Below are 112,034 nucleotides of genomic sequence, written 5' to 3' on the forward strand. Positions count from 1 at the left end.
CGCCCGGCCTGGACCTCCCCGCCCCCTCCGCGCTGCTCGACCTCGCGAGCGGGCGCCCGCCGCAGGCCTCGGCCGTGCCCGCGGATCTCACCACCGGCTGCTTCTCCCTCGTGCCCCTCGGCTGCTCCGGCCGCGTGCACCACGGCGACCTCAACAAGGACAACGGCCTGATCGACCCCGCCACGGGCGCGGCCACCGGCCCCGGCACGCCGCGCGGCCGCACCGCCGGCAACTTCGAGCGCGCCGTTCGGGCCGCCGTCGCCGACACCCGACGCCAGTGGGCCGGCTTCCGCGCCGCGCTCGTCACCCGCTACGGCAAGGAGCGCGGCGAGCGCGCGGCATGCGCCCTGACGCACGACGACCCCGTACGGGCCTGCGCGCCCGTGGGCGGAACGACGTGACGACGGGGGAGCCGCGCCCGGACGCCCGAAGAGGCCAAGGTCACAGCAGTTGGCACTGCTGCAGGACGGCCCGGCTCCCCTAGCCTTCCCCCCATGACGGTCCTGCCTGACGAAGGCTTCTCCCTGGCCGCCGAGTTCCCGGACCCCACCCGCGAGCAGTGGCAGCGCCTGGTGGAGGGCGTACTGCGCAAAGCGGGCGCGGCTGACGCATCCGGCCCGGCTGCCGAGGCGGCGCTCGCCACCGAACTCCAGGACGGGCTCGTAACCGGCCCGCTCTACACCGCGGACGACGCCCCCGGCCTGCCCGGCTACCCGGGCTTCGCCCCGTTCGTCCGCGGCGGGCGCCCCGAGGGGACGGCCGCGGCCGGCTGGGACGTGCGCCAGCGCCACGCCCACCCGGACCCCCGGCGGACCAACGAGGCCGTACTCGCCGACCTGGAGAACGGCGTCACCTCCCTCTGGCTGACCGTCGGCCCCGCCGGCATCCCCGCCGAGGGCATCGCCACCGCCCTCGACGGCGTCTACCTCGACCTCGCCCCCGTCGTCCTCGACGCGGGCGCGGACTTCGAGCCGGCCGCCCGGGAACTGCTGCGCCTGCACGACGAGCGCGGCATCGCCCCGCACGCCGCCCTGGGCAACCTCGGCGCCGACCCGCTCGGCACCCTGGCCCGCACCGGCGACGGCGACCCCGACGGGCCGCTGGCCGCCGCGGCCGGCCTCGCCGCCCTGTGCGCCGGCGGCCGGCCCGGCCTGCGCGCCCTGACCGTCGACGCCCTGCCCTACCACGAGGCCGGCGGGTCCGCGGCCGAGGAGCTCGGCTGCTCGCTCGCCACCGGCGTCGCCTACCTCCGGGCGCTCACCGGCGCCGGGCTGACGGTCAATCAGGCCTGCGCCCAGCTGGAGTTCCGGTACGCGGCGACCGCCGACCAGTTCCTCACCATCGCCAAACTCCGTGCCGCCCGCCGGCTGTGGGCCCGCGTCGCCGAGGTCTGCGGCGCCGGCGGCGCGAGCGCCGCCCAGCGCCAGCACGCCGTCACCTCCACGGTGATGATGACCCGCCGGGACCCGTGGGTGAACATGCTCCGGACCACCGTCGCCTGCCTCGGCGCGGGCGTCGGCGGCGCGGACGCCGTCACCGTCCTGCCCTTCGACGACGCCATCGGCCTGCCCGACGCCTTCGCCCGCCGCATCGCCCGCAACACCTCCTCGGTGCTGCTGGAGGAGTCCCACCTGGCCCGGGTCATCGACCCCGCCGGCGGCTCCTGGTACGTCGAGAGCCTCACCGACGAGCTCGCGCACGCCGCCTGGGCCTTCTTCCAGGAGCTGGAGCGCGCCGGCGGCCAGGCCGCGGCGCTGCGCTCCGGCCTGGTGGCCGAACGGCTCGCCGCGACCTGGGCCCGCCGCTCCGCCGACCTGGCCACCCGCCGCGAACCCGTCACCGGCGTCAGCGAGTTCCCGCACCTGGCCGAGCAGCCGGTGCAGCGCGAGCCCGCCCCCGCGGCCCCCGGCGGCGGCCTGCCCCGGGTCCGGCGCGACGAGGCCTACGAGGCCCTGCGCGCCCGCTCCGACGCCCACCTCGCCGCGACCGGGGCCCGCCCGCGCGTCTTCCTCGCCGCGCTCGGCCCCGCCGCCGCCCACACCGGGCGGGCCACGTTCGCGGCCAACCTCTTCCAGGCGGGCGGCATCGAGCCCGTGCACGAGCCCGCCACGGTCGACGCGGCCTCCGCCGCCGAGGCGTTCGCGCGCAGCGGCGCTTCCGTTGCCTGCCTGTGCTCCAGCGACAAGCTCTACGCCGAGCAGGCCGAAGCCGTCGCCGCCGCCCTGAAGTCCGCGGGCGCCCGGCGGGTGTTCCTCGCCGGCAAGCCGGGCGGCGAGCAGCGGGAGGCGTATACGGCGGCCGGGGTGGACGAGTTCGTCTTCGCCGGCGCGGACGCCGTCGCCGTCCTGTCCTCCGTCCTCGACAGCATGGGAGTCGCGTGATGCCGTCCTCTCCGGTCCCCGACTTCTCCGGCATCGGCCTGGGCCCGGCGCACACCGCCCCCGCCGACCCGGGCCAGTGGCGCGCCGCCCTGAAGGAGGCCACCGGCAAGAGCGTCGAGGACCTCGTGTGGGAGACCCCCGAGGGCATCGGCGTCAAGCCCCTCTACACCGCCGACGACCTGCACGGGCTCGACTTCCTCGGCACGTACCCCGGCATCGCGCCGTACCTGCGCGGCCCGTACCCGACGATGTACGTCAACCAGCCCTGGACGATCCGGCAGTACGCGGGCTTCTCCACCGCCGAGGAGTCCAACGCCTTCTACCGGCGCAACCTGGCGGCCGGTCAGAAGGGCCTGTCCGTCGCCTTCGACCTGCCGACCCACCGCGGCTACGACAGCGACCACCCGCGCGTGACCGGCGACGTGGGCATGGCGGGCGTCGCCATCGACTCCATCTACGACATGCGGCAGCTCTTCGACGGCATCCCGCTGGACCGGATGAGCGTGTCGATGACGATGAACGGCGCCGTGCTGCCCGTCCTCGCGCTCTACATCGTCGCCGCGGAGGAACAGGGCGTACCGCCCGAGAAGCTGGCCGGGACCATCCAGAACGACATCCTCAAGGAGTTCATGGTCCGCAACACCTACATCTACCCGCCCCGGCCCTCGATGCGGATCATCTCCGACATCTTCGCGTACACCTCGCAGAAGATGCCGCGCTACAACTCCATCTCCATCTCGGGCTACCACATCCAGGAGGCCGGGGCCACGGCCGACCTGGAGCTCGCCTACACCCTCGCCGACGGCGTGGAGTACCTCAAGGCGGGCATCGGGGCGGGCCTGGACGTCGACGCGTTCGCGCCCCGGCTCTCCTTCTTCTGGGCGATCGGCATGAACTTCTTCATGGAGATCGCCAAGCTGCGCGCCGCCCGCCTGCTGTGGGCCCGGCTCGTCAAGCGCTTCGAGCCGCAGAACACCAAGTCGCTGTCGCTGCGCACCCACTCGCAGACCTCGGGCTGGTCGCTGACCGCCCAGGACGTCTTCAACAACGTGGCCCGCACCTGCGTCGAGGCCATGGCGGCGACCCAGGGCCACACCCAGTCGCTGCACACCAACGCCCTGGACGAGGCGCTCGCCCTGCCCACCGACTTCTCCGCGCGCATCGCCCGCAACACCCAGCTGCTGCTGCAGCAGGAGTCCGGGACCTGCCGGGTCATCGACCCGTGGGGCGGCAGCGCCTACGTCGAGCGGCTCACCCACGACCTCGCGCGCCGCGCCTGGCAGCACATCGAGGAGGTGGAGGCCGCCGGCGGCATGGCCCAGGCCATCGACGCGGGCATCCCCAAGCTGCGCGTGGAGGAGGCCGCGGCCCGCACCCAGGCCCGCATCGACTCCGGCCGGCAGCCGGTCATCGGCGTCAACAAGTACCGGGTCGAGAGCGACGAGCAGATCGAGGTCCTCAAGGTCGACAACTCCTCCGTGCGCGCCCAGCAGATCGAGAAGCTGCGGCGGCTGCGGGAGGAGCGCGACGAGACCGCCTGCCGGGACGCCCTGCACGCGCTCACCCGGGCCGCGGAGGCCGGCGGCGGGCAGGGCCTCGACGGCAACCTGCTGGCCCTCGCCGTGAACGCCGCCCGCGCCAAGGCGACCGTCGGTGAGATCTCCGACGCACTGGAGAAGGTCTACGGCCGGCACGCCGGGCAGATCCGTACGATCTCCGGTGTGTACCGCGAAGAAGCAGGGCCGTCGTCCGGTGTGGAGCGCACCCGCACCCTGGTCGGGGCGTTCGAGCGGGAGGAGGGCCGCCGCCCCCGCATCCTCGTCGCCAAGATGGGCCAGGACGGCCACGACCGCGGCCAGAAGGTCATCGCCACGGCCTTCGCCGACCTCGGCTTCGACGTCGACGTCGGCCCGCTCTTCCAGACGCCCGAGGAGGTCGCCCGGCAGGCCGTCGAGGCCGACGTGCACATCGTCGGCGTGTCCTCGCTCGCGGCCGGCCACCTCACGCTCGTCCCCGCGCTGCGCGAGCAACTGGCGGAGCAGGGACGGGAGGACATCATGATCGTCGTCGGGGGCGTCATCCCGCCGCAGGACGTGCCCACGCTGCTGGACATGGGCGCCGCCGCGGTCTTCCCGCCCGGCACGGTCATCCCGGACGCCGCCCACGACCTGCTGAAGACCCTCGCCGGGGTCCTCGGCCACGAGCTGTGAGCAAGGGCTCCTGACGATGGCACGGACGATCGACATCGACGCCTACGTGAAGGGCGTGCTCGACGGCAAGCGCGCGGTCGTCGCCCGCGCCATCACGCTCGTCGAGTCCACCCGGCCCGACCACCGGGCCCTCGCCCAGCGGATGCTGACCGAGCTGCTCCCGCACGCGGGGGCGGCCCGGCGGATCGGCATCACCGGCGTGCCGGGCGTCGGCAAGTCCACCTTCATCGACGCCTTCGGCACCATGCTGACCGGGCTCGGGCACCGCGTCGCGGTCCTCGCCGTCGACCCGTCCTCCAGCAGGACCGGCGGCAGCATCCTGGGCGACAAGACCCGCATGGAGCGCCTCGCCACCGACCCCGCCGCCTTCGTCCGGCCCTCGCCCACCGCCGGCACCCTCGGCGGCGTCGCGCGGGCCACCCGCGAGACCATCGTGGTCATGGAGGCCGCCGGCTACGACGTGGTGCTCGTGGAGACCGTCGGCGTCGGCCAGTCCGAGACCGCCGTGGCCGGCATGGTCGACAGCTTCCTCATGCTCACCCTCGCCCGCACCGGCGACCAGCTCCAGGGCATCAAGAAGGGCGTCCTCGAACTCGCCGACCTCGTCGCCGTCAACAAGGCCGACGGCCCGCACGAGCGCGACGCCAAGGCCGCCGCCCGCGAACTCGCCGGCGCGCTGCGCCTGCTGCAGCCGCCGGACGCCGCCTGGAACCCGCCCGTGCTCACCTGCAGCGCCCGCGAGGGCACCGGCCTGGACACGGTGTGGGAGCGGCTGGAGCAGCACCGCAGCGTCATGGACGGCACGGGCGCGCTGGCCGCCCGCCGGCGCGAGCAGCAGGTCGACTGGGTCTGGACGATGGTCCGCGAACAGCTCATGGACGAACTGCGCGACCACCCGGCCGTACGGGCGGCGGGCCCGGGCATCGAACAGCGGGTGCGGGAGGGCACGCTGCCCGCGGGGCTGGCGGCCGAGCGGCTGCTGGAGGCGTTCCGCCACGGCCCCGCCGGGGGCTGAGGGAACCTCCCCGGCGGGCCGCACGTTTTCCCCCGCACCGGCCGGAACGCGGCCGGAACCGGAGGAGCAGCGATGAACGACCTCGCGGCCGGAGGCAACGCACCGTTGCCCGACGGTGCGCTCTCCCTCCGCGTGACCGGCCCCTTCGACCTGTCGGTCATCGTCACCGGTGAGAGCGGAAAGGTCGCCGGAGACGGCGACTTCGTCTTCTACAACCAGCCGGCCGCCCCCGGCGCCCGGCTCGCCGGCGACACCGTCACCGTCGACCCGCGGCGGCTGCGGCACGGCGCCGCGCGCGTCACGGTCGTGGTCAGCCCGGAGCAGCCCGGCACGCGGCTCGGGGCGCTGCCCGTACCGGTCCTGACCGTCGCCGGCAGCGGGGGCGGGGTCCTGGCCCGGTTCGTGCCGCCGCGCCCCGGGCCGGAGACCGTGCTGCTGCTCGCCGAGCTCTACCGGCGCGGCACCGGCTGGAAGATACGGGCCCTGGGCCAGGGGTACGCGGACGGACTCGCGGGCGTCGCCAGGGACTTCGGCGTGGACGTCGCGGACGACGGCGCGGGGACCGGGACGCCGGGACGGAGCCCCGCTCCTGCGGCCGGCGGAGCGTACGGTGCGCCCGGCACCGCCGACGCCTTCACCGCGCTGGTGAACGCCGAGCGGGCCGCCGCCGGAGCACCGCCCGTGACCGCCGACCACCGGCTCGCCGCCGCGGCCCGCGCGCACGCCGCGGACATGGCCGCGCACGGCCGCCTCGCCGCCGAGAGCCCGGACGGCACCTCGCTCTTCCACCGGGTCGCCGCGTCCGGCTACCGCTGCCTGACGGTGGCCGAGCACCTCGTGTCGGGGCCGCGCACGCCCGCCGAGTTCGCGGCGTACTGCCTCGCGGACCCCGCACGGGCCCGGCCCTTCCGCGACCCGGCCGTCGTCCACATCGGTGCGGCCCACGCCAGCGGCCCCGGCGGGGACGTGTACTGGACCGCGCTGTGGGCCGCACCCATGACTCCCGGGGGCCTGGCCCGGCTCACCGAGGAGGTCACCGCGCTCACCAACGCCGAGCGCGCCGCGGCCGCGCTGCGCCCGCTGGCGGCCGACCACCGGCTGGCCGCCGCCGCGCAGGCGCACAGCGACGACATGGTCGCCCGTGACTTCTACTCCCACACCTCGCCCGAAGGCAGCGAGCCCTGGGACCGGGCGCGTGCCGCGGGCGCCCCGCACCCGGGGATCGGCGAGAACATAGCGTGCGGGCAGCGCAGCGCGGCGGAGGTCGTCCGGGGCTGGATGAACAGCCCCGGCCACCGCGCCAACATCCTCAAGCCGGACTTCGCGTACATCGGCGTCGGCTACGCCACCGGCAGCCGCGCGGGCACCTACTGGACGCAGCTGTTCGGCACGTAGCGGGCGGGGCCGCGACGGGGGCGGCCAGGGCGGCTACAGGGCGAGACCGAGCCCGTGCCCGGGCGTCGCCGCGAAGTGCCGCGCGACGTCCGCGTCCGTCACGTCCTCCAGCTTCGCCGGTTGCCACCGCGGCCTGCGGTCCTTGTCCACGACCTGTGCGCGGATGCCCTCCAGCAGGTCGGGGTCGGCCAGCGAGGCGCACATCACGCGGTACTCCTGCTCCAGCACGTCGGCCAGCTCGGGCAGCAGGCGGGCGCGGCGCAAAGCGCTGAGCGTGACCTTCAGCGCCGTCGGCGACTTGCCCAGGATCGCCTCCGCCGCCTTCGCGGCCCCGGGCGCGCCGCTGTCCGCCAGCCGGCCGAGGATCTCCTCTACGGTGCCGGCGGCGTAGCAGTGGTCGATCCAGTCCCGGTCCTCGGCGAGGCCGGAGGCGGGGGCCGGGGCGGCGAAGGCCCGTACGGCTTCGGCCGGTCCGGCCTCCGCCAGGGCGGCCGTGAACTCCGCGAGCCGCCCGGCCGGCACGAAGTGGTCGGCGAACCCGGCGTGCAGGGCGTCGCCCGGGCCCATGCGGGCGGTGGTCAGCGCGAGGTGCGTGCCGAGCTCGCCGGGGGCCCGGGAGAGGAGGAACGTGCCGCCGACGTCGGGCGCGAAGCCGATGCCCGTCTCCGGCATGGCCACCGACGAGCGCTCGGTGACGACCCGTACGCCGCCGTGCGCCGACAGGCCGACCCCGCCGCCCATCACCAGCCCGTCCATGAGGGCGACGTAGGGCTTGGGGTAGGAGGCGATGCGGGCGTTGAGGCGGTACTCGTCGCGCCAGAACTCCCGGGCCGCGGCGCCGCCGCCGGCCCGGACGTCGTCGTGCACGGCCCGTACGTCGCCGCCCGCGCACAGGCCGCGCTCGCCCGCGCCGTCGAGCAGCACGGTCGTTACCGCGGCGTCGTGCTCCCACGCGTCCAGGGCGCCGGCGATGCGGCGGACCATGGCGTGGGTGAGGGCGTTGAGGGCCCGGGGCCGGTTGAGCGTGATGCGGCCCACGCGGCCTTCCCGGCGCAGGAGCACGGCGTCGTCGGCGGCTGCCGGAGGAGCCATCGTGGCCCCGTTCACCGGGCGGCGGCGGGGGTGGTGCCGGCCGCGTCGGTGATGCCGCGGATCGGGCAGCGCGGGCCGGTCGCGCGCAGCAGCCGCAGGTCGGCCGTCACGAGCGTCGCCCCCAGCTCCTCGGCGACGGCGACGTAAGCCGCGTCGTCGGGCGTGAGGTTGTCCTTGAGCTGCCACATCCGCCCGAGCAGCGGCTCGACGGGCACCTTCCGCAGGGTCAGCCCCGGCAGCCGCCCGGCGACTTCCGCCACCCGCTCGGCGGTCACCTGCCCCGCCAGGTACATGCCGCGCAGCGACTGCATCACTTCCACGAGGATGTGCTCGGGGGCGGCCCAGTCGGCGTCCGCCGCGAGCGCGGCGCGGGCGCTCTCGCCCCGCGCCCCGTCGTCGGCGAGGGCGAGCACGAGGGCGGAGGCGTCGACGACGATCAAAGTGACTCCCAACGCAGTGCGTTCCGGCGGCCGTGACGAACGCGCCGGTTGCGGTCATCGCACGTTCCGCCGGACCCACGCCGTCGGGCTTCTCGCCGTTCCGGCGGGAAAGAATGGCCCGCCGCAACGGCGCGTCACCACGGTGGTGCGGGCCGGCGGTGTCCGCACGGTGCCGAAGCCGCCACTCTAGCCAGGCGCCGGGGGCCGGGGGCCGCCCGGGTGGATCAACGGACCGTCGTGCTTCGTCAGCCGCACGCGCCGGTTGCGGTGGCCGCGCGTTCCGCCGGACCCTCGCCGCGGGGCTTGCTCGCCGCGGCGGGCTCATCCTTCCCGGATGAGGCCGTCTCAACGGTGCGCAACCACCAACGCGGCTGCCCGGCGGTGCCGGACGTGCCGCGGCCACCACCCTGGCGGGGCGCGCGAGGAGTGGATCAAGGGATCCTGCTTCGGCTCAGCGCGGGCGCCACGTGCCCGCGACCCGAGCCACGCGCGTGGCGAGTGGACCACGGGCCGTCCCGCTTCGGCAGCCGCACGCGTGCTGCGCGGATCAGCGGAACGTCCTGCTGCGGCTCGGCGCCCGGCGTCAGTGGGCCGGGCCCGTCCAGTGGGCCGTTTCGCGGTCCTGGCCGAAGCCGGGGCGGACGGCGACGTTCAGCCGGCCGAGGCCGCCCGGCGGCACGTCGAAGGCGAGCGTGGCCTTGCCGGACCGCTCCGGCTCCAGGGCGCCGGTGAACGGCGTGCCGACGCCGCTCGCGCTGTCGAAGACCTGCCGGGCCCGGTCGGCCTTGTCGCCGGACTCCAGGGTGACCAGCACGCCCGCGGTGTCGAGGGGCTTCTTGCCGCCGTTCGTGAGGGCGACCGTCAACTTGACGGCCTGGTTGCCCGCTTCGTGGCCGAGGGCGGTGCCGCTCGGGGTGAACTTCACCGGCTGGGACACCGTCACCCTGAGGCCGTCGGGGTAGGCGTAGGTGTCCCCGAAGGAGGCCGTGCGCGACTTCGGGGAGGCCGACGGGCCGCCCGGGAGCGTGATGGTCGTGCCGGCCTTGCCGGAGCTTCCGCAGGCCGCGGCCGCCGTCGCCACCGCGGCCGCGGCCGCGCAGGCCACGGCCGCCCGCAGCGGCAGTCTCGTGCCCATGTGCACAGCCTGCGCCGGGCGGCCGTGCCGCGCATCCGGAGGGCGGGCGTCAGCCGCCCAGCGCCTTCTTGACCTGAGCCGCCTGCGGCCCGGAGTCCTGGGCGGGGATCTGCCAGCGGAAGGTCTTGCCCTCGCCGTCCGTGTAGGTGAGGACGCCGCCGCGCTGCGCCGCCGTGATGTCGAACGTGCGCGCCCGCAGCTGGGTCGCGCCGGCCCGGATCGGGCCGCCCGCGTCCAGGCCGGGCAGGAAGACGTTCGGCTCGCTGCTGACGGCCTGGCCGTCGCCGGCTATCCACTGCCAGCCGCCCTTCTCGGTCGGCGTGGTCTCCGCGGCCGCGGTGTCCGTGAGCGGCCGCTCCTGCACGGCGACCACGGCGTACAGGCCGTGCGAGGGCTTGTCGGTCGCGGTCTTGGCCGCGTACACGACGCTCACCGGCGTGATGCCGAGCTTGCCGCCGCCGCCCGCACCGACGGTCTCCGTGCCCTTGCCCAGGGCCAGCGGCTCCGCCGACGGCCCCGCCGGGGCGGCCGAGGGCGACGAGCCGGCCGGCTTCACGGTCTCGGCCTTCGATTCGTCGCTGCAGGCGGAGAGTGACAGGGCGGCGGCGAGGCTGAAGGCGGCGACGGTGACGGCAGTGGTGCGCATGCATCCCCCGGAGGTTCGGGTTACGTGAGGTGTGAAACGACCGGGGAACCGTACCCTCGGTAACAACCCCTCGAACGCCGGTCTGCATCAATCGTGACCCGCCCGCTACCGTCCCGGTATTGCCGTGGGGCACCTCATCCCCCTAAGGCGCCCCGAAAGGGTACGAGCCGGACTTGCGCGGCCCGCGCCCGCTTGTCGGCTCCCGCCCCTCGCCCGGCCCCGGGCACCGGACGGCCCGTCAGGCCTGGCCCGTCTCGAACCGGGTCACCTTCCCGCCGTCCACGGTGAAGTACCACTTCGTACGCATCTCGCCCCATGTGTCGTTGCGGTAGCGGGCGACGAGGGACAGGCCGTCGTCGCTCTCGGACTCGACGTCCATGTGGCCGTTGGACGTGAAGATCTCGCGGTCGGCCCACTGGGTGAGGTTGCGGTCGGTGCCGTCGTCCGCCATCGTCGCGCCCGGCGCGAGGGATTCGTGGAAGGCGGTGCGGTCGCCCGCGTTGAGGGCGCTCACCAGCGTCCGTACGGCGGGGTCGGAGAGCTGTTCGACGGGGATCACGGGACGGCTCCTTTCGGTGGTGTCCAGGCCAGGACAGCACCCCGGCGGCACCCGCGCGCGCCGGTCCGCCCGGATGGCGGACGGCCGGGCGGCCACCGTGCAGGCGGCCCGGAGAGCAGCACGCTACGAGCGGGACAGCCGCCGCGTCAGGCCCTTCTTCCGCCACGCCACGACCACCGCCGCCAGCCCGGTCACCGCGATGAACGCCGTCGCCCCGAGGAAGGCGGGCGACGTCGGCGCCGTGGCGTGGCTGCCGGCGATCACGTACGCGGCCGTGGCGGGCGCGCTGCCCAGGGCGGTCGCCAGCAGGAACGGCGCCCACCGCACCCGGGACACGGCGGCGCAGTAGTTGGCGGCGGCGAAGGGCACACCCGGGAAGAGCCGGACGGCCATCATCGAGCGGAAGCCGTGCCGGCTCAGCTGCCGGTCCGCCGCCCGCAGCCACTTCCCGCGCAGCAGCGGGCGCAGTGCGTCCTGCCCCAGCAGCCTGCCCAGCCCGAAGGACGCGGCCGAGCCCAGGACCGTGCCCGCGACGGCCGCGGCCGTCCCCGCGGGGGCGCCGAAGAGCGCGCCCGCCGCGATGTTGAGGATCGGGCGCGGCACGAACGCCGCCGTGCACACCCCGTACGCCGCGGAGAACAGCACGACGGCCGCGCCCCCCGACAGCTGCGGCCAGCCCTGGGCGAGCAGCCGCTCCGGATGCAGGGCGAGCACCGTGACCGCCGCGGCGGCGAGCAGGGCGACGAGCAGGCCCAGGCGGAACCACGCGGCGGGCCGGGCAAGCGGACGGCGCTCGGCGGGGCCGGGGGAGGGCGCGGCGGGAACGGGCATCGCTGGAGCCTAACCGACAGGGATATAAAGAGGTCGTCATCCCGGAAAGACGGGGCGGAAGCGGAACACTCCTTACCGCTGCGTTCACCCGGATGCCGTCCGCGCGTTCCCTCCGCGCAGCGGGCCCCGCCTGCGAAAACCGTTCGACGCTCCGCACCCCGTACGCGAGCATCGACCGCATGCACCGGCCACTATCAGGCCTTCCGCGCCACAAACCGCATCTCAACATCGGAATCCTCGGCCACTCCCGGCACGGCAAGACCACGCTCACCGCCGCCGTCACCAAGGTCCTCGGCGACCGCGGCCGGGCCGTCTTCGTCCCGCCCGCCCGCCTCGACCGCGCCCCGGAGGAGACCGTGTCGGCCGGCCACCGCCGCACCGTCGCCTGCGCCCACGTCGCCTACGAGACCGACACCCGCCACTACGCCCACACCGACCCGCCCGGCCACCCCCGCTTCACCGCGAACCTCCTCGCCGGCACGGCACGCATCGACGGCGCCGTCCTCGTCGTCTCCGCTGCCGACGGGCCCGCCGCCCAGACGGCCGGGCACCTGCTGCTCGCCCGCAGCACGGGCGTCCGCCACCTCGTCGTCGCGCTCACCAAGGCCGACGTGAGCGACCCGGAGCGCACCGGCCTGACCGAGCGCGAGGTCCGCGCCCTGCTCACCGCCCACGGCTACGACGGCGGGCACACCGCGGTCGTCCGCGTCTCGGGCCTGCGCGCCCTCGACGGCGACCCGCGCTGGACCGCCGCCGTCGAGGCCCTGCTCGACGCCGTCGACACCTACGTGCCGGCGCCCCTGCGCTACGCGGACGCGCCCTTCCTGCTCTCCGTGGACCGGGTCCTCACCCTGCCCCGGCGCGGCACGGCCGTCACCGGCGTCGTCGAGCGCGGCACCGTCCTGCTCGACGACCGCGTCGAACTCCTGGGCCGGGAAGGCCCCCTGACCACCCTCGTCACCGGCCTGGAGAGCTTCGGCCGCCCGCTCGGCGCCGCGCAGGCCGGCGACCGCGTCGCCCTGCTGCTCCGCGGGGTCCACCGCCGCGCGGCGCGCCGCGGCGACAGCCTCGCCGCTCCCCGCACCGTCGTGCCCCGCCGCCGCTTCGCCGCGGACCTGCGCCTGCTCGGGGCGGACGAGGGCGGCCGGCACACCCCCGTCTTCTCCGGCTACCGCCCGCAGTTCCACCTCCGCACGGCCGGCGTCCCCGGCACCCTGCACCTCGGCGGGCCCGGCGTCGCGCTGCCCGGAGAGACCCTCACGGCGTCCGTCGCCCTCGACCGGGACGTCCCGCTGGAGGCCGGTCTCCCCTTCGTCGTCCGCGAAGGCGGCCGCACCGTCGGCACCGGCACGGTCCTGGCACCGCACCGCTGACCGCTGACCGCACAATGGGGGCGTGAACGAACCAGGAGAACCGATACCCGTCACGCGGGACGTGGACTGGGGCACCGCCAAGCTGCTGCCCGACGTGGACCGGCCGCGGGCCTGGCTGCTCACCGTGGAGGGCTCGCCCCAGTCGTACGTCGACCTGGACGACCCCACCCACCTCGAATTCGAGTACGCCCAGCGGGTCGCCCACGTCCTCGACACCGCCGCCGGGCCGGACCACCCGCTCGACGTGCTGCACCTCGGCGGCGGCGCGCTCACCCTGCCCCGCTACGTGGCCGCCACCCGCCCGGGCTCCCGGCAGCGCGTCGTCGAGGCGGACCGCGGGCTGCTCGCGCTCGTCGCCGAGCACCTGCCGCTGCCGCACGGCTCCGGCATCGAGGTCATCGCCGGTGACGCGCGCAGCGAGCTCGAGGCGGCTCCCGCGGCGTCGGCCGACGTGATCGTGGCGGACGTCTTCAGCGGCTCCCGCGTCCCGGCGCACCTGACCTCGCTGGAGTACGCGCGGGCCGCCGCCCGGGTGCTGCGGCCCGGGGGCCGCTACGCCGCGAACCTCGCCGACGGCGCGCCGTTCACCTTCCTCCGCTCGCAGGTGGCCGGCTTCGCGGAGGTCTTCGCGCACGTGTGCCTGATCGCGGAGCCGCCGGTGCTGCGCGGGCGCCGCTTCGGCAACGGGATCCTCGTCGCCTCGCACGCCGAGCTGCCGGTCGCGGCGCTGGCCCGGCGCGCCGCCGCCGACGCCTTCCCGGCCCGGGTCGAGCACGGCGCGGCCCTGGAGCGGTTCACCGCCGGGGCCGCGCCGGTGCACGACGCGGACGCGGTGGGCTCTCCGGAGCCGCCGGGCGGGGCGTTCAGCGTGGGCTGACGCGGAGCAGCCGCCCGGCGGCCTGAGGGATCAGGAGCTCTTCAGGGGCCTGAGGGAGCTCATGATCTTCTTGATGACGTCGTCGGGGACCTCGTCCTCGGTGCCCGTGGCGCTGTAGAGGCACCACGTGGCCAGGTCGCCGTTGACGTCCTTGTACGTCACCGTCACCGACTTGGCGCTGGTGGCGCAGTGGTGCTTCTTCGCGACGCCCGTGACCGTGGCCGAGGAGGAGACGCCGGTGATGCCGTGGTCGCTCTTGAACTCCTTGCCCTTGGAGTAGTTGAACTTCCCGGTCTTCTTCTGGTCGAAGCCCCAGAAGAGCCAGTTCAGCGCCTCGTTCTCGGCGGCGTCGGCCTCGCTCTTGGCGCCCTGGGCGCCCTTGGTGCCGGCGGCGACGGGGGTGGCGTCCTTCTCGCAGCGGTCCTCGTTGAAGTAGGCCACGCCGGACATGGTGATGCCCTTGCCGTTGGGCGGGAAGGAGTGGTCGTCCTCGTCCTGGAAGCCGAAGCTCGTCCCCGGGGAGCCGACCTTCCACTCGGACGGCACGTCGAAGGCCACGTGCCGCTTGCTGTTCGTGACCACCTTCCACCCGTTGATCACGGGCTTGACCTCGACGTTCGCGCGCGGGTTGTCCGCCGGGTCCTCGCTCGCGCCCTGGGACGGCGCCGCCGACGAGGCGGAGGGAGCCGCGGTCGGCGCCTTCGTCGGGTCGTTGTGGGCCACGTTCTCCGTCTTGTCGTCCTTCAGCACGACGACGCCGGTGATCACGGCCGCGGCCACCACCGCGACCGCGGCGCTGATCGCGATGACCGTGGTCCGCTTGCGGTTGTCCCGCGGCGGCTCGGGCGCGCCGCCGGGCGCGGGCGTGGGCCACTGCTGCCCGCCGGGCGGCGGGCCCGGGGGCTGCTGCTGGTAGGGGTTCGGGCCCTGCCCGGCCGGCGGGTAGCCCGGCTGCTGGTACGGGCTGGGCTGCGGGTAGCCCGGCTGCGCGCCGGAGGGCGGTCCCGGCGGCGGTCCCGGTGTCTTGTACGGATTCGCGTCCTGCGGGTTCTGCTCGCCCCCGGGCGGCTGCTGTCCTGGCCACATGGCCGATAACCATAGAGGCAGATGGTGATCCCGGTGAGCCCGCCCCTTCCCACTGTTACTACCGGCTGGTAACTTGCGGGCATGTCCGAGACCAGCACCCAGCCCTCGATCGGCGACATGCTCCTGGCCACCGTGCCCATGGCCAAGACGCTCAACCTCGTCTTCGAGGAGGCGGGCGCGGAGCGCGCCGTCGTCCGCCTGCCCGACCAGCCCGACTACCACAACCACGTCGGGGGCCCGCACGCCGGCGCGATGTTCACCCTCGCCGAGTCCGCGAGCGGCGCGATCGTCCTCGCCGCCTTCGGCGACCAGCTCTCCCGCGCCGTGCCGCTGGCCGTCAGCGCCGAGATCGGCTACAAGAAGCTCGCCATGGGCCCCGTCACCGCCACCGCGGAGCTCGGCCGCCCGGCCGCCGAGGTCGTCGCCGAACTCGACGAGGGCGGCCGGCCGGAGTTCCCGGTCCACGTGGCGATCACCCGCGAGGACGGCGCGGTGACCGGCGAGATGACGGTCGTCTGGACCCTCCGGCCGAACAAGTAGCCGCTCCGCCGCAACCTGCGGGCGCCTGAGGGAGTCCTCTCCTCCAGTAGGCTTCCCGGCGTGCGCCTCGCGGCGCGCGCCGGGAAGAGATCGTCAAACCGGGGAGGAACCGGCGTTGCACATCCAGGAGTGGCTCGAATCAGTACCGGCGATCGCCGTCTACCTCTTGGTGGGCGGGGTCATCGGGCTGGAGAGCCTGGGTATTCCGCTTCCCGGTGAGATCGTCCTCGTCAGCGCCACGCTCATGGCGGCCACCCAGGACCACATCAATCCGTACGTCCTGGGCGCGTGCGCCGTTGCGGGCGCGATCATCGGCGACTCCATCGGCTATCTGATCGGCCGCAAGGGCGGCAAGCCGCTGCTCGAGTGGCTCGGCCGCAAGTTCCCCAAGCACTTCGGCCCGCACCACGTGGCCACCGCCGAGCGGTCCTTCCAGAAGTGGGGCATGTGGGCGGTCTTCGTCGGCCGCTTCATCGCCCTGCTGCGGATCTTCGCCGGCCCGCTCGCGGGCGTCCTGAAGATGCCGTACTGGAAGTTCCTGATCGCCAACGTGCTCGGCGGCATCGTCTGGGCCGGCGGCACCGTCGCCGTGATCTACTCCGTCGGCAAGGTCGCCGAGGAGTGGCTGAAGAAGTTCTCCTGGCTCGGCCTGCTCGCCGCCGTGCTCTTCGGCCTCGGCTCGCTGGTCGTCATGAAGATCAAGGCGAAGAAGGCCGAGGCGGCCCGTGCCGCCGAGCCGGCCGAGGCCCGGCCCGAGCCGGTCGGCACCGCCGACTGACCGCGCCGCCCGCACCACGCGCCTGAGACGGCCCCCCGATCCGCCCCGCGGATCGGGGGGCCGTCTCGTTTCCGTCTCGTGTCAGCCGCTGCGGCCCGCGTCCTGGGTCAGGCTGAGGCGGACCAGGTCGGCGAGCGTGGGGGCCGGGCGCTTGGCGCGGATACGGCGCAGGTAGGTGCCCACGGTGTGGACGCTGATGCCGAGCCGCCTGGCCGTCTGGTGGTAGGTGAGCCCGGCGCCGATGTGGGCCAGCACCTGCCGCTCGCGGGGCGACAGGCGCGGCGGTGCGGTCTGGACGCTGCGGCCGGGCATCTCGTCTCCATGGGGCTGGCGGAGCCGCGCGGCATGGGTGGCCTGCGGCCGGCCGCGGGTGAAGGTCGTCCGCCCGCGCGACGCTTTTAGAGGGATCTAACCACGAACTCTGCTAAATGCAAGTAAAAGAGAGTGACCGTCCTGTCAATGGCCCTTTAATTAAAGGCAGGACGGCTGTCAAGTCCCCAACTTCAGCGGCTCCAGCCCCGCTTCGAACCGGGCGAGTGTGAGAGGCGCCGCCGACCGCGGCGCCAAGGCCCGGAGCGACCGGAGGGGGACCGCGCGTGGGGCACTTCCGCCTGCTCGTCGTCGGCAACGGAATCTCGGCGTACGGCAGCTACCTGAACATGGTGGCGCTGAACGTCTTCATCTACCACGTCACCGGCAGCGCGCTCACCGCCGGTCTGTTCATGGCCGTACGCCTCGTGACCAGCGTGCTCGCCGGCTTCGTCGCCGGGCGCCTCGTCTCCACCCGCGACCGCAAGCGCCTGATGGTGGGCGCCGACCTCACCCAGGCGCTCGCCCTGCTCGCGCTGCTGCTCGCCCCGGACGGCGCCCGCGTGGGGCTGCTCTTCGCCCTGGCGGTGATCACCGGGTCCTGCGCGACGGTCTCCCAGGTCGCGCTGCGCAGCAGCGTGCCGGAGATCGTCGGGGCCGAGCACCGGGCCCGCGCCAACGGCCTGCTCGTCACCGGCCGCTCGCTCGCCATGATCGCGGGCTTCGCGTCGTCCGGCCTGGTCGTGGCGCACCTCGGCTACGCCACGGCGTTCGCCCTGGACGCCGTCACCTTCGTGATCTCCGCGACCATCATGTTCCTGCTGCCCGTACGGACCCGGTCGGCGGCCGCCGGCGCCCCGGCGGAGGGAGCCGCGGAGCAGGAGGAGAGCGGCGCCGCCAAGGGCTTCGCCCGGGCGCTGCTGCGCACGGCGCCCCTGCTCGCGGTGATGATCGCCGTCCGGGCGGTCGACGGGCTGGGCTCCTCGTCCCACAACGTGGCCCTGCCCATCTACTCGGACAGCCTGGACCCCGCCCACCCGGCCACGTTCATCAGCCAGTTCTGGGCCACCTGGGCCCTCGGCAACATCGTCGCGCAGCAGCTGTTCGGCCGGGTCACCAAGAAGACCGGCCGGACCCCGGGGGAGCGGGCGTTCGCGCTCGGGGCGTGCCTGATGTCGGCGGCGTTCATCGTCGTCTTCGCGGGCCTGCCCACCGTGCCCACCATCGCCGCCGCGCTGGTGGCGGGCATGGCCGACGGGTTCACGGAGATCGTCTACGTCTCCCGTCTGCAGGCCGCCCCCGACGCCGAGCGCGGCCGGCTCTTCGGGCTGTCCGCCTCCGCCGAGAACACCGGCTTCGGCCTCGGCATGCTCGTCAGCGCGGCCCTGCTGGAGTCCTTCTCCCCCCTGCAGGTCGTGGCCTCCTTCCACGGACTGGCCATCGCCCTGTGCGTCGTCCTGCTGGCCGTGCTCGCCGGCCGCGGCGGCACCCCCACCCGGCGCCCGGACCGGCCGGAGGGCCGGGACGACCGGGCGGCCCGGGACGTATCGACGGCGGAAGGCCGCAGCTCATGACACCCACGCCCCACCACCGCAAGCACGCCGACCGGGCCGTCGCCGTCATCGGACTGGCCTTCCGGTTACCGGGGGCGGACACCCCCGAGGAGTTCTGGCGCATCATCCGCGACGGGACGGACCGCATCACCCGCTTCACCCGCGAGGAGCTCGCCGCGGCGGGCGTGCCCGCCGAGCAGTACGAGGACCCCGGCTTCGTCGGAGCCTCGGGGATCCTCGGCGACATCACCGGCTTCGACGCCCCGCACTTCGGGATGAGCGCCCGCGAGGCGCAGCTGACGGACCCGCAGCAGCGCCTGTTCCTGGAGTGCGCGCAGCACGCCCTGGAGGACGCGGGCTACCCGGACGAGCGCGACGGCAGCCGGATCGGCGTCTGGGCCACCGCGGGCTACCACCTGTACACGCTGGAGACCTACCAGCTCAACAACGTCCTCCCGAGCACCCCTGCCGACAACTGGATGGCGGGGATGCAGATCGTGACGGGCAACGCCCCCGACTTCACCGCCACCCGCGCCGCCTACCGGCTCGGCCTCACCGGCCCCGCGGTCAGCGTGCAGACCGCCTGCTCCAGTTCGCTCGTGGCCGTGCAGACGGCCGCGCAGGCGCTGCTCGCGGACGACTGCGACGTCGCCCTCGCCGGCGCCACGGCGATCCACGTCCCCCAGGTCCTGGGCTACCGGTACGTCAAGGGCTCCATCCTCTCGAAGTCCGGCCGGCTGCGCGCCTTCGACGCGGGCGCGGACGGCACTGTCGGCGGCACGGGCGTCGCCGCCGTCGTCCTGAAGCGGCTGGACCGGGCCCTCGCCGACGGCGACACCGTGCGCGGCGTCATCCGCGGCTGGGGCACGACCAACGACGGCGCGGACAAGAAGGCCTACAGCGCCCCCAGCGCCGGCGGCCAGCGCGCCGCGATCCGCCGCGCCCTGGACCGGGCGGGCGTCGGCGCGGACACCATCGGCTACCTGGAGACCCACGGCACCGGCACCCTCAAGGGCGACCCCATCGAGTTCGACGGGGCCGCGGCCGCGTACCGCGAGGACACCGACCGCACCCACTACTGCGCACTCGGCTCGACCAAGGCCAACATCGGCCACCTCGACGTGGCCTCCGGCCTGGCCGGCCTGATCAAGACGCTGCTCGTCCTGGAGCACGGCCTCATCCCGCCGATGGCGAACTTCACCGCCCCCAACCCGCTGCTCGCCCTGGACGGCAGCCCCTTCTACATCCCGGCCGCCGCCCGGCCCTGGCCCGAGGGCGACCACCCGCGCCGCGCGGGCCTGACCTCCCTGGGCATCGGCGGCACCAACGTCCACCTCGTCCTCGAACAGGCCCCCGAGCCCGTGCCCCGCCCGGCCGCCGCCCCGGCCCCGCCGGACGTCCTGCTGGTCTCCGGCAGCAGCGAGGAGGCGCTGGCCGCCAACGCCCGCGCCTTCCGCGACCGGCTGCGGGAGCGCCCCGGCACCCGCCCGGCCGACCTCGTCACCACCGCCGCGCTCGGCCGCGCCCACGGCCGCCACCGGCTCGCCGCCCGCGGCACCGCACCCGCCGCGCTCGCCGCCGCCCTCGACGGCTGGCTCGCGGGCGAGGCCACGGCGGCCGTCACGGCCGGGACGGCACCACGCGACGGCGCGGCGGGCGTCGCCTTCCAGTTCACCGGCCAGGCCAGCCCGTACCCGGGCATGGCGGCGGAGCTCTACGAGCGCTTCCCCGCCGTACGGGACGTGCTCGACGCCTGCGAGGGCCACCACCGCGACCTCGGCGGCGGCTCCCTGCTCGACGGGCTGCTCGGCGCCGCCGGGGCCGGCGGCGCGGACTCCCCGTGGGCCACCGACACCGCCCAGCCCGCCCTGTTCGCGCTGCAGTGCGCGCTCGTCCGGCTGTGGCGGGAGACGGGCGTCGCCCCCGGGCTCGTCACCGGGCACAGCGTCGGCGAGTACGCGGCCCTCCACGCCGCCGGAGCCCTCACGCTGGAGGACGGCCTGCGCCTTACCGCGGCCCGCGGCCGGCTGATGCAGAAGCTGTGCGCCCCCGGCGCCATGGCCGCCGTGCCGCTCACCCGCGGCGCGGCCCTCGCCCTCGCCGCCGAAGTCCCGGGCGCCGAGCTGTCCGTGGCCAACGGGGAGCGCTCCCACGTCCTCGCCGGGCCCGTCGCCGCCGTGGACCGGGTGCTCGCCCTGCTGGAGGAGCGCGGCACGCCCGGCGAGCGCCTCCCGGTGGAACGCGCCTTCCACACCGCCCTCGTGGAGCCGATGCTGGAGGACTTCCGGGCGGCGCTCGGCGACATCGCCTTCCGGCCCCTCCGGATCCCCTTCGTCAGCGGCGTGGACGGCGCGCTCCGGGCGCCCGGCTGGACACCGGACACCGCGTACTTCCTGCGGCACACCCGGGAGCCGGTCCGCTTCGACGAGGCGCTGCGCACCGTCGGCGCGCAGAAGCCGGCGGCGGTGGTCGAGATCGGGCCCCACACCACGCTCAGCGGCCTGGCGCGCCGGGCCCTGCCGCAGGTGCCCGCCCTGCCGTCGCTGCGCCGCGGCACGGGCCTGGGCGCGCTGTGGGGCGCGGCGGCGGGCCTGCACTGCGCGGGCGCGGACCTTGACTGGCGGCCGCTGCTGGCGGGCTGCGGGGGCCGCCGGATCCCGCTGCCGGGCTACCGCTTCCAGCACAAGGACTACTGGACAGGGCCGGAGTTGACGGCCGTACGTACCGGAACACCAGCGACAGATGGAGCCACAGTGGTACAGCACCAGGCAGCGGTCGAGCGGGTCCTCCGCAGCATCGTGGAGTCGGCCGCCCGGCACCTCGGCCACGACCCGGACGCCATCACCGGCGAGACCTCCTTCTTCGACCTCGGCGCGGACTCGCTCCAGATGATCAGCGCGTTGCGCGAACTGGAGCAGGAGTTCCGCGTCAAGGTCTCGATGCGGGAGCTGTTCGAGGAGACGGGCACGCCGCGGCGGCTCGCGGAGCTCATCACCGCGCGGATGCCGGGGGAGACCCTGGAGGCGGCGGCCGCGCCTGCCGCGCCGCCGGTGGCTCCGGCGGCGCCCGCGCCGCCCGCCGCGGAGCAGTGGCCTGCAGCGCCCGCGCCTGCCGCTCCGGCGGCCCCCGTTGCTCCCGCGGCCGCGGCCGCCCCCGCCGTCCCGGAAGCCGGCGCACCCCAGTACGCCACGCGCCAGGAGCTGGAGGACCTCGCTCACAAGCTGCAGCAGATATCGCAGATACAGCTGCAGATGATGTCCCAGCTCTCCCAGCTGCTGTCGCTGCAGACCGCCGCCGCGACGGCCGGTCTCAACGGCAGCACGGCGGCGGTGACCCGGTGAGCGGCCTCGACGCCGCCTCGGCGGCCCTTGAGAAGGACCTCGCCGCCATGACCGAGCTCTCGCGGCGCATCTCCGAGCAGATCGGCGGCGCGACGGGCACCACGGGCGCGACGGGCACCACTGGTACCACGGGCACCACGGACACAGCGGCCACGACGGGCGCGGGCGGCCCGGCAGCGGAACGGCCCGCGGAGCCGGCCGCCGCGCCCCGCAGCGTCCACGGCCCCCGGGTGACCGTCTCGCGCGCCTCCGGTATGGTCCGGGGCGACGCCTCGCGCGCCCAGCAGGAGCACCTGGCCGATCTCGTACGCCGCTACACCGCCAAGACCCCCACCTCCAAGCAGCTCGCCCAGCGCTACCGCCGCGTCCTCGCCGACAGCCGCGCCGTCGTCGGCTTCCGCAGCGGCACGAAGGAGATGCTCTACCCCATCGCCGGCCGCCGGGCGAGCGGCGCCCGCCTGCAGGACGTCGACGGCAACGAGTACGTCGACATCACCATGGGCTTCGGCGTGCTCCTCTTCGGCCACGAGCCGGCGTTCGTCGGCGAGGCCGTCCGCGAGCACCTCTCCCGCGGCATCCAGCTCGGCCCCCGCAACGCCGAGACCGGCGAGGCGGCCGAACTGCTGGCCGGGCTGACCGGCATGGAGCGCGTGGCCTTCGCCAACTCGGGTACGGAAGCCAACTCCGCGGCGATCCGCCTCGCCCGCTCCGCCACCGGCCGCAACAAGATCGTCACCTTCCTCGGCGCGTACCACGGCCACGCCGACACCGTCCTCGGCCGCCCCTCCGGAACCCCGGAGAACAGGCTCACCGTGCCCGTCTCCCGCGGCATCCCGGACAGCGCGGTGGCGGACCTGATGGTCCTCGACTACGGCAGCGACGCCTCCCTGGAGGTCATCGCGCAGCACGCCGGCGACATCGCCGCCGTGATCATCGAGCCCGTGCAGAGCCGCCACCCGGCGCTGCAGCCCGTGGAGTTCGTGCGCAAGCTGCGCGAGCTGACCACCCGCCACGGCATCGTCCTCATGTTCGACGAGATGCTGACGGGCTTCCGTCCCGCGCTCCGCGGCGCCCAGGAGCTGTACGGCGTCACGCCCGACCTCGCCACCTACGGCAAGCTGCTCGGCGGCGGCTTCCCCATCGGGGCCATCGCCGGCCGCGCCGACATCATGGACGGCGTCGACGGCGGTTACTGGTCCTACGGCGACGACAGCTACCCGCCCGCGGACACCACGTTCTTCGGCGGCACGTACATCCAGCACCCCGTGTCGATGGTGGCCGCGCGGGCCGTCCTCGCGCACCTCAAGGAGCACAGCCCGCTGCTGCAGGAGCGGCTCAACGCGCGCACGGCCGAGCTGGCCGCGACGCTCAACGCCTTCTTCGAGGCGGAGGAGTTCCCGCTGCGGATGAGCCACTTCGGCTCGCAGTTCCGCTTCGACCACCGGGCGGACATGGAGCTGCTCTACCACCACCTGATGCTGCGCGGCGTCCACGTGTGGGAGTGGCGGAACTTCTTCCTCTCCACCGCGCACTCCGACGGTGACCTGGAGTTCGTCGCGGACGCGGTCAAGGGCTCCCTGCGGGAGCTGCGGGGCGCGGGCTTCTTTCCCGGCGCCCGCGCGGTGACGGCGCCCGCGGCGGGCGGCGAGTCGGTAGCGGACATGGTCACCGTCGCCGCGAAGGCGCCGGAACCGGCGGCCCCGGCGACCCCGGCCCGGGGCTCCGCCCCGGCACCGCGTACCGTCTCCATGGCCTGGAACGCGGCCGCGGCCGCCACCTCGGCCGCGGCCCGGAAAACCCCCCGTACCCCCGACTTCAGCGTCTACTTCTTCGGCGACTACCCCGAGGACGGCGACCAGCAGGGCAAGTACGAGATGCTCATGGAGACCGCCCGGTTCGCCGACCGGAACGGGTTCCACGCGCTGTGGATGCCCGAGCGGCACTTCCACTCCTTCGGCGGGCTCTTCCCCAACCCCGCCGTGCTCGCCGCCGCCCTCTCCCGGGAGACCGGGCGGATCCGGCTGAACGCGGGATCCGTCGTCCTGCCGCTCCACGACCCGATCCGGGTCGCGGAGGAGTGGTCGATGGCCGACAACCTCTCCGGCGGCCGCGTCGGCATCGGCATCGCCAGCGGCTGGCACGCCAACGACTTCGTCTTCTTCCCCGACCGGTTCGGCCGGCACAAGGAGACGATGTACGAGCAGCTGGAGCAGGTGCGCCGGTTCTGGCGGGGGGAACCGCTGCGCCGTACCACCGGCGACGGCGAGGCCGACGTACGGCTCTTCCCGCGGCCCGTCCAGGACGCCCCGCCGATGTACACGGCCGTGGTCGGCAACCCCGCCTCGTTCGCGCTGGCCGCCCGCCACGACCTCGGCATCGTCACCAACCTCATGACGCAGAGCGTCGAGCAGCTCGCGGAGAACATCGCGCTCTACCGCCGCACCCGCGAGGAGCACGGCCTGGACCCGGCCGCCGGCCGCGTGGCCGTCCTCCTGCACACCTACCTCGCCGATCGTCACGAGACGGCCCGGGCCGAGGCCTACGCGCCCCTGTCGCGCTACATGCGGGCGTCGCTGTCGCTCTTCGGCGGCGTCACCAACAGCCTCGGGCACAACGTGGACCTCGCCTCCCTCAGCGAGGACGACCTCGACGTGGTGTTCCGCCGCGCCTACGACCGCTACTGCGACCAGCGGGCGCTGATCGGCACCGTCGAGAGCGTCTCGCCCGTCGTGGACACGGTGACCGCCGCCGGCGCCGACGAACTCGTCTCGCTCGTCGACTTCGGCGTCGCGCCCGGCGAACTGCGCGCGAGCCTCACCCACATCGACGCCCTGCGCCGCCGTTACCGGCAGCGCGAGCAGCAGGCGCCCGCACCGGAGCCCGCCGGCGCCCTCGCCCCCGCCGCCGTGGAGGCCCCGCTCTCCCCGGGCCAGCAGCGGATCTGGTTCCTGGAGCGCATGCTGCCGGGCCGCACCGCGTACAACGAGACCAAGGCGATCCGCCTCGATGGTGCACTGGACGTGCCCGCACTTCGCGCGGCGCTGCGCGGCCTCGTGGCCCGCCACGAGGGCCTGCGGACCGTCTTCCGGGAGACCGGAGGCGAGCCGCGCCAGGTCGTACGGCCCCCCTCCGAGCCCGACTTCGGCGTCGTGGACGGCACGGGGCGCGGGGACGAGGCGGTGCGGGAGACCCTGGCCGCCGAGAGCGCCCGCCGCTTCGACCTCGCCGAAGGGCCCCTGTTCGTCACCCGGCTCGTGAAGCTCGCCGACGACGCGCACGTGCTTGTGCTGTCGCTGCACCACATCGTGGTCGACGCGGCCTCCGCCACCGTCCTCACCCGCGACCTGTCGGCGCTCTACCGCTCCTGGCGCGACGGCACCGATCCCGGACTGCCCGCCCTCACCTGGAGCTACGCCGAACACGCCCGCGAGCAGGCCGCGGCCCTGGAGGGCCCGGAGGCCGCCGCGGACCTGGCGTACTGGCGCGAGACGCTCGGCGGCGGGCTGCCGGAGCTGAACCTGCCCACCGACCGGCCGCGCCCCGCGGTCATGACGTCCAACGGCCGGGCCGTCTTCCGCACCCTGGACCCGGAGCTCTCCGCGCGCCTGCGCGAGCTGAGCCGGGCCCGCCGCAGCACCCTGTTCACGACCCTGCTCGCCGGGTACGCGGCCATGCTGCACCGCGTCACCGGGCAGGACGACATCGTCATCGGCACCCCCGTCTCCGACCGGCCGCAGAGAGCCGAGGACCTGCTCGGGTTCTTCGTCAACACCCTGGCCCTGCGCTTCGACCTCTCCGGGGACCCGTCGTTCGCCGCGCTGCTGGACCGGGTGCGCGGCCGCGCGCTCGACGCCTACGACCACGCGGGCGTGCCCTTCGAGGCGGTGGTGCGCGAGATCGCCCCGCCGCGGGTCACGGACCGCACGCCCGTCTTCCAGGTGCTCGCCGAGTTCCAGAGCAGCGAGCCGTTCCGCTTCGAGCTGCCCGGCGTGCGTGCGACGCCCCTGGACGCGGGGCCGGACAAGGCCCTGACGGACTTCACCGTCTACTTCACCGACCAGCCGCAGGGCATCCGCTGCCACCTGGAGTACAACACCGACCTGTTCGACCCGGAGACCGCCGAGCGGTTCTTCGCCACCTTCCGGGACCTGCTGACGGCGGCCGCCGCCTCCCCGGACACGCCCCTGTCCCGGCTCGCGCGGCCGGCGTCCGGCGATGCGGCACCGTCCGCGCCGGGCGGCCCCGTACCCGCGGTGGCCGGGGGCCCCGCACCGGCCGCGCCCGGTGAACTCACCGCGCTTGACGAACCCGTCGCACCCGCCGTGCCCGGCGGGCCCGTGCCCGCCGAGTGGGAGCGCGGCCCGCAGCGGGCCGTGGAGGCCGTCACCGTCCACGAGCTGGTGGCCCGCCGGGCCGCGGAGGCGCCCGGCGCCACCGCCGTGCTCGACGGCGACGAGATCCTGACCTACGGTCAGCTGGAGGAGCGGGCCGCCCGGCTGGCCGCCGTGCTCCGGGAGCGGGGCGCCGACGGCGCACCCGTCGCCCTGTGGCTGCCGCGCTCCGCCGCTCTGGTCGTCGCCATGCTCGCCGCCCTCAAGGCCGGCAGCCCCTACGTCCCCCTGGACCCCGCCCTCGGCCGGGCCCGCGCCGAGAAGGTGATCGCCGAATCCGGCGCCCGCGTCGTCGTGGCTCCGCGGGAGACGCAGACGGACGCGGCGGGGCTCCGGCTGCCGGACGGCGTCGCCGTCGTCACTCCCGGCGACGCCCCCGCCGGCACCCCCGCTCCCGCGGGACCCGCGGAATCCGCCGCCGGCGCCGAGTCCCTGTGCTACGTCATCTACACCTCGGGCAGCACCGGCGAGCCCAAGGGCGTCGCCGTGCCGCACCGCGCCGTCGCCGACCTGTGCGCGTGGCACCACCGGCGCTTCGGCTTCACCCCCGCAGACCGCAGCGCCCTCGTGTGCAGCCAGAGCTTCGACGCCTCGGTCCTCGAGGTCTGGCCCGCGCTGACCGCGGGGGCCTCGCTGACCGTCGCCGGCGAGACCGTACGCAAGGATCCGCTCGCCCTCGCCCGCTGGTACGCGGCCCAGGGCGTCACGCTCTCCATCCTGCCCACGGCCCTCGGCGAGGCGGTGCTGCAGCTTCCGCCGGAGGCCCAGCCTCCGCTGCGCCACCTGCTCATGGGCGGCGACGTGATGCGCACCCGGCCGCGGCCCGGCACGCCGTACGAGGTCGCCAACGTCTACGGGCCCACCGAGGTCACCGTGCTGTGCACCGTCGAGACGGTCACCCCCGGCCCGGATGCGGACGAGATCGCGATCGGCCGCCCCGTCGACAACGTGCGCCTGCGCGTGCTGGACGAGTCGGGCGCGCCCGTGCCCGTCGGCACGGCCGGGGAGCTGCACGTCGGCGGGCCGGGCGTGGCCCGCGGCTACCTGCACCGGCCCGAGGCCGGCGCCGGGCGCTTCCTGCCCGACCCCGACGGCGGCCCGGACGACCGCCTCTACCGCACGGGCGACCTCGTGCGCTGGACCGCGGACGGCAAGCTGCAGTTCCGCGGCCGCACCGACGACCAGGTGAAGATCCGCGGCTTCCGCGTCGAGCCGGAGGAGGTCTCCCGCGCGCTCAACTCCCTGGAAGGGGTGCGCGAGGCCGTCGTCCTGGCCCGCCGCAACGCCCGGGGCGAGGCGTACCTCGCCGCCTTCGCCGTCCCCGCCGACCCGGTGGGCGACGGCGCCGACGACCGGCAGGCCTTCGCCGACCTCATGGCCGACGCCCTGGCCGAGCGGCTGCCCGAGTACCTCGTGCCGCGCGCCTGGACGGTCCTGGCCGCGCTGCCCGTGACCGCCGGCGGCAAGCTGGACCGCGCGGGGCTGCCCGCGCCCGACCTCGTCACGGCCGTGCCCGCGGCGGCTCCGGCACCCCGCGGGGAAAGCGCCGCCGGGCCTTCGGGTGACGCCGGCTCCTCGGATGACGCCGAGGCGCTGGGTGACGCCGAGGCGCCGGGTGACGGCGAGGCGTCGGACGACGTCGAGCGGCGGCTCCGCGCGCTGTGGGCCGACGAGTTCGGCACCGACGCCGGCGCCATCGCGCCCGACGCCTCGTTCTTCGACCTGGGCGGCCACTCGATCACCGCGATCCGGCTGGTCAACCGCGCGCGGGAGGAGTTCGGCGCCGACTACCCGATGGTGCGCTTCTACGAGCGGCCCACGCTGCGGGCCATGGCCGCGTTCTTCGCGGGCGAGGCCACCGGCGGCGAGGACGCCCCTGCCGGCGGTGACTGCGACGACGCCGTCGAGCACCGGGTGCCCGCCACCGACCAGCACATCCACTTCGCCCGGGTCCAGCAGGGTCACGCGCTGCCGCAGGTGTTCAACGTCGCCATGCGCCTGACCCTCACCGGTGACCTGGACGTGCCCGCCCTGCGCACCGCCCTCACCCGGCTCGTCGCCCGGCACGAGGGCCTGCGCACCCGCATCGTCCCCGACGGCGACGACTGGCAGCAGGAAGTGCTGCGGGCCCGGCCCGTGGACCTGCCCGTCGAGGACCTGACCGGGCTGCCGGCCGGGGAGCGCGGGGCCGCGGTGGAACGGATCTCCGCCGAAGCCGCCGAGACGCCCTTCGACCTCGCCACCGGCACGGGACCGGCGCTGCGCCTGCTGCGCTCCGGCGAGCGCACGTGGGTCCTGCTGTTCGTCCTGCACCACGCCGTCTGCGACGGCTGGGCCGTCAGCCTCATCCTCAAGGAGCTGGCCGCGCTCTACGGCGCGGCCGCGGAGGGACTGCCCGACGGGCTGGCACCCGACCCGTGCCAGCCGGGCGCGTACGCGCGCTGGCAGCGCGAGCAGACCGACCCCGCCGTCGAGGAACGCAAACTGGCCTTCTGGAAGCGCGAGCTGGACGGCGCGCCGTTCGGCATCGCCATGCCGCTCGACCGGCCGCGTCCCGAGGAGCTCAGCGGGCGGGGCGGCGTCGTGATGTTCACGGTGCCCACCGACGTACGGGCGGACGTCGACCGGCTGGCGCGCCGCCGCGGGGCGACGCCCTACGCCGTCACCGCGGCGGCGCTGGGACGGCTGATGGCCCGCCGGTCCGGGCAGAGCGACGTGGTGTTCAACGTCTCCTACGCCAACCGGTGGCGCCGCGAGTTCGAGTCGCTCGTGACCTGCGCGACGTCCGGGTTCGCCCTGCGCGTGCGCGACGGGGAGGCCGCCTCCTTCACCGCCCTCGTCGACCAGGTGGCCCGGACGTCGGTCGCCTGCATCGACGCGTTCATGCCGCCGCGGGACCTCGCGCCCCTGCTGCGGGAGCGGTACGGGATGGACATGCCCGACCGGCTCGCGGCCGGCTTCGCCTACCAGAACTCGCTGGAGACCGACGTCGAGATGCCGGGGCTGGCCGTGGCGGTCGAGGACGTCGCGCCCGCGGCCGCCCGCGCGGAGTTCACCTTCGGCCTCGTCCCGGCGGGCGACGTGCTCGTGGGGATGGCCGAGTACTCCTCCGACCTGTGGGACCGGGCCACCGTCGAGGGCTGGATGCGCGACTACGTCGAGCTGCTCCGCGACGAGGTGCGGGCGGCGCTCGCGGACTGACCGGCGGCTGACCGGTAGCTGACTGGCCCGGCCGGCCGGTGGGGTGAAGATCACAGGTCACCCCGGCGGCCGGCCGGCACCCGGCCGACTACCGTGTCCGGGTGCCGAAGAACAGGAACGCGTTCTCATCCGACGCCTCCGCGGCCCTGCGCGCGTGGGGGCGTCGGGCCGCGTCGCACGCGGTCCACCGCGGCTGGCGGTGGATCCAGCGGGCCGGTGCCGTGACCGCCGAGCACCCCGGCCCGTACCGCTTCCGCAGGATCGGCCCCGCGACCAGGCTCGCCTTCCCGCTCGGCACGGTCTTCGGCGAGCGCTGGATCGAGCTCGGCGACCACTGCATCATCGGCGAGCAGGTCACGCTCACCGCCGGCATGATGCCGGACCTCGACCTCGGGCCCGACCCCGTCCTGCGCCTGGGCAACGGCGTGGTCCTCGGCCGCGGCAGCCACGTGGTGGCCTCACAGCCGGTGACCTTCGGCGACGACGTCTTCTGCGGCCCGTACGTCTACGTCACCAGCGACAACCACTCCTACGACGACCCGCACCAGCCCATCGGCCGGCAGTGGCCCCGCAGCGCGCCGGTGACCATAGGCTCCGGCAGCTGGCTCGGCACCGGCGCGGTGATCCTGCCCGGCGCCCGCCTCGGCCGGAACGTGGTCGTCGCAGCGGGCTCCGTCGTGCGCGGCGAGGTCCCCGACCACGCGGTCGTCGCAGGCGCCCCGGCCAGGATCGTCCGCCGCTGGGAGCCGGAATCGGGCTGGGTCCCGCCCCTGCGCACGGCGCCCCCGGTGCCGATCCCGTCGGAGATGACGGCGGAACAGCTCCGAGCCCTCGCGGACCGGACACCGCCGGAGGGCTCTTAGCGGGCACCGGGCCCCGGAGCGTCGTTGCGGCGGTGAGAACCGGATCCACCGTGGTGACAAGTCAGCGGAAGCCGCAGGCTCTGCCGGCCGCCGGCATGGCGGAAGAGTCTCCGCCGCGACGGCGAGCAGCCACCACGCCGAGGGTCCGGCGGAAGTGCACGCACACCGTCCGCCGCCGGGGCACGCGGTCTCACCCCGCCGCCAGCAGGACCGTTCCCACGAGGGCCAGTCCCGCGCCCGCGGCCTGGACCGAGCGCAGGCGTTCGCTGAGGAAACCCCGCGCGGCCAGTGCCGTCACCACCGGGTAGAGCGAGGCCAGCACTGCCGCCACCGTGACGGGGCCGGTCCGCGCCGCGATGCTGTACGTGCCGTTCGCGGCGACGTCGGCCAGGCCGACGAAGGCGAGGGCGGGCAGCGCCGCGCGGACCGAGCTCCAGCCGCCCTCCGGCAGCGCCGCGTTGCCGGGGCGCACGGAGGCGTAGAGCGTGCCCGCGCCCACCACCACGTTGCACACGCGCTGGACGAACAGGGCGAGGAACAGCCCGGTCAGGTTGTGCGACGCCTCGGCGATGAGGGCCATCACCGAGCCGAAGCCGAAGGCGGCGACGAGGGTGAGCAGCAGGGTCTGCCGCTGGACGGGCGCGCCGCCCACGCTCGGCCCGCTGGCCAGGACCACGCCCGCCACGGCCACCGCGATGCCCGCGAACTGCAGGATCCCCGGTCGCTCGCCCAGGACGAGCCCCACGCCCAGCGGCACCGCGACGCCGCCGAGCGCGCCCAGCGGCGAGACGACGCCCATCGGGCCCAGGGCCAGTGCCTTGTAGAAGGCGAGCATGGCGGCGGGGCCGACGACACCGGCGGCGGCCGCGTACCACAGCTGCGGGCCGGCCTCGCTCCAGCCGCCCGTCGCCACGACGATCGTCCCCAGGGCGCCCACGGCCAGCAGCTGCGAGAGAAGGACGACGGTCAGGGCGGGGACGCGCCGGGTGAGCAGCCCGCCGCCGAAGTCGGCCAGGCCCCACAGGAAGCTCGTGGTCAGGGCGAAGACCGCCGTCATGGGAAAACCTCGCAGTACAGAGCGGTGAACAGTGCAGTGCAGCACCGTAGCCGCAGCGTGATCATCCGGATCGGGCAGGCCCGGACCCGGCCGTCAGGCGAGCGGTTCTCCGGCGGGGCGCGCGCCGCGGGCGTTCCGTACGCGCAACGAGTCCAGTTCGATGGCCGGGCAGCGGTCCATCACCATGTCCAGGCCGGCCGCGCGCGTCCGCTCGTACGCCTCCTCGTCGACCACCCCGAGCTGGAACCAGACCGCCTTCGCGCCGATCGCGACGGCCTCGTCCGCGACCGGGCCCGCGAGGTCGCTGTTGACGAAGACGTCCACCACGTCGACCGGGAAGGGGATGTCGGCGAGGCGGGCGTAACCCGGCTCGCCGCGCACCGGCTCGGCCTTCGGGTGCACGGGTACGACGCGCTTGCCGTGGCGCCGCAGCACCTCGGCGACGCCGTAGGCGGCCCGCTGCCGGTTGGACGACAGACCGACCAGCGCCCACGTGTCGCCGGTCTCTTCGATGATCTTCCGGATGATCCCCGGTTCCGCGTACATGCCCGCTCAACGATCATCCCCCCGGCGGCATTCCCGGGCCGGCGCATAGGGTGGCGGGATGACGGAGCAGTACCGGACGGTCGCGCGCGAGGGCGTGCACGAGATCGAGATCAGCAAGTCGCGCTTCATCTGCGCGCTCGCGCCCGCCGCCACGGAGGAGGAGGCGCAGGCGTTCGTCGCGCGCGCCCGCAAGGAACACCCCACCGCACGCCACCACTGCTTCGCCTACGTGCTGGGCGCCGACGGCGCCGTGCAGAAGGCGAGCGACGACGGCGAGCCGGGCGGCACCGCCGGCGTGCCGATGCTGCAGATGCTGGTCCGCCGCGAGGTGCGCTACGCCGTCGCCGTCGTCACCCGCTACTTCGGCGGCGTGAAGCTCGGCGCGGGCGGGCTGATCCGCGCGTACGGGGGCGTGGTCGGCGAGGCGCTGGACGCCGTCGGGACGGTCACCCGGCAGCGCTTCCGGCTCGCGTCCGTCACCGTCGACCACCAGCGCGCCGGGAAGCTGGAGAACGACCTGCGGGCGACGGGCCGCGCCGTGCGCGAGGTGCGCTACGGCGCGGACGTGCGGATCGAGGTGGGGCTGCCGGAGGCGGACGTCGCGGGCTTCCGCGCCTGGCTCGCGGACACCACGGCCGGCACCGCCCGCCTCGAACTCGGCGGCGAGGCGTACGGCGACGCCTGACCCCTGGCGCCGGCCCCTCGCCCCGAGCGCCCGCCCCTACACGTAGTCCTCCAGCCTCGCCAGCGCGTAGCCCTGCTCCGTGACCTTGCGCAGCACGGTCCGCAGCATGTCGCACATGGTCCCGCCCCACGCCTTGGGCCCGTTGAAGTGGGTGAGGATGATGTCGCCGGGGTGGAAGCGCTGGTCGTCGTGGCGGAAGTCCATCCGGTCCGCGAAGGCCTCCTCGTTCCACAGGGGCGCGGCCCGCGCCCCGCACTCCTCGGCGACGGCGAGGGTGTCGGCGTCGAAGTCGCCGAACGGCGGGCGGAAGAGCGTCGGCCGGACGCCGATCTCGCGCTCCAGGATGTCCTGCTGGCCGCAGATCTCCGTGTACTGCTCGTCCTCGGAGATGTGGTTCATCTGCGGGTGGTGCAGGGTGTGGTTCTGGATCGAGACGCCCAGCGCGTGCAGGTCGCGGAAGTAGCCGTAGTCCTCGGCCGCGGACTCGTCGGTGAGGAAGGCGCTCAGCGGGACCTGCAGGTCCCGCACCATGTCCAGGAACTCCCGGTCCTTCGCCGCCCCGTCGTCGATCGTCAGGAAAGCGATCTTCTGGTCCGTCGGGACGCGGGCGGGCGCGGGGATCAGGTCCGGACCCTGGTCGGCCCACTCCGGCGTGGTCAGCCGGGGCTTCTCCCGGGGCGGTGGCGGTGCGACGAGCGGTGCCTGGTCCAGGCCCCACCGCCGCGCGGCGGCCAGCCGCTGCTCGGGGGTCTGCTTGAGCTTCGGCGGCGCCGGTGCCTGCTGCTCGCGCCCTTCCTCGTCCTCCCGGCCCTGCTCGTCGAGGTCCTGCTCCTCCCGGCGCTGCTGTTCCTGCACCGGGCGGCGGGCCTGCCCCTTCAGCTGACCGAGTCCGGCCATGTCCTCGTGGGTGCCGGGCAGGGACGCGTCCTCGCCCGCGCACGCGACCGCTCCCGTGAGCAGCAGGAGAACGGTCAGGAGGAGGGAGACGAGGGGCAGCGGACGGCGTATGGGGTGATGTGCGCCACCGTCCCGCCGCGCAGGGGCTTTTCGTATAAGTCGCATATTTCCGGATCTTTTCAGCGGCCCGGCCGCCCCGCCCGTCCGGTACACCCATCGGGGCCATGCCCGGCCACCCGCCCGCGGATGGAACACTTGGGGCCCGTGAGGATCCTGCATACGTCCGACTGGCACCTGGGCCGCTCGTTCCACCGCGTGAACCTGCTCGACGCCCAGCGCGCCTTCATCGGCCATCTCGTGCGCACCGTCCGGGAGCAGCAGGTGGACGTGGTGCTCGTCGCGGGCGACGTCCACGACCGGGCCGTCCCCTCGCTCGGCGCCGTCGCCCTCTTCGACGAGGCGCTGCACGAGCTCGCGGACCTCGGCGTGCCCACGGTCATGATCTCCGGCAACCACGACTCGGCCCGCCGCCTGGGCGTCGGCGCCGGGCTCATCGGGCGCGCCGGCATCCACCTGCGCACCGACCCCGCAGGCGTGGGCACCCCCGTCGTCCTCACCGACGCCCACGGCGACGTCGCCTTCTACGGCCTGCCCTACCTGGAGCCCGCCCTCGTCCGCGAGGAGCTGGGCGCGCCCCGCGCCGCCCACACGGACGTCCTCACGGCCGCCATGGACCGGGTCCGCGCCGACCTCGCCGCGCGCCCCGCCGGCACCCGCTCCGTCGTCCTCGCCCACGCCTTCGTCACCGGCGGCACCGCCAGTGACAGCGAGCGCGACATCACCGTCGGCGGCGTGGCCCAGGTCCCCGCCGCGGTCTTCGACGGCGTCGACTACGCCGCCCTCGGCCACCTCCACGGCTGCCAGACGATCACCGAGCGCGTCCGCTACTCCGGCTCGCCGCTGGCCTACTCCTTCTCCGAGGCGGACCACCGCAAGACCATGTGGCTCGTCGACCTCGGCCCCGGCGGCAGCCTCGCCGCCGAGCGGATCGACTGCCCCGTGCCGCGCCCCCTCGCCCGCATCCGCGGCCGCCTCGACGACCTGCTCCGCGACCCCGGGCTCGCCCGGCACGAGGACGCCTGGGTCGAGGCCACCCTCACCGACCCGCACCGCCCCGACGAGCCCATGGCCCGGCTCGCCGAGCGCTTCCCGCACGTCCTCAGCCTCGTCCTGGACCCCGAGCGGTCGCCGCAGGACCCCCTCGCCTCGTACGCCCGGCGGCTGCGCGACCGCAGCGACCAGGAGATCGCCGAGGACTTCGTCGCGCACGTACGCGGCGGGCTGGCGGCCGACGACCGCGAACGCGGCATCCTGACCGCCGCGCTCGACCACGTACGGCTCGGCGAGACCGAAAGCGAGAGCGAAAGCGCGGGCGAGGGCGGGAGTACGGCCGGGAGCAAAGCCCGAAGCGGAACCCGGACCAACACCGGCACCACCGAAGGAGCAGGGGCCCGATGAGGCTGCACCGGCTGACGATCACCGCCTTCGGCCCCTTCGGCGGCACCCAGCACATCGACTTCGACGCGCTGTCCGCCGACGGGCTCTTCCTCTTCCACGGCCCCACCGGCGCCGGCAAGACCTCCGTCCTCGACGCCGTCTGCTACGCCCTCTACAACGAGGTGCCCGGCGCCCGCCAGGGCACCGCCGGCAGCCCCGTGCTGCGCAGCGACCACGCGGCCGACGACACCCGCACCCAGGTCGTCCTCGACCTCACCGTCGGCGGCCGCCGCCTTGAGATCACGCGCCGCCCCGAGCAGCTGCGCCCCAAGAAGAAGGGCACGGGGTTCACCAAGGAGCGGGCCGCGAGCGAGCTGCGCGAGCACCGCAACGGGCAGTGGGAGGCGCTCAGCCGCTCCCACCAGGAGATCGGCGAGGAGGTCAAGCAGCTCCTCGGCATGAGCCGGGAGCAGTTCTGCCAGGTCGTCCTGCTGCCCCAGGGCGAGTTCGCCCGCTTCCTCGGCGCCAAGGACACCGCCCGCGGCGAACTGCTCGGCAAGCTCTTCGACACGGGCCGCTTCGCCGCCGTCGAGAAGCGGCTCGCCGAGCTGCGGCGCGAAGCGGAAGCGGGGGTACGGGCCGGCGACGAAGGCCTGCTCGCCCTCGCCCACCGGATGCGCCAGGCCGCCGGCGACCCGTCGCTGCCCGAGGCCGGCACGCCCTCGCCCGCCGCTGCGGCCGAGGGCAGTGTCCCGGCGGCCCGCACCCCGTCGCGGGCCCGCGGGAGCCGCGGCGGCGCGCTGGGCCGGGCCGGCGGCCCCGCCGTCCCGGCCCAGCGCGCCGCCGCGGCGCCCCTCGCCGCCGGTGACCCCGGGCTCGCCGAAGCCGTCCTGGAATGGGCCGCCCTCGCCCGCAGCAGCGCCCGGGAACGCCGGGACATCGCCGCCGTCGCCGCCCGCACCGCCGAAGCGGCCCACCGGGCCGCCCAGGAACACGCCGACGCCGCCCGCGAACTCGCCGGGCTCCAGCGCCGCCACGCCGAAGCCCGCCGGCGCGCCGACGCCCTCGCCGCACAGCACGACGCGCACGAAGCCGACCGCGAGAGGATGCGGCAGGCCCGCGCCGCCGACGCCGTCGTCCCCGTCCTTCAGATGCGCGCCGAGGCCGAACGCACCCACCGCGCGGCCGCCGCCGCGGAACAGCGGGCCCGCACGGCGCTCCCTGAGAGCCTGCGGGACGCGGGCGCCGAGCAGCTCGCCGCACGGGAGCGGCAGCTCCGCGAGGAGCTCGGCTCCCTGGCCGCCGCCCGCCGCGCGGAGGAGCGCGCCGCCGCCGTCCGGGCCGAGCAGAGCGCGCTGGAGCGCGAAGCCCGCGCCGGCGAGGACGAGCTCGCCGAGCTGACCGGCTGGCTCGACGGCTGGGAGACCCTGCGCGCCGCTTGCGAAAAGCGCGTCGAGACCGCGCACGCCGAAGCCGCCCGCGCCGTCCGGCTGGAGGCCGAGACCGGCCCCGTCCGCACCCGCCTGGCCGCCGCCCGCGAACGCGACCGTCTCACCGGCGCCGCCGCCGCGGCCGAGGAGCGGCTGACCGGCGCCCGGGAGCGGGCCGACGCGGCCCGCGCCACCTGGCTCGACGTCAAGGAGCGCCGTCTGGAGGGCCTCGCCGCCGAGCTCGCGGGCGCGCTCGCGCCCGGCGTGGCCTGCAAGGTGTGCGGAGCAACCGAGCACCCCGACCCGGCACGGGCCGTCGACGGCCGGCCCGGCCGCGCCGACGAAGAGGCCGCCCTCGCCGCTTTCCAGCACGCCGACGGCGTACGGGAAGAGGCCGCCCGCGAACTCCAGGGGCTGAAGGACGCCCTCGCCCGCGCCGAGGCCGACGCGGGCGGAGCCGGCGTCACCGAGCTCGAAGCGCTCGCCGGCGACCTCGGCCGCTCCCTCGCCGAGGCGCGCGCCGCGGGCGCCGGCCTGCACGCGGCCCGGGAAGCCCTGCGGCAGGCCGAGCGCGAGCACGACCTGCGCCGCGAGGCCCGGCAGACCGCCCTGACCCGGTCCGCCGCCCGCACGACCCGCCGCGAACAGCTCGACCGGGACCTGGCCGCCCTGGAGGAGGAGCTGACCCGGGCCCGCGGCGGCGAGGAGTCCGTCGCCCGCCGGGCCGCCCACCTGGAACGGCAACTGGAGCTCCTCGCCGGGGCGGTCGAGACGGTCCGCGCCGCCGCGGACGCGGCCGCCCGGCTGAAGGAGGCCGATGCCCGGCTCGCCGACGCCGCCTTCCGCGCCGGCTTCGCCACCCCCGGGCTCGCCGAACAGGCCGTGCTCGGCGCCGCGGAACGGCACGGGCTGCAGGAGCGGCTCGACGCCCGGGCCCGTGAGGAGGCCGCCGTGGCCGCCGTCCTCGCCGACCCCGCGGTCGAGGCGGCCGCCGCCCGGCCCCCCGCCGATCCGGGGGCGGCCGCCGCCGCCCTCGCCGCGGCCGCCGCGCGGCTCCGCGACGCCTCCGTCGCCGAGGTCGCCGCCCGCACCCGCTGCCAGGACCTCGACCGGCTCTCCGCCGCGGCCCGCACCGATGCCCGGCGCCTGGCCCCGCTCCGCGAGGAGCACCACCGCGTCGCCGAGCTCGCGGCTCTCGCCGCGGGCACCTCCACGCGCAACGAACGCAGGATGCGCCTGGAGTCGTACGTCCTGGCCGCCCGCCTGGAACAGGTCGCCGCCGCCGCGACCGCGCGGCTGCGCCGCATGTCCGCCGGCCGCTACACGCTCGTCCACTCCGACGCCCGGGCCGGCGGCAACGCCCGCTCGGGACTCGGCCTGCACGTCATCGACCACTGGACGGGCAAGGAGCGCGACACCGCCACCCTCTCCGGCGGCGAGACCTTCTTCGTCTCCCTCGCCCTCGCCCTCGGCCTCGCCGACGTCGTCACCGAGGAGGCGGGCGGCGTACGCCTGGACACCCTCTTCATCGACGAGGGCTTCGGCAGCCTGGACGAGCAGACCCTGGACGAGGTGCTGGACGTCCTGGACTCGCTGCGCGAGCGGGACCGCGCCGTCGGCATCGTCAGCCACGTCGCCGACCTGCGCCGCCGCGTGCCCGCCCGGCTGCAGGTGATCAAGGGACGGTCGGGCTCGTCCGTGCGGCACGAGCGGGCCGGCGGCGCCTACTGAGCGATCGGCCGCCGGGGGAGCGGGGAGGAGTAGACGACGCTCGTGGTCACCGACCCCAATGCGCCCATCCGGCCCGCGACCTCCTCCAGGTGCCGCATCGACCGCGCCGCGACCTTGACCATGAAGCAGTCGTCGCCCGTGACGTGGTGCGCCTCCAGGATCTCCGGCGTGCGCTCCAGCAGCTCGTAGAACGGGCTGTCACCGCTGTTGGAGCACCGCAGCCGGACGAAGGCGAGGACGGGCATGCCCAGCTTCTCCGGGTCGACGACCGCCGTGTAGCCGCCGATGACGCCCGCCTCCTCCAGTCTGCGCACCCGCTCGGTGACGGCGCTGGAGGACATGTTCACGATCCGCGCCAGCTCGGCGTAGCCGGCGCGTCCGTTGTGCTGCAGGGCGTCGAGGATGCGCCAGTCGGTGGCGTCGGGGGAATAGCCGGTCATGCGCGTTGTCTAACAGTGAAATCCCCGGTAACTCAAGAGTTTTGCCGAGGATTGACGGTTCTGCCGGCAGGCTCCCCAGGGCCCTCCCCGGCCCTTCCCCCATCCCTCCCAGGTCTCTCTCGGGTCCCTCGCCACGGCCGTCCTGCCGCCCCCCGGCAGGTTCCCGCGGCCGGCACCGGGCCGGTACCGTGGTGCCATGCCGGCACTCAACATCGAATTCACGGAAGAGGAGCTCGCGGACATCCGCGAGGCCGCTGCCGCGGACGGCAAGAGCATCAAGGCCTACGTGCACGACCTGTCCGTGCGCGAGCAGCAGCGCCGCCGCTTCGTGGAGCGCGCCGCCAAGTTCTGGAACGAGCACATGGCGGAGTTCGACGCCGCCTTCCCCGAGGAGGCTCCCCCGTCCACGGGCGGTGCCGCCGCCTGATGCCGCTGCTCATCGACCTGCCCTGGCTCCTCGGAGTGCAGGAGCACAAGCTGTACGAAGAGCCCGCCGTCCACGACTACACCGCCCTGGCCGCCGCCGTCTCCCGGCACGCCTTCGACGTGGCGAAGTTCGACCACGAGCCCGACGCGGCCTGGCGCGCGGCCGCCCTGATGCACACCCTCGTCCGGCTCCAGCCGCTGCCCGTGCGCAGCAGTCTGTACGCCTGCATGGTCGTCGTCGCCTACATGGCCGCGGCGGGCGAGGGCATCGACCCGCCGTACGGGTCGATAGTCGACCTCGCGCGCGACATCAAGGAGTACCGCGTCGACGTCTACGAGTGCGCCGACCGCATCCGCACCTGGCGCATCTGACGCGAGGGGGCGGGCCCGGGGGCCCGCCCCGGCCGTCACAGCGCGGACAGCTCCGCCACCAGGTCGTCCAGGCCCAGCGAGCCCTGCGACAGCGCCGCCATGTGCCAGGCCTTCGCGTCGAACGCGTCGCCGTGCGCGGCCCGGGCCGCCTCGCGGCCGGCCAGCCAGGCCCGCTCGCCCAGCTTGTAGCCGATCGCCTGCCCGGCCATGCCCATGTAGCGCACGACCTCGCTCTCCACGTGGTCCGCCGGACTCCCGCTGTGCAGGTTGCAGAACTCCAGCACCAGCTCCGGCGTCCAGCGCTCACCGGGGTGGAAGGGGGAGTCCGCCGGGATCTCCAGCTCCAGGTGCATGCCGATGTCCACGATCACCCGCAGGGCGCGCCACATCTGCGCGTCGAGGTAGCCCAGCCGGCGCTCGGCGTCCTTGAGGAAGCCCAGCTCGTCCATGAGCCGCTCCGCGTACAGCGCCCAGCCCTCGCAGTTGGCGCTGACCCCGCCCAGGGTGACCTGGTAGCGCGAGAGCTGATCCGCCACGTGCATCCACTGCGCGAGCTGCAGGTGGTGGCCCGGCACGCCCTCGTGGTACCAGGTGGACACCAGCTCGTGGACGGAGAAGCGGGTCTTGCCCATGGTCGGCAGCCAGGTGCGGCCGGGCCGGGAGAAGTCCTCGGACGGCTCGGTGTAGTACGCGGCCGCCGCGCCGCCGGCCGGCGCGATGCGGGATTCGACCTTCTTGACCCGCTCGGCCAGCTCGAAGTGGGTGCCGTCCAGCGCCTCGATGGCCTCGTCCATCAGCTCCTGCAGCCAGACCCGCACCTCCTCGACGCCCTCGATGTGCGTGCCGTGCTCGTCCAGGTGGGCCAGCGCCTCCCACGGGGTCTTCGCCCCGGGCAGCACCTTCTCGGCCTCGGCGCGCATCTCGCCGAGGATGTGGTGGTACTCCGACCAGCCGTACGCGTACGCCTCGTCGAGGTCGAGGTCCGTGCCGTTCCAGTAGCGCGACCAGCGGGCGTAGCGCTCGCGGCCCACGACGTCGGGCGCGCCTTCGACGCCCGGCGCGTAGACGTCGCGCAGCCAGTCGCGCAGGGCGGCCAGGCCGCCCGTGGCCACGGCGGCCGCGGCGTCCAGCTCGGCGCGCAGCTCCTGCGGGCCGGCCGCGGTGAACTCGCCGAACCAGCCGTTGCCGGTGCCGATCCACTCCGCCAGCTGCGTGAGGTTGGTGGCCACCTGGCGGGGGCCCGCGGGCAGCCCCCGCTCCAGGCCCTCGGCGAGCGAGGCCCGGTAGCTCTCCAGGGCCGCGGGCACGGCCCGCAGCCGCTCGGCGATCGCCGCCCAGTCCTCCGCGGTCTCCGCCGGCATGACGGTGAACACCTCGCGCACCGAGTGCAGCGGCGAGTGGATGTTGCTGACGGCGCGCAGGTGCTCGCCCGCGTCGTGCACCGCGAGCTGCGCGGTCAGGCGCTCGCGCAGCAGCCGGGCACAGCGCCGCTCGATGCCGGCGTCGGCGCCGGGCTGCCGCTCGGCCTCGGCGAGGCGGTCGAGCGTGGTGCGCGCGAGGTCGGCCACGGCCTGCTGGCCGGCGGGGGAGAAGTCCGGCAGCCGGGTCGCGGAGGCGGCGACGCCCAGGAAAGTGCCCGTGATGGGGTCGAGTTCGGTGTACGCGTCGACGTAGGCGTCGGCGACCTGGCGGGGGAGCAAGGTGCTCGTGTCGTTCGGCATGCGGACATCCTCATACGGCGGGGTGCGCCGCGTCACCGGCAATTTCCGGTTCGCGCCCGGCGCACGGGCGGAATGTCACGGTGCGGGCGGGAGCGCGGGGGCGGGAACCGGGGCGAGCCGGACGGTGATGACGAGCGTGCCCTCCTCCACCTGGTAGTCCAGCGGCAGGTCCAGGGCGCGCATCGCCGCGACCATGCCGGTGTTGGAGGACCGCGTGACGGCGTAGACGCTGCGGCAGCCGTCCGCCACGGCGAGGTCCACCAGGCGGGCGAGGAGTTCGCCGCCCACGCCGCGGCGCTGCCACTCGTCCTCGACGAGCAGGGCGACCTCCGTCTCGTCGCCGTCCCACAGCAGGTGGCCCAGGGCGACGATGCGGCCCGCGGCGGTGCAGGCGGCCAGGGTGCGGCCGAAGCGCGGGCTCAGCAGGTGGCGCAGGTAGCGGTCGGCGTCGCCCACGGGGCCGTGGTAGCGCTGGGCGAGCGTCGCGGCGGAGCAGCGCTCGTGCATGGCGCGCGCCGCGGCGAGGTCCCCGGCGCCGGAGCGCCGGACGGTGATCTCGCCGCCCTCGGGCAGGGTCAGGACGTCGGCGCGCGGCGGGACGCGCGGGCCGAGCCGGGCGTCGAGCTCGACGAGCGCGCGGGCCCGGGCGAACTCGGTGGGCGTGAACGGCAGGTACGGGCGCTCGATGGTGATCGAGCCGCCGGAGGGATCGCGCAGCCGCATCTGCGTCTCCTCCCACACGCCTTCCGCGGGGACCGGCGGGGAGGGTGCGCCGCCGCGCGGCGAGCGGGCGGGCACGGAGCGGATCGTGCAGCGGCCGAGGAGGCGGCGCAGGGCGAGGGGGAGTTCGGCGGCGTCGAGGGCGGTGCGGGTGGCGAGGTTGAGGACCCGGGTCGGGGCGTCCACGAGGTCGTGGGCGTCGGCCCGCTCCAGCCAGGTGTCGCGGCCGCCGCCGGCGGCCGCGGCGTCGGCCAGGCCGGTGGCGGCCAGCGCGGCGGGGGCCCGCAGCAGGAGTTCGTCGACGACGCCGTCGGTGAGGGGGTGCGTCTGCAGGGAGAGGATGTCGACGCCCTCGCGGGCGAGGGAGGTGCACAGGGCGGCGAGGCTGCCGGGCTCGTCGCGCACGGTCGTGCGCATCCGCCACAGGGCGGTGCCGGCCGCGGCCGTGTCCTGCTGCGGGCGCTGCGGGGGGCGCGGGGCGGCCTTCCGGCGGCCGTCGGTGCGCCGCGACCACCAGGTGTGGAAGGCGGTCGTGGCCAGCAGCGCGGCGGCCGAGGAGGCGAGCAGCACGGGCCCGTCGGGCCCGTGGACGACGGTGTCGGCCATGGTGTCGGCGGCGGCGACCGCGGTGAACAGGGCGGCCAGCTCGACCAGGTCCCGCCGCCAGTGATGGGCGCGGTGGGGCTTCGCGGTGGTCTCGTCCGTCATGGGCACCACCCTGGCGGAGGGGTGTTGCGTGATCACGAACGGCTCGTGTCCGATGGGTTAAGCGGGCTCTTTTTACCAACTTTCACGAATCAGGAAGAAAAGCCCGCCGCAACGGTGATGCACCACAACGGTGAGGGTCCGGACAACGGTGAGGGTCCGGCGGACCTCGGGGTCACCGCAACCGGTGACATTCCTATACGTCCGGCGAGGACTCCCGGGACCGGAGGTCCGCGAGCGCGTCCTCCACTCCCCGGTGGAACGTGGGATACGCGAAGATCATGTGCCGCAGCGTCTCCACGGGCACCTCCGCCTGGACGGCCACGGCCAGTCCGTACATCACCTCGCCGCCCATGGGCCCGGCCGTCGTCGCCCCCACGAGCACCCCGCGGTCCGCGTCCTCGACCAGTTTGACCAGGCCCTCGTTGCCCGCCTTGTGGATCCAGCCGCGCGCCGAGGACGGCACGCGCGAGAGGCCCGTGCGCACCCGCAGCCCCTTGTCCCGTGCCTGTTGCTCGGTCAGGCCCACCGCGCCGACCTCCGGATCGGTGAACGTCACCCGCGGCAGGGCCCGGTAGTCGGCGTGCGGGCCGGGTTCGCCGAGGACCGAGCGGACGGCGATCTCCGCCTCGTACATCGCCACGTGCGTGAACGCCCCGTGGCCCGTCACGTCGCCCACGCCCCACAGCCCCGGCGCGGCCTGCATGCGGCCGTCGACGGCGAGGGCCCGCGCGCCCGGGTCGAGGCCCACGCTCTCCAGGCCCAGGCCGCTGAGGTCCACCCGGCGGCCGGTGGCGACCAGCAGTTGATCCCCCGTCAGTTCGGTGCCGTCGTCCAGCGCCATCGTGAACACGCCGCCCTCGTGCCGCACACCGGTCGCCCGCGTGCCCGTGCGCAGCACGAGCCCCTCCCCGCCGAGCACCCCGGCCAGCAGGGCGCCCGCCTCCGGCTCTTCGCCCGGCACCAGCCGGTCCATGGCCTCCACGACCGTGACGCGGGTGCCGAAGCGGGCGTAGACCTGGGCGATCTCCAGGCCGATCGCGCCGCCGCCGAGCACGAGGAGCGAGCGCGGCGCCTCCTTCGCCGAGACCGCCTCCCGGTTCGTCCAGTACGGCACGTCCGCCAGGCCCGGCACCGGCGGGATCTGCGGCCGCGAGCCGGTCGCCAGCACCACGCCCAGCCGGGCCTCGAACCGCAGCCCGTCGCCGCCGGCGCCCTCGACCGCCACCCGGCGCGGGCCGGTGAGCCTGCCGCGCCCGCGGACCAGGCGGCCGCCCTTGCCGGTGAAGCGGTCGGCGGCCACCTGGTCGTTCCAGTCGTCGGTGGCCTCGTCGCGGATCCGGGCCGCCACCGGCGCCCAGTCGGGCACGACCTGCTGCACGGCCCCGGCCATGCCGGGCACGCGCCGGGCCTCCGCCAGCAGGTTCCCCGCGCGGATCATCATCTTGCTGGGCACGCACCCCCAGTACGGGCACTCGCCGCCGACCAGCTCCGTCTCGACGCCCACCACGCGCAGTCCCGCGTCGGCGAGCCGGCCCGCGACGTGCTCACCGCCGGGGCCCAGTCCGATGACGACGGCGTCCACCTGCTCGGCCATGGCAAGCCACCTTCCGCTCGGGTCGGCCGGACAGCCCCACCATCCCACCGACCACCGGCGGCGTCATTGTCCGACGCGCCCCGGCTGGAGCGCCTTGGTGAACAGCACGGTGCCGTCCTCGTCCCGCAGCCGTACGGTGAGCTCGCCGCTGTCGCCCGCGATGGCGACCTCGCCGAAGAACTGACTGCCCTGCCCGGGCGGCACGTTGGCCGTGGCGGGCGCCTTGAGGAACGCCTGCCGGGGGCCGAACGTGCCGTCCAGCTTGTTGGCCGGGAAGCCGCCCGCGTTGAGCGGGCCCGAGACGAATTCCCAGAACGGCGCGAAGTCCTTGAACGCCGCCCGCTCCGGCGCGTAGTGCTGCGCCGAGGTGTAGTGCACGTCCGCCGTCAGCCAGACCGTGCCCGTGATCCGCCGGTGCTTGATGTGCCGCAGCAGCTCGGCGATCTGCAGCTCCCGGCCGAGCGGCGCCCCCGGGTCGCCCTGGGCCACCGCTTCGAAGTCCGCGGGCCCGTCGGTGACCACGAGCCCCAGCGGCATGTCGGAGGCGATGACCTTCCACACGGCGCGCGAGCGCGACAGCTCCCGCTTGAGCCACTCCAGCTGGCGGGCGCCCAGGATGCCCTGGGTGTCGTCGGGCCGGCGGCCGGGCGAGTTCGCGTTCCGGTACGTGCGCATGTCCAGGACGAACACGTCCAGCAGGGGGCCGTGGCGCAGGACGCGGTAGACCCGGCCGTCGCCGTCCTCGCGCTGGGTGGCCAGCGGGAAGTATTCGGAGAAGGCCCGGCGTGACCGCGCGGCGAGCACGTCGATCCGCTTCTCCGCGTAGCGCGCGTCGTCCAGGATCTGGCCCGGGTACCAGTTGTTGTGCACCTCGTGGTCGTCCCACTGGACGACGGTGGGCACCTCGGCGTTGAAGCGGCGCAGACTGGCGTCCAGGAGGTTGTAGCGGAACGCGCCGCGGAACTCGGCCAGGGTCTCGGCGACCTTCGCCTTCTCCTCCGTGGTGACGTTCCGCCAGACGCTGCCGTCGGGCAGGGTCACCGTGGGCGCGATGGGACTGTCGGCGTAGACGGTGTCGCCGCTGCAGAGGAAGAAGTCCGGCGCGAGGCGGCGCATGTGCTCGTAGATGCGGTAGCCGCCGCGGTCGGGGTTGATGCCCCAGCCCTGGCCGGCGAGGTCGCCGGACCACAGGAAGCGCACGTCCGAGCGGCGGGCCGGCGCCGTACGGAAGGAGCCCTCGACCGGGCGGCCGGTGCGGCGCGGGTCGTCCGGGTCGGCGAGCAGCACGCGGTAGTGGATCCGCTCGCCGGGCGGCAGCCCGTGCAGCGCGGTGCGCCCGGTGAAGTCCGTGTCCGGCCCGACGACCGGGCCCATGACGCGGCGCACCCTGCGGAAGGACTCCGTGGCCGATGTCTCCACGATCATCCGGGCGCGCCGGTCGGCGCGCACCCACACCAGGCCCGAAGACGCCGTCACGTCACCTGTCTGCACGCCCCACCGCGCCTCCGGCCGCCCGGACAGCGCCAGGGCCGGCGCCGCGTCGGCCGCGGCGGGCAGCGCGGTGAGCGCCGCCGCGCCCGCCGCCCCTCGCAGGACGGCTCGTCTGCCCACGCCGAACCCGGGCCCGTGCGCCATGGAATCCTCCTCGTTCACCTGTTCCTGACGGTGTGTTCCTACCGGCGTGAGGTGCCCGGCGGCCGAACGCACCGTGAACATGAGGTGCCCCGGGCCGCGGCGTCAACGGGGCACCCCGGCACGTCGCCGTCCGGGGTATATGTCCCGTATCGCGGGGTGACTACCGGTATCTGTTGGACTGTGATCCCACGAATCCGGTGGCGCCGCGCCGCCACTGCAGCAGCCCTGTGCCTGTCCGCCGTCCTCGCCCCCGCCGGTGCGCCGGCCTCGGCCACGCCGCCGCCCGCCCCGCACGACCTGCCGGAGCCGCCCGCGGCGACCACCGCCAAGGAGGAGCTGGCCGAGCTCACCGTCGAGCTGCCGCACTCCATGGCCGGCTACAGCCGCGCCAAGTTCCCCCACTGGACCAAGCAGATGGGCACCTGCGACACCCGCGAGGTCGTCCTCTCCCGCGACGGCCAGGACGTGCGGACCGACGACCAGTGCCGCTCGGTCTCCGGCCGCTGGCACAGCGCCTACGACGGCAAGGACTTCACCGTCGCCGGCCAGCTCGACATCGACCACATGGTGCCGCTCGCCAACGCCTGGCGCTCCGGGGCCGACTCCTGGAGCACCGAGCAGCGCAAGCGGTTCGCCAACGACCTCACCAACCCCCAGCTGATCGCCGTGTCCGCCGCCTCCAACCGCGCCAAGGGCGACCAGAGCCCCGACCAGTGGCGCCCGCCGCTGGGCAGCTACTGGTGCGCGTACTCCCGCGCCTGGACCCACGTCAAGCACGTGTACAAGCTCAGCGTGACCCAGAGCGAGCAGGACACTCTTGCTGCCATGCTGGACACATGCGACCGATGAGCAGCACGAGCAGCAGCCGGTGAGCGGCGGACAGCCCGGCGGGGCCCTCGTGGACCAGGTGACCGCCGGGCCGGGCGGGGCGATGACCGACGACGTCGGCGTCATCACCGGCGACCTCACCGTCGCCACCAGCGCCCTGCCCGGCGGGAAGGCCCGGATCGACGTCCAGTACACCGGCGCCGAGGAGTGGTACACCCTCACCGGCAGCCCGGTGCCCCTCCCCGGCGGCGGCCTCGCGGACCTCCACGCCCGGGTGCTCGCCCGCATCCGCGAGGGAGGCGCCGCTGAAGCGCCCCGCTGAGCACGCCCGCACCCCCACTAAGCACGCCCGAACCCCCACTATGATCACCGTCGGCCGGAAGTGATCATGCTTCCGGGCCGGACCGGGCCGATGGGGGAAACATGCGCAAGGCGGTCACCTGGACGGCACTGGCCGTGACGGCGGCCACGCTCGCGGCGGGCTGCGGGAGCCTGCCCGGCAAGGGCGGCAGCGGCGCCGCTGCCGCCGCGCCCCACGGGGCCGCCGCGCAGGACAGCGCCGCGGACGCCGGGCCGCCCGTGCACAAGGTGACCTTCGAGCTCGGCGGCACGGGCTCCTCCCAGGTCACCTACGTGGCCTGGGACCGCAACGCCACCGAGCAGGTCTCCCTGCCGTGGACGAAGACCGTCGACGTCACCTTCCGCGGCACCGAGCCCGCGGAGGGCGTCCTCCTGGCCCTCGTTCCCGGCTCCCTCCACGGGACCGGCCCCGAGCACGACGACAAGTTCGCCACGCCGCCCTGCGTGATCAAGGTCGACGGGAAGCGGGTCGCGGCGGGCGGGGGAGGCGCCTCGGCCAGGGGCTGTGAGTACACCCTGAAGGCGGCGCCGTAGCTCGTAGCAAGCTACGAACGAGCCCCGTGCCGGAGTCTGCAGCAACCGACAGTAGACTCGGCAGCGTGTCTGTGAAGCCCCGCATCCCCAATGTCCTGGCCGGCCGCTACGCCTCCGCCGAGCTGGCCGTCCTGTGGTCCCCCGAGTACAAGGTGACGCTGGAGCGGCGGCTGTGGCTCGCCGTCCTGCGCGCCCAGAAGGACCTGGGGATCGAGGTGCCGGACGCCGCCCTCGCCGACTACGAGCGGGTGCTGGAGCAGGTCGACCTCGCCTCGATCGCCGAGCGCGAGAAGGTCACCCGCCATGACGTGAAGGCCCGCATCGAGGAGTTCAACGCCCTCGCCGGCCACGAGCACATCCACAAGGGCATGACGTCCCGCGACCTGACGGAGAACGTCGAGCAGCTGCAGATCCGGCTGTCCCTGGAGCTCGTGCGGGACCGGTCCGTCGCCGTCCTCGCCCGCCTCGGCAAGCTGGCCGCGGAGCACGCCGAGCTCGTCATGGCCGGCCGCTCGCACAACGTCGCCGCCCAGGCCACCACCCTCGGCAAGCGCTTCGCGACCGGCGCGGACGAGCTCCTCGTCGCCTTCGCCCGCCTGGAGGAGCTCCTCGGCCGCTATCCGCTGCGCGGCATCAAGGGCCCCGTCGGCACCGCCCAGGACATGCTGGACCTGCTCGGCGGCGACGCCGCCAAGCTCGACGAGCTGGAGCGGCGCATCGCCCACCACCTCGGCTTCGCCCAGGCCTTCACCTCCGTCGGCCAGGTCTACCCGCGCTCCCTCGACTACGAGGTCGTCACCTCCCTGGTGCAGCTGGCCGCGGCGCCGTCCTCGCTCGCCAAGACCATCCGCCTGATGGCCGGCCACGAGCTGGTCACCGAGGGCTTCAAGCCCGGCCAGGTCGGCTCCTCCGCGATGCCGCACAAGATGAACACCCGCTCCTGCGAGCGCGTCAACGGCCTCATGGTCATCCTGCGCGGCTACGCCTCCATGGCCGGCGAGCTCGCGGGCGACCAGTGGAACGAGGGCGACGTCTCCTGCTCCGTCGTGCGCCGCGTGGCCCTGCCGGACGCGTTCTTCGCGCTCGACGGCCTCATGGAGACCTTCCTCACGGTGCTCGACGAGTTCGGCGCCTTCCCGGCCGTCGTCGCCCGTGAGCTGGACCGCTACCTCCCCTTCCTCGCCACCACCAAGGTGCTGATGGCGGCCGTGCGCGCCGGCGTCGGGCGCGAGGTCGCCCACGAGGCGATCAAGGAGCACGCGGTGGCCTCCGCGCTCGCCATGCGCGAGCAGGGCGCCGAGCGCAACGAGCTCCTCGACAAGCTCGCCGCCGACGAGCGGATCCCGCTGGACCGGGCCGGCCTCGATGCCCTCATGGCCGACAAGCTGTCCTTCACCGGTGCCGCCGCCGATCAGGCCGCCCTCGTGGTCTCCCGCATCGAGGAGATCGCCAAGCGCCACCCGGAGGCCGCCGCGTACGCGCCGGGGGCGATCCTCTGACGCCGGAGCAGCTGGAGGCCGCCCGCGACCGCCTCGTGCCGGACGTGGTCGCGGACGGCCTCAGGGTCCTCTTCTGCGGCATCAACCCGGGCCTGATGTCGGCGGCCACCGGCCACCACTTCGCCCGCCCGGGCAACCGCTTCTGGCCCGTCCTGCACGCCTCCGGCTTCACGCCGCGGCGGCTCGCCCCGGCAGAGCAGGAGGAACTGCTCCGCTGCGGGCTGGGCATCACCAACGTCGTCGCCCGGGCCTCGGCGCGGGCGGACGAGCTGAGCCCCGTCGAGTACGCCGAGGGCGGCCGCATCCTCACGGAGAAGGTGGCGCTGCTGAAGCCGCGCTGGCTGGCCGTCGCCGGCGTGACCGCCTACCGCGTCGCCTTCGGCGACAAGCACGCGCAGGTGGGCCCGCAGGAGCGGACGATAGGCGCCACCCGCATCTGGGTGCTGCCCAACCCCAGCGGGCTCAACGCCCACTGGCCCCTGCCGAAGATGGCCGAGGAGTTCGCGCGGCTGAGGGCGGCCGCCGACGGCGAGCCGGCCTGAGCGCGGCCCGGTGCAGTCCGGCACCGCCGGGACTGCACCGTGGTGGCTGGGGTTCGCTGCGGCGGAGTCAGGCCGAGCGGCCGTTGCCGGCGCCCCGGCTCGTGGCGGCCGCCCTCCCCGGAGGGGGATCACGCGTCGCGCCGGTGCAGGGACCACCAGCCCGCCGCGGCGGCCAGCGCCGCCCACAGGGCCATCACGCCCATCCCGGACCAGGCGCCCAGCGGTCCCTCCGGGACCGGGTGCAGGATCTGCTGGCCGGCCCGGTCCGGGAGGAAGGCCACCGCCTTCCCGACGCCCGGCACCCCCGCGAAGACGGGCGAGATCAGGAAGACCACGGGCGTGAGCACGGACAGCGCGCCCACCTGGCTGCGCAGCACCGCCGCCACGCCCGCCGAGAAGACGGTGAGCAGCGTCAGGTAGAGGCCGCAGCCGATCGCCGACCGCAGCGCGCCGGGCGCCCCCAGCCCCACCCCGTACTCGCCGAGGAGGGCCTGCGCGCCCAGGAAGCAGCCGAAGCCGGTCGCCAGGCCCACCGGCAGCGCCGCGGCGCCCACCACGAGCAGCTTGCCGCCGAAGAACAGGCCGCGGCGGGGCACGGCGCCGAGCGAGAGCCTGATCCCGCCCCCCGCGTACTCCCCGGCGACCGCCATCACGCCGAAGCACACGGCGGCGATGTGCCCGAAGTTCAGGCCGAAGTAGGAGCCGTAGACGGGCTCGAAGTCCGCGTTGTCGGCCTCGGCCTTGCCGACCATGGCGTGGACGAGCACGGTGACGCCGACCGTGCAGACGAAGGCGGCGAAGAGGGCCACGAGCAGGGACCGCACGGAACGGATCTTCACCCACTCGGAGCGGACGACGGGGGCGAGGGCGGTCATCGGAGCGTGCCTTCCTGGTGCGTGAACTCGGCGGAGCCGGCGGTCAGGGCGAAGTAGGCCTCCTCCAGCGAGGCGCTCTTCCCGACGAACTCGTCCAGGGGAGCGTCGGCCAGCAGCCTGCCCCGGCCCAGGACGACGAGGTGATCGGCGGTCTGCGCCATCTCGCTCATGAGGTGGCTGGAGAGCAGGACGGTCCGCCCCTCCGCGGCCAGGCGCCGGGTCAGCCGGCGCAGCTGGAGGATGCCCTCCGGGTCGAGGCCGTTGGCGGGCTCGTCCAGCAGCAGCACGGGCGGATCGCCGAGCAGCGCCGCGGCCAGGCCGAGCCGCTGCCGCATGCCGAGGGAGAAGGTGCGCACGCGCCGCCGGGCCGCGGCCGCGAGCCCCGTCTCCTCCAGCACCTCCCCGACGCGGCGGGCGGGGATGCGGTTGCTGAGCGCGAGGGCGAGCAGGTGGTCGCGGGCGGTCCGGGCCGGGTGGGCGGCCGAGGCGTCCAGCAGCGCGCCGACGTGCCGCAGCGGCTCGGCGAACGAGGCGTACGGGCTGCCGCCGACGAGCGCCGACCCGGAGGTGGGCCGGTCGAGCCCGAGGAGGACGCGCATCGTCGTGGACTTGCCGGCGCCGTTGGGGCCCAGGAAGCCGGTCACCCGGCCGGGCCGGACGGTCACGGTGAGCCCGTCCAGGGCGCACACCGGGCCGTACCGCTTGGTGAGTTCGCGGATCTCGATCAAGGTCATGGCTCAACGCTCGCCTCCGGGCCGGGGGCCGCGCTTCCCCCTCGCGCGGGGAACGTCTCCCCCGCGCGGGGGAGGCCCGCCTCCGCGGGGCGCTGGAAGGATGACGACCATGATCGTCTCCCTGCGCCCGGTGACCCGCGCGGTCACGTACACCCGCTGGCTGCACCTCGTGATGGCGGCGGTCCTCGCCACCGTGTTCGCCTTCGTGTCGCCCGGGCTTGGCAACATCAGCAGCCCGGCCGGCGCCTGGCTGCTCGTGGCACCGCTGCCGTTCCTGGCGGCGGCCGCGCTGGTCCCGGGGGTGCGGCTCGCGGAGGGCGTGCAGGCGCAGCTGCTGCTGTTCCCGGCAGGGCGGAACGGCCCGGAGCCGGACTTCACCCCCGCCCGCTCGGCCTCCTGGGCGGACCGCCGGCGCACGGCGCTGTGGCTGATCGTGCGGTACGAGGCGGGCGTGGTGACCGCGTTCCTCTCGGTCCACGCCCCGGTGCTCACGGTCGAGCTGCTCGGCGGTGCCCTCGGCGGGGGCCCGGTGCGCACGCCGCTGCCGGTCCCCGGGGCGGGCCCCTGGTCGTACGCGGCCACGGGCCTGCTGGTGCCCGTGCTGTTCCTCGCCTTCGTCGTGGCCACGGGCGAGGCGCTGGCGCGCGCCGCGCGGGCTCTCCTCGGCCCCTCCGCGGCCGAGCGGTTGGCCGCGCTGGAAGAGCGCACGGAGCGGCTGCTGGAGCACAACCGGCTCGCCCGCGAACTGCACGACTCCGTCGGGCACGCGCTGACGGTCGCCGTGGTGCAGGCGGGCGCGGCGCGCGCGGCGGGCTCGCCGGCCTTCACCGAACAGGCCCTGGCCGCCATCGAGGAGACGGGCCGGCACGCGCTGGAGGACCTGGAGCGCGTCCTCGCGGTCCTGCGCGAGGACGCTCCCGGGCCGGCCGCGGGACGCCCCGCCCTGACGGACGTCGAGCGGCTGCTCACCGCCGCCCGCGGCTCCGGCGCCGAGGTGACCGCCGAGGTCAGCGGGCCGCTGGAGGCCGTGCCGGGCCCGGTGTCCCGCGAGGGCTACCGCATCGCCCAGGAGGCGCTCACCAACGTGGTGCGGCACGCCGGCCCCGTGCCGGTCTCGCTGCGCATAGCGGTCCGTGCGGACGCCCTGGAGCTGGACATCCGCAACCCCCTTCCCGGGGCCGGGGGAAGCGCGGTCAGCGCCGTCAGCGGCGGCGGCAGCGGGCTGCGGGGCATCCGCGAGCGCGCGGCGCTCCTCGGCGGCCACGCCGAGACGGGCGTGCACGAGGGAACGTGGCGGGTGCGGGCGGTGCTCCCGCTCGAAAGCGTTCACCTAGGGTGAGGCCGTGCCGATATCTGTTCTGCTCGTCGACGACGAACCCCTGGTCCGCGCGGGTCTGCGCGCCATCCTCGAAGCACAGCCCGGCATCGAGGTCGCGGGCGAGGCCGCGGACGGCGCGGCCGTGGTCCCGATGGTGCGTCAGCTGCGGCCGGACGTCGTCGCGATGGACGTGCGGATGCCGCTGCTCGACGGCATCGAGGCGACGCGCGCCGTCCTGCGCGCGGTGGACCGCCCGCCCAAGATCGTGGTCGTGACCACCTTCGAGAACGACGAGTACGTCTACGACGCGCTGCGCGCGGGCGCCGACGGCTTCCTCCTCAAGCGCTCCGCGCCCGCCGAGATCGTCCAGGCGGTCCGCACGGTCGCCGCCGGTGACTCGCTGCTGTTCCCCGCCGCGCTGCGGCGGCTCGCCGCCGGCCGCGGCAACGAGCGGGCCCGGGCGGCCATGGAACGGGCGGCCCTGACCGCCCGCGAGGCCGAGGTGCTGCGCCACATGGCCCGCGGCCTGTCCAACGCGGAGATCGCCCGGACCCTGACGCTCGGCTCCGAGACCGTGAAGACGCACGTCAGCGCGGTGCTGGCCAAGCTCGGCGCGCGGGACCGCACGCAGGCCGTCATCGCCGCCTACGAGTCGGGGTTCGTGACGCCCGGGTGAGTCCCGAGGCTCGCCGCGGGCCATCGCACCCGATACGATCCGGCCAGTAGGCAAAGGACGCGTAAACGCGAGGAGGCGGCGACGTTGGGGCGGCTCACCGGCGGGGACCCGTCCCTGCTGCGGCGGATCAACTCGGCCGTGGTGCTGCACGCGCTCCGCACGGCTGCCTCCCCGGCGTCCCCGCTCGCCGCCGCGCCCACCCTCACGGACCTGGTCAAGGTCACCGGCCTGTCGCGGCCGACCGTGGAAGGCGTCGTCGAGGGCCTGATGGAGTCCGGCCTGGTGGTGGAGGCGCCCGCCGAGGAGGGCGAGGCGCGCCGCCAGGGCCGGCCCGCGCGCCGCTTCCGCTTCCGCGTCGAGGCGGGCCACCTGCTCGGCGTCGAGATCGGGCCGCACCGGATCGCCGCCCTGATGGCCGATCTGAGCGGCCGCGTCACGGGCTCGGCATCCGTGGAGGTCGCCGAGACGGCCCCGGCCGACGAGCGGCTGGACCGCGTACGGGACGCCGTCGCCGACCTGCTGGCGCGCTCGGGCGTGCCGCGCAGCGGGCTGCGCGCGGTCGGTGTGGCCACCCCCGGCATCGTCGAGGCCGACGGCACGGTCCGCCTCGGCACGGCGCTCCCCGGCTGGACGGGGCTGCCGCTGGGGGAGCGGCTGCGCCGCTCGTTCCGCTGCCCGGTCCTCGTGGAGAACGACGCGAACGCCGCCGCCGTCGCCGAGCACTGGAAGGGGGCGGCCACCGGCTCCGACGACGTCGTGTTCGTCCTGGCGGGCCTCAGCCCCGGGGCCGGCTCGCTGATCGGCGGGCGGCTGCACCGGGGCTTCGGAGGCGCCGCCGGCGAGATCGGCGCCCTGCACCTGCTCGGCCGGGAGGCCACGCCCGAAGAGGTGCTGTCCACGACGGGCGAGCCGCTGCACCCGCTGGACGAGGCACAAGTGGCGCGGGTCTTCGCGCTGGCGCGCGAGGGCGACGAGCGGGCCGCGGAGGCCGTGGAGCGCTTCATGCGCAGGCTGGTGCACGACGTGGCCGCGCTGGTGCTGGCCCTGGACCCGGAACTGGTCGTGGTCGGGGGCTGGGCGGCGGGACTCGACGGCGTCCTGGAGCCGCTGCGGACGGAACTGTCCCGCTACTGCCTCCGCCCCCCGCAGGTGGTCCAGTCAATGCTGGGCGAGGCGGCAGTGGCCACGGGGGCGCTGCGCTTGGCTTTGGACCACGTGGAGAAACAGCTGTTCGCGGTAGAAAGCACGGTAACGGCACGCCGCTGACCGAAAACGGCCCGGAACGCGTGCCCGCGGCGAGGGTCCGGCGGAATGCGAGCTCACCGTGACGGTACGCCCGGCACGGGCGGCTCAGCCGGCGTCAGGCCCGGGCGCGCCCGGAACACAGGCCCGCCGCAACGGCGATAGGCCACCGCGGCGTGGGTCCGGCGGCATACGAGACCACCGTGACGGCACGTCGACATGCCCGCCGCAACGGCGCTGAGCCACCGCGGCGTGAGTCCGGCGGAATGCGAGCTCACCGTGGCGGTACGGTACGTCCGGCACGGACGGCTCAGTCGGCGTCGAGGCCCGGGCGCGCCCGGGACACAGGCCCGCCGCAACGGCGGCAAGCCACCGCGGCGAGGGTCCGGCGGCATACGAGACCACCGCGACGGTACGTCCGGCACGGGCGACTCGGGCGCGTCCGCCACAAACGCCCGCCGCAACGGCGGCAAGCCACCGCGGCGAGGGTCCGGCGGAATTCTCGCGCAGCGGAGTCGTACGCCCGGCAGAAAACCGCCGGAGGCAACCGGTCAGCCCGCGGCGAGGAGCTGTACCCCCGTCTCGCCGAAGGTGAGCCGGCACGTGTCCGCGCGGTACGTCGCGACGGCCACCGCCGCCGTGGCGCCTTCGGCGAAGTAGCGCGTGGTGACGAGGAGGACGGGCGCGCCGGGCAGCCGGTCGAGCTGCTTGGCGTCCTCGGCGCGGGCCGAGCCCAGCTCCACCGCGCGGTCCTGCCCCTCCAGCGTGAGGCGCTGCAGCTCGCGCAGGACCGTCCGGGCGCGGGCGGCGCCCGGCGCGGTGTCGATCGCGGCGAGGCCCGGGACGGAGTGCCCCGGGACGTAGAGCAGCTCCGCGGCCACAGGCTGGCCGTGCGTCCGGCGGATCCGGCGGACGACGTGCACCGGCCGGTCGGCGGGCGTGCCCAGCAGGCGGGCGACGGCCGCGGGCGGGGCCTCCTCCAGGCAGCCGACGGCCTGCCAGGAGTCCGCGGAGGTGCCGGGCCAGGCCTGCTCGGCGTCGCCGACGGCCACGCCCACGCGCGGCGGGGCGACGGTCGTGCCGACGCCGCGGCGGCGCTGCAGCCGCCCTTCGAGCTCCAGTTGTTCGAGCGCCTGCCGGAGCGTGGCGCGTGCGACGCCGAACCGCGCGGCGAGCTCCCGCTCGTTCGGCAGGATCTCACCCACCGCGAACTCGGAGTCGAGCGCCTCGCTGAGCACGGTCTTCAGGTGCCAGTACTTCGGCTCCGGCACCGTATCGAGCTGCGTGGTCCCCACCCTGTTCCTCCGCAAAGCATTTTGCGCGCTTCTTTATTAAAGGTTGTTGCAGTATGGCGACCATAGGACGGTGCCCCGACTTGGTCAAGACCAATGCCCCGATTACCGTACGGGCGGAAGACAGTGGACGACAGCGGGCGAAGGCCCAGGGGGGACGGGGCGTCATGGATCAGGTCACGGTGGTCACGGGTGGCGGCCGGGGGATCGGCGCGGCGGTCGCGGTGCGGCTGGCGCGCGCGGGCCACAGCGTGGCCATCGGCTACGAACGCGCGCGGGAGGCGGCGGAGGCGACGGCGGAAGCGGTACGGGCCGAAGGCGTCCGCTGCGTGGCCGTTCAGGCGGACACCAGCGCGGAGGACCAGGTGGACGCCCTCTTCGACACGGTGCGCGCGGAGCTGGGGCCGGTGACGGGCCTGGTCAACAACGCCGGCGTCACGGGCCTGCTCGGCCGGTTCACGGAGACGCCGGTGGAGCGGATGCGCCGCGTCGTCGACGTGAACGTGACGGGCGCTCTGATATGCGCCCGCCGCGCGGCCCTGGAGATGTCCGCCCGGCACGGCGGCCGCGGCGGTGCGATCGTGAACATCTCCTCGTGCGCGGCCACCCTCGGCAGCCCCGGCGAGTACGTGCACTACGCGGCCAGCAAGGCGGCTGTGGACGCGATGACCGTGGGGCTGTCCAAGGAGCTCGCCGAGGAGGGCATCCGCGTCAACTGCGTGCAGCCCGGCCTGATCGCCACGGACATCCACGCGGCCATGGGCGACCCGGAGCGGCCGGTGCGCAAGGCCGCCGTCGTGCCCATGGGCCGCGCCGGCCGGCCGGAGGAGGTCGCGGAGGCGGTGGCGTGGCTGCTGTCGCCCGAAGCGTCGTACACGACCGGGGCGGTGCTGCGGGTGGGCGGAGGGCTGTAGGCGACCGCTATCCCGTCAGGCAGCCGAGCTTGTCGGGGTTGCGCACCAGGTAGACCGCCGAGATCCGGCCGTCCGCCACTTCCAGGCTGACGGCGCTGTCCGGGCGGCCCGCGGACAGCACGAGGAGGCCGGGCCTGCCGTTGATCTCCATGAACCGGAAGTCCGGGTCCGGCAGGGGGATCTGCGCCACCGCGTACAGGAAGCACCCGACCTTGTCCGCGGTCTCGATGACGCGCAGCGGGGCCTTGGCCTTGCCGCCGCTGTCGCCGACGAGCCGCACGTCGGGCGCGAGCAGCTCCAGCAGGTTCCCGAGGCTGCCGCCCGTGGCCGCCGCGAGGAACCTCTCGGTGAGGTCGCGCTGCTCGGCCGGGTCCACGGTGAACCGCGGCCTGCGCTCGTCGACGTGGCGGCGGGCCCGGCTCGCGAGCTGCCGCACGGACGCCTCCGAGCGGTCGAGGGTGACGGCGATCTCGCCGAAGGGGAAGCCGAACGCCTCCCGCAGGACGAACACCGCCCGCTCCAGCGGCGACAGGGACTCCAGGACCACGAGCACGGCGAGCGAGACCGAGTCCGCCAGCACCGCCCGCTCGGCGGTGTCGGGGACGGCCGGGCCGTAGTCGGTGGCGATCGGCTCCGGCAGCCAGGGGCCCACGTACGCCTCGCGCCGCGCCTGCACCTGGCGCAGCCGGTCGAGGGCCAGCCGGGTCGTGACGCGGACGAGGTAGCCGCGCGGGTCGCGCACCTCCTCGCGGCCGGCGGCGGACCAGCGCAGCCAGGCCTCCTGGACGACGTCCTCGGCGTCGGTGACGCGGCCGAGCATGCGGTAGGCCACCCCCGTCAGGACGGAGCGGTGTTCCTCGAAGGTGTCGGCGTCGGCGTCAGGTGCGGTCACCGGTCCATCCCAGCGGACGGGGCGGGGGATGTCCATGTGAAGTCCCTCTCGGCGCAAGCGGCCACCGGGCTCGTACGGGACCCGCACGGGGTCTACCCTGCGGTAACTCTTACTGACATCCTGTCTCAATACCTCACCGGTCACCCCAGGATGACGAGGAGCCACCATGGCCGACACGGTCGTCTTCCCCATTGACACCCCCGCCGGACGGCGGACGGCGCAGGTGTCCTACGAACGGCTCGGCGGCGGGGAGCCACTGGTGCTCCTGCACGGCATCGGCCACCACCTGCAGGCGTGGGACCCGGTCGCGGGCATCCTCGCCGCGGAGCGCGACGTCATCGCCGTCGACCTGCCCGGCTTCGGCAATTCGCCCGCCCTGCCGGACGGCGTCGCCTACGACCTGCGCGGCGTGGTCCCCGTCCTGCGGGCGCTGTTCGAGGCCCTGGGCCTGGACCGGCCGCACGTCGTGGGCAACTCCCTGGGCGGGCTGCTGGCCCTGCAGCTCGCCCACGAGAAGCTCGTGCGGTCCGTGACCGCGCTCTCGCCCGCGGGCTTCTGGACCGAGGCTGAGCGCCGCTACGCGTTCACCGTGCTGCGCGCGATGCGGCGCGGCGCCGAGACGCTGCCCCCGCAGGCCGTCGCCCGGCTGGCCCGCACGGCCGCCGGGCGCGCGGCGCTGGCCGGCTCCATATACGCCCGCCCGGGGCGTCGTTCGCCCGACGCCGTGATGGCCGAGACGCGGGCGCTGCGCGAGGCGACCGGCTTCACGCCCACGCTGACGGCCGGCCGGGGCGTCCTGTTCACGCACGACATAGTGGACGTCCCCGTCACCGTCGCGTGGGGCACGCGCGACCGGCTGCTGCTGCGCCGCCAGGGCGTCCGCGCCAAGCAGGTGATCCCCGGCGCGCGCCTGGTCCGGCTGCCCGGCTGCGGGCACGTGCCCATGAACGACGATCCGGCGCTCGTCGCGAGAGTCATCCTCGACGCCACGCGCTGAACGCCGGCGGCGAGGGTCCGGCGGAATGGTCAGGCCCCGGCCGGTGATCCGCCGTACGGACCCTGCGCGTTGGACCAGTCGCGCGTGGACAGCACCAGGCGGTAGCCGTCGGGGTCCTCGATCGTGACGCCCCACCGGTCCCAGTAGGGGTTGTGGGCCTCGACGCGCTTGCCGCCGTGCGCCTCCAGCCGGTCGATGAGATCCTGCGGGATCTCCTCGGCCACGTAGATGACGAGGAGATCCTCCACGGTGGGCACGGGCGCGACGAACTCGCCCTCGGAGACGACCAGTTCTAGGTGCCAGCCCGCCTCCGGCCAGCCCAGCATCAGCAGCGAGTGGTCCTCCCGGGGCGGAGCGTCCGGGGCGGCCTCGTGCCGGTAGACGACCGAGAGGCCGAGCCCCCCGGTCCAGAACCGCTCCGCCGCCGCGAGGTCGCGGGACGGGCGGGCGATCCGTACATGGGCCTTTCCGTCGACAGGCACGCCGTTTCTCCTTCGCTCGGGAACACCGGACGATCTCCGTCTGACCTGCACGGATATCATCGACCGGACAGCCCGTGGGCCGTCAATGGGGCCGCCGGGCAGCCACCGTGTCAGGAGAGCCATGCCGCCCGCCCAGCCCCGCGTCCTCTACGTCACCGACCTCGCCTACCCGGCGCGCGGGCGCAGATACTGCGACGAGGACATCTTCCTGTCCTCCCGGCTGCGGGAGGACTTCGACGTCGCCCTGTGCCACCCGCTCGACGCCGCCGCGCTCATGGACGCCTTCGACGCCGTCGTGGTCCGCAACAGCGGGCCCGTGCTGCACTACCAGGCCGCCTACGACGACTTCGCCCGCCGCGCGGCCGAGGGCGGCGTGCGCGTGTACAACCAGCTGACCGGCAAGGCCGACATGGCCGGCAAGCAGTACCTGCTGGACCTGACCGCCGCCGGGTACCCCGTCATCCCCACCGTCGACCGCGCCGCGGACACCGGCCTGCTGCCCGCCGCCGACGAGTACGTGGTCAAGCCCCGGCTCGGCGCGGACTCCATAGGCCTGCGCTTCGTCCCGCGAGAGGAACTCGCGGACCTCTCCTTCGGCCCCTCCGACGGCGTTCTGATCCAGCCGCGGATCCGCTTCCGCTACGAGGTGTCGTTCTACTTCGTCGACGACGCCTTCCAGTACGCCCTGCACGCCCCCGACCCCGCCCGCCGCTGGGAGCTCGTGCCGTACGAGCCCACCGCGGACGACCTGGTCTTCGCGCAGCGCTTCGTCGACTGGAACGGCATCGCGCACGGCATCCAGCGCGTGGACGCCTGCCGCACCCCCGAGGGCGCTCTCCTGCTGGTCGAGCTGGAGGACCTCAACCCGTACCTGTCCCTGGACCTCGTGGCCCCCGGGACGCGCGACGCCTTCACCGGCGCCTTCAAGGCAGCGCTGCACAGGCTGCTGGAGAGCTGAGCCTAGGGCTGCGCCCGCAGCCAGCCCGTGACGTCGCCGCTGCCGGCCCCGCCGGCCGGCGGCGTCACCCAGAACGCGCTGCCCTCGTCGGCGCTGAAGTGCGCGCCCGCCCGGCCGTCGCCGGAGGAGCGGCCCGTCAGGCGGCGCCCGATCCAGGGCACGAGGTGCTCGCGCGTGAAGCGGACGTCGGCGGCGCGGCGCGCCGCCCAGCCGGCGCGGACGGCCGGCGGCAGGGGCGCGCGCCAGTCGTCCTCCGCCTCGTGGCCGAGCGCCTGCCACACCGCCTCGGCCACCCGCCGGTGCCCTTCGGCGTTCAGGTGCAGGCGGTCGTCGGCCCACAGCCGCGCGTCTCCCAGCACCTCGGCGCCGAAGAGGTCCACGACCACCGCGCCGTGCCGCTCCGCCAGCTCGTCGATGAAGGAGAACAGCTGCTCCATGCGGGGGCGGAACCGCTCCAGGACCGGCCCGCGCCGGCCGGGGCTGCGCATCAGCACGAGCTGCTTGCAGCTCGGCGCGAGCCGGTCGGCGGCCTCGGCCAGCCGGGCGCACACCGCGTCCACGTCGCACTTGGGCCGCAGCACGTCGTTCAGGCCGCCGACCAGCGTCACCAGGTCCGCTCCCAGCGCGGCGGCCGGTGCGGACTGCTCGTCCGCGATCTGGCCGATCAGCTTGCCCCGCACGGCGAGGTTCGCGTAGCGGAAGCCGGGGCTGCGGGCCGCCAGCCGCGCGGCGAGGAGGTCGGCCCAGCCCCGGTAGGAGCCGTCGGGCAGCCCGTCGGACATGCCCTCGGTGAAGGAGTCCCCGACCGCGACAAAACTGGTGTACGTGGCATTCATCTGCATGGCGCGGGTGATCCTACTCCTGTCGTGCGCCGCGCCCGGCCGGGCCGTCGCTCACTGCGCCGGCCGCCCCACCAGCTCCCGGAGCAGGTCCTCCAGCGTGACCAGTCCGGCCAGCTTGCTGTCCTCGCCGATCACCGCGGCGAGGTGGGTGCCCGTGCCGCGCATCGTCGTGATGACGTCGTCCAGCGGCGTCGTCGCCGGGACCGTCGCGATCCGGCGCATCCGCTGCAGCGGGAAGGGGAAGTCCCGCGGCCGGGCGTCCAGGGCGTCCTTCACGTGCAGGTAGCCCAGGATCCGGCCCGCCGCGTCCACCACCGGGAACCGCGAGAACCCGGACTCGGCCGACAGCCGCTCCAGCTCCTCGGGCGTGACGCCCAGCGGCGCCGAGACCACCCGCTCGACGGGCGTGACCACGTCCTGCACCGGGCGCTTGCCCAGCACCAGGGCGTCCCGCAGCCGCTCCGTGGCCCGCGAGTCGAGCAGGCCGGCCGCGCTGGAGTCGGCGACGATCCGCGCGAGCTGGTCGTCGGAGTACGTGGCCGCCACCTCGTCCTTCGGCTCCACCCGCAACAGCTTCAGCAGGCCGTTCGCGAAGGCGTTGATGGCGAAGACGAACGGGCGCAGCGTCCGCGCCAGGGCCACCAGCGGCGGCCCGAGCAGCAGGGCGCTGCGCACCGGCTCGGCCAGCGCGATGTTCTTCGGCACCATCTCGCCGAAGAGCATGTGCAGGTACGTCGCCGCGCCCAGCGCGATCACGAACGAGACGGGGTGGACCAGCCCGTGCGGCACCCCGAGCACGTCGAAGAGGGGCTCCAGCAGGTGGGCGATGGCGGGCTCGGCGACCACGCCCAGCACCAGCGTGCACAGCGTGATGCCGAGCTGGGCCGCGGCCATCAGCGCCGAGATGTGCCGCAGGCCCCACAGGACGCTGCGGGCGCGCCGGTCGCCCCGGTCGGCGTACGGCTCGATCTGGCTGCGGCGCACCGAGATGAGGGCGAACTCCGCGCCCACGAAGAAGGCGTTGACGACGAGGGTCGCCAGGCCGATCAGCAACTGGACGAAGGTCATCGGCCGGCCTCCCCGGACATCCCGGCACCGGTGCCGGCGGTGGGCGGGCCGGTCAGGCGGACGCGGGCCGCGCGGTGACCGGTCGCGTCGACGACGTCGACGCGCCAGCCCGCGACCTCCACGGTGTCGCCCCGTCCCGGGATCCGGCCGAGCTCGGTGGCCACGAGACCGGCCAGGGTCTCGTAGGGGCCGTCCGGGGCGCGCAGGCCGATGATCTCCAGCTGGTCGGTGCGGGCGGCGCCGTCCGCGTCGTAGAGCGGGCGGCCCTCGGGGTCGGTGCCGGCGGGCGCGAGGTCGGGCACCTCGCGGGGGTCGTGCTCGTCGCGGACCTCGCCGACGACCTCCTCCACGATGTCCTCCAGGGTGACGACGCCGGCGGTGCCGCCGTACTCGTCGATGACGACGGCGATCGTGCGCTTGCCCGACAGCCGGTCCAGGAGCCGGTCCACGGTCAGCGACTCGGGCACGAGCAGGGGCTCGCGCAGGATCGCGGTCACCGGGTGGCGGTGGCGGCGGTCGGCGGGTATGGCCAGCACGTCCTTGATGTGGGCGATGCCGATGACCGTGTCCAGGCTGTTGCGGTAGACGGGGAAGCGGGACAGGCCGGTCGCGCGGGTGGCGTTGGCGACGTCCTCCGCGGTGGCCTGGGCGTCCAGGGCGATGACCTGGACGCGGGGCGTCATCACGTTCTCCGCCGTCAGGTCGGCGAGGCTCAGCGTCCGTACGAACAGCTCGGCGGCGTCGGCCTCCAGGGTGCCCTCCTTGGCGGAGTGGCGGGCGAGCGCGGCCAGCTCCTGCGGGCCGCGCGCGGAGGCCAGCTCCTCGGCGGGCTCCAGGCCCATGCGGTGCAGGGTGCGGTTCGCGGTGTTGTTCAGGTGCCGGATCAGCGGGCGGAAGGCCGCGGAGAACGCGCGCTGCGGGCCCGCGACCCGCTTGGCGACCGGCAGCGGGCGGGAGATCGCCCAGTTCTTCGGGACGAGCTCGCCGACCACCATCAGCACGACGGTGGACACCACCGTCGCCAGCACCAGGGCCGTCGAGGAGGCCGCGGCGGCGCCGAGGCCGATCGCCTCCATCGGGCCCGTAAGCAGCGCCGCGAGGGACGGCTTGGAGATCATGCCGATGATCAGGCCGGTGACGGTGATGCCGAGCTGGGCGCCGGAGAGCTGGAAGGTGAGGCTGCGCACGGCCTCGATCGCGCCCGCCGCGCCGCGCTCGCCGTTCTCGGCGGCGCGCTCGAGGTCGGCGCGCTCGACCGTGGTGAGCGAGAACTCCGCCGCGACGAAGACGGCGCAGGCCAGCGTCAGCAGCAGGGCGACCACCAGCAGGACTACCTCGGTCATCGGTTCACCTCCGTCTCATGATCGGACGAAGGGACGCGGACCGCGCGATGTCGGCTGCTGGGGCTACTGGGAGGCTCGCCCATGGGCGGACGCTCACACCTTTCATGTCGTACGGGAGCTGCCCACCCATGGTAAAGGACCGGCAAAAGGCGTCTTCTGTCAGATTCTGCCGGCGGAGCGCCGCGATCACCGGGGCCTTACGGGGGACCGTCCGCCGGGCCGGGCACGCCGGGCCGTCTGGCCACGCCCAGGACGCACGGGGAGGCCGGGGTCGGCACCCGGCTCTGCGGGACCCGCAGCCGGCTGTACGGGCCGAGCTCGAACCCCGCCGCCGCGATCGACGCCAGCGGATCCCGTGCCGTGTGGCACCCGCCGAACAGCACCGGCCAGATCGTCCGGTCCAGCGCGTGCTGCGCGGCGGACAGCGCCCGGCCCTCCGCCCGGCCGTGCTCGAAGAACCGCAGCTCGCCGCCCGGCCTGAGCACCCGCCGCAGCTCCGCCAGCGCGCGCCGCACGTCCCGTACGGAACACAGCACCAGCGACGTCACCGCCGCGTCGAACGCCTCGCTCTTGACCGGCAGGGCCTCCGCCGCGCCCGGCACCACGTCCACCGGGACGCCGGCCCGCACCGCGGCCTCCACCGCGATCCTGCGCAGGCCGCGCTCCGGCTCGATCGCCACCACCTCGGAGACCGTCGGCGGGTAGTACGGGAAGTTCAGGCCGTTCCCCGCGCCGATCTCGATCACCCGGCCCGACAGCCCGGCCAGCAGCTCGCGCCGGTGCGCGCCCATGCCGGCCCGCTCGTCGATGACCGGGCTCACCTTCGCGTAGAAGCGGGCGAAGACCGGATGGTGCACGGCGTCGTGCGGCAACCTGGTGGTCCGAAGCGGCGGCATGGCACACACCCCTTTCCGGGGACGACGGCTACCGCGATTGTTCCCCGGCCGGACCGGCCCGCACCGTCGGCGCGCCGCAAGCTCCGCTGCGGCCGCGGCAGTTGGGGCGGGCGGGTCCGGTGGGACGGCCGGGGCCGGTGGGGTCAGCGGTGGGCCGCGGCGAAGCCGGCGGCGTCCCAGGTGCCGGCCAGCTCCGGCGCCAGCCAGGTGGGGGCCGCCGTGCGGAAGGCCTCCGGCGGGAGGCTCCCGGCCCCCTCCGGGACCGCGCCCAGCAGCGGGGCGCCGGCCACCTCCGGCAGGTCGGCGAGGTTGCAGCGCATCGCCAGGTCCGGGGCGGCCGGCCAGCTGCCGATCACCACGCCCCGGCAGCGCAGGCCCCGCGCGCGCAGCGCCTCCGCGGTCAGGGCGGTCGTGTTGAGGGTGCCGAGGCCGGCCTGCGCGACGAGGAGGACGGGGGCCGCGATCAGCCGGGCCGCGTCCGCGAGGGTCGCGCCCTCGACGAGGACCAGGTCATGGCTCTCCGCGAGCCGGGCCGCCGCCTGCGCGATCTCCGGCGGGCGGACGGGGGAGAGGCCCGCCCGGGCCGCGGCCGTGCCCGGCGCGAGCGGCTCCGGGAACCGGGCCAGCTCCTCCCCGGTCACCGCGCCCCCCGCGAGGCGCCGCACCTCGGCGACGTCACCGGGCTCGCCCGGGGCGACACCGGTCTGCGCGGGCTTGAGCACGGCAACGGTGCGGCTCGCGGCTCGCGCCGCCGCCGCGAGGGCCGCGGTGACGACGGTCTTGCCGACCTCGGTGCCGGTGCCGGTGACGACGAGTACGGGCATGGAGTGTCCTCAGCCTTTCTGTCTCTTGCTTCTGGTCATCGACCGAGTCCTGCCCGGCGGTCCCGGACACCCCGGACCGGGCCGCCGGGAACGCGGCGGCACCCGGTATCCGCCGCAGCGGCGCCTGGCCGAGACGGCGCGGTCCGGCGGTGCCGGACGACCCCGGCCGGGGCGCCGGGAACGCACCGACACCTTGTGCCCGCCACCGCGGCGCCCGGCCGAGACGGCGCGCTCCGGCGGTGCCGGACGACCCCGGCCGGGCCGCCGGAAACGCGGCGGCGCCCCGCCACCGCCCCGCCCTCAGGCGACTCTCGCCGCGTCGCAGACCGCCCCGCAGACCCGGGCCAGGTCCTCGTCGTTCGTTACGTACGGCGGCATCACGTACAGCAGGTCGCGGAACGGCCGCAGCCAGACGCCCGCGCGGACCGCCGCCCGCGTCGCCGCCGCGACGTCCACCTCGTGGTCGAGCTGGACGACGCCGATCGCGCCGAGCACCCGCACGTCCCGTACGCCCGGCAGCGAGGCCGCCTCCGCGAGGCCGTCCCGCAGGCCCGTCTCGATCCGCTTGACCTCCGTCTGCCAGTCCTGGCCGAGGAGGAGGTCGATCGAGGCGCCCGCGACCGCCGCCGCGAGCGGGTTGCCCATGAACGTCGGCCCGTGCGCCAGCACCGGCACCTCGCCCCGCGAGATGCCGTCGGCGACCCGCGTCGTGCACAGCGTCGCCGCCATCGTCATATAGCCGCCGGTGAGCGCCTTGCCGAGGCACATCACATCCGGCGTGACGCCGGCGTGCTCGGCCGCGAACAGCCGGCCCGTACGGCCGAAGCCGGTAGCGATCTCGTCGAAGACGAGGAGCACGTCGTGCTCGTCGCACGCTTCGCGCAGGACCCGCAGGAGCGCCGGATCGTGGAAGCGCATCCCGCCCGCACCCTGCACGACCGGTTCGACGATGACCGCCGCGAGCTCGTGCGCGTGGGCGGCGAGCGTCTCGCGCAGGTGCGCCGCGTACGCCCGCACGGCCTCGGCGCCGCGGGACAGGGCCGGCGGCGCGTCCGCGAAGACGTGCTTCGGGAGCGCCCCGGACCACAGTTCGTGCATCCCGCCGTCGGGATCGCACACGGCCATCGGCTGCCACGTGTCGCCGTGGTAGCCGCCGCGCCACGTCATCAGCCGCCGCTTCTCCGGCCGTCCGGCCGAGCGCCAGTACTGCAGGCACATCTTGACGGCCACCTCGACCGACACCGAGCCGGAGTCGGCGAGGAAGACGTGTTCCAGCCCCTCGGGGGTGATCTCCACGAGCCGGGCGGCGAGCCGCACGGCGGGCTCGTGGGTGAGCCCGCCGAACATCACATGACTCATCCGCCCCAGCTGCGCCTGCACAGCCTCGTTGAGGACGGGGTGGTTGTAGCCGTGGACGGCGGACCACCACGAGGACATCCCGTCGATCAGCTCGGCCACGCCGTCGACCGGCCGGGCGAGCCGCAGCCGCACCCCCGACGCGGATTCCACGAGCAGCGGCTCCTGACGTCCCGGCATGGGGCCGTAGGGGTGCCACACGTGCTGCCGGTCGAGGGCGAGGAGCTCGCCGGGGGTGAGCGGCTCAGGCATTCGGCGGCAGGTCCGTGCCCGCGCCCCGGCGCCGCACGGCGACCAGGTCCGTACGGGCGGCGTCCTGGCCGGCGGCGGCCTCGGTCCCGCCCACGGTCACGGCCTCGGCCCCGGCCGCCGCAGGGGCGGCGGCGCCGTCCCCGCAGGGCCCGCACGAGCCCCCGCCGCAGCCCGCGGCCGCGGCGGCGTCCGCCCGGTGCGCCGGCAGGGTCGTCGTGCCCGCGCCCTCGACCTCGAACCCGGCGTCCGCGATCATGTCCAGGTCGGCCTTGCCCTCCTGGCCCTCGCTGGTCAGGTAGTCGCCGAGGAAGATCGAGTTGGCCAGGTGCAGGGCGAGCGGCTGCATGGACCGCAGGTGCACCTCGCGCCCGCCCGCGAGCCGGACCTCCACGTCCGGGCAGACGAACCGCACCATGGCGAGGATGCGCAGGCAGCGCTGCGGGGTGAGGTTCCACTCCTTGGCCAGCGGCGTGCCCTCGAACGGGATGAGGAAGTTGACGGGCACCGAGTCCGGGTCGAGCGCGCGCAGCGAGAAGACGACGTCCACCAGGTCCTCGTCGCTCTCGCCCATGCCCGCGATCAGCCCGGAGCAGGCGGACAGGCCCGCCGCCTGGGCCTGCTGCACGGTGTCGACGCGGTCCGCGTAGGTGTGGGTGGTGGTGATGCCGCCGTAGGTGGCCTCGGAGGTGTTGAGGTTGTGGTTGTACGCGTCGGCGCCCGCGGCGCGCAGCCGCTCGGCCTGTCCCGCGGAGAGCAGCCCGAGGCACGCGCACACCTCGACGTCCTCGTTCTGCTCCTTGATCGCCTCGATGGTCTTCGAGACCCGGTCGACGTCCCGGTCCGTGGGCCCGCGCCCGCTGGCGACCAGGCAGACCCGCTTCGCGCCGCCGGCGACACCGGCCGCCGCGGCCTTGGAGGCCTCCTCCGGCTTGAGCCAGGTGTACTTGAGGATCCCGGCCTCGGAGCCGAGCCGCTGCGAGCAGTACGAGCAGTCCTCGGGGCACAGCCCCGACTTCAGGTTGACGAGGTAGTTGAGCTTCACCCGGCGCCCGAACCACTTGCGGCGCACCTTGCCGGCCGCGGCCACCACGTCGAGCACGTCGTCGTCGGAGGTCGCCAGTACGGCGAGCGCCTCTTCACGGGTCGGCAGCTCGCGCCGCAGCCCCTTCTCCACCAGCGTGTTCAGCAGGTCCATGGCGGTGATCCTCGCTCACGGCCGCACCCCTGGCCAAGGTAGGGATTACACAACACCCGCGGATTGATGTGTGTGTATTGCCACACCCTGACCAGGTGTGACGGCCGCTACGTTCTAGGGAGGTTCTATCCGGGATCCACAGAACGGCCCGCGGAACCGCCCCCCAGCCCCGGACCGCGAAGGACGGCCGCATGCCCCAGGACGACGCCTTCGGCTGGATCGACGCGCACCACGAGCGGCGCCTGGCCGCCGGTCTCGTACGGACCCTGCGGCCGCGCCCCGCCGACGCCCCCCTGGTGGACCTGGCGGGCAACGACTACCTCGGCCTGACCCGCCACCCGGAGGTCACCGGGGCCGCGGCGGAGGCCGCCCGGGAGTGGGGCGCGGGCGCGACGGGCTCGCGCCTGGTCACCGGAAGCACCGCGCTGCACGCCCGGCTGGAGGCGGAGCTCGCCGCCTTCTGCGGCTTCGAGGCGGCGCTCGTCTTCTCCTCCGGCTACACGGCCAACCTCGCCGCCGTCACCGCGCTCGCCGGACCCGGCGGCGCCGGAGGCCCGGCCCTGCTCGTCTCCGACGAGGGCAACCACGCCTCGCTGATCGACGGCTGCCGGCTGGCCCGCGCCGAGAAGGCGATCGTGCCGCACGCCGACCCGGCCGCCGTCCGCAAGGCCCTGGCCGCGCACGACGGCCGCGCCCTGGCCGTCACCGACTCCGTCTTCTCCGTCGACGGCGACGCGGCGCCGCTGGTCGCACTCGCCGGGGCGTGCCGCGAGCACGGCGCGGGGCTGCTGGTCGACGACGCCCACGGGCTCGGCGTCCTGGGCGAGGGCGGCCGCGGCGCGGTGCACGCGGCGGGGCTCGCGGGCGCGCCGGACGTCGTCGCCACGGTCACGCTGTCGAAGTCGCTGGGCAGCCAGGGCGGAGCGGTGCTCGGCCCGGCGCGCGTGATCAGGCACCTCGTGAGCAACGCCCGGACGTTCATCTTCGACACCGGCCTCGCCCCGGCGGCGGCCGGCGCCGCCCTGGCGGCCCTCACGGTGCTGCGCCGCGAGCCGCAGCGGGCGGCCCGGGTCCGGGAGATCGCCGCCGAGCTGCACGGCAGGGTGGTGGCGGCGGGCCTTACGGCGGTGCGGCCCGACGCGGCGGTGGTGTCCGTGCGCGCGCCCTCGCCGGAGGCGGCGGTGCGGTGGGCGGCGGACTGCCGGGAGGCCGGGTTCGCGGTCGGCTGCTTCCGGCCGCCGTCCGTGCCGGACGGCGTCTCGCGGCTGCGGCTGACCGCGCGGGCGGACCTGTCGGACGGGGAAGTGGCGGCGGCGGCCGGCGCGATCGTACGGACCGCGCCGGCCGTGTGAGCCCGCGGCGGTCCTAGCGCAGACCGGCGCGCAGCCCTTCGACGAAGCAGGTCCACGAGGCGGAACGGAAGAGCAGGGCGGGACCGGCGGTGTTCTTGGAATCGCGCACGGCGAGGAGACGGCCCGGGAGCGGACCGGCCGTCTCGACGCAGTTGTTGTATCCGGTGCTGTAGCTGCTGCGCCGCCAGGCGGCGCCACGGAGCAGGAACAAGGAAAGGGAAGGGGCAAGGGCTGCAGGGGCGGAACGGTGGGGTACGTACCGAGGCATTGCGGACATGGTGCCTCCTTACGCGCCGTCGTTGATCCCGGCGATGAATGCGAGTGAGTCCTCGTGCGAGAGTGCGTGTTCGCGCAGCGTCGTGAAGGCCGCGCCGTACGCCCGGAGGTCTTCTTTCCGCTCCAGGTAGAGGCTACTCGTCAAGTGGTCGAGAACAACCACATCCAGATCAGCAATGCGCGGAAATGAGAAGATAACAAAAGGCCCGGTGATGCCGATATGGCCGCCACCGGAGAACGGCAGGACGTGCAGCCGCACATGGCGCAGCGATCCCGTCTCCACCAGGTGCCGCAGCTGCCCGGCCATGACCTCCGCTCCGCCCACCTCATGGCGCAGTACCGCCTCGTCCAGCACGGCGCACACCTCCAGCGGCCGCTCGCCCCGGAGCACCGCCTGCCGCGCCATGCGCACCCGCACCAGCTCCTCGACCTGCTCCGGAGCGGGGTCGCCCAGCGCCGCCCGGGTCACGGCGCGGGCGTAGTCGGGCGTCTGCAGCAGGCCGGGCACCACGGTGGTCTCCAGGGTGCTTAACCGCGAGGCCTCCGACTCCAGGCTGATGAAGTCCAGGTACGCGGGCGGCAGCCGGTCGCGGTAGGCGTACCACCAGCCGCGCCGGGCTCCCGCTCCCTCGCCCGGCACGGGCGACCCCGCCCCGCACAACGCCCCCAGCAGCGCGCGCAGTTCGGTGTCGGTGACCCCGTAGGCATCCAGGAGCCGGGCCACGTCCGCCGGTTTCACGCCACTGGCGCCCGTCTCGATCCGGCTGACCTTCGACTGGTGCCAGCCCACCGCGCGCGCGGCCTCCAGGCTCGTCAGACCGGCCAGTTCGCGCTGGCGGCGCAGCTCCGCGCCCAGCTTGCGGCGGCGCACCGCAGGTCCGTACCGCATCGGCCCTCCCCTAGGTCACTGTCACTGTCATACGTCAGTGTCAATAGCCCAGTGTGCCGCGCTCATACGGTCGCTCGTCGCAGAGTTCACCGCTTCGAGCGACAGATATATGCATATCTCGGGGGATCGCTCCCATCCCAGGCGTTATCAGTGGCAGGCTGGCGCCCAGAGCCGCACGAGGCCGCTCACGACCCCCGCTGACGCACGGCGTGCTCCCCGTTTTCCGTGGCCGTGCACCGTCGGTGCACGGGGTTCCGGCCTCGGCGGGACCTCGGCTGAAAGGGCCACCGCCATGGCAGACCACCAAGAAGCCACCGTCACCCTGCCGAGCGCCCCCGCCTCGGTCTCCTCGGCGCGACGCTATGTCGCGCAGGTGCTGGCCGACTGGGGGCTGCCGGGCGGGACGGACACCGCCGAGACCGTGCGCCTGATCGTCTCGGAGCTCGCCACCAACGCCGTGCAGCACACCCGGGGCCAGTCGCCCACGTTCACCGTCGACGTCCGCCTCGACCGCGACCAGCAGCTGCGCATCGGGGTCACGGACAGCCACCCCCGCTTCCCCCGCCGGCTGCCGGCCGCGGTCCAGCAGGACAACGGCCGCGGCATGGTGATCATCCGCTGGCTCGCCGCGGAGTCCGGGGGGCGGCTGTTCTTCACCCCGACCTCCGACGGCGGCAAGACCGTGTGGATCTCCCTCCCCTGGACCGTGCCGGTCAGCGCCGAGCGCTGAGCTCCCCTCCGGCCGGCCCGGCCCCCCGTACCGGTGCGGGGGGCCGGGGATCCCTTCGGGGCGGTCACGGGCCCGCGGGCCCGGGTGCCGGCGGGTCAGCCGACCCGGCCGTAGCGGACGCTGTTGGTCCAGATCCGCTCCAGGCGGACGACGGCGCCCGTCTTGGGCGCGTGCCAGATCCTCCCGTCCCCGGCGTATATCCCGACGTGGTAGATGCCCCGCCCGGAGACGAAGAAGACGAGGTCGCCGCGCTCGCGTGCGGACCGCGGGATGTGCCGGGTGCTGTTGTACTGCTGGGCGGCGGTGCGGGGCAGGGATTTGCCGGCCCGCTTGAAGGAGTAGAGCGTGAGGCCCGAGCAGTCGAACCGGTAGGGTCCGGTCGCCCCCCACTGATACGGGGAGCCCTGCTTCGAGGCCGCGATCCGCAGTGCCATGGTGGAGGCGGAAGACGCCTCCGCCTCTGCCGCGCCGCCCGGTGCCAGCACCGTGGCACCGACGGCGGCGAGAGTGAGGGCCGATGCGGCACCGGCCCTGGACAGCTTCGACGGACGTTTGTGCGCGCCCATGCGCTAACCCTTCGTCAGCCGCCTGTGAAGGATGACCTGTCGGGTTCGGGCAGGCGAAGGTTGCCCGGCCGTCGTCAACGGCTTCACCCCAAGGGCCGACCGCACTACTCTTGGTCGTCCCACCACTCTTGGGTCCTCCATCCCTGCCGTTGCACTCAAGTCGACCCGGCATCCCGTCGGCGGCAGGGTTCGGCGTCCGCCGGGACCGCCCCGCCGGGGTGGCGGGGTCTTGTCGTCGCAGGGATCTTGGCGCAGCCCCCGTGCGGAATCCGAGCGGAACCGGGGGTATGTGAGGCTGATCACTCCTGGGCAATTCCGCTGGACAAAGGGCGAGTTGAGGGGGTTCGCGTAAGCCGGCTGAGGCGCTGGCCTGCGGTGGTTCGTACCCGGCCGGGCGCAATCCGGCCGTCCGCCCCAATTCGATCACCGCGCCCCGTCTACGCCGTGATCCTCCATGGAGCGCAGCCGGGTTTATTCGCGCGCGGACCGCGGGCCCTCCGGCGCACATGGCGCGGAGATCCCTTCGCCCCCGGCGCTGTGCGCCGGAGCCCGGTACCGCCCGCGTCGGCACGGCCCGTTCACACCTCCCGTTCACCCGCTTCGTGCGTGCGTACGAACCGGGCCGCGGCCGCGGCCCGGCGACGGCGGCGGTCTGCGCTGCCCGTAGCCGGCCGTACGTGTCCTGCGGGCGGACGGCCATGATCCGGCCCAGAAGATCCAGTAGATGCATGCGACAGCGGGCGGGCGGGGCTCCGGCCATGACAACGCAAAGAGTCAGTTAACGCGTTGGAAAAGCTTCGGCCCTAATGTGCAATCACTGGCCATCAGCCGAAGAACCCCAGGTCAACACCGTGTTGAACTCGGGTGGCGGCCCGGCGCGGCCGGCCGGGACCCCGCCTGACACGGGCGGGACGACAGTGAGGTGGGACGCATGCAACTCTCCCCGCACGAGCAGGAACGCCTGCTCCTCCATGTGGCGGCCGACGTCGCCGCGCGGCGCAAGGCCCGTGGCCTGCTGCTCAACCACCCCGAGGCGGTGGCCCTGATCACCGTGCACGTCCTGGAAGGAGCCCGGGACGGCCGCACCGTCGCCGAGCTCATGTCCTCCGGACGCAAGGTGCTCACCCGCGGCGACGTCATGGCGGGCATACCCGAGATGATCCCCGACGTCCAGGTCGAGGCCACCTTCCCCGACGGCACCAAGCTCGTCACCGTCCACGATCCCATCTGCTGAGGGGCAGGACCGATGATCCCCGGAGAGATCCTGCACGCCGCCGCGCCCGTGGCCCTCAACCAGGGCCTGCACCGCACCCGGCTGACCGTGCTCAACGCCGCCGACCGGCCGGTGCAGGTCGGCTCGCACTACCACTTCGCCGAGGCCAACCCCGGCCTGCGCTTCGACCGGGCCGCTGCCCGCGGCAAGCGCCTCGACATCGCCGCGGGCACCGCCGTCCGCTTCGAGCCGGGCATACCCGTCCAGGTCGACCTCGTGCCCATCGGCGGCAAGCGCATCGTCGAGGGCCTGCGCGGCGAGTGCGGGGGACCGCTCGATGAGTGAGCTCAGCCGCGTCGCCTACGCCGACCTCTACGGGCCCACCGCCGGCGACCGCGTCCGCCTCGCCGACACCGGCCTCGTCGTCGAGATCGAGGAGGACCGCAGCGGCGGACCCGGCCACGCCGGCGACGAGGCCGTCTTCGGCGGCGGCAAGGTCATCCGCGAGTCCATGGGCCAGTCCCGCGCGACCCGCGCCGACGGCGCCCCCGACACCGTGATCACGGGCGCGCTCGTCCTCGACCACTGGGGCGTCGTCAAGGCCGACGTCGGCATCCGCGACGGCCGCATCACCGGCATCGGCAAGGCCGGCAACCCCGACACCATGGACGGCGTCCACCCCGACCTCGTCATCGGCCCCGAGACCGAGGTCATCGCCGGCAACGGCAAGATCCTCACCGCCGGAGCCATCGACGCCCACGTCCACTTCATCTGCCCGCAGGCCGCCGACGAGGCCCTCGCCTCCGGCGTCACCACCCTGCTCGGCGGCGGCACCGGACCCGCCGAGGGCAGCAAGGCCACCACCATCACCCCCGGCGCCTGGCACCTCGCCCGGATGTTCGAGGCGATGGAGGGCTACCCCGTCAACATCGGCCTCCTCGGCAAGGGCAACACCGTCTCGTACGACTCGATGCGCGCCCAGCTGCGGGCCGGGGCCGTAGGCTTCAAGATCCACGAGGACTGGGGGGCGACCCCCGCCGCCATCGACGCCTGCCTCGCCGTGTGCGAGGAGAGCGGCGCCCAGCTCGCCATCCACACCGACACCCTCAACGAGGCCGGCTTCGTCGGCGACACCCTCGCCGCCGTCGCCGGCCGCTCCATCCACGCCTACCACACCGAAGGCGCCGGCGGCGGGCACGCCCCCGACATCATCACCGTCGTCTCCGAGGCCAACGTCCTGCCCAGCTCCACCAACCCCACCCGGCCGCACACCCTCAACACCGTCGACGAACACCTCGACATGCTGATGGTCTGCCACCACCTCAACCCGGCCGTCCCCGAAGACCTCGCATTCGCCGAATCCCGCATCCGGCCCGGCACCATCGCCGCCGAGGACGTCCTGCACGACCTCGGCGCGATCTCCATCATCTCCTCCGACTCCCAGGCGATGGGCCGCATCGGAGAGGTCGTCCTGCGCACCTGGCAGACCGCGCACGTGATGAAGGAGCGCCGCGGCGCCCTGCCCGGCGACGGCCCCGCCGACAACGCCCGCGCCCGGCGCTACGTCGCCAAATACACCATCAACCCCGCGGTGGCTCAGGGCCTCGACCACGAGATCGGCTCCGTCGAGCAGGGCAAGCTCGCCGACCTCGTGCTGTGGGACCCCGCCTTCTTCGGCGTCCGGCCGCGGCTCGTCCTCAAGGGCGGCCAGATCGCCTACGCGCAGATGGGCGACGCCAACGCCTCCATCCCCACCCCGCAACCGGTCCTGCCCCGGCCCATGTTCGGCGCCCACGGGCGCGCCCCCGCCGCCAACTCCCTCAACTTCGTCACCCAGTGGGCCATGGACGACGGCCTCCCGGAGCGGCTCGGGCTGGGAAAGAGGTTCGTGCCCATACGGTCCACGCGCGGCGTGACCAAGGCCGACATGCGCAACAACGACGCCCGGCCGAGGGTCGAGGTCGACCCCGACACGTTCACCGTCACCGTCGACGGAGAAGTGATCGAACCCCGGCCGGCGGCGGAGCTGCCGATGGCCCAGCGGTACTTCCTCTTCTGATGACGACGTCTTCCGTGCCGGGTGGGGCGAGGACAGGCGCCCTCGCCGCCCTCCTCATCCTGGCCGACGGGCGCTTCCCCGCCGGAGGGCACGCGCACTCCGGCGGGGCCGAGGCCGCCGTCGCGGCCGGGCGCATCACCGACGGGCGGACCCTGGAGGAGTTCTGCCGGGGGCGGCTGCACACCGCCGGGCTCACCGCGGCCGCCCTCGCCGCGGCGGCCGCCGCCGGGCTCGACCCGCTTGCCCTCGACGACGCCGCGGACGCCCGCACCCCCGCGCCCGCCCTGCGGACCACCGCCCGGCGCCTCGGCCGGCAGATGATGCGCGCCGCCCGCGCCGCCTGGCCCTCGGACGCGCTCGACGCCCTCGCCGCGGCCCGGCCGCGCGGCGCCCACCAGCCGGTCGTCCTCGGCCTCGCCGCCCGGTCGGCGGGACTGCGCCCGCTGGACGCCGCCTACGCCGCCGTCTACGAGTCGGCCAGTGGCCCTGCGACGGCGGCCGTACGCCTGCTGAGCCTCGACCCGTTCGAGGCGACGGCCGTCCTGGCCCGGCTCGCACCCGCCATGGACACCGTCGCCGGCCACGCGGCCGCCGCGGCGACCCGCGCCGCGACGGAGGGCCCGGACACCCTCCCGTCCGCAGCGGCACCCCTGCTGGACATCACGTCACAACTCCACGCGACGTGGCCGGTAAGGCTGTTCGCCAGCTGATGGCCGCCCAACGGATGGGGACCGGCAATGCGGCGGACCCGGCACCGCCGCCCCACGAAGCCGCGGCGTGCCGCCGCTGCGGGAGGTCTTCCGCAGCGACGTGCCGGCCCGGCGGCGCCGAGCCGCGCCCCGGACCGTGCCAGCCCTGGTCACCGGGCGGTCCGCCGAACGGCCCTGCCGCTGTTGCGGCAAGAAGTTCTTCCGCCGCAACGGCGATCAGCCACGAAGTGCCACCCCGGCGGTGCCGGACCGTGCCCGGAACGATGCCGGCTCCGGTCACCGGGCGGTCCGCCGGAGGCGGGTGGCGAGGCCCTGCCGCCGTTGCGGCACGAAGTCCCTTCCGCCGCGACGGCGATCAGCCACACCGTGTCGACCCGGCGGTGCCGGACCGTGCCCGGAACGATGCCGGCTCCGGGCGCTGGCCGGTCCGCCGGCCGCGGGTGGCGCGGCTGCTGCCATCGTTGTGGCAAGACTCTCTTCCGCCGCGGCGGCGATCCGCCACAACGTGGCAGCCCGGCGGTGCCGAGCCGCGCCCCGGACCGCGCCGGCCCTGGGCACCGGGCGGTCTGCCGAACGGCTCTGCCGCTGTTGCGGCAAGAAGTTCTTCCGCCGCGCCGGCGATCAGCCACAACGCGCCGGCCCGGCGGTGCCGGACCACCCGCACCGGGTAGTCGGCCCGGCCTCGCCGGTGCATGCCCCGCGGCCCCCGCGGCACCCGCGGCCACCGCGAACCGCACCCGTATCCATCACCCGAACCCCCCGGAGGGACCATGCACCTCGATCACCCCGAGACCTACCCCCACCGCCACACCTACAGCGCCCCTTCCCCCGTCCGCCCCGACGGCACGCGCCGGGCGCTGCGGATCGGGCTCGGTGGGCCCGTCGGGTCCGGTAAGACCGCTACCGTCGCCGCGCTCTGCCGCGCCCTGCGCGACGAGCTGTCCGTCGCCGTCGTCACCAACGACATCTACACGCGCGAGGACGCCGAGTTCCTGCTGCGCAACGCCGTCCTGCCGCCCGAGCGGATCTCCGCCGTGGAGACGGGGGCCTGCCCGCACACCGCCATCCGGGACGACATCTCCGCCAACCTGGAGGCGATCGAGGACCTGGAGGACACGGCCGGGCCCCTCGACCTCGTCCTGGTCGAGTCCGGCGGCGACAACCTCACCGCCACGTTCTCCAAGGGCCTGGTGGACGCGCAGGTCTTCGTGATCGACGTCGCGGGCGGCGACGACATCCCGCGCAAGGGCGGCCCCGGCATCACCACCGCCGACCTGCTGGTGGTCAACAAGACCGACCTCGCCCCGTACGTGGGCGTCGACTTGGAGGGCATGGCGCGCGACGCGAAGGCGCAGCGCGGCGACCTGCCCGTGGTCTTCACCTCCCTCGTCGCGGAGGACGGCGTGGGGCCGGTCACGGCGTGGGTGCGCGCGCAGCTCGCCGCCTGGACCGCGGCGCCGTGACGACGGCTCTCGCCCCGGCGGGGCCGGGCCTGCGGGCCGCGGCCAGGATCGTCGCCGCGGCCGACGGCCGCGGCGGCACCGCGCTGCCCGTCCTCGACGGCTCCGGCCCGTTCGCGCTGCGGCGCCTGCGCTCGGTGGGGCGCGAGGCGCGCGTGTGCCTGGTGGGCGCGATGAGCGCGCCGCTGGGCGGCGACGTCCTCGCGCTGGCCGCCGAGGTGGAGGACGGCGCCGCGCTGCACTTCTCGACCACCGCGGCCACCATCGCCCTGCCGGGCCGTACGGGCGCGCCCGCCACGTACGACGTCCGCATCCGCGTCGGCGACGGCGCGGTCCTGTACTGGCTTCCCGAGCCGCTGATCTCGGCCCGCGGCGGCGAGCTGCGGATGACCACGACCGTCGAACTCGCCCCGGCCGCACGGCTGGTGTTCCGCGAGGAGCAGATCCTGGGGCGCGCGGGGGAGCGGCCGGGCCGCCTGACTGCCCGGCTGACCGTCCGCCGCGGCGGACGCCCGCTCTACGACCAGGAGCTGTCGTACGGGCCGGGGGTGCCGGGCTGGGACGGCGGGGCGGTCCTCGGCGGCCACCGGGCGGCCGGGCAACTCCTCGTCGTGGACCCGGCCTTCGCGGCGCGCCCGGCCGTACCCCGGGTCCTGGGGCCGACGGCGGTCGTCGCGCCGCTGGCCGGGCCGGCAGCCCTCGTGAGCGCGGTCGCGCCGGACGGCCTGGAGCTCAGGACGCTGCTCGAAAACGGCAGGTTGGGGGTGGATTTCGGTATACAGCGCGATACGGATGATGCGGTACAGCGGTGACGAATGACGCCACCCGTGCCGCCTCATGTTTCGTCATTCTTACGGATTAGTAAAGAACACTCGTACGACCTGTCCATTATGGGATAGGAGACGAAAGGATCCCCTTGCAGCATTGCGATCTCCGCCGTTCCTAGCGGCGTATCCAGCAGGGGGATTCCTACGTGAGACACACGTCAATACTCGGCGCGGCCGGCACCCTGGTGACCGGCGCGCTGGTGGCCGGGTTCCTGACCGCCCCGGCCGCCGGCGCGAGCGAGCGCGTGCCGGGCGGGGCCGCCGAGGCCCGCGGTGTGAAGACGGCCGCCGCCCGCGCGGCCAAGGAGGGCATCAAGTGGCAGGACTGCCCTGCCTCCTGGGGCCTTGAGAAGCCCATCCAGTGCGGCTACGTGACGGTTCCCGTCGACTACGCCAAGCCCGACGGGCCCACCATCAAGATCGCCGTGGACCGGGCCCGTTCCACCGGCACCGCGAGCGAGCGCCAGGGCGCCCTCCTGTACAACCCGGGCGGCCCCGGCGGCTCGGGCATGAAGTTCCCGCGCCGGATCACCACCAAGGCCCCGCTGTGGGCCAAGACCGCGAAGGCGTACGACTTCGTGGGCTTCGACCCGCGCGGCGTGGGCCACTCCGCCCCGATCTCCTGCATCGACCCGCAGAAGTTCGTCGCGGCCCCCAAGGCCGACCCGGTGCCCGACAGCGAGGCCGACAAGCGCGCCCAGCGCAAGCTGGCCCGCGAGTACGCCGACGGCTGCGCCGAGCGCAGCGGCAAGCTGCTGCCGTACCTCACCACGGCGAACACCGCGCGCGACGTCGACGTCGTCCGGGCCGCCCTCGGCGAGAAGAAGCTCAACTACCTGGGCGTCTCCTACGGCACCTACCTCGGCGCCGTCTACGGCACCCTCTTCCCGGACCACGTCCGCCGCCTGGTCGTCGACAGCGTCGTCAACCCGGACCGGGACAACATCTGGTACCAGGCCAACCTGGAGCAGGACGTCGCCTTCGAGTCCCGCTTCAAGGACTGGGAGACGTGGGTCGCCAAGCACGACGACGCGTTCCACCTCGGCACCACGCAGGCCCAGGTCCAGAAGGGCTGGGAGAAGCTGCGGGCCGCGGCCAAGAAGAAGCCCATCGGCGGGGTCGTCGGCCCGGCCGAGCTGATCAGCTACTTCCAGGGCGCGGCGTACTACGACACCTCGTGGGTGCCGGTCGCCGAGACCTGGAGCAAGTACGTCGCCGGTGACGAGAAGGCGCTCGTCGAGGCCGCCGGCCCCGACCTGTCCAACACGGCGGGCAACATCGCCGCGGAGAACAGCAACGCCGTCTACACCGCGGTCGAGTGCGCGGACGCCAAGTGGCCCACCAGCTGGGCCAAGTGGGACCGCGACAACACCCGCATCCACCGCGAGGCGCCCTTCATGACCTGGGCCAACGCGTGGATGAACCTGCCGTGCGCCACGTGGAAGGCCCCCCAGGGCAACCCCGTTGAGGTCACGACGCACAAGGGCCTCCCGCAGACCCTGATCATCCAGAGCGAGCGTGACGCCGCCACGCCGTACGAGGGCGCCGTGGAGCTGCACAAGCGCTTCAAGGGCTCCCGTCTGATCACCGAGAAGGACGCCGGCTCGCACGGCGTCACCGGCGAGGCCAACCCCTGCGTCAACGCCCGCCTCGACGCCTACCTCGTCGACGGCAAGCTCGACGCCCAGGACGTGACGTGCGCCCCGCACGCCACCCCTGAGCCCGCGAAGGCCGCCGCGAAGAAGTAGCACCACCGCACGGCACTGCGGCGCCCCGGTCCTCCCGGACGGGGGCGCCGTTCGCGTTGTCGCCGCACCTCAGGCCCGCTCGGGAGGTTTCCGGCTGGATGACCATTTGATGAGCATTCCGGGAACCTCGTCGGTTCTCGGTGTTTTGGGCGCGGTTCCCTCGTAGCCTGTGCACATGCCCGCGAACCCGGACCTCGCCCAGTCGCCCGAGGAGATCAACGACGCGATCCGCGCGTTCCTGGCCGCGCGCCGCGGGCGGATGCTCAACGGTGAGGAGCGCAGGGCCTACGAGCGGCTGCGGGCGGAGTGGCTGGTGGCGGTGCGCGCCGGGGCGGGAGTGGCGTCCTCCTCGTGCGCCGGGGCGCCGTAGGGCGGCTTCCGCGGCCGGAAGGGTGGCGGGCCGGAGCCGCGCGGGCGACGGCGCGGCGTGGCAGCTTGCCGGGGGCGGCTCGCGCGCGATGGCCTGAGGCCGGGCACCCCGCTCCAGGAGGCACCGATGTCCCTACCCCGTACCGCCGTGGCCACCGCCGCCGGGCTCCTCGTCCTCGCCGCGCCGCCGGCCGCGGCGGACGGCGGGCACGGCCCCGCCGCCGGGGCCGGGGGCCGGCTGTTCCTCACCGTCTCCGGCGCGCAGAACACCTGGATCCGCGGCGTGCAGCTGAGCTGCCCGGATGCCGACGGCCACCACCCGCACGCCGCCGAGGCGTGCACGACGCTCGCCAGGGCGAAGGGCGACCCGGGGCGGGTGACCCGCGCCGAGCACCAGTGCACCCGCGAGTACGACCCCGTCACCGCGACCGCCGAGGGCGAGTGGAACGACCGTCCCGTGGTCTGGCACAAGACCTTCCCCAACGCCTGCGCGCTCGACGTGGCCACCGGCCCGGTCTTCCGCTTCTGAACCGCCCGCGCCCCCGCTCACGTCCCCCGGGCCACGAGCGTTCCTATCGTCAGCAGCGACAGCATCACCCACGCGAACCACAGCCAGCCGTTGCTGCCGATCGTCACCGAATACGCGGTCACGACGACGAGGCCCCCCACCGTCAGCCCCGCCATCGCCTTCGCCGATCCGGGCATCCCGCACCTCCTCACGGCGGCCCGGAGTGCGCCGGTGCGCAAAAGGGGCCGCGGCCTGGAGTCCATGGTCTCCCGGCCGCGGCCCCTGCCGCCAGAGCCCGCGCGCACGCCTCCCCGCGCACGCACGCGCCCGTCTCAGGTCTCGCGCGAGCGCAGCGAGGCGAGGTAGGCGTTGTAGGCCTCCAGCTCCTTGTCGCCGTTGCGGTCCGCGGCGCGGTCCGAGCGCCGCGCCTGCCGCTGCTCGGAGCGGTACCACTGGAAGGCCAGGGCCAGGAGCACCACGACCGACGGGATCTCGCTGAACGCCCAGGCGATGCCGCCGCCCGCCTGCTGGTCCTCCAGCGCGTCGATGCCCAGCGAGGCCGGCGGGTGCATGTACGTGCCGATCATCGGCTCGGAGGCCATCATCAGCGCGATGCCGAAGAACGCGTGGAAGGGCATGCCCGCGAACAGCTCCAGCATCCGCATCACGTAGCCCGGCCGGTGCGGGCCCGGGTCCACGCCCATGATCGGCCAGAAGAAGACCAGGCCCACGGCAAGGAAGTGCACCATCATCGCGATGTGGCCCGTCCTGGACTCCATGAGGAGGTCGAAGAGCGGCGTGAAGTACAGCGCGTACAGGCTCGCGATGAACATCGGGATGGTGAACGCCGGGTGCGTGATGACCCGCATGTAGCGGCTGTGGAGCAGCGAGACGAGCCACTCGCGCGGCCCCCGGCGGCCGCGCCCGGCCGCCGGCAGCGCCCGCAGCGTCAGCGTCACCGGCGCGCCGAGCAGGACAAGGATCGGCGAGAGCATGCTGATGACCATGTGCTGCACCATGTGCACGCTGAACATGACCATGCCGTAGTCGTTGAGCTTGGTGCACATCACGAGCCACACGGTCAGCACGCCGAGGACGAACGCGACGGTCCGGCCCACCGGCCAGGAGTCCCCGCGCCGCCGCAGCCGGAGGACCGCCCAGCCGTAGAGGGCCAGTGCCAGCAGACAGCCGATCATGAAGAACGGGTCGCCGCTGTACTGCAGACCCCGTCCGAGCGTGAACGGCGGCATGTCCATGTGCATCATGCCGTGCCCGCTGTGATCCATCCGCTCTCTCCCATTTCGCACCGATGCGCCGGAACCAGAGTAGAGGCGCCCCGGGCCGCGCCCGCCGCCGGGGGCGCCCCGCCTGCCGGCCGGGCCGGAGCGGGGCGGGGCCGGTCAGAGCACGCACTCGACCTCGGTGTACCGCTCCTGCGGCACGGTCTTGAGCCGCTCGACGGCCTCCGCGAGCGGCACCAGCGTGATGTCCGTGCCGCGCAGGGCCGTCATCATGCCGAAGGCCCCGCGGTGCGCGGCCTCCACGGCGTGCCAGCCGAACCGGGTCGCAAGAACGCGGTCGTACGCGGTGGGAGTGCCGCCGCGCTGCACGTGGCCGAGGATCACCGGGCGGGCCTCCTTGCCCAGGCGCCGCTCCAGCTCCCCGGAGAGCTGCCGGGCCACCCCGGCGAACCGCTCGTGGCCGTAGACGTCCGTGGCGCCCGTCTCGAAGGCCATCGAGCCCTCGCGCGGCTTGGCGCCCTCGGCGACGACGACGATCGCGAAGCGCTTGCCGGCCTCGAAGCGCCGGCCGACGACCTCGGTGAGCTCGTCGATGTCGAAGGGCCGCTCGGGCACGACGATGGCGTGCGCGCCGGCGGCCATGCCCGAGTGCAGGGCGATCCAGCCGGTGTGCCGGCCCATCACCTCGACGATGAGCACGCGCTGGTGGGACTCGGCGGTGGTCTTCAGCCGGTCGAGGGCCTCGGTGGCCACGCCGACGGCGGTGTCGAAGCCGAAGGTGACGTCCGTGGAGGCGATGTCGTTGTCGATGGTCTTGGGCACGCCGACGATCGGCAGGCCGGCGTCGGACAGCAGCCGGGCGGCCTTGAGGGTGCCCTCGCCGCCGATGGGAATGACGGCGTCCAGGCCGAGGTCGGCCACGTGGCCCTTGGCCCGCTCGACGCCGTCCCGCAGCTGTGCGGGCTGCACGCGGGAGGAGCCGAGGATCGTGCCGCCGGTCGCCAGGATGCCGGCGACGGCCTCCAGGTCGAGCGGACGGTGGTCGCCTTCGAGGAGGCCCTTCCAGCCGTCGTGGAAGCCGATGACCTCGTCACCGTGGTCGGCGACCGCGCGGTGCACGACGGACCTGATGACGGCGTTCAGACCGGGGCAGTCGCCACCGGAGGTGAGTACACCAATGCGCATGACAGGGGGAAACCTTCGCAACAGGGCGGGGGACCGGACCCCGTCGTCCGGTTGCGTCCCCGCCACCCTAACTCCCGTGGGCGGCGGGGGACGCGACCGTCCGTCATGCGGTCGGCAGGGCTACGCCGACTGGGTCGCCGCGGCGATCCGCTCGGCGCGCAGCGCCTCGTACCAGCGGTCGTCCACCGGCGGCAGGGCGTTGACGTCGAGAGCCAGCTTGATCAGCATGTCCGCGATGTGCGGGTTGCGGGCCATCACCGGACCGTGCATGTACGTGCCGAAGACGGTGTCGTTGTACGCGCCCTCGAAGCCGTCGCCCGTGCCGTTGCCGTTGCCGTAGCGCACGCGGGCGAACGGGCGGGCCGTCGGGCCGAGGTGGGTGATGCCCTGGTGGTTCTCGAAGCCCGTCAGCGGCGGCAGGCCCAGCGGCTCGTCGATGTCCGCGAGGACGTCGCCGACGCAGCGCTCGCCCTCGCCGCGGGTGCTGATGACGTCGAGGAGGCCGAGGCCCTGCTCGCGCTGGCCCAGGTCGTTGATGAACTCGTGGCCCAGGATCTGGTAGCCGGCGCAGACCGAGAAGACGATCGCGCCGTTGGCGACGGCCCGGTTCAGACCGCCGTCGCGGCGCAGCCGCTCGGCCGCGAGCCGCTGCGGGCGGTCCTCGCCGCCGCCGATCAGATAGATGTCCCCGGAGGTCGGGATGGGCTGGTCGGACCGGATGTCCACGCGCTGGACGTCCAGCCGGCGCTGCCGCGCCCGACGCTCCAGGACCAGGACGTTGCCCTGGTCGCCGTAGGTGCTGAGCAGGTCGGGGTAGACCCACACCACACGCAGGCTGTTCTGGCTCATGCTCACAATCCTGTCAGGTCTCGGCGGGGTCAGTTGCCGACGCGGCGGCGGACGTCCTGGAACGCCGTGTAGTTGGCGATCAGCTCGATCTTGCCGGGCGGGCACTGCTGCACGGCTTCGTCGACGGTCTCGCAGACCCGGAAGTCCAGGCCCGCGACCTCCAGCCGGACGGCCAGGTCCAGCTTGCGGTCGCCGATGACGAAGATCGGGTGGCCGGCGAGGCGCGGGTAGTCCACGTCCCACAGCCACGAGGTGTCGGTGCCGTCCGCGCCGCGGGCGTTGACCGCGAGGATCACCGGCGCCGGCGGCCCGTCGATCAGCGAGAACGTCTCCAGCCAGCCGGCCGGGTTCTTGGCCAGCAGCAGCCGGATGTCGCGGCCGAGGAACTGCACCACGTCGAACCGGCCCGCGACCGCCTGCACCTGGTACATCCGCTCCAGCGCGACCTGCGGCGGGACGCCGAAGGTGGCCGCGACGGCGGCGGAGGTGGTGGCGTTGGCCTTGTTGGCCCGGCCCGGCAGCTGCAGGTGGATCGGCCACGCCGAACCGTGCGGGTCGAGGACGTAGTCGCCCGAGAGCGCCCAGCTGGGGGTCGGGCGGCGGAAGCCGCACTCGCCGCAGAACCAGTCGTCGCCGGGGCGCTGCATCACGCCGCCGCACGACGGGCAGGACCAGGCGTCGTCCTTCCACTCCTGGCCGGCCGCCACCCACACCACGTTCGGCGAGGAGGAGGCGGCCCACACGATCAGCGGGTCGTCCGCGTTCGCGATGATCACTGCCTTGGTGCCGGCCAGGCCCTCACGCCACTTCTCGGCGAGCATGCGCGTCTCCGCGGCCCGGTCGAGCTGGTCGCGCGAGAGGTTCAGCAGCGCTATGGCCTTGGGGGAGACGTCCCGGGCGACACCCGCCAGGTACTTCTCGTCCACCTCGATCACGCCGTAGCGCGCGTCCGAGCCGCCCGCCAGGGCCGAGGTGATGCCCGCGGGCATGTTCGCGCCCAGTGCGTTGGACACCACCGGGCCGCTGGCGCGCAGCGCCTCGGCGATCAGCCGGGTCGTGGTCGTCTTGCCGTTGGTGGCGGACACCAGGACCACGTCCAGGTGGGTCGCCAGCCGGGCCAGCAGGTCGGGGTCGAGCTTGAGCGCGACCTTGCCGCCGATCACCGATCCGCTGCCGCGGCCCGCGGCCCGCGACACGGCCGCAGCCGCCTTGCCCGCCGTCACGGCCAGCTTGGCCCGCGGCGACAGTGGCCCCGAGTTGCCTGCCATCGTCCTTGATCCTCCTTGTTGGGCGCCGGGCCTGTTCCCTGGTCCGCCGGTGGTGGAACGCCCCCTCCGTGCCGAACGCCGGCCAGGAGGCTCCGGTCGGGGATCAGCCTATCGAGATCCGGCCGCAGGCCCGAACCGGCCGTCCACCGAGCGCGAGGCCGGCCGTAGGGTTGGCCCATGCGAAACGGCTCGATCCCCGGCAGTTCCGGACGTGTGCGGCCCATGCGGCTGCTCGGCGACCCGGGGCTCGGCACCCCCTGCGAGGACGTCACCGACTTCGGCGAGGACCTCGCCCGGCTCGTCGAGGACATGTTCGCGACCATGTACGCGGCGGGCGGCGTGGGCCTGGCCGCCAACCAGATCGGCGTCCCGCTGCGCGTCTTCGTCTACGACTGCCCGGACGACGAGGACCGCCGCCACCTCGGCCACGTGGTCAACCCCCGGCTCGTGGAGGCCGACGGGATCACCGTCCGCGGGCCGGAGGGCTGCCTGTCCGTCCCCGGCATCGAGGCGGGCACGCCGCGCTACGACCACGCCGTGGTCGAGGGCCGCACCGTGGACGGCTCGCGGGTGCGCGTGGCCGGCACCGGGTTCTTCGCCCGGTGCCTGCAGCACGAGTGCGACCACCTCGACGGCGGCCTCTACCTCGACCATGTGACGGGGCTGCGCCGCCGCCGTGCGCTGCGGGCGGTCCGCAAGGCGCCGTGGGCGGGGCGCACGGAAGCGCTGCCGGAGCCGGCCGGTACGGCGTAGGGCGTAGGGGCGCCGAGTCGCCAGCGGCTGCCCGTTAGAAGCCGGGGCCTCCGGGCAGGTCGCCGGAGGTGGCGAGCCGGCCCCAGAGCAGGTCCGCGAGGTGCCGTACGAGGTGCTCGCGCGGGAAGGGGCGCTCGCGCAGCCACCAGTCGCCGGCGGCGTGCATCATGCCCACGATGCCGTGGCCCCAGGCGCGCGAGAGCTCGTCGCTGTCCGGGCCGAGGTCGACGCGCTCGGATATGACCTGGGCGAGCTCCTCGCCCATCCGCCGCAGCAGCGGAGCCGAGTGCCGCCCCACGTCGAAGCCGCCCTCGGAGGGCTGGCCCTCGTCGGCGGGGTGCATCAGGAAGCGGTAGACCTGCGGCCGGGCTTCTATGGCCGCGAGGTAGTTGTCCAGCGTGCGCTCGACGCGGTCGCGGCGCTCGGCCGGGGCGTCCAGCGCGGCCCGCAGCCCCACGAGCAGCGCGTCGGTGTGCCGGGCGGCCAGGGCGCGGTAGAGGCCGCCCTTGTCGCCGAAGTGCCGGTAGAGGATCGGCTTGGTGATGCCGGCCTCGGCGGCGATGGCGTTCATCGAGGCCCCGGGCCCCTCCCGCAGCACCACCCGGTCCGCGGCCTCGAGCAGCTCCCGGCGGCGGCGCTCCGCCGCGTGCTGCTGGTCCTCCCGCTGACTGGTTTCCATATGACCTGCCTCCCCGCCCCTGTGAATCGTGATGCCTGCGCAACGTAACACCCGCTCCACCCAGCGAATCCGGGAGGCGGGACGGTTGACACTACTACCGGTCGGTAACATACTCGCGTTACCGGGAGTAATGTCGTGCCGAGGGGTGGAGGCCGCGTGGCCGAGTTCACGATGGAGCTCAGCGAGGACCAGCGGGGGGTGCGCGACTGGATCCACGGCTTCGCCGCCGAAGTGATGCGCCCGGCCGCCGCCGAGTGGGACGAGCGCGAGGAGTTCCCCTGGCCCGTCGTCCAGGAAGCGGCCCGCATCGGCCTGTACTCCCTCGACTTCTACGCCCAGCAGTTCTTCGACCCCACCGGCCTCGGCATCCCCATGGCCATGGAGGAGCTCTTCTGGGGCGACGCCGGCCTCGGCCTCGCCATCACCGGCACCGGCCTCGCCGCCATCGGCGTCCTCACCAACGGCACCGAGGAGCAGATCGGCACCTGGCTCCCGCAGATGTACGGCGACGCCGACGACGTCAAGATCGCCGCCTTCTGCTCCTCCGAGCCCGACGCCGGCTCGGACGTCTCCGCCATGCGCACCCGCGCCGTCTACGACGAGGCCAAGGACGAATGGGTCCTCAACGGGACGAAGACGTGGGCAACGAACGGCGGCATCGCGAACGTCCACGTCGTCGTCGCGGTCGTCGACCCCGGGCTGGGTGCCCGCGGGCACGCCTCCTTCATCGTCCCGCCGGGCACGAAGGGTCTCTCCCAGGGCCAGAAGTTCAAGAAGCACGGCATCCGCGCCTCGCACACCGCCGAGGTCGTCCTCGACGGCGTCCGCCTGCCCGGCCACTGCCTCCTCGGCGGCAAGGAGAAGCTGGACGAGCGGCTGGCCCGCGCCCGCGAGCGGGTGCGCACCGGCGGCGCCCGTACGCACAACGCCGCCATGGCCACCTTCGAGGCCTCGCGCCCCACGGTCGGCGCCCAGGCCGTCGGCATCGCCCGCGCCGCGTACGAGGTGGCGCTCGACTACGCCCAGACGCGCGTCCAGTTCGGCCGCCCCGTCATCGACAACCAGGGCGTCGCCTTCCAGCTCGCCGACATGCGTACGCGCATCGACGCGGCCCGGCTGCTCGTGTGGCGGGCGTCCTGGATGGCCACCGCGGGCAAGCCGTTCACCTCGGCGGAGGGCTCGATGTCCAAACTGTTCGCGGGCGAGACGGCGAAGGCGGTCACGGCCCAGGCGATGCAGATCCTGGGCGGGAACGGCTACACGCGGGAGTATCCGGTGGAGCGGATGCACCGCGATGCCGCCATTTACACCATTTTTGAGGGCACGAGCGAGATCCAGCGGCTGGTGATCGCCCGTACGATCTCGGACGTACCGATCCGCTAGCCGCGGGGGCTTTGGGCGTGCTGCACCATCTCGAATTGTGGGTTCCGGACCTGCCGCGGGCCGAGAAGAGCTTCGGCTGGCTGCTCCGCGCCCTGGGCTGCACGCCCTACCAGCACTGGGAGCACGGCCGCAGCTGGCGGCTGGGCGGCTTCTACGTCGTCGTGGAGCAGTCACCGGCGCTCACGGGCGGCGCTCACGAGCGGTGCCGGCCGGGCATGAACCACGTCGCCTTCCGCGTGGAGAGCCGCGCAGCTGTCGACTCCCTGGTGGCCGAGGCCCCCGCACACGGCTGGCGCCTGCTCTTCCCCGGCAGACACCCGTACGCCGGCGGGGCCGGCCACTACGCCGCCTATCTGGAGAACGAGGACGGCTTCGAGGTCGAACTCGTCGCCGACGAGGTTGAACTCATCGCCGTCGAGGCGGGGGAGGCTCCCTGACGGGCGGCTCCTGACGGGCGGTCCCTAGCAGCGGCCCCTGGCGGCGGTCCCCGCGGGCGGCTCCCGGCGGCGCATCCGGCGCGGGCTACCCCGTCCTCCGCCGCGCGGCGGAGGCGGTCCCTCCCGGGGGCGGACGCGGGACGCCGGCCCCGCGACCAGCATGAATCCCATGCTGAAGATGAACGCCCTGCCCGACGTGCCCCGGTGGGCCGTCCTCGCCGCCCACGCCGTCCCGCTGGTCACCCTGCCGTCGGGGCTGTGGCGCATCGCACTCGTCGCCGGGCTGCCGGTGGCCCCGCCCGACGGCGAGATGTCCGTCCTGGGGGCGCTCTACGTCCTCTCGCTCACCGCGGTCTCCGAGGCGCTCGCTCTGCTCACCCTCGGACTCGTACGGCCCTGGGGCGACGTTGTGCCGCGCTGGATCCCCCTGCTGGGCGGCCGCCGGGTGCGCCCCCTCGCGGCGGTGGTCCCGGCACTGCTGGGCGCGACGGCGCTGACGGGCATCGGCGTCTGGTTCTTCTGCGCCCCCTACGTGACCCCGCACCACGTCACCTGGCAGGGCACCCCGGCGCAGGACGCGCTCCTCGCCGTCTGCTACCTCCCGCTGCTGGCCTGGCCGCCGCTCCTCACGGCCGTGACCATCGCCTACTACCGCCGCCGTACAGACCGGCACCGGGCTGACAGCCGGGCATTCGCGGGAGTGTGAACACCCGCCATACCCACCCCCGCAAAAAAAGATTCCGCCGAACCGCAGATTTTTCTGTTATCCGCGCCGCGCCCCCCGGTCTCCATGCGTAAGACCGCCGAGGCGGCGGACCGGAAAGAGGTGGGCGGAACGTGAACCTGGAGAGCACGACCGGACTGGTCGAAGCGGCACGAGGCGGGGACCGCACGGCGCAGGGCGAGCTGGTCGCCGCATGCCTGCCACTGGTCTACAACATCGTCGGCCGGGCCCTGAACGGCCACGCGGACGTCGACGACGTCGTGCAGGAGACCATGATCCGGATGGTCGGCGGCCTGGGCGCGCTGCGGGACCCCGAGGGCTTCCGGTCCTGGCTCGTCGCGATCACGATGAACCAGATCCGCAGCCACTGGCGCAAGGAGCGGGGGGACCGCAAGGACGCCCCCGCGGGCGGCCCGCAGGAGATGGCCGAGGCCGCCGCCCCGCAGCCCGACTTTGTCGACTGGTCCATTCTCCGCCTCGGCCTGCAGGGACAGCGCAGACAGGCCGCCGAGGCCACGCGCTGGCTCGACGGCGACGACCAGGTCGTCATGTCGCTGTGGTGGCTGGAGGCCGCGGGCGAGCTGAACCGCGCCGAGGTCGCCGCGGCCCTGGGCCGCTCGCCGCAGTACACCGCGGTCCGCGTCCAGCGCACCAAGGCGCAGCTGGAGACCGCCCGCGTCGTCGTCCGCGCCCTGGCCACGACCCCGCGCTGCCCGGAGCTCGCCGCCGTCCTCGACGGCTGGGACGGAGCGCCGGGCCCGCTGTGGCGCAAGCGCATCGCCCGGCACGCGCGCGGCTGCGCCGACTGCGGCGGGCACTGGTCGGCGCTGGTGCCCGCGGAAGGGCTGCTCGCCGGCCTCGGCCTGGTCCCCCTCGGGGCCGCGCTGCTGGGCCGCCTGGCCGGGGGCGTGACGGGCGACCCGATGACGGCCTGCGCCGCGGGGAAGGATGCGGCTCCGGCTCCGGCCGCCCCTTCTCCGGGAGGCGAGAGCGCTTCTCCGGCAGGCGAGACCGCGCGCCTGGCCCGCCGCGCCGTCGTCGCCGGTGTCATAGCCGTCGTCGTGGCGGGCGCCCTGGGCGGCGGCCCGCAGGTCTTCAACGCCGCGCCGAAGAACGCTGCCCCGAAGAGCGCGGCTCCGCAGACGCCGGGCGGCCCCGTCGAGGTCGTCCCGGTCACCGCCGGCGGCCCCACGCCGACCTCGCCGGAGCGCACTGACGCCATGCCCGCCGGCCGTTCCGAGACCAACGGGCGTGTTCCCGTACGCGGATCCGCCGCTCCGACGCCGACGGCGCCCGCTTCCGCCGCCACCCCGGCCACGGACAAGGCGCCCGCCCGGAGCGGCACGCCGGCCGAGCCGGGCAGGAAGCCCGCCCCGGAGGCATCGCCCCGCCGCACCCCGCCTCCGGCTCCGCCGGCCGACCTCGCGCAAGAGGTCGTCCGCATCGTCAACGCCGAGCGCGCCAAGGCCGGTTGCGGGCCCGTACGCCGCAGCGCCGAACTGGTCGCCTTCGCCCAGCACCGCACCGACGAGCGGGCGCCCCGCACCCCCGCGAACCAGTGGTCCGCCTTCGCCCGCGGCATCGCCGCGCCCGGCCACCACTGGAGCACGTACGGAGTGAACGCCACCACCGGCCACGGCAGCGCTTCCGCCGCCGTGACCGCGTGGATGAACGACCCCGGGCAGCGCAGGACCCTCCTCAACTGCGCCTACACCGAGATCGGCGTGGGCGTCACCTTCACCTACGACGGCCCGCGCTGGCTGCAGGTCTTCGCCGCGCGCTGAACCGCCGTCCCCACAGCCACCCCCTCGCCGGACGGGCCCCCACGCCGCGCCCGGCCGTCCGTAACCCCCCACTGAAGGGAACTCCCTTGCCACGCAAACACACCCACCGCCGCAGCAGAACCGGCCGCCGCCTGATACTCACGGCGGCCGCGGCCGCCGCGGCCGCCGGCATCACCTTCAGCGTCATCAGCGCGGGATCCGCGACCACGGGCGGCGGCAGCCCGCAACCGGGCGCGGTGAGCGCACCCGCCTCCGAGCCCGTCCACAAGAAGCCGCCCGCCCCGCTCACCTCGGCCCCCAAGGCCGACAAGCGCCGGGGCCTCGTCTACGAAGGCCTCAAGCCCGCCCCCAAGGGCGACCGCTGCGTCGGCGTCTACAGCGTCTCCCGGGCCGGCCTGTGCACCCACGGCCCGGACGCCCCGCCCAAGGGCGTCGACATCACCAAGGACACCCCGCCCGTGGCCAAGGGCACCTCCGGGCCCTCCTCCCTGACCGGCGACGGCGAGCAGGCCCCCTCGGCCGGCGAGGCCCTGCGCGGCGCACCGGCCGTGATCGACGCCCGCAAGGGCGGCGTGGCGGCCTCGCCCGCCGCCCCCGGCTCGCCCGGCACCCCGCAGGCGCCGTCCGGCTCCAAGGTCGTCTGTGACGGCGACGGCACCACCGGCAACCGCGTCCAGGTGCTGTACGTGCACGCCCCCGGCCGCGACCGGTTCGGCCAGTACGCGGCCTCCTTCAAGCAGTGGGCGGCCGAGACCGACGTCATCTACAACGCCAGCGCCAAGGAGACCGGCGGCGAGCGCCACGTCCGCTACGTCACCGAGGCCGACTGCACCGTCTCCGTCCTGGACGTCGAGGTCTCCGCGGGCGACCTGCAGGAGTTCGGGGCGATGAACAACGCCCTGGCCGCCAAGGGCTACAACCGCCGCGACCGCAAGTACATGGTCTTCGCGGACGCCCAGGTCTACTGCGGCATCGGCACCTTCAACGGGGACGAGCGCCCCGGTCAGGACAACCTCAGCAACTTCGGCCCGTCCTACGGGCGCACGGACTCCGGCTGCTGGGGCGGCAGCACCCCCGCCCACGAGCTCGGCCACAACCTCGGCGCCGTCAACAATAGCGCCCCGCACACCAGCAAGGCCGCGCACTGCGTCGACGAGTGGGACATCATGTGCTACTCGGACGCCCCGTACTACCCGAAGATGCAGACCATCTGCCCCGACCGGGCGAACGACGCGCGCCTGGACTGCGGCCACGACGACTACTTCCACACCAGCCCCAAGCCGGGCAGCTACCTCGCCACCCACTGGAACATCGCCAACAACCGCTTCCTGATGGCCGGCGGCGGCACCGGCAACCCCGACCCCGGCCCCACGCCGACCCGTACGCCCGACCCGACGCGCCCGCCGACGGCCGGCCCCGACGCCCAGGTCAGCCAGATCACCCCGAACTCCGCCGTCGTCAGCTGGCCGAAGGTCCCCTCGGCCGCCGGGTACGACGTGCTGGTCGACGGCAAGAAGACGGCCGACGTCAAGGAGACGGTCGTCCGCCTGACCAACCTCAATCCCGCCACCGCCTACAAGGTCGCCGTCGCCGTGCGCGGCACCGACGGCAAGACCTCCGCGCCCGGCCGCGCCGCTGCCTTCCGCACCCTCCCCGCCGACGGCGGCTCCCCGACCCGCCCGGGCACCCCGTACCTGATGGTCAACGGCCTCACCGGCCAGGCCGTCGACCTGTGGGGCGGCTCCGCCGCCGACGGCACCGTCGCCATCGCCTACCAGCGGCACGGCTACGCCAACCAGCAGTGGGTCTTCGAGAACGCCGGCGGCGGCACGCTGCGCGTGAAGTCCGCCCAGAGCGGCAAGTGCCTCGAACTCGGCAGCGGCGGAAAGGCCGTGGCCGGCCAGTACGTTGCCCAGCGGCCGTGCCGCGACACCGCCGCGCAGAAGTGGCGGCTGAACGGCGCCGGCGGCGGGGCGTACGTCCTGCAGCCCGAGGGCTCCTCGCTGGTGCTGGGCATCAGCAAGCGCTGGTACTACGGCGGATGGCTGCTCGAACTCCAGCAGAAGAACGGCCAGGGCTACCAGAACTGGACCCTGGCGAAGGCCACCTCCTGACGGCTGATTCCTGAACCGGGCCGGCGACCGCTGTCCTGTCAACTCCCCACCACCGGTCGCCGGCCCACCGAAGCCCCCTTCCCCGAACTACTCAGAAGGATCGCCGCGATGAAGCCACGCCCCGTGACCCTGGCCCCCGCACTCGGCTGCGCCGCCGCCCTGCTGGTCCTGACCACACCGGAACCGGCCGCCGCGCACGGCGACACCATCCACTTCACCATCGGCGGCGCGCCGTCGGACGGCCACGTACGGGCCGTGGCGGCCTGGGACAACGACGACGACCCCGTGGACGAGCTGGTAGCCGGCACCCTGACGGCCACCAGCCGGGACGGCCGCACCCTCGGCCCGTGGCAACTCGTACCCACCGAGGGCGAGAAGGCGACCTACACCACCCGCGAAGCCCTGCCCCCGGGCAACTGGAAGATCGTCGTCCATAGCGGCTTCCCGGACCTCGGCCACGGCGAGGGCACGGTCGACGTAGCAGCCCAAACCAAAACCGGCCCCACGCCGACCGCAACGCCCCCTCCGGCAGCAAGCCCCGCACCGTCCGCAGCCACCACCCCGCGGAAGACGGCGTCCTCATCCCGTACGGGCATCGCCATAGGCACCGGCGCAGCGGCCGCCGTGATCGCAGCGGCAGCCGGCGTCCTCCTGCTCCGCACCCGACGCTCGCGCAACGGGGTGAGCCGAACTAACCGGTGAAGGGCTCTTCCAACGTCGGGATGCACGGAGACAGCAACGCTTCCGTGTGCTGCGTGACAGTGCCTCGGGCGAGCCTGAGCACACGCACCTCGTTCTCATGGCCCGGGTCCTCGTCATCGCGGATATGGAGGAGTCCGTATGAGCCGGGGGCGACCATCGCCACATGTTCGAACAGGTCGGCAACGTCAGGTGACGAGCGGTGATTGGAATAGCCTCCCAGGTGGATGAACGGCTCGCCGTTCATCCAGCGGAGGTCCAGGAGGTAGGGGCTGTCCATCGCAGCGATGCGCAGCCGAAGCTCATCGACGATCTGCCGCAGCCGGGCATCGTCCTCGTCATCAACTGCACTCTGCCTGATGGTGATCCAGCCGTGGTATTCGAACACATGGCCATCCTAACGACGTCAGCTGTCGGCCACCTCGCCCGAACAGCAGTTCTGCTGGCAGCTCCTAGCCGCGTGGGCGGGACCCTCTGCCGGGCGGGGTGCCCGAGGTCATCACCTCACAGAGGGGCCGTGAGAACGTCGCCAGACTCGCCCTCAAGCACTGCACCTCAACGTGCGCGGCCGTGACAGCTGAGGCTGCAGGCCTGGATGGAGTTGAGGCGGGGGAGGGGCTTAGTTAGGGTGCGGGCCGGGGGTGTCGAGATCATGGACAGCAGCAGGTCCGCCGGGGCCTATCAGGAACTGGAGGGCGACGACCCGTCGGTGGTAGGGGACTACCGGCTCGTGGCACGGCTCGGTTCCGGCGGGATGGGCAAGGTCTACCTCTCGTACACTCCGGCCGGCCGGCCCGTGGCGATCAAGGTGATCCGGCCGGAGTTTGCGGAGGACCCGGAGTTCCGGCGGCGGTTCGCCGACGAGGTGGCAGCCGCTCGGCGCGTGCAGGGGCTGTATACGGCGCCGGTCCTCGACAGTGACACCGACGGCCCGAGGCCTTGGCTGGCCACGGTATACGTCCCCGGGCCCACCCTGTCTTCTGCGGTCGCCACGCACGGGCCCCTCCCCGTGCGGACCGTGTTGCTGCTCGTCGCGGGTATCGCCGAGGCGCTGCAGGCCATCCACAGCGCGGGTCTGGTACACCGTGACCTGAAGCCCTCCAACGTCCTGCTCGCTCCCGACGGCCCGCGCGTCATTGACTTCGGTATCGCACGGGCCGCCGACGCAACATCCTTGACCGCCAGCGGGGTCACCGTGGGCACGCCGTCCTTCATGGCACCCGAGCAAGCAACCGGCGCCGAGGTCACCGCGGCGACGGACGTCTTCGCCCTCGGACAGATAGCTGTCTTCGCTGCCACGGGCAGGTCCGCCTACGGGAACGGGCCCTCCCACGCAGTGCTCTATCGCATCGTCCACCAGGAACCAGACCTCTCTGGTGTACCGGCGGAACTACGGGACCTCATAGGCCAGTGCATGGGCAGAGATCCGCATGAGCGCCCAGGGCTGTCCGCGATCATCGATCTGTGCCGCACCGCAGGCGACCATGCCCAGCTACGACGCTCCGAAGGCTGGCTGCCGGCCGGAGGCGCAGCGGGCATCGCACAGTGGCCGGCCGCCCCCGGCCCGGCGCCGACGGCTCCCCTCACTGCGGTGGTGCCACAGTCCCCGCCTGCCCCACCGCCTGCCTCGCGCCCGTCCGTCCCGTCGTCGCAGGCGCCGAGGATGTCTCGATCTGCCCCGCTGCCGTTCCCGCCTGCCCCGCGGACATCTCGGCCTGCCCCGCTGCCAAGGAGGAAACGCGCCGCGCGCATCGCCCTGTTTGCGGCCCTCAGCACGGGCGTCCTTACCGTCGCCACCTTGACGGGATTGGCGGGATACGTCCTGACAGACGGCACCAGCGGCACGGCCGCCTCGGATGCGAAGAGCACGCCGCAGACGGATCACAGCAAAGTGACTCTCCGCTCGGGCCAATACCTGAACCTGGCCGACACGTTGCCCACTCCACGGGAGGGTTCCGAGGATGATGTCTACTTTCGTTGTGTGGACTTCGAAGGCTGCAAGTTCGGCGCCAATCACGCCCAACTCAGCCGACTGAACAACGGTGAGCAGGGCTCACGGGACGTCTGCAGAAAGAGGAGCGCCTTCACTACTTCCGTCAACACGGACACACTCATGGCGGGCTCGCAGATCTGCGTGCGCAATCAGGACGGCTGGGCCGCCCTGATCATTATCAAGAACTTGTTGGTGGCCGACTACCGCGACGCGTCCGTCGTCCTTCTCATGGACGTCTGGCGCGATTCCACCTGACTGCCCGAATCACCGGCCCGGTCTCGGGTACCCGCGCGTCCGGATCGGAGTACTGGACCTGGGCGCTGCACCTCGCACCAGAAGTGCATGCGCTGATCGACGCGAAAGTGCGCAACCTGCAAGCCGGCCCCTCGTGCCGTTACGTTGCGGATGGCGTCCAAGAGGGCAGTTCGGACCCTCAATGGCCGCACGTCGCCCCCGGTAGGGGATGAATCACCCGATCGGGTGGAACGGGACGAGGCGGACCGGCGTACTTGGGGAGGCCCTTACTCCGCGGCACGGATCCGATCCGGCGCCCTGCCGCGCGCGGTTCCGCCGGCTACGCCCCCAGTGAGGTGAGGAAGCCCAGTAGCTCGGCGTTGACCTCGTCGGGGCGTTCCTGCTGGGTCCAGTGGCCGCAGCCCGGGAGGGTGACGCTGCGGTGCAGGCGCGGGAGCACCGTTTCCAGCGAGGCCACCAGTTGTGCGACGCCCGGGAAGGAGCCCACGAGGTCGCGGTCGCCCGCCACGTATAGGGCGGGCACCTCGATGCGGCGGCCGTCGAAGGGCGCGAGGAGCTCCCAGTTCCGGTCGATGTTGCGGTACCAGTTGAGGCCGCCGGTGAAGGCGTGGTCGCCGTGCGCGGAGTACTCGCGCACGAACGTGTCGACGTCCTCCTCGGTGAGCCAGCCCGGCAGCTCCTTCGGTTCCGGCATCGTGTCCATGGTCGTACTGCCGGCCGGGATCACCCACGGGCGCGGCTCCGCTGTCTGCGGGCTGTCGCCCGAGGCGCCCACCAGGAACCGCCGGAACGTCGACGCCGGATCCCGTACCAATTCCGCGTCGGCGACGCCCGGTTCCTGGAAGTACAGCTGGTAGAACCCGTCGCCGAGCAGGGAGCGCAGGCCCGGCAGCGGTGCCGCCGGGCCGCGCGGCACCGGCGGCACGCTCAGGCCCGCCACGCCGCGCACGACGTCGGGCCGCAGCAGCGCCGTCGTCCAGGCGACCGGCGCGCCCCAGTCGTGCCCGACGAGCACCGCCTCGTCCTCGCCCAGGGCGTGGATCAGTCCGATCACGTCACCGCAGAGGTGGAGCAGGCTGTAGGCGCCGATGTCGCCGGGCTGGTCGCTGCGTGCGTAGCCGCGCTGGTCCACGGCGACCACCCGGTAGCCGGCGTCGGCCAGCGGCCCGAACTGGTGCCGCCAGGAGTACCAGCACTCGGGGAAGCCGTGCAGGAGCACGACCAGGGGCCCCCGCCCCTGCTCTGCTACGTGCAGCCTGACTCCGTTGACTTCGACGAAGCTGTGCCCGACCGAGCTGTCCATGGCGTCCTCCTGGGCCGTCACGCCGGCGCGGTCACCGGCGTGGTCCGTGGCGTTACCCCACAGTAGGGGCAATGCGGGGGCGCGGACCCGTGATTCGCGTGCGCGAGCGGCCGGGCGGGCGTTCGGCCGGGTGGCGCGTTGCTGTTGCGCCCGTCGGCGGGGTGGGTCATGGGTAGGGCATGACCGAATACGAGCGTTCCCGGACGATGCCCGACCTCCCCGAGCACGTCTTCGACCAGGCGAGCGTCATCACCTGGTTCAGCAGCTGGCTCCCGGACGAGCTGCACGTCCGGCCCCAGGACCCGCCGGCCGTGGCCGTCCACGAGGACCGCACCGGCCGCGAGGCGCCCGCGCTGCTCCACGCGGACCGGGAGCGGATGCGGCTGGAATGGGGAGCGCTGGAGGGCGGCAGCGGCTACACGGGATGGCTGCAGGTGGCCGGGCACGACGGCGGGGCCAGCCAGGTCACCGTTCACCTGTCGTTCTCCGACCAGCAGCACGACCCGGGGGAGGAGGCCGCGCTCGGCGCCCTCGACCGGAGCCTCGCGCGGCTGGAGGAGCAGGTGAGGCTCCGGGCCGAGGGCGCCGGATAGGCGCGATCAGCCACCCGGCGCGCCCGCCCGACCGGCGTGCCCAGCCGCCCGGCTCGCGATCAACCGCCCGGCGGGTTCACGCTTCGAGGCCCGACCCTTCGGGGCCGGCCTCCAGGCAGGCCAGTTCGATGTCGTCGATGACGGCCTCGTGCGTCTGGCCCTTCAGGTGGGCGACGTTCTCGATGCCGACCGCCATCCACCCCGACACGCTCATCACGAGCACCCGCAGCCCGTCCGTGCCGTGCTCGGCGAGCACTCTGTCCGCGACCTTGAGGGCCTCCGCCGGTACGCGCTCGGCCGGTTCGAGGCCGACGATGGTGCGCATCAGCCCGATGGTGGTGTGCGAGATCTCCGGTGCGATGGCCCGCAGCCTCCGGTCCTCTTCCTCGTCCACGTGTCCTCGATTCTGTCCGTCAGCTCGAATCTGTCCGTCAGTCCGTCAGAGGGTCACGGGGCAGCACCCTAGGCGTCCGTGCGCGGGCCCCGCCGCCGGGCGCAGGTGGACGATCACCGCTGTGGGTGAACCCTGGTCAAGAAGCGTCCGAGTTGCCTATGAGTGTGGGATGAACCCGTTCACCAAACGGCGCGTTCGGACCGGGATGGTGCGTCCGGAGGCGGGCCGGGCGGTCGGGGCCGGCTCTCGGACGCGGCAGCGGGCCGCCGCCGGCGGCCGGTTGTCAGTGCCCCGTGCCACGATGCGCGTCATGAGTCCATGGCTTCTCACCGACATCGAGCGCGCGATCCGCAGCAGTTGGGGCGCCGACACGACCACTCCCGAGTACAGGCCGCAGTGGAGCCCGGAGAATCCCGCCCGCGACCAGTGCGGGGTGACCGCGCTGGTTCTCCACGACCTGCTGGGCGGCGACCTGGTCCGCGGCGAGGTCCGCGTCGGCGGCGTGCGGACCGACTTCCACTGGTGGAACCGGCTGGGGGAGGGGGTGGAGATCGACCTCACGCGCGAACAGTTCCGCCCCGAGGAGACCGTCACCGGCGGCGTGGTCATATCCCGCCCGCCGGAGATCAAGCGGCTGCGCGAGGAGTACGAGCTGCTGCGCGCCCGGGTCCTGGGCAAGCTGGCGGAATCCGCGGCGGCCCAGCCGTACTGCCGCGGAGTCCGCTGCGGCCCAGCCGTGCTGCGGAGTCCGCCGTGGCCTAGCCGTACCGCCGACAGAGTCCGCTGGCCCAGCCGTACCGCGGAGCCCGCCGTGGCCCAGCCGCACCGTGGAATTCGCCGCAGTCCGACCGTGCCGACCCCGCGGCGTGCCCCGTCCGCGGTCCCTCAGCCGAGCAGCGCCGCCGTGCATTCCTCGGTGAGGTCCTCCGCATGGGCGGGCAGCGGCTCGCCGGCCCGCAGGTGGCGGCGGACGACGGAGAGCGGCAGGTCGATCATGGCGATGGTGACACGCTCGGCCGCCGCGGCCCCCTCCGCCCCCAGCGCCGCGGCGAGCTCCGCGAGCGCGGCCCGGACCCGCCGGTGGCCCCGCTCTGCGCGGCGGGCGTGCTCCCCGGACCACTCGGCGCGCGCGAAGTCCCCCGCGCCGTAGAGCAGGAGCGCGGCCTCCTCGGGATGGGCGCGGCTCCAGGTGACGACGTGGCGCGCCGCCGCGGTCCCGGCTCGCCGGGGGTCGGGATCCCCTTCGAGGGCGGCGAACCAGCCTTCCTGGAAGCGCTCGACGGTCCGCAGCCACACCTCGGCGAGCAGCGCGGTCCGCCCGGCGAAGCGGTGGTAGACCGAACCGCTCGGCGCCCCCACCTCCTTGGCGACCGCGGACATCGTGACGCCGGCCGGCCCCGCCTGCGCGGCGAGCCGCACGGCGGCATCCAGAAGTTGGTCCGTGTCGAAGCGAGAAGGTCGTGCCATGAATCGGAGGCTACCCTCCACAATATTAGAGAGCAGTCTCTATAATCGGTCGCGGGAACTGCGAGGAACCCGAAAGAATCCACGGCTACGGAGGACCCCATGGACGTGTACAACGTGCACGAACGCCTGCTGCCCGTGCCGGAGCACGAGGCGGGAGCACTCATCGACGGCCTCGCGAGCGACGCGGACCGGCTGTGGCCGCGCGCGTCCTGGCCGCCGATGGCCCTGGACCGCCCGCTGGGGCCGGGCGCGTCCGGCGGTCACGGTCCCGTCCGCTACCGCGTCGCCGCCTACGTCCCCGCCACCTGGGTGCGCTTCGCCTTCAGCGGGCCGCCCGGCTTTCACGGGTTCCACGAGTACGCGGCCCTGCCCGCGGCCGACGAGCGCGGCACGGTCCTGCGGCACACCCTCGCCATGGCCGCCCGCGGTCCCGCCCGCCTCACCTGGCCGCTGTTCTGGCGTCCGCTCCACGACGCCTGCATCGAGGACAGCCTGGACCGCGCCGAACGCGCCTGTACGGGCACCGTGGCACGGCCCGCCCGCTGGAGCCCGTACGTGAAGGCGCTCCGCACCTTCGCTCGCTGACCGCTGACCGCTGACCGCTGACCGCTGACGGTTGACGGCGGGCCACCACCCCGCCGCCCCCACCGGCCCCGGGCAGCCCGTCCACTAACCCCACGGACAGGCCGCGTCCGCGCCCACGCCGCAGCACAGGGGACTGCGGCGCGGGCGCGGACACGGCCCGATCATGGCCGGTTCGGCCCTGTGGCCCGCGCCGTCCGGCGGGCGAGGCTGATCGCGACCGATTCCGTCAGCGAGGGGAGCACTTGTGACCGGCCAAAGCCACAGCGGCGAGGACGCGACCCGCGAGTACTACGACTCCGGCGACGTCGACGCCTTCTACGACCTGGTCTGGGGCGGCGAGGACATCCACACCGGCATCTACGCCCACCCCGGCGAACCCATAGCCGACGCCTCCCGCCGCACCGTCGACCGCCTCGCGGACCGCCTCGCGGACCGCCTCGCGCACCGCCTCGCGCACCGCCTCGGCCCGGACCGTACCGTCCTCGACCTCGGTTCCGGCTACGGCGGCACCGCCCGCCGCCTCGCCGAGCGCTTCGGCTGCCGCGTCGTCGCCCTCAACCTCAGCGCCGCCCAGAACGAGCGGCACCGGGCGGTCAACGCAACCCGGGGGCTGGACGGCCTCATCGAGGTCGTCACCGGCTCCTTCCACGACATACCGAGCCCCGACGGCGCGTTCGACGCCGTGTGCTCCCTGGAGGCCTTCTGCCACAGCGGCGACCGGCCCAAGGTGCTGAGCGAGGCCGTCCGCGTCCTCAAGCCCGGTGGCGCACTGGCCTTCACGGACATCATGGCGGCCGAGGACGTACGGCCGGAGGCGCTGCGCCCGGCCGTCTCCCGGCTCGGCGTGGACGCCCTCGCCACCGTCTCCTTCTATGACAGGCAGCTCGCCGAACTCGGCCTCGCCGCCACCGGCTTCGACGACCACAGCGGCCAGCTGGTCACCCACTACGACCGGTTGACCGAGGAGACGGCGGCCCGCACCGCGGAGCTGCGCGGCCGCATCGGCGTCGCCTACCTCGCCCACCTCAACGAGAACCTGCCCGTGTGGGCCGACGCCGCGCGCCGCGGTCTGCTGCGCTGGGGCGTCCTGTACGGCAGCCGGCCGTAATCGTCCGTGACCAACCGGCCACGCTCTGGCTTGATTTGCCTTCTCCCGCTGATCCATACCCGCGAGTAGCGTGCCCCGGCGCGGGGACCTCTCCAGGAGAAGGGCGTTTGCATGTTCTACAGCACGTTCAGGGCCGTGGTGCTCGTGCCGTTGCTGCGGTGGCTCTTCCGGCCGCGGGTCGAGGGCCTCGGCCGGGTGCCGCGGCACGGCGCGGCCGTCGTGGCCGGCAACCACCAGTCGTTCACCGACCAGTTCCTGATGGGAGTGGTCCTGCGGCGCCGGATCACCTTCCTCGCCAAGCAGGAGTACTTCACCGGCCGCGGTCTGAAGGGCCGGCTGGCCGCCGCCTTCTTCCGCGGGCTCGGGGCCATACCCGTCGACCGCTCCGGCCGGGCCGCCGGCCAGGCCGCCGTCGACGAGGGCGTGCGCGTGCTCGGCCGCGGCGACCTCCTCGGCATCTTCCCCGAGGGCACGCGCTCCCACGACGGACGGCTGTACAAGGGCAAGGTCGGCGTCGCGGAGATGGCGATCCGCTCGGGCGCGCCCGTGGTGCCGTGCGCGATGATCGGCACGTTCGAGGCGCAGCCCGCCGGGCGCCGGCTGCCCCGCCTGGTCCCGGTCACCGTCCGCTTCGGCGAGCCCCTCGACTTCTCGCGCTACGCGGGCATGGCGGACCAGCGGCACGTCCTGCGGGCGGTCACGGACGAGATCATGTACGCGATCCTCAAGCTCTCGGAGCAGGAGTACGTGGACATGTACGCCGTCGACGCCCGGGCCTGGCTGGCGTCCCACGGTTCCGTCCCGGCCACCCCGGGCGTCCCGGCAGGGTTGGAGGCCGCCGCCGGGTCGCGCCTCGCGCCGCTCTCGGAGCGTGTCGCCGTCGACGACTCGGCCGCGGCTCCCGGCGAAGGACGCCGCGCGGCGTAGGAGGGGCGGGCGGGTGCGACCGGTGCGGCAAAGGCCACCACGCCGGTCCGTCGCCACGCCCCCGGCCGGGCCGCCGGAGCGGACCGGAGGCCCAGCGCGCCCCGAACGGGCGCCTCAGCGGAAGAGGCGCCCAGCGCGTCCGAACGAGCGGCTCTCAGCTGAAGAGCCCCGGCCCGAGCGGGTCTCAGTCGGAGAGGCCGGCCGGAGCGGGTCTCAGCCGAAGAGGCGCCCAGCGCGTCCCGAACAGGCGGATCTCAGCCGAAGAAGCCGGGCCCGAGCGGCTCTCAGCCGAGGAGGCGCCCAGCGCGTCCGAACGAGCGGCTCTCAGCCGAAGCGCCCCGGCCCGACGGTGTCCGGGGCGAGGGTCAGGCCGGCCGCGCCGGCGACGGCCTCGGCGACGGCCGGGACCGTGAGCCGGTCGGTCCACACGTGCGCGGCGAACTCCGGGGCCCGCAGCCGCTCCAGGCACCGGTCGAGCATCGACTCGGCGAAGCTCTCCCGCCGCCTGGGCGCGCTGCCGCCCGCCGCCGCCTTCAGGACGTGCACCACGGAACGTTCGCGCAGCCGCCGCAGCACCGTGGCCCGCGAGGCCATCAGGGTGAAGTGCCGTACGTCGTGCCCGCTTTCGCGCAGCCGCCCGACGGTCTCCCCGAACACCTCCGGCTCCACGACCGTCATGGGCACGATGACCGGCCCGCCGTGCTCGCGCAGGGCCAGGTCCAGCACCTCGTACACGCCCTGCCGCCAGGCCGGCAGGTCCTGGAAGTCGCCGCGCAGGGCCGGCGGAAGCATCCGGTGCAGGCCGAACCCGACGTGCTCGGGGTCGCAGACGACACTGCCGGACAGCCGCCGCCGCAGCTCGTACGCCGTATGGGTCTTGCCGCCGCCGAAGGGGCCGTTGATCCACAGGAGCATGGCCCGACCCTACGCCGCACCCGTTCCCGTAGAGTCCCCGCCCATGAACGACGACGTGCGCAACATCGTGCTGGGGCTCGTGGCCAGCGGGATCAGTGCTGCTGCCGGCTGGTTCGTGAGGACACAGCTGTGGCGCCGGCAACTCCGCCGCAAACAGGCCTTCTTCGGGCTGCCCGGCGGCTCGGAATGCCTGCTCGTGGTCAACCAGGATCCCGCCGCGAGCGGCTGGGGCGTCGCCCGGCACGACGCCTTCGCCCTGCTCGAACTCGCCGCGCTGATCAAGGAGTGCGGCGCGCACACGGACATCGTGGTGCACGACGCCGCCCGCCAGGGGATCGGCGTGCGCACCGAGTTCTGCGTCGGCGGACCCGTGTCGAACCGGCGCACCGAGGCCCACCTGCGCTCCCTGCTGCCGGGCGTCACGGTGAACACCGGGCACGGCGGCCCCGACGGCGGAGCGATCACCGTCGGCGGCGAAACGTACCGGATGGACAAGGGCACGGCCGAATACGTGCTGCTCGCCCGGCTGCGGGGACCCGGCGGCAGCCGCCCCGTCTTCCTCGCCTCCGGTCAGCGCAGCGTCACCAACCAGGCGGCCATACGGTACCTCGCCCGGCACCACGCCCGGCTCGCTCGCCGCCACGGCCTCGACGGCACGTTCTGCCTCCTGCTGAAGGTCGTGAGCTCGGACGCGTACGGCCCGGACATGGTGGAACTGGTCGCCGACGTCACCGAGGCGGCCACGGCCGGCTGACCCGGCGCCGCGGCCCTCCGCGCCGGGCGTGCGGTGGTTCCTCCCGCGGGGGCCGTTTCGCTACGGTGGCCGTGCCCGGCGGACCACCCTGGAGGCAGATCGATGGCACCGCGTCAGGACCGGCGGCCCGCGGACTCCGGCCTGCGGGCGGGACGCGCACCGGGGGCCCGGCCGCTGGCGGGACACCTGGCGGCCTTCTACCGCACGCCGCTCTCCTTCCTCGACGGCCTGCCGCGCCACGGCGACCTCGTCGAGGTCCGCCTCGGCCGCCGGCCCGTGTTCGTGCTGTGCCACCCCGCCCTCGTGCGCCGCGTCCTCACCGACGACCGGACCTACGACCGGGACGGCGCCCACTACGAGCGGTCCCGCCGCGCCATGGGCAACAGCCTGGCGACCTGCCCGTACGCCGACCACCGGGCGCAGCGCCGGCTGATGCAGCCCGCCTTCCGCCCGGACCACCTCGACCGGTACGCGGCCGTGATGCGGCAGACGATCGGCGAGACGATGGACGGCTGGCGGCACGGCCAGGAGACCGATCTCGTACGCGAGCTGTTCGGTCTCGCCACGAAGACCGCGCTGCGGGCGCTCTTCGGCGCCGACCTGCCGCCCGCCGAGGCACGCGAGCTGCACGACGCCCTCGACACGTTCCTCAAGGGCATCTACCGGCAGTCGCTCGTGCCGTGGGCCGCCCGCCTGCCCATCCCGGCCAACCGCCGCTACGCCCGGGCCCTGGCCTGCTGGCGGGCGCACACCACCCGCCTCATCGACACCCACCGTGCGCAGACGGATGACGGACAGGCGGCCGACCGTGCGGCCGACCGTAAGGACGTTCTTTCCCACCTGCTGTCCGTCCGCATGCCCGACGGGACACCGGTCGCCGACGACGCCGTCCACGACCAGTCCACCGCCCTCGTCCTCGCCGGCATCGAGACCACCGCCGCCGCCCTCGCCTGGGCCTGCCACCTCCTGTCGCACCACCCGGACGTCGAGGAGGAGCTGTCGGCGGAGGCGCGCGGCGTGCTCGGCGAGCGCGCCGCGACGCAGGACGACCTGCCGCGGCTGCCCCTGACGGGTCGGGTCGTCACCGAGACGCTGCGCCTGTACCCGCCGGCATGGATCATTCCGCGCATCACCACCGTGGAGACGGAGCTGGCGGGCCTGTGCCTGCCGGCCGGCAGCACGGTGGTCTTCAGCCCGTACGTCGTCCACCGCCGCGGCGACCTCTACCCCGAGCCGCACCGGTTCCTGCCCGGGCGCTGGGCCGCGGACGAGGGGCCCGGAGGCGGGGGGCCCGGAGGCGCGCGGTCGGGAGGCGAGCGGTCCGGGGGCGCGCGGTCGGGGGACCCGGACCGCTCCGCGCGGCTGCGCGCGTACGCCCCCTTCGGCTTCGGCGCCCACCGGTGCATCGGGGAGGAATTCGCCCTCACCGAGGCGACGATGGCCCTCGCGACGCTGGCCGCCCGCTGGCGCCTGCGGGCCGTGCCCGGCGTCACGATCCGCCCGGCGGCCCGCGCCGTACTCGCTCCCGAGCGCCTGCCCATGTACCTGTACGCGCGCTGAGCCGCTGCCGGCCACGTAAGGCCGTACGTAAGGCCGTACGTAAGGGCCATCTGTGGAGGGCCGTCCGTGGAAGGCCGTCTGCGGAGGGCGATCTGCGGAGGGCCCTTTACTCCCCGGGGAACACCTTCGTGACCAGCTCGCCGTCCGCCGTCAGATAGCCGTAGAGCATGCCCTCGCTGCTGTACGGGGTGGCGAGCGTGCCGCGGGGGTCGAGTGCGATGACACCGCCCGTGCCGCCCAGGGCGGTCAGCCGCTCGTGCACGACCTCATGGGCGGCCGCGGTCACGTCCCGGCCGCCGAACTCCATCAGATGGGAGATCGTCGCGGTCGCGGCGCCCCGGAGGAACACCTCGCCCTGCCCCGTCGCACTCGCCGCGACCGTGCCGTTCTTCGCGTACGTGCCCGCGCCCACGACCGGGGAGTCGCCCACCCGGCCCGCCATCTTGTTGGTCGTCCCGCCCGTGGACGTCGCGGCCGCGAGGTCCCGCCTGCTGTCGACGGCCACGGCGCCGACCGTGCCCATCGCGGCCTCGCCGACCGTGCTGCCGCCCACGGCCGGCGTCCGGCCGCCCCTGCTCCGTTCCTTGGCCTTCATCAGGCTGTCCCAGCGTGCCTGCGTCCAGAAGTGGTCCTGGGTGACCGGCGGCAGGCCGCTGCGCGCGGCGAAGTCGTCGGCGCCCTGGCCCGCCAGCAGCACGTGCGGGGTCCTCTCCATCACGAGCCGGGCCGCGGAGACGGGGTTGCGCACGTGCCGGACGCCGGCGACCGCACCGGCCGCCAGGTCCGAGCCGCGCATGACCGACGCGTCCAGCTCGTGCCCGGCGTCCTCCGTGAACACCGCACCCCTGCCCGCGTTGAACAGCGGATCGTCCTCCAGCACCCGTACGGCCGCCTCCACCGCCGCCACGCTTCCGCCGCCGTCCCGCAGCACCTTCCCCCCGGCGCGCAGGGCGCCGGCCAGCCCGTCGCGGTAGGCCCGCTCCGTGCGGGCGTCGGTGTCCTCGCGCCGCAGTGCCGTCCCGGCGCCGCCGTGGACGGCCAGCACCACCCCGGTGGCCTCGGGCCGGGGCGGCGCCCCGCGCCCCGGACCGACGGACACGGACGTGGTGCCGGCGGGCTCCGCGGACGGCTGCGACAGCGCCGGGAGCACCGCCACGACCGCCACCAGGGCGCCGAGTACGGGGACGATCCAGAGTCTCGAACGCACGCGCATGGGCCCTCTCCTCGCTCGGTGTCCCGCTCACCTTGCCGAGCAGACCGCCGCGACGGAACGGGATCCGGGGAAATGGTGCGCGAACGCCCGGGAACGGCCGGAACCCTGCCGTAGCGGCTGTCCGTCCGCTTTCGGCCTTTCTGCCGTGGCGCAATGTCGAGGGCGGTTCGCAACCGTACGTCCGATAGGCGCACTTCACGGGGGTCGGTGTGGTTGTGCGCGCCTCTCAGGGTGCATAGCGTCACCCGTGCATCACGTGCAGCGAGCACTCCGATCCCCGATCTGTGCGGTGAAGTCCGCACACCCTCTGGAGGTTGCGACATGCCGAGCGAGTGGGAGCCCGTCGAGGTGGCACCGGCCATCGCCGAGGCGAACCGCAAGGTGATCGAGACCATCCCGTCGAGCTCCGAGGACTTCGAGAACGCCACACGGGGGCAGATAGCCGTACCGCCCCTCCCCTTCATTCCGGCCCGTACCAACGGTGACGCGCGCGTCTGGGACTTCTACGGCTACGACTTCCTGCGCGAGGGCGAGACCCCACCGGCCGAGGTCAACGCGAGCCTGTGGCGGCAGGGGCAGCTCACCGCCCTCGCCGGGCTGTTCCAGGTCACCTCCGGCCCGCGCGGCGCCATCTACCAGGTCCGCGGCTACGACCTGTCCAACATGACCATCATCGAGGGCGAGACGGGAATCATCGTCCTCGACCCGCTGGCCTGCTACGAGACCGCACAGCACGCGCTGAAGCTCTACCGCGACCACATCGGTGACAAACCGGTCGTCGGCGTCATCTACACCCACAGCCACGTCGACCACTTCGGCGGGGTGCGCGGCCTGTTCGCCGAGAAGAACGACGTCGTCCCGGACATCCCGGTCATCGCGCCCGACGGCTTCCTGGAGCACGCGGTCAGCGAGAACGTCTACGCCGGCCCGGCCATGGGCCGCCGCGCGGAGTACATGTACGCGGCCAAGCTGGACAAGAGCCCGTACGGGCAGGTCGGTTCGGGCCTCGGTCTGACCATCTCCACCGGCGAGGTCACCCTGATCCCGCCGACCGTCAGCATCGGCGACGCCGCCCACGGCCCCGTCCCGCGCAACCAGTGGTCCGACAAGGACGTGATCCCCTGGCGGCCCGGCCTGTACCGCCAGATCGTCGACGGCGTCCGGATGATCATCCAGCTCACGCCCGGCACCGAAGCCCCGGCGGAGATGAACATCTACTTCCCCGAGCACCGCACCCTGTGCGCGGCCGAGAACGCCACCCACACCCTGCACAATCTCATCACCCTGCGCGGCGCCCAGGTGCGCGACGCCCACGCCTGGTCCAAGTACCTCACCGAGACCATCCAGACCTTCGGCGAGCACACCGACGTCGAATTCGCCTCCCACCACTGGCCGCTGTGGGGCAAGGAAAAGATCGTCGAGTACCTCAGCGTCCAGCGTGACGTGTACGCCTACCTCAACGACCAGGCGCTGCGCCTGATCAATAAGGGGAAGAACGGTCCGGAGATCGCGGAAGAGCTCGAACTGCCCGAGTCGCTGGCGGGCCACTGGTACACCCGTGGTTACTACGGCTCGGTCAGCCACGACCTCAAGGCCGTCTACCAGCGCTACATGGGCTGGTTCGACGGCAACCCCGCTCACCTGTGGACCTATCCGCAGGCCGAGGCGGGCAAGCGGTACGTGGACGCGATCGGCACCGTCGCGGACGTGGTGGCCAAGGCCCGGGCGGCGTACGACAGCGGTGACTACCGCTGGACCGCCGAGCTGCTCAACCATGTGATCTTCGGCTACCCCGCCGAGAGCGAGGCGGCCAAGAAGCTCCAGTACAAGGCGCTGACCCAGCTCGGGTACGGTGCGGAGAACGGCACCTGGCGCGACTTCTACCTCACCGGCGCCCACGAGCTGGCCCACGGCGTGGAGCCCCGGGCCGGCCAGGAGGCGGGTGATCTGGTCAACAGCCTCAGCCTGGAACAGTACTTCGCCGCTCTGGCCCGCAGCATCGACGGGCCGAAGGCGGGAGCCGAGCAGTCCGCGCCGATCGTCCTCCAGTGGCAGGTCACCGGCGCCACGGACCAGACGTGCACCACGACCCTGCGCAACGGCGTGCTGGTCTACGTACCGGGCAAGGACCTCTTCGCGGGCACCCCGGACGTCACTCTCAAGCTCTCCCGTGAGGCGCTCAGCCGTCTTGTCCTCGCCGGCCCGGACTTCCCGCGGAACTTCGACCAGGCCGTCGGGAACAAGGAGATCGAGATCGTGGACGGGGAGCAGAGCGCCGCGGACACGGTGTTCTCCTACCTGACCGGGCCGGACCCGAAGTTCCCGCTCGTCGCTCCCGGCGTCGGCGGGACGCGTACGGGTCCCGTACGGGACTGACCCCTGCGGGACCTATACCGGCTTGCGGGCCTCGATGAGGAAGCGCGACGAGTGGGCGACGAAGGGGCCGTCCGCCCGGATGCGCTCGTGCAGCTCGCGCAGGCGGTCGCGGTACTGCTCGACGGTGAAGCCGGGAACCATCCAGATCACCTTCCGCAGGAAATAGATCACCGCGCCGACGTCGAAGAACTCCATGCGCAGGGTTTCGGCGCGCAGGTCGACGACGCCCAGCCCCGCGGCCTCCGCCTCGCGCCGCTCGTCGTCGGGGTGGCGCCTGCGCCGGACCTCCTCCGGCTGCGGGCCCAGGAAGTACTCGACCAGTTCGAAGACGCTGGCCGGGCCCACGTGCTGGGCGAGGTACGTGCCGCCCGGGCGCAGCACGCGGGCGATCTCCTGCCACCACACGGTCGCCGGGTGACGGCTGGTCACGAGGTCGAAGGCCTCGTCGGCGAAGGGCAGCGGCGGTTCGTCCGGATCGGCGACCACGACCGCTCCGAGGGGGTGCAGCAGCTTCGTCGCCTTCGCGACGTTGGGCGGCCAGGACTCGGTGGCCACCATCGTGCGGGGCAGCCGGCGTGCTCCGGCGAGGACCTCGCCGCCACCCGTCTGGACGTCGAGGGCCGCGTCCACATGGGTGAGGCGTTCGCTCATCGTCCGCTGATAGCCCCAGGACGGACGCTGTTCGGTGGCCCGGCCCTCCAGCCAGGAGAAGTCCCAGCCGGCCACGGAGACGGCCTCCGCCTCCGCGACCAGGTCGTCGAAGCTGCGCTGTGCGTGAGGGGTATTGGATGACATATCAGTAGTAATACCCCAATGGCTGCTGTATGCGCCGGGGCCACGTCCGGCCCGGGTGAGACGGGCCGGACGTGGCCGGACGTAGCCGGACGTGGCCGGGACAGCGGTGTGACGTTTCTGTACGTCCCTACGGATCGGGTCCTATGACTGCTCGTTCGTGCGGACGGCCTTGCCGTCGTGCGCGATCCAGTCCGTGAACGCGTCCTTGCCCGTACCGCGCATCCGGGCGCTGCTGAGCCGGTTGTCCAGGCCCATGACGACGACGACCGGGTTGCCCTTGCCGTCCAGCGCGACGCCGGGGACCCCGCGGTGCGGGATGCCCTCCTTGCCCCAGGGGCCCGGCCGGCCGGAGCCGGCGGAGAGGCGGATGCGGCCCTTGCCGTCGTGGTCCGTGAGGACGGTGGTGTTCCCCGCCTGGGCCACGGCGACCCGGGCGTGGCCGCCCTGCGGCTCGCACTGGGCGGAGATCCGCCAGCCCTTCTCGTCGCCGAGCCGGTCGGCGACGAGCACGCGGGAGGTGCGCGGCTGGCGGACGGCCATGCGCATGCCGCCGCTCGCGAGGGGGGCGAGGCTGAGCGGGCCGGTGACGGCCGGGAGCTTCGTGGGCTCCGTCATCTGCAGCGGGGCGCCGGTCCCCTGCGACATCCAGTGGTGCACGGTCTTGGTGTCGGCGGCCACGACGTGGATCCGGCCCTGGCTGTCGACGGCCGCGTCGAGCCCGTCCTCGATCCGTACCGGCGGACCGGCCGTGGGCAGCGTCTCCCAGCCGGAGAAGTCCTTGCCGCCGGAGCCGCTGCGGAAGGCCACCTCGCCCTCGAAGGTGCGGACGAAGACGTGCACCGTGCCGTCGGTGCCGGCGACGGCGACGGGGTAGCCCATCTCCATCGTGCGCTCCGGGTCCTGCTCGGGCGAGCCCAGGGACTCCCAGGGCCCGAAGGCCGGGGTGCCGCCGGTGCTGCCGCTCTGCAGGGCAGTGACGACCTCGCGCCGGTGCGGCTGGTCCTTCGCGGGCAGCACCGTGCGTATGGAGAACAGCTGGAGGGTGCCGTCGGAGTGGCGGAGCGCCTGTATCTGGCCCTCCAGCATCGAGCCGCCGACGGAGGTGGGCGTGGACCAGATGCCGCTGCCTGCCTTGGCCTCGGTCCAGCACTGCGCGGCGCCGTCGAGGAGGCCGAAGGCCGCGAGGCGGCCGTCGGGCAGCGGCTGCACCCAGCGCATGGTGCCGGGGGCGCGGTGGCGGCAGTTGCTCGACCAGCCGAGGTACTTGGTGTGCGAGGTGTTGCCGACCTTGCGGTCGCCGCAGCCCGCGTCGTCGTCGCAGTCCTTGCCGTTCGCCCAGCCGTAGGTGTCGAGGAACTTGAGCTTGTGGTCCGTGGTGGCCTTGTCGAGGTTGGCGGGGAGGTGGGAGACCTCGTAGCCGACGTAGCTGTCCACGGCCGTCGGGCGGGCGTGCTTGCGGCCCCAGTACTCGGCGAGCGCGGCCTGGGCGAAGAACGCCGACGTGGTGTGGTCCTGGTGGTCGTACTTGGCTATGCCGCGCAGGACGGGCGGGGCGTCGGGGAACTCCGGCGGCTTCGGCAGATGCGTCGGGTTCGGGTCCAGGGTGCGCACGACGGTCGGCTGGTAGCGCTCGAAGATCGCGACGAGGGTGTCGATGACCTGCTGGCGGCCGTACTGGAAGGTGCGCTTGACCGGGCTGCCGGCCGGCAGGAGCGTCGTCAGCTTGGGCGTCGCCCCGAGCCACAGGCCGCGCAGGCTCTCCTTGCGCGGGTTGCGCAGGGTGCGGGCCTCGATCAGCTCAAGGAAGATCAACTGGACCTGGGGTGCGGCGCGCAGCGTGTGCAGCTCGACCTGGATGCCGGGCACGAGGGACAGCGGCTCGACGGTCCAGGGGCTGAGCCAGTCGCCGGTGGCCATCTGGGCGGTGGCCTCGCGGAAGCCGTTGAGCCGTGCGCGCACGAATTCGCTGCGCTTCTCCGGCAGCTGCTTGTAGCCGGGCGCGGTCGACAGCGCGTTGCGGCCGTCGGACTCGCCGCCGGTGAGGCAGACCGTGACGGAGGGGCCGCCGCCGAGGATCGACTGCTCCAGCTCCGGGTTCATGAAGTAGAGGGAGTCGTCGGGGTGGGCGATGACGTGCACGAACGACTCGGAGGTCGTCGCCTTCGCCGGCCGCACCGGGGTGCCGTCGTGCTCGGACTTCTTCTTCGCGTCCGGTGCGAGCCACTGCCAGGCCCCCACCGCGCCCGTTCCGAGGACGATGCCGCCGCCCGCGACCTGGAGCACGCGTCGGCGCGGTATGTGCCCTGGCACAGGATTCCCCCAACTCTGCTGCGCTCGGCGCGCAGTGGAAAAGCGAAAGGGCGATTAGAACTAATCGCCTGTGGATCGTGAGTTCGATCTTATGAAACGCAACCTGCTGTTTCCCCGCTGTTTTGTAACAGCCGTACGTCGGCCGCATGTAGTTTCGTGCGCGGTTGCGCAACGCGGCCCGCGGTCCGGGACGGCAGTCACGGACCGTTGCGCGGTGGTAGCGGAACGGCTTCCGGAGCGGGGATTCCGGTGGGGGTCTGTCTCTTATA

At 74.1% G+C, this 112,034-nt stretch carries 99 protein-coding genes, 2 pseudogenes and 1 riboswitch; of the genes and pseudogenes, 56 read left to right on the top strand and 45 right to left on the bottom strand.

What is annotated here, in order from left to right:
- The 5 genes and pseudogenes from ACSNOH_RS01615 to ACSNOH_RS01635 form a co-directional block, all read left to right on the top strand.
- Positions 1 to 401 (top strand): annotated as a pseudogene (locus ACSNOH_RS01615) (CinY protein); the annotation flags it as partial.
- 93 nt (positions 402 to 494) lie between these two features.
- A complete protein-coding gene (gene mutA, locus ACSNOH_RS01620; protein WP_436719319.1) occupies positions 495 to 2,381 on the top strand; it encodes a methylmalonyl-CoA mutase small subunit in 1,887 nt (628 codons plus the stop codon).
- Positions 2,381 to 4,591: a methylmalonyl-CoA mutase gene (scpA, locus tag ACSNOH_RS01625; RefSeq protein ID WP_436719320.1), complete on the top strand. Its 2,211-nt coding sequence runs from the start codon at positions 2,381 to 2,383 to the stop codon at positions 4,589 to 4,591. The genes mutA and scpA overlap by 1 nt, the downstream gene beginning before the upstream one ends.
- A gap of 16 nt (positions 4,592 to 4,607) precedes the next feature.
- Positions 4,608 to 5,606 carry a methylmalonyl Co-A mutase-associated GTPase MeaB gene (meaB, locus tag ACSNOH_RS01630; RefSeq protein ID WP_436719321.1) on the top strand — a complete coding sequence of 333 codons (999 nt, stop codon included), beginning with the start codon at positions 4,608 to 4,610 and terminating at the stop codon, positions 5,604 to 5,606.
- Between the two features lie 72 nt (positions 5,607 to 5,678).
- Positions 5,679 to 7,001, top strand: coding sequence for a CAP domain-containing protein (locus ACSNOH_RS01635; RefSeq protein WP_436719322.1), 1,323 nt, complete (start codon positions 5,679 to 5,681; stop codon positions 6,999 to 7,001).
- Positions 7,002 to 7,034: 33 nt separating this feature from the next.
- On the opposite strand, the gene ACSNOH_RS01640 is transcribed toward ACSNOH_RS01635, so the two are convergent.
- The 6 genes from ACSNOH_RS01640 to ACSNOH_RS01665 all read right to left on the bottom strand — a co-directional run bounded on the left by ACSNOH_RS01640 (position 7,035) and on the right by ACSNOH_RS01665 (position 11,704).
- Positions 7,035 to 8,093 (bottom strand): enoyl-CoA hydratase/isomerase family protein, encoded by a 1,059-nt coding sequence (locus tag ACSNOH_RS01640; RefSeq protein WP_436719323.1) that lies wholly within the window; start codon positions 8,091 to 8,093, stop codon positions 7,035 to 7,037.
- Between the two features lie 11 nt (positions 8,094 to 8,104).
- Entirely contained in the window at positions 8,105 to 8,533 is a 429-nt protein-coding gene (locus tag ACSNOH_RS01645; protein ID WP_436719324.1) for a type II toxin-antitoxin system VapC family toxin, read from the bottom strand.
- Positions 8,534 to 9,116: 583 nt separating this feature from the next.
- A complete protein-coding gene (locus ACSNOH_RS01650; RefSeq protein WP_436719325.1) occupies positions 9,117 to 9,668 on the bottom strand; it encodes a DUF4352 domain-containing protein in 552 nt (183 codons plus the stop codon).
- 49 nt (positions 9,669 to 9,717) lie between these two features.
- Entirely contained in the window at positions 9,718 to 10,314 is a 597-nt protein-coding gene (locus ACSNOH_RS01655) for a hypothetical protein (RefSeq protein WP_436719326.1), read from the bottom strand.
- A gap of 238 nt (positions 10,315 to 10,552) precedes the next feature.
- The gene (locus ACSNOH_RS01660) at positions 10,553 to 10,873 is read right to left on the bottom strand and encodes a nuclear transport factor 2 family protein (protein WP_436719327.1); all 321 of its coding nucleotides are present in this window, start codon (positions 10,871 to 10,873) and stop codon (positions 10,553 to 10,555) included.
- A 123-nt stretch (positions 10,874 to 10,996) separates the two neighbouring features.
- On the bottom strand, positions 10,997 to 11,704 hold the full coding sequence (locus ACSNOH_RS01665) for a TVP38/TMEM64 family protein (RefSeq protein ID WP_436719328.1): 708 nt from the start codon (positions 11,702 to 11,704) through the stop codon (positions 10,997 to 10,999).
- A 179-nt stretch (positions 11,705 to 11,883) separates the two neighbouring features.
- Here ACSNOH_RS01665 and ACSNOH_RS01670 point away from each other — a divergent pair, with 179 nt between their 5' ends.
- Both ACSNOH_RS01670 and ACSNOH_RS01675 read left to right on the top strand, forming a co-directional pair.
- Positions 11,884 to 13,077, top strand: coding sequence for a GTP-binding protein (locus ACSNOH_RS01670; RefSeq protein ID WP_436719411.1), 1,194 nt, complete (start codon positions 11,884 to 11,886; stop codon positions 13,075 to 13,077).
- Between the two features lie 22 nt (positions 13,078 to 13,099).
- Positions 13,100 to 13,954: a spermidine synthase gene (locus ACSNOH_RS01675; RefSeq protein ID WP_436719329.1), complete on the top strand. Its 855-nt coding sequence runs from the start codon at positions 13,100 to 13,102 to the stop codon at positions 13,952 to 13,954.
- Positions 13,955 to 13,984: 30 nt separating this feature from the next.
- Here ACSNOH_RS01675 and ACSNOH_RS01680 read toward each other — a convergent pair whose 3' ends face one another.
- On the bottom strand, positions 13,985 to 15,040 hold the full coding sequence (locus tag ACSNOH_RS01680) for a hypothetical protein (protein WP_436719330.1): 1,056 nt from the start codon (positions 15,038 to 15,040) through the stop codon (positions 13,985 to 13,987).
- Between the two features lie 81 nt (positions 15,041 to 15,121).
- Between ACSNOH_RS01680 and ACSNOH_RS01685 the strand changes: the two genes are divergently transcribed.
- Positions 15,122 to 15,580: a DUF4442 domain-containing protein gene (locus ACSNOH_RS01685; RefSeq protein ID WP_436719331.1), complete on the top strand. Its 459-nt coding sequence runs from the start codon at positions 15,122 to 15,124 to the stop codon at positions 15,578 to 15,580.
- A gap of 115 nt (positions 15,581 to 15,695) precedes the next feature.
- Positions 15,696 to 16,358: a DedA family protein gene (locus tag ACSNOH_RS01690; RefSeq protein ID WP_436719332.1), complete on the top strand. Its 663-nt coding sequence runs from the start codon at positions 15,696 to 15,698 to the stop codon at positions 16,356 to 16,358.
- An 81-nt stretch (positions 16,359 to 16,439) separates the two neighbouring features.
- On the opposite strand, the gene ACSNOH_RS01695 is transcribed toward ACSNOH_RS01690, so the two are convergent.
- Positions 16,440 to 16,670 (bottom strand): response regulator transcription factor, encoded by a 231-nt coding sequence (locus ACSNOH_RS01695; protein WP_436719333.1) that lies wholly within the window; start codon positions 16,668 to 16,670, stop codon positions 16,440 to 16,442.
- A 284-nt stretch (positions 16,671 to 16,954) separates the two neighbouring features.
- Between ACSNOH_RS01695 and ACSNOH_RS01700 the strand changes: the two genes are divergently transcribed.
- The 4 genes from ACSNOH_RS01700 to ACSNOH_RS01715 all read left to right on the top strand — a co-directional run bounded on the left by ACSNOH_RS01700 (position 16,955) and on the right by ACSNOH_RS01715 (position 30,016).
- A complete protein-coding gene (locus tag ACSNOH_RS01700; protein WP_436719334.1) occupies positions 16,955 to 18,241 on the top strand; it encodes an MFS transporter in 1,287 nt (428 codons plus the stop codon).
- Positions 18,238 to 21,561, top strand: a complete 3,324-nt coding sequence (locus ACSNOH_RS01705) for a type I polyketide synthase (RefSeq protein ID WP_436719335.1) — start codon at positions 18,238 to 18,240, stop codon at positions 21,559 to 21,561. Before ACSNOH_RS01700 ends, ACSNOH_RS01705 begins: the two co-directional genes overlap by 4 nt.
- Before the next feature lie 47 nt (positions 21,562 to 21,608).
- Positions 21,609 to 29,153, top strand: a complete 7,545-nt coding sequence (locus tag ACSNOH_RS01710) for a MupA/Atu3671 family FMN-dependent luciferase-like monooxygenase (RefSeq protein ID WP_436719412.1) — start codon at positions 21,609 to 21,611, stop codon at positions 29,151 to 29,153.
- Positions 29,154 to 29,254: 101 nt separating this feature from the next.
- The gene (locus tag ACSNOH_RS01715) at positions 29,255 to 30,016 is read left to right on the top strand and encodes an acyltransferase (RefSeq protein ID WP_436719336.1); all 762 of its coding nucleotides are present in this window, start codon (positions 29,255 to 29,257) and stop codon (positions 30,014 to 30,016) included.
- 190 nt (positions 30,017 to 30,206) lie between these two features.
- Here ACSNOH_RS01715 and ACSNOH_RS01720 read toward each other — a convergent pair whose 3' ends face one another.
- Both ACSNOH_RS01720 and ACSNOH_RS01725 read right to left on the bottom strand, forming a co-directional pair.
- On the bottom strand, positions 30,207 to 31,073 hold the full coding sequence (locus ACSNOH_RS01720) for an EamA family transporter (RefSeq protein WP_436719337.1): 867 nt from the start codon (positions 31,071 to 31,073) through the stop codon (positions 30,207 to 30,209).
- Positions 31,074 to 31,166: 93 nt separating this feature from the next.
- Complete coding sequence (locus ACSNOH_RS01725) at positions 31,167 to 31,619, bottom strand: CoA-binding protein (RefSeq protein WP_436719338.1); 453 nt, start codon at positions 31,617 to 31,619, stop codon at positions 31,167 to 31,169.
- 58 nt (positions 31,620 to 31,677) lie between these two features.
- Here ACSNOH_RS01725 and ACSNOH_RS01730 point away from each other — a divergent pair, with 58 nt between their 5' ends.
- Complete coding sequence (locus ACSNOH_RS01730; RefSeq protein WP_436719339.1) at positions 31,678 to 32,304, top strand: YigZ family protein; 627 nt, start codon at positions 31,678 to 31,680, stop codon at positions 32,302 to 32,304.
- A 36-nt stretch (positions 32,305 to 32,340) separates the two neighbouring features.
- On the opposite strand, the gene ACSNOH_RS01735 is transcribed toward ACSNOH_RS01730, so the two are convergent.
- Entirely contained in the window at positions 32,341 to 33,366 is a 1,026-nt protein-coding gene (locus tag ACSNOH_RS01735; RefSeq protein WP_436719340.1) for a polysaccharide deacetylase family protein, read from the bottom strand.
- Between the two features lie 99 nt (positions 33,367 to 33,465).
- Here ACSNOH_RS01735 and ACSNOH_RS01740 point away from each other — a divergent pair, with 99 nt between their 5' ends.
- Both ACSNOH_RS01740 and ACSNOH_RS01745 read left to right on the top strand, forming a co-directional pair.
- On the top strand, positions 33,466 to 34,719 hold the full coding sequence (locus tag ACSNOH_RS01740) for an exonuclease SbcCD subunit D (protein WP_436719341.1): 1,254 nt from the start codon (positions 33,466 to 33,468) through the stop codon (positions 34,717 to 34,719).
- Positions 34,716 to 37,859 carry an AAA family ATPase gene (locus tag ACSNOH_RS01745; protein WP_436719342.1) on the top strand — a complete coding sequence of 1,048 codons (3,144 nt, stop codon included), beginning with the start codon at positions 34,716 to 34,718 and terminating at the stop codon, positions 37,857 to 37,859. Before ACSNOH_RS01740 ends, ACSNOH_RS01745 begins: the two co-directional genes overlap by 4 nt.
- On the opposite strand, the gene ACSNOH_RS01750 is transcribed toward ACSNOH_RS01745, so the two are convergent.
- Positions 37,853 to 38,299, bottom strand: a complete 447-nt coding sequence (locus ACSNOH_RS01750; RefSeq protein WP_436719343.1) for an Lrp/AsnC family transcriptional regulator — start codon at positions 38,297 to 38,299, stop codon at positions 37,853 to 37,855. The genes ACSNOH_RS01745 and ACSNOH_RS01750 overlap by 7 nt on opposite strands.
- A 196-nt stretch (positions 38,300 to 38,495) precedes the next feature.
- Here ACSNOH_RS01750 and ACSNOH_RS01755 point away from each other — a divergent pair, with 196 nt between their 5' ends.
- Both ACSNOH_RS01755 and ACSNOH_RS01760 read left to right on the top strand, forming a co-directional pair.
- The gene (locus ACSNOH_RS01755; RefSeq protein WP_356281325.1) at positions 38,496 to 38,726 is read left to right on the top strand and encodes a hypothetical protein; all 231 of its coding nucleotides are present in this window, start codon (positions 38,496 to 38,498) and stop codon (positions 38,724 to 38,726) included.
- On the top strand, positions 38,726 to 39,097 hold the full coding sequence (locus ACSNOH_RS01760; RefSeq protein WP_436719344.1) for a toxin Doc: 372 nt from the start codon (positions 38,726 to 38,728) through the stop codon (positions 39,095 to 39,097). Before ACSNOH_RS01755 ends, ACSNOH_RS01760 begins: the two co-directional genes overlap by 1 nt.
- A 35-nt stretch (positions 39,098 to 39,132) precedes the next feature.
- On the opposite strand, the gene ACSNOH_RS01765 is transcribed toward ACSNOH_RS01760, so the two are convergent.
- The 4 genes from ACSNOH_RS01765 to ACSNOH_RS01780 all read right to left on the bottom strand — a co-directional run bounded on the left by ACSNOH_RS01765 (position 39,133) and on the right by ACSNOH_RS01780 (position 45,475).
- Complete coding sequence (locus tag ACSNOH_RS01765; protein ID WP_436719345.1) at positions 39,133 to 40,818, bottom strand: DUF885 domain-containing protein; 1,686 nt, start codon at positions 40,816 to 40,818, stop codon at positions 39,133 to 39,135.
- Positions 40,819 to 40,893: 75 nt separating this feature from the next.
- Entirely contained in the window at positions 40,894 to 42,246 is a 1,353-nt protein-coding gene (locus ACSNOH_RS01770) for a GNAT family N-acetyltransferase (protein ID WP_436719346.1), read from the bottom strand.
- 193 nt (positions 42,247 to 42,439) lie between these two features.
- The gene (locus ACSNOH_RS01775; RefSeq protein ID WP_436719347.1) at positions 42,440 to 43,840 is read right to left on the bottom strand and encodes a dihydrolipoyl dehydrogenase family protein; all 1,401 of its coding nucleotides are present in this window, start codon (positions 43,838 to 43,840) and stop codon (positions 42,440 to 42,442) included.
- A gap of 63 nt (positions 43,841 to 43,903) precedes the next feature.
- Complete coding sequence (locus tag ACSNOH_RS01780) at positions 43,904 to 45,475, bottom strand: alkaline phosphatase D family protein (RefSeq protein WP_436719348.1); 1,572 nt, start codon at positions 45,473 to 45,475, stop codon at positions 43,904 to 43,906.
- A 183-nt stretch (positions 45,476 to 45,658) separates the two neighbouring features.
- On the opposite strand from ACSNOH_RS01780, the gene ACSNOH_RS01785 reads away from it, so the two are divergent.
- The 5 genes from ACSNOH_RS01785 (at position 45,659) to mug (ending at position 49,238) form a co-directional block, all read left to right on the top strand.
- Positions 45,659 to 46,324, top strand: coding sequence for an HNH endonuclease family protein (locus ACSNOH_RS01785; protein WP_436719413.1), 666 nt, complete (start codon positions 45,659 to 45,661; stop codon positions 46,322 to 46,324).
- An 82-nt stretch (positions 46,325 to 46,406) separates the two neighbouring features.
- Positions 46,407 to 46,625 carry a hypothetical protein gene (locus ACSNOH_RS01790; RefSeq protein ID WP_436719414.1) on the top strand — a complete coding sequence of 73 codons (219 nt, stop codon included), beginning with the start codon at positions 46,407 to 46,409 and terminating at the stop codon, positions 46,623 to 46,625.
- A gap of 101 nt (positions 46,626 to 46,726) precedes the next feature.
- Entirely contained in the window at positions 46,727 to 47,197 is a 471-nt protein-coding gene (locus ACSNOH_RS01795) for a hypothetical protein (RefSeq protein WP_436719349.1), read from the top strand.
- A 65-nt stretch (positions 47,198 to 47,262) separates the two neighbouring features.
- A complete protein-coding gene (purB, locus tag ACSNOH_RS01800) occupies positions 47,263 to 48,696 on the top strand; it encodes an adenylosuccinate lyase (protein ID WP_436719350.1) in 1,434 nt (477 codons plus the stop codon).
- Positions 48,693 to 49,238 (top strand): G/U mismatch-specific DNA glycosylase, encoded by a 546-nt coding sequence (gene mug, locus ACSNOH_RS01805; RefSeq protein ID WP_436719415.1) that lies wholly within the window; start codon positions 48,693 to 48,695, stop codon positions 49,236 to 49,238. Before purB ends, mug begins: the two co-directional genes overlap by 4 nt.
- A gap of 128 nt (positions 49,239 to 49,366) precedes the next feature.
- Here the strand turns inward: mug and ACSNOH_RS01810 are convergent, their stop codons facing one another.
- Together ACSNOH_RS01810 and ACSNOH_RS01815 are read right to left on the bottom strand one after the other, a co-directional pair.
- Entirely contained in the window at positions 49,367 to 50,113 is a 747-nt protein-coding gene (locus tag ACSNOH_RS01810) for an ABC transporter permease (protein WP_436719351.1), read from the bottom strand.
- Complete coding sequence (locus ACSNOH_RS01815; RefSeq protein ID WP_436719352.1) at positions 50,110 to 50,847, bottom strand: ABC transporter ATP-binding protein; 738 nt, start codon at positions 50,845 to 50,847, stop codon at positions 50,110 to 50,112. Before ACSNOH_RS01815 ends, ACSNOH_RS01810 begins: the two co-directional genes overlap by 4 nt.
- A gap of 109 nt (positions 50,848 to 50,956) precedes the next feature.
- Here ACSNOH_RS01815 and ACSNOH_RS01820 point away from each other — a divergent pair, with 109 nt between their 5' ends.
- The 3 genes from ACSNOH_RS01820 (at position 50,957) to ACSNOH_RS01830 (ending at position 54,107) form a co-directional block, all read left to right on the top strand.
- Entirely contained in the window at positions 50,957 to 52,186 is a 1,230-nt protein-coding gene (locus ACSNOH_RS01820; protein ID WP_436719353.1) for a sensor histidine kinase, read from the top strand.
- Between the two features lie 4 nt (positions 52,187 to 52,190).
- On the top strand, positions 52,191 to 52,841 hold the full coding sequence (locus tag ACSNOH_RS01825; RefSeq protein WP_436719354.1) for a response regulator: 651 nt from the start codon (positions 52,191 to 52,193) through the stop codon (positions 52,839 to 52,841).
- An 84-nt stretch (positions 52,842 to 52,925) separates the two neighbouring features.
- Entirely contained in the window at positions 52,926 to 54,107 is a 1,182-nt protein-coding gene (locus ACSNOH_RS01830; RefSeq protein WP_436719355.1) for an ROK family protein, read from the top strand.
- 527 nt (positions 54,108 to 54,634) lie between these two features.
- On the opposite strand, the gene ACSNOH_RS01835 is transcribed toward ACSNOH_RS01830, so the two are convergent.
- On the bottom strand, positions 54,635 to 55,378 hold the full coding sequence (locus tag ACSNOH_RS01835) for a GntR family transcriptional regulator (RefSeq protein ID WP_436719356.1): 744 nt from the start codon (positions 55,376 to 55,378) through the stop codon (positions 54,635 to 54,637).
- A gap of 164 nt (positions 55,379 to 55,542) precedes the next feature.
- On the opposite strand from ACSNOH_RS01835, the gene ACSNOH_RS01840 reads away from it, so the two are divergent.
- A complete protein-coding gene (locus ACSNOH_RS01840) occupies positions 55,543 to 56,289 on the top strand; it encodes an SDR family oxidoreductase (protein WP_436719357.1) in 747 nt (248 codons plus the stop codon).
- Between the two features lie 7 nt (positions 56,290 to 56,296).
- Here the strand turns inward: ACSNOH_RS01840 and ACSNOH_RS01845 are convergent, their stop codons facing one another.
- Positions 56,297 to 57,217, bottom strand: a complete 921-nt coding sequence (locus tag ACSNOH_RS01845) for an RNA polymerase sigma-70 factor (protein WP_436719358.1) — start codon at positions 57,215 to 57,217, stop codon at positions 56,297 to 56,299.
- 130 nt (positions 57,218 to 57,347) lie between these two features.
- Here ACSNOH_RS01845 and ACSNOH_RS01850 point away from each other — a divergent pair, with 130 nt between their 5' ends.
- On the top strand, positions 57,348 to 58,178 hold the full coding sequence (locus ACSNOH_RS01850; protein ID WP_436719359.1) for an alpha/beta fold hydrolase: 831 nt from the start codon (positions 57,348 to 57,350) through the stop codon (positions 58,176 to 58,178).
- A 29-nt stretch (positions 58,179 to 58,207) separates the two neighbouring features.
- On the opposite strand, the gene ACSNOH_RS01855 is transcribed toward ACSNOH_RS01850, so the two are convergent.
- Entirely contained in the window at positions 58,208 to 58,660 is a 453-nt protein-coding gene (locus ACSNOH_RS01855; protein ID WP_436719360.1) for a VOC family protein, read from the bottom strand.
- 121 nt (positions 58,661 to 58,781) lie between these two features.
- Here ACSNOH_RS01855 and ACSNOH_RS01860 point away from each other — a divergent pair, with 121 nt between their 5' ends.
- The gene (locus ACSNOH_RS01860) at positions 58,782 to 59,618 is read left to right on the top strand and encodes a hypothetical protein (RefSeq protein ID WP_436719361.1); all 837 of its coding nucleotides are present in this window, start codon (positions 58,782 to 58,784) and stop codon (positions 59,616 to 59,618) included.
- Positions 59,619 to 59,620: 2 nt separating this feature from the next.
- Here ACSNOH_RS01860 and ACSNOH_RS01865 read toward each other — a convergent pair whose 3' ends face one another.
- The 7 genes from ACSNOH_RS01865 to bioB all read right to left on the bottom strand — a co-directional run bounded on the left by ACSNOH_RS01865 (position 59,621) and on the right by bioB (position 67,394).
- On the bottom strand, positions 59,621 to 60,460 hold the full coding sequence (locus ACSNOH_RS01865) for an SGNH/GDSL hydrolase family protein (RefSeq protein WP_436719362.1): 840 nt from the start codon (positions 60,458 to 60,460) through the stop codon (positions 59,621 to 59,623).
- A gap of 51 nt (positions 60,461 to 60,511) precedes the next feature.
- A complete protein-coding gene (locus ACSNOH_RS01870; RefSeq protein ID WP_436719363.1) occupies positions 60,512 to 61,528 on the bottom strand; it encodes a hemolysin family protein in 1,017 nt (338 codons plus the stop codon).
- Positions 61,525 to 62,871, bottom strand: a complete 1,347-nt coding sequence (locus ACSNOH_RS01875) for a hemolysin family protein (RefSeq protein WP_436719364.1) — start codon at positions 62,869 to 62,871, stop codon at positions 61,525 to 61,527. Before ACSNOH_RS01875 ends, ACSNOH_RS01870 begins: the two co-directional genes overlap by 4 nt.
- A 197-nt stretch (positions 62,872 to 63,068) precedes the next feature.
- Positions 63,069 to 63,767, bottom strand: a complete 699-nt coding sequence (locus ACSNOH_RS01880) for a class I SAM-dependent methyltransferase (protein ID WP_436719365.1) — start codon at positions 63,765 to 63,767, stop codon at positions 63,069 to 63,071.
- Between the two features lie 143 nt (positions 63,768 to 63,910).
- Complete coding sequence (bioD, locus tag ACSNOH_RS01885; RefSeq protein WP_436719366.1) at positions 63,911 to 64,591, bottom strand: dethiobiotin synthase; 681 nt, start codon at positions 64,589 to 64,591, stop codon at positions 63,911 to 63,913.
- 300 nt (positions 64,592 to 64,891) lie between these two features.
- On the bottom strand, positions 64,892 to 66,199 hold the full coding sequence (locus ACSNOH_RS01890; protein ID WP_436719367.1) for an adenosylmethionine--8-amino-7-oxononanoate transaminase: 1,308 nt from the start codon (positions 66,197 to 66,199) through the stop codon (positions 64,892 to 64,894).
- Complete coding sequence (gene bioB, locus ACSNOH_RS01895; RefSeq protein WP_436719368.1) at positions 66,192 to 67,394, bottom strand: biotin synthase BioB; 1,203 nt, start codon at positions 67,392 to 67,394, stop codon at positions 66,192 to 66,194. Before bioB ends, ACSNOH_RS01890 begins: the two co-directional genes overlap by 8 nt.
- Before the next feature lie 191 nt (positions 67,395 to 67,585).
- Here bioB and ACSNOH_RS01900 point away from each other — a divergent pair, with 191 nt between their 5' ends.
- Positions 67,586 to 68,746 (top strand): 8-amino-7-oxononanoate synthase, encoded by a 1,161-nt coding sequence (locus ACSNOH_RS01900; RefSeq protein WP_436719369.1) that lies wholly within the window; start codon positions 67,586 to 67,588, stop codon positions 68,744 to 68,746.
- 13 nt (positions 68,747 to 68,759) lie between these two features.
- Here ACSNOH_RS01900 and ACSNOH_RS01905 read toward each other — a convergent pair whose 3' ends face one another.
- Both ACSNOH_RS01905 and ACSNOH_RS01910 read right to left on the bottom strand, forming a co-directional pair.
- The gene (locus ACSNOH_RS01905; protein ID WP_436719370.1) at positions 68,760 to 69,023 is read right to left on the bottom strand and encodes a DUF397 domain-containing protein; all 264 of its coding nucleotides are present in this window, start codon (positions 69,021 to 69,023) and stop codon (positions 68,760 to 68,762) included.
- A gap of 9 nt (positions 69,024 to 69,032) precedes the next feature.
- Complete coding sequence (locus ACSNOH_RS01910; protein WP_436719371.1) at positions 69,033 to 69,911, bottom strand: helix-turn-helix domain-containing protein; 879 nt, start codon at positions 69,909 to 69,911, stop codon at positions 69,033 to 69,035.
- 292 nt (positions 69,912 to 70,203) lie between these two features.
- On the opposite strand from ACSNOH_RS01910, the gene ACSNOH_RS01915 reads away from it, so the two are divergent.
- On the top strand, positions 70,204 to 70,641 hold the full coding sequence (locus ACSNOH_RS01915; RefSeq protein WP_436719372.1) for an ATP-binding protein: 438 nt from the start codon (positions 70,204 to 70,206) through the stop codon (positions 70,639 to 70,641).
- Between the two features lie 95 nt (positions 70,642 to 70,736).
- On the opposite strand, the gene ACSNOH_RS01920 is transcribed toward ACSNOH_RS01915, so the two are convergent.
- Positions 70,737 to 71,207 (bottom strand): C40 family peptidase, encoded by a 471-nt coding sequence (locus tag ACSNOH_RS01920; protein ID WP_436719373.1) that lies wholly within the window; start codon positions 71,205 to 71,207, stop codon positions 70,737 to 70,739.
- 4 nt (positions 71,208 to 71,211) lie between these two features.
- Positions 71,212 to 71,388: riboswitch (cyclic di-AMP (ydaO/yuaA leader) on the bottom strand.
- A 750-nt stretch (positions 71,389 to 72,138) separates the two neighbouring features.
- On the opposite strand from ACSNOH_RS01920, the gene ACSNOH_RS01925 reads away from it, so the two are divergent.
- From ACSNOH_RS01925 to ACSNOH_RS01965, 9 genes are all read left to right on the top strand, one after another.
- Entirely contained in the window at positions 72,139 to 72,441 is a 303-nt protein-coding gene (locus ACSNOH_RS01925) for an urease subunit gamma (protein WP_436719374.1), read from the top strand.
- 12 nt (positions 72,442 to 72,453) lie between these two features.
- Positions 72,454 to 72,765 (top strand): urease subunit beta, encoded by a 312-nt coding sequence (locus ACSNOH_RS01930; protein ID WP_436719375.1) that lies wholly within the window; start codon positions 72,454 to 72,456, stop codon positions 72,763 to 72,765.
- Entirely contained in the window at positions 72,758 to 74,479 is a 1,722-nt protein-coding gene (locus ACSNOH_RS01935; RefSeq protein ID WP_436719376.1) for an urease subunit alpha, read from the top strand. Before ACSNOH_RS01930 ends, ACSNOH_RS01935 begins: the two co-directional genes overlap by 8 nt.
- Positions 74,479 to 75,189: an urease accessory protein UreF gene (locus tag ACSNOH_RS01940; protein WP_436719377.1), complete on the top strand. Its 711-nt coding sequence runs from the start codon at positions 74,479 to 74,481 to the stop codon at positions 75,187 to 75,189. The genes ACSNOH_RS01935 and ACSNOH_RS01940 overlap by 1 nt, the downstream gene beginning before the upstream one ends.
- A gap of 770 nt (positions 75,190 to 75,959) precedes the next feature.
- Positions 75,960 to 76,652 carry an urease accessory protein UreG gene (gene ureG / locus ACSNOH_RS01945; RefSeq protein WP_436719378.1) on the top strand — a complete coding sequence of 231 codons (693 nt, stop codon included), beginning with the start codon at positions 75,960 to 75,962 and terminating at the stop codon, positions 76,650 to 76,652.
- Entirely contained in the window at positions 76,649 to 77,461 is an 813-nt protein-coding gene (locus ACSNOH_RS01950) for an urease accessory protein UreD (protein ID WP_436719379.1), read from the top strand. Before ureG ends, ACSNOH_RS01950 begins: the two co-directional genes overlap by 4 nt.
- Positions 77,462 to 77,622: 161 nt before the next feature.
- The gene (locus tag ACSNOH_RS01955; RefSeq protein ID WP_436719380.1) at positions 77,623 to 79,224 is read left to right on the top strand and encodes an alpha/beta hydrolase; all 1,602 of its coding nucleotides are present in this window, start codon (positions 77,623 to 77,625) and stop codon (positions 79,222 to 79,224) included.
- A gap of 175 nt (positions 79,225 to 79,399) precedes the next feature.
- Positions 79,400 to 79,594 (top strand): hypothetical protein, encoded by a 195-nt coding sequence (locus tag ACSNOH_RS01960; protein WP_436719381.1) that lies wholly within the window; start codon positions 79,400 to 79,402, stop codon positions 79,592 to 79,594.
- A 126-nt stretch (positions 79,595 to 79,720) separates the two neighbouring features.
- A complete protein-coding gene (locus ACSNOH_RS01965; RefSeq protein ID WP_436719382.1) occupies positions 79,721 to 80,122 on the top strand; it encodes an SSI family serine proteinase inhibitor in 402 nt (133 codons plus the stop codon).
- Between the two features lie 17 nt (positions 80,123 to 80,139).
- Here ACSNOH_RS01965 and ACSNOH_RS01970 read toward each other — a convergent pair whose 3' ends face one another.
- The 5 genes from ACSNOH_RS01970 to ACSNOH_RS01990 form a co-directional block, all read right to left on the bottom strand.
- Complete coding sequence (locus tag ACSNOH_RS01970; RefSeq protein ID WP_436719383.1) at positions 80,140 to 80,298, bottom strand: hypothetical protein; 159 nt, start codon at positions 80,296 to 80,298, stop codon at positions 80,140 to 80,142.
- A 135-nt stretch (positions 80,299 to 80,433) separates the two neighbouring features.
- The gene (locus ACSNOH_RS01975) at positions 80,434 to 81,387 is read right to left on the bottom strand and encodes a cytochrome c oxidase assembly protein (RefSeq protein ID WP_436719384.1); all 954 of its coding nucleotides are present in this window, start codon (positions 81,385 to 81,387) and stop codon (positions 80,434 to 80,436) included.
- Positions 81,388 to 81,501: 114 nt separating this feature from the next.
- The gene (locus ACSNOH_RS01980) at positions 81,502 to 82,527 is read right to left on the bottom strand and encodes a 6-phosphofructokinase (RefSeq protein WP_436719385.1); all 1,026 of its coding nucleotides are present in this window, start codon (positions 82,525 to 82,527) and stop codon (positions 81,502 to 81,504) included.
- A 120-nt stretch (positions 82,528 to 82,647) separates the two neighbouring features.
- The gene (locus tag ACSNOH_RS01985; protein WP_436719386.1) at positions 82,648 to 83,376 is read right to left on the bottom strand and encodes a type 1 glutamine amidotransferase; all 729 of its coding nucleotides are present in this window, start codon (positions 83,374 to 83,376) and stop codon (positions 82,648 to 82,650) included.
- 29 nt (positions 83,377 to 83,405) lie between these two features.
- Positions 83,406 to 84,644 carry a MurT ligase domain-containing protein gene (locus tag ACSNOH_RS01990; protein WP_030364333.1) on the bottom strand — a complete coding sequence of 413 codons (1,239 nt, stop codon included), beginning with the start codon at positions 84,642 to 84,644 and terminating at the stop codon, positions 83,406 to 83,408.
- A gap of 177 nt (positions 84,645 to 84,821) precedes the next feature.
- Here ACSNOH_RS01990 and def point away from each other — a divergent pair, with 177 nt between their 5' ends.
- A complete protein-coding gene (gene def / locus ACSNOH_RS01995; RefSeq protein ID WP_436719387.1) occupies positions 84,822 to 85,397 on the top strand; it encodes a peptide deformylase in 576 nt (191 codons plus the stop codon).
- Between the two features lie 34 nt (positions 85,398 to 85,431).
- On the opposite strand, the gene ACSNOH_RS02000 is transcribed toward def, so the two are convergent.
- Complete coding sequence (locus ACSNOH_RS02000; protein WP_436719388.1) at positions 85,432 to 86,076, bottom strand: TetR family transcriptional regulator; 645 nt, start codon at positions 86,074 to 86,076, stop codon at positions 85,432 to 85,434.
- A 156-nt stretch (positions 86,077 to 86,232) separates the two neighbouring features.
- On the opposite strand from ACSNOH_RS02000, the gene ACSNOH_RS02005 reads away from it, so the two are divergent.
- The 6 genes from ACSNOH_RS02005 to ACSNOH_RS02030 all read left to right on the top strand — a co-directional run bounded on the left by ACSNOH_RS02005 (position 86,233) and on the right by ACSNOH_RS02030 (position 93,220).
- Positions 86,233 to 87,459 (top strand): acyl-CoA dehydrogenase family protein, encoded by a 1,227-nt coding sequence (locus ACSNOH_RS02005; protein WP_436719389.1) that lies wholly within the window; start codon positions 86,233 to 86,235, stop codon positions 87,457 to 87,459.
- A gap of 17 nt (positions 87,460 to 87,476) precedes the next feature.
- The gene (locus tag ACSNOH_RS02010; protein ID WP_436719390.1) at positions 87,477 to 87,896 is read left to right on the top strand and encodes a VOC family protein; all 420 of its coding nucleotides are present in this window, start codon (positions 87,477 to 87,479) and stop codon (positions 87,894 to 87,896) included.
- Between the two features lie 169 nt (positions 87,897 to 88,065).
- Positions 88,066 to 88,602 (top strand): hypothetical protein, encoded by a 537-nt coding sequence (locus tag ACSNOH_RS02015; RefSeq protein ID WP_436719391.1) that lies wholly within the window; start codon positions 88,066 to 88,068, stop codon positions 88,600 to 88,602.
- A gap of 131 nt (positions 88,603 to 88,733) precedes the next feature.
- Entirely contained in the window at positions 88,734 to 90,404 is a 1,671-nt protein-coding gene (locus ACSNOH_RS02020; protein ID WP_436719392.1) for a sigma-70 family RNA polymerase sigma factor, read from the top strand.
- 86 nt (positions 90,405 to 90,490) lie between these two features.
- Complete coding sequence (locus ACSNOH_RS02025; protein WP_436719393.1) at positions 90,491 to 92,518, top strand: RICIN domain-containing protein; 2,028 nt, start codon at positions 90,491 to 90,493, stop codon at positions 92,516 to 92,518.
- A 108-nt stretch (positions 92,519 to 92,626) separates the two neighbouring features.
- Complete coding sequence (locus tag ACSNOH_RS02030; RefSeq protein WP_436719394.1) at positions 92,627 to 93,220, top strand: hypothetical protein; 594 nt, start codon at positions 92,627 to 92,629, stop codon at positions 93,218 to 93,220.
- On the opposite strand, the gene ACSNOH_RS02035 is transcribed toward ACSNOH_RS02030, so the two are convergent.
- Positions 93,210 to 93,605, bottom strand: coding sequence for an Imm7 family immunity protein (locus ACSNOH_RS02035; RefSeq protein WP_436719395.1), 396 nt, complete (start codon positions 93,603 to 93,605; stop codon positions 93,210 to 93,212). The two genes, ACSNOH_RS02030 and ACSNOH_RS02035, sit on opposite strands and share 11 nt — an antisense overlap.
- Positions 93,606 to 93,869: 264 nt before the next feature.
- Between ACSNOH_RS02035 and ACSNOH_RS02040 the strand changes: the two genes are divergently transcribed.
- The gene (locus tag ACSNOH_RS02040; RefSeq protein ID WP_436719396.1) at positions 93,870 to 95,465 is read left to right on the top strand and encodes a serine/threonine-protein kinase; all 1,596 of its coding nucleotides are present in this window, start codon (positions 93,870 to 93,872) and stop codon (positions 95,463 to 95,465) included.
- A 319-nt stretch (positions 95,466 to 95,784) separates the two neighbouring features.
- On the opposite strand, the gene ACSNOH_RS02045 is transcribed toward ACSNOH_RS02040, so the two are convergent.
- Positions 95,785 to 96,768, bottom strand: a complete 984-nt coding sequence (locus tag ACSNOH_RS02045; protein ID WP_436719397.1) for an alpha/beta fold hydrolase — start codon at positions 96,766 to 96,768, stop codon at positions 95,785 to 95,787.
- Between the two features lie 179 nt (positions 96,769 to 96,947).
- Between ACSNOH_RS02045 and ACSNOH_RS02050 the strand changes: the two genes are divergently transcribed.
- Positions 96,948 to 97,361, top strand: a complete 414-nt coding sequence (locus ACSNOH_RS02050) for an SRPBCC family protein (protein ID WP_436719398.1) — start codon at positions 96,948 to 96,950, stop codon at positions 97,359 to 97,361.
- Between the two features lie 76 nt (positions 97,362 to 97,437).
- On the opposite strand, the gene ACSNOH_RS02055 is transcribed toward ACSNOH_RS02050, so the two are convergent.
- A complete protein-coding gene (locus ACSNOH_RS02055) occupies positions 97,438 to 97,755 on the bottom strand; it encodes a hypothetical protein (RefSeq protein WP_436719399.1) in 318 nt (105 codons plus the stop codon).
- 310 nt (positions 97,756 to 98,065) lie between these two features.
- On the opposite strand from ACSNOH_RS02055, the pseudogene ACSNOH_RS02060 reads away from it, so the two are divergent.
- Positions 98,066 to 98,446 (top strand): annotated as a pseudogene (locus ACSNOH_RS02060) (YunG family protein); the annotation flags it as partial.
- A gap of 194 nt (positions 98,447 to 98,640) precedes the next feature.
- Here the strand turns inward: ACSNOH_RS02060 and ACSNOH_RS02065 are convergent.
- Positions 98,641 to 99,222 (bottom strand): TetR/AcrR family transcriptional regulator, encoded by a 582-nt coding sequence (locus tag ACSNOH_RS02065; protein ID WP_436719400.1) that lies wholly within the window; start codon positions 99,220 to 99,222, stop codon positions 98,641 to 98,643.
- Between the two features lie 99 nt (positions 99,223 to 99,321).
- On the opposite strand from ACSNOH_RS02065, the gene ACSNOH_RS02070 reads away from it, so the two are divergent.
- From ACSNOH_RS02070 to ACSNOH_RS02080, 3 genes are all read left to right on the top strand, one after another.
- Positions 99,322 to 99,807, top strand: coding sequence for an SRPBCC family protein (locus ACSNOH_RS02070; RefSeq protein ID WP_436719401.1), 486 nt, complete (start codon positions 99,322 to 99,324; stop codon positions 99,805 to 99,807).
- A gap of 244 nt (positions 99,808 to 100,051) precedes the next feature.
- Entirely contained in the window at positions 100,052 to 100,915 is an 864-nt protein-coding gene (locus ACSNOH_RS02075) for an SAM-dependent methyltransferase (protein ID WP_436719402.1), read from the top strand.
- A gap of 111 nt (positions 100,916 to 101,026) precedes the next feature.
- Complete coding sequence (locus ACSNOH_RS02080; protein WP_436719403.1) at positions 101,027 to 101,842, top strand: lysophospholipid acyltransferase family protein; 816 nt, start codon at positions 101,027 to 101,029, stop codon at positions 101,840 to 101,842.
- A 324-nt stretch (positions 101,843 to 102,166) separates the two neighbouring features.
- On the opposite strand, the gene ACSNOH_RS02085 is transcribed toward ACSNOH_RS02080, so the two are convergent.
- Entirely contained in the window at positions 102,167 to 102,757 is a 591-nt protein-coding gene (locus tag ACSNOH_RS02085) for an AAA family ATPase (RefSeq protein WP_436719404.1), read from the bottom strand.
- 43 nt (positions 102,758 to 102,800) lie between these two features.
- Here ACSNOH_RS02085 and ACSNOH_RS02090 point away from each other — a divergent pair, with 43 nt between their 5' ends.
- Both ACSNOH_RS02090 and ACSNOH_RS02095 read left to right on the top strand, forming a co-directional pair.
- A complete protein-coding gene (locus tag ACSNOH_RS02090; RefSeq protein ID WP_436719405.1) occupies positions 102,801 to 103,511 on the top strand; it encodes a hypothetical protein in 711 nt (236 codons plus the stop codon).
- A 102-nt stretch (positions 103,512 to 103,613) separates the two neighbouring features.
- A complete protein-coding gene (locus tag ACSNOH_RS02095) occupies positions 103,614 to 105,071 on the top strand; it encodes a cytochrome P450 (RefSeq protein WP_436719406.1) in 1,458 nt (485 codons plus the stop codon).
- Positions 105,072 to 105,177: 106 nt separating this feature from the next.
- Here the strand turns inward: ACSNOH_RS02095 and ACSNOH_RS02100 are convergent, their stop codons facing one another.
- Positions 105,178 to 106,284: an isoaspartyl peptidase/L-asparaginase family protein gene (locus ACSNOH_RS02100; RefSeq protein WP_436719407.1), complete on the bottom strand. Its 1,107-nt coding sequence runs from the start codon at positions 106,282 to 106,284 to the stop codon at positions 105,178 to 105,180.
- 321 nt (positions 106,285 to 106,605) lie between these two features.
- Between ACSNOH_RS02100 and ACSNOH_RS02105 the strand changes: the two genes are divergently transcribed.
- Positions 106,606 to 108,660, top strand: a complete 2,055-nt coding sequence (locus ACSNOH_RS02105) for an alkyl/aryl-sulfatase (protein ID WP_436719408.1) — start codon at positions 106,606 to 106,608, stop codon at positions 108,658 to 108,660.
- Positions 108,661 to 108,672: 12 nt separating this feature from the next.
- Here ACSNOH_RS02105 and ACSNOH_RS02110 read toward each other — a convergent pair whose 3' ends face one another.
- Both ACSNOH_RS02110 and ACSNOH_RS02115 read right to left on the bottom strand, forming a co-directional pair.
- On the bottom strand, positions 108,673 to 109,455 hold the full coding sequence (locus ACSNOH_RS02110) for a class I SAM-dependent methyltransferase (RefSeq protein WP_436719409.1): 783 nt from the start codon (positions 109,453 to 109,455) through the stop codon (positions 108,673 to 108,675).
- 141 nt (positions 109,456 to 109,596) lie between these two features.
- A complete protein-coding gene (locus tag ACSNOH_RS02115; protein ID WP_436719410.1) occupies positions 109,597 to 111,738 on the bottom strand; it encodes a PIG-L family deacetylase in 2,142 nt (713 codons plus the stop codon).
- Positions 111,739 to 112,034 lie beyond the last annotated feature (296 nt).

This window comes from Streptomyces sp. URMC 127, assembly GCF_051386535.1.
Lineage (GTDB): Bacteria > Actinomycetota > Actinomycetes > Streptomycetales > Streptomycetaceae > Streptomyces.

Coding starts and splice junctions, on each gene's coding strand:
- ACSNOH_RS01875 (WP_436719364.1), bottom strand. CDS start 62,871: ATGACCGAGGTAGTCCTGCTGGTGGTCGCCCTGCTGCTGACGCTGGCC.
- ACSNOH_RS01735 (WP_436719340.1), bottom strand. CDS start 33,366: ATGCGACTTATACGAAAAGCCCCTGCGCGGCGGGACGGTGGCGCACAT.
- ACSNOH_RS01860 (WP_436719361.1), top strand. CDS start 58,782: ATGCCGCCCGCCCAGCCCCGCGTCCTCTACGTCACCGACCTCGCCTAC.
- mutA (WP_436719319.1), top strand. CDS start 495: ATGACGGTCCTGCCTGACGAAGGCTTCTCCCTGGCCGCCGAGTTCCCG.
- ACSNOH_RS01900 (WP_436719369.1), top strand. CDS start 67,586: ATGCCCCAGGACGACGCCTTCGGCTGGATCGACGCGCACCACGAGCGG.
- ACSNOH_RS02095 (WP_436719406.1), top strand. CDS start 103,614: ATGGCACCGCGTCAGGACCGGCGGCCCGCGGACTCCGGCCTGCGGGCG.
- ACSNOH_RS02080 (WP_436719403.1), top strand. CDS start 101,027: ATGTTCTACAGCACGTTCAGGGCCGTGGTGCTCGTGCCGTTGCTGCGG.
- ACSNOH_RS01680 (WP_436719330.1), bottom strand. CDS start 15,040: ATGTGGCCAGGACAGCAGCCGCCCGGGGGCGAGCAGAACCCGCAGGAC.
- ACSNOH_RS01865 (WP_436719362.1), bottom strand. CDS start 60,460: ATGCAGATGAATGCCACGTACACCAGTTTTGTCGCGGTCGGGGACTCC.
- ACSNOH_RS01840 (WP_436719357.1), top strand. CDS start 55,543: ATGGATCAGGTCACGGTGGTCACGGGTGGCGGCCGGGGGATCGGCGCG.
- ACSNOH_RS01755 (WP_356281325.1), top strand. CDS start 38,496: ATGCCGGCACTCAACATCGAATTCACGGAAGAGGAGCTCGCGGACATC.
- ureG (WP_436719378.1), top strand. CDS start 75,960: ATGCACCTCGATCACCCCGAGACCTACCCCCACCGCCACACCTACAGC.
- ACSNOH_RS01940 (WP_436719377.1), top strand. CDS start 74,479: ATGACGACGTCTTCCGTGCCGGGTGGGGCGAGGACAGGCGCCCTCGCC.
- ACSNOH_RS01760 (WP_436719344.1), top strand. CDS start 38,726: ATGCCGCTGCTCATCGACCTGCCCTGGCTCCTCGGAGTGCAGGAGCAC.
- ACSNOH_RS01795 (WP_436719349.1), top strand. CDS start 46,727: ATGCGCAAGGCGGTCACCTGGACGGCACTGGCCGTGACGGCGGCCACG.
- ACSNOH_RS01820 (WP_436719353.1), top strand. CDS start 50,957: ATGATCGTCTCCCTGCGCCCGGTGACCCGCGCGGTCACGTACACCCGC.
- ACSNOH_RS02030 (WP_436719394.1), top strand. CDS start 92,627: ATGAAGCCACGCCCCGTGACCCTGGCCCCCGCACTCGGCTGCGCCGCC.
- ACSNOH_RS01710 (WP_436719412.1), top strand. CDS start 21,609: ATGACCGAGCTCTCGCGGCGCATCTCCGAGCAGATCGGCGGCGCGACG.
- ACSNOH_RS01665 (WP_436719328.1), bottom strand. CDS start 11,704: ATGCCCGTTCCCGCCGCGCCCTCCCCCGGCCCCGCCGAGCGCCGTCCG.
- ACSNOH_RS02100 (WP_436719407.1), bottom strand. CDS start 106,284: ATGCGCGTGCGTTCGAGACTCTGGATCGTCCCCGTACTCGGCGCCCTG.
- ACSNOH_RS01985 (WP_436719386.1), bottom strand. CDS start 83,376: ATGAGCCAGAACAGCCTGCGTGTGGTGTGGGTCTACCCCGACCTGCTC.
- ACSNOH_RS01815 (WP_436719352.1), bottom strand. CDS start 50,847: ATGACCTTGATCGAGATCCGCGAACTCACCAAGCGGTACGGCCCGGTG.
- ACSNOH_RS02040 (WP_436719396.1), top strand. CDS start 93,870: ATGGACAGCAGCAGGTCCGCCGGGGCCTATCAGGAACTGGAGGGCGAC.
- ACSNOH_RS01910 (WP_436719371.1), bottom strand. CDS start 69,911: ATGCGGTACGGACCTGCGGTGCGCCGCCGCAAGCTGGGCGCGGAGCTG.
- ACSNOH_RS02050 (WP_436719398.1), top strand. CDS start 96,948: ATGACCGAATACGAGCGTTCCCGGACGATGCCCGACCTCCCCGAGCAC.
- ACSNOH_RS01780 (WP_436719348.1), bottom strand. CDS start 45,475: ATGGCGCACGGGCCCGGGTTCGGCGTGGGCAGACGAGCCGTCCTGCGA.
- ACSNOH_RS01970 (WP_436719383.1), bottom strand. CDS start 80,298: ATGCCCGGATCGGCGAAGGCGATGGCGGGGCTGACGGTGGGGGGCCTC.
- ACSNOH_RS01810 (WP_436719351.1), bottom strand. CDS start 50,113: ATGACCGCCCTCGCCCCCGTCGTCCGCTCCGAGTGGGTGAAGATCCGT.
- ACSNOH_RS01890 (WP_436719367.1), bottom strand. CDS start 66,199: ATGCCTGAGCCGCTCACCCCCGGCGAGCTCCTCGCCCTCGACCGGCAG.
- def (WP_436719387.1), top strand. CDS start 84,822: ATGCGAAACGGCTCGATCCCCGGCAGTTCCGGACGTGTGCGGCCCATG.
- ACSNOH_RS01845 (WP_436719358.1), bottom strand. CDS start 57,217: ATGGACATCCCCCGCCCCGTCCGCTGGGATGGACCGGTGACCGCACCT.
- ACSNOH_RS01635 (WP_436719322.1), top strand. CDS start 5,679: ATGAACGACCTCGCGGCCGGAGGCAACGCACCGTTGCCCGACGGTGCG.
- ACSNOH_RS01925 (WP_436719374.1), top strand. CDS start 72,139: ATGCAACTCTCCCCGCACGAGCAGGAACGCCTGCTCCTCCATGTGGCG.
- ACSNOH_RS02065 (WP_436719400.1), bottom strand. CDS start 99,222: ATGGCACGACCTTCTCGCTTCGACACGGACCAACTTCTGGATGCCGCC.
- meaB (WP_436719321.1), top strand. CDS start 4,608: ATGGCACGGACGATCGACATCGACGCCTACGTGAAGGGCGTGCTCGAC.
- ACSNOH_RS02015 (WP_436719391.1), top strand. CDS start 88,066: ATGCTGAAGATGAACGCCCTGCCCGACGTGCCCCGGTGGGCCGTCCTC.
- ACSNOH_RS01790 (WP_436719414.1), top strand. CDS start 46,407: ATGACCGACGACGTCGGCGTCATCACCGGCGACCTCACCGTCGCCACC.
- ACSNOH_RS01725 (WP_436719338.1), bottom strand. CDS start 31,619: ATGTACGCGGAACCGGGGATCATCCGGAAGATCATCGAAGAGACCGGC.
- ACSNOH_RS01880 (WP_436719365.1), bottom strand. CDS start 63,767: ATGCCGCCGCTTCGGACCACCAGGTTGCCGCACGACGCCGTGCACCAT.
- ACSNOH_RS01685 (WP_436719331.1), top strand. CDS start 15,122: ATGTCCGAGACCAGCACCCAGCCCTCGATCGGCGACATGCTCCTGGCC.
- ACSNOH_RS02110 (WP_436719409.1), bottom strand. CDS start 109,455: ATGTCATCCAATACCCCTCACGCACAGCGCAGCTTCGACGACCTGGTC.
- ACSNOH_RS01990 (WP_030364333.1), bottom strand. CDS start 84,644: ATGGCAGGCAACTCGGGGCCACTGTCGCCGCGGGCCAAGCTGGCCGTG.
- ACSNOH_RS01745 (WP_436719342.1), top strand. CDS start 34,716: ATGAGGCTGCACCGGCTGACGATCACCGCCTTCGGCCCCTTCGGCGGC.
- ACSNOH_RS01920 (WP_436719373.1), bottom strand. CDS start 71,207: ATGGGCGCGCACAAACGTCCGTCGAAGCTGTCCAGGGCCGGTGCCGCA.
- ACSNOH_RS02045 (WP_436719397.1), bottom strand. CDS start 96,768: ATGGACAGCTCGGTCGGGCACAGCTTCGTCGAAGTCAACGGAGTCAGG.
- ACSNOH_RS02090 (WP_436719405.1), top strand. CDS start 102,801: ATGAACGACGACGTGCGCAACATCGTGCTGGGGCTCGTGGCCAGCGGG.
- ACSNOH_RS01640 (WP_436719323.1), bottom strand. CDS start 8,093: ATGGCTCCTCCGGCAGCCGCCGACGACGCCGTGCTCCTGCGCCGGGAA.
- ACSNOH_RS01695 (WP_436719333.1), bottom strand. CDS start 16,670: ATGCCCGGCCGCAGCGTCCAGACCGCACCGCCGCGCCTGTCGCCCCGC.
- ACSNOH_RS01655 (WP_436719326.1), bottom strand. CDS start 10,314: ATGCGCACCACTGCCGTCACCGTCGCCGCCTTCAGCCTCGCCGCCGCC.
- ACSNOH_RS01705 (WP_436719335.1), top strand. CDS start 18,238: ATGACACCCACGCCCCACCACCGCAAGCACGCCGACCGGGCCGTCGCC.
- ACSNOH_RS01775 (WP_436719347.1), bottom strand. CDS start 43,840: ATGGCCGAGCAGGTGGACGCCGTCGTCATCGGACTGGGCCCCGGCGGT.
- ACSNOH_RS01915 (WP_436719372.1), top strand. CDS start 70,204: ATGGCAGACCACCAAGAAGCCACCGTCACCCTGCCGAGCGCCCCCGCC.
- ACSNOH_RS01850 (WP_436719359.1), top strand. CDS start 57,348: ATGGCCGACACGGTCGTCTTCCCCATTGACACCCCCGCCGGACGGCGG.
- ACSNOH_RS01965 (WP_436719382.1), top strand. CDS start 79,721: ATGTCCCTACCCCGTACCGCCGTGGCCACCGCCGCCGGGCTCCTCGTC.
- ACSNOH_RS02070 (WP_436719401.1), top strand. CDS start 99,322: ATGGACGTGTACAACGTGCACGAACGCCTGCTGCCCGTGCCGGAGCAC.
- scpA (WP_436719320.1), top strand. CDS start 2,381: ATGCCGTCCTCTCCGGTCCCCGACTTCTCCGGCATCGGCCTGGGCCCG.
- bioD (WP_436719366.1), bottom strand. CDS start 64,591: ATGCCCGTACTCGTCGTCACCGGCACCGGCACCGAGGTCGGCAAGACC.
- ACSNOH_RS01930 (WP_436719375.1), top strand. CDS start 72,454: ATGATCCCCGGAGAGATCCTGCACGCCGCCGCGCCCGTGGCCCTCAAC.
- ACSNOH_RS01650 (WP_436719325.1), bottom strand. CDS start 9,668: ATGGGCACGAGACTGCCGCTGCGGGCGGCCGTGGCCTGCGCGGCCGCG.
- ACSNOH_RS01750 (WP_436719343.1), bottom strand. CDS start 38,299: ATGACCGGCTATTCCCCCGACGCCACCGACTGGCGCATCCTCGACGCC.
- ACSNOH_RS02000 (WP_436719388.1), bottom strand. CDS start 86,076: ATGGAAACCAGTCAGCGGGAGGACCAGCAGCACGCGGCGGAGCGCCGC.
- ACSNOH_RS01670 (WP_436719411.1), top strand. CDS start 11,884: ATGCACCGGCCACTATCAGGCCTTCCGCGCCACAAACCGCATCTCAAC.
- ACSNOH_RS01870 (WP_436719363.1), bottom strand. CDS start 61,528: ATGACCTTCGTCCAGTTGCTGATCGGCCTGGCGACCCTCGTCGTCAAC.
- ACSNOH_RS01720 (WP_436719337.1), bottom strand. CDS start 31,073: ATGACGGCGGTCTTCGCCCTGACCACGAGCTTCCTGTGGGGCCTGGCC.
- ACSNOH_RS01935 (WP_436719376.1), top strand. CDS start 72,758: ATGAGTGAGCTCAGCCGCGTCGCCTACGCCGACCTCTACGGGCCCACC.
- ACSNOH_RS01960 (WP_436719381.1), top strand. CDS start 79,400: ATGCCCGCGAACCCGGACCTCGCCCAGTCGCCCGAGGAGATCAACGAC.
- ACSNOH_RS01980 (WP_436719385.1), bottom strand. CDS start 82,527: ATGCGCATTGGTGTACTCACCTCCGGTGGCGACTGCCCCGGTCTGAAC.
- ACSNOH_RS01975 (WP_436719384.1), bottom strand. CDS start 81,387: ATGGATCACAGCGGGCACGGCATGATGCACATGGACATGCCGCCGTTC.
- ACSNOH_RS01730 (WP_436719339.1), top strand. CDS start 31,678: ATGACGGAGCAGTACCGGACGGTCGCGCGCGAGGGCGTGCACGAGATC.
- ACSNOH_RS02085 (WP_436719404.1), bottom strand. CDS start 102,757: ATGCTCCTGTGGATCAACGGCCCCTTCGGCGGCGGCAAGACCCATACG.
- ACSNOH_RS01765 (WP_436719345.1), bottom strand. CDS start 40,818: ATGCCGAACGACACGAGCACCTTGCTCCCCCGCCAGGTCGCCGACGCC.
- ACSNOH_RS02105 (WP_436719408.1), top strand. CDS start 106,606: ATGCCGAGCGAGTGGGAGCCCGTCGAGGTGGCACCGGCCATCGCCGAG.
- bioB (WP_436719368.1), bottom strand. CDS start 67,394: ATGGACCTGCTGAACACGCTGGTGGAGAAGGGGCTGCGGCGCGAGCTG.
- ACSNOH_RS01905 (WP_436719370.1), bottom strand. CDS start 69,023: ATGTCCGCAATGCCTCGGTACGTACCCCACCGTTCCGCCCCTGCAGCC.
- ACSNOH_RS01770 (WP_436719346.1), bottom strand. CDS start 42,246: ATGACGGACGAGACCACCGCGAAGCCCCACCGCGCCCATCACTGGCGG.